Origin of the sequence: Nocardia otitidiscaviarum NBRC 14405 (assembly GCF_000308635.1) — a bacterium.
GTDB lineage: Bacteria > Actinomycetota > Actinomycetes > Mycobacteriales > Mycobacteriaceae > Nocardia > Nocardia otitidiscaviarum.
Map to the genome: position 1 here is coordinate 115,343 of NZ_BAGD01000019.1, position 115,343 is coordinate 230,685.

The following is a 115,343-nucleotide window of genomic DNA, read 5'->3' on the forward strand; positions in this document are numbered from 1 at the left end:
GAAACCGCTGTGGGGCGTGGACGACCGGCTCAAGATGTTCGCCGGCATGGGCGCGGCCATCATCCTGTACGTCCTGATCAGCCAGGCCGGATGGGTGATCGCCACCCGCATCTCCTCACATGTGGACGCCGCGGGTCCGGCCATCTACCAGAACGCCTGGCTGCTGCTGCAACTCCCGTACGGCGTGCTCGGCGTGACCGTGCTGACCGCGATCATGCCGCGGCTGTCCCGCAATGCCGCCGCCGACGACACCCCCGCCGTGGTGGACGATCTCGGCGCGGCGACCCGACTCACCATGATCGCGCTGCTGCCGGTGGTCGTCTTCATGACGCTGGCCGGACCGCAGATCGGTCAGGCGCTCTACGGCTACGGCAACTTCGGCGGCGACGCCCGACGGCTCGGCGAGGCCGTGGCCTGGTCGGCGTTCACGCTGATTCCCTACGCGCTGGTGCTGATTCATCTGCGCGTGTTCTACGCCCGCGAACAGGCGTGGACGCCAACCTGGATCATTCTCGGCATCACCACGGTCAAGGTCGTGTTCTCCGCCATCATGCCGATGGTGCTGGGGCCCGACCAGGTGGTGGTCGGCCTGAGCCTGGCCAATGGTCTGGGCTTCGTGGCGGGTGCCATGATCGGCGGGTTCCTGCTGCACCGCAGCCTCGGCGACCTGCGCATGACCAATGTGGGCCGCACCATCACCCGGGTGCTGCTGGCCTCACTGGCCGGCGGCGCGGTGATGTGGATCGTGGACCAGGTGCTGGGGCTGCACCGGCTGACGGACTCCTTCGGCGGGCTGGGCTCGCTGGTGCGGGTCGGGCTCACCGCCATCGTCATGTTCGCGGTGGCCTTCGGTCTGATGCGACTGGCCGGCATTCCGGAGATCGTGGCCATCACCGTCGCCATCTCGCGCCGCCTCGGCTTCGCGCCGCCCGCACCCGATCTGGATCTGGAAGGTCCGGCCGACGGCGTCGACGCCACCATGGTGCTGCCCATGGCCGATCTGCGGGCCGCGCCGTACTACTACCGGTACGACCCGTACCTGGACGCGCAGACCATGGTGCTGCCGGTCGTTCGACCCGAGGCGGTTGACAACACTGGAAAGGGTCAATTCCCGTACCCTGTTCCGGAGAGAAACGCAACCGCCGGATCCGGCGTTCGCGGCGAGACCGGTTCGGGTACTCGCGCAGTGTCGGGCGGCGACGCCCGCGCGGCGTCGGAGGCCGACGATCGCGCCGTCGGCGACCCGATCCAGGAGCGGACTTCGACATTTTACGGCGAAGGAGGAACGAGGGTGAGCGACGACGCGGCGGGCGGCGCCCCGGCCGCCGAATCTGCGACGGCCGCGGGAGGCGGGCTCTCGACCGACGTTCCTCCGGGTTCGCAGACCGGAGCAGCGCCGGAGAGAGCCGAGGCGGCGGACACCGCCGACGCCCCGGCCCAGCAAGAGCGGCAAGCGGATTCGGGCCACGAGGCACCGGCCGATCCCACGCAGACCGGTGTCATGCCCATGCCGCCGCTACGTGTGGAGGCACCGTCCAAACGAGTTCAGCGCGGCCCCAAGCTGATTGCGGGCGCATCCGTGGCGGGTGGCCGCTACCGGCTGCTCGCCGGGCACGGCGGCGCGCGCGGACTGCGGTTCTGGCAGGCCCTGGACGTGAAGCTGGACCGCGAGGTCGCGCTGACCTTCGTGGACGCCGACCAGAAGGCCGCCGACAACTCCGGACACGATGGGCCGCAAGCCATTCTGTCGCGCACCCTGCGCCTGGGCCGGATCAATTCACCGGGTCTGGCGCGCGTGCTCGACGTGGTGCGCGGCTCCTCCGGCGGCATCGTGGTGGCGGAATGGACACCGGGACGGTCGCTGCGCGAGATGGCCGAGACGCAGCCCTCGCCCATCGGCGCGGCCCGCGCCATCCGGGCACTGGCCGCGGCGGCCGAACTCGCCCACCGCGGCGGCGGCTCGCTGTCCATCGATCATCCGGACCGGATTCGCATCAGCGCCTCCGGTGACGCGGTGCTCGCCTTCCCCGGCACCCTCGCCGACTCCGACGCGCAGTCGGACGTGCGCGGACTCGGCGCCATGCTCTACGCCCTCACGGTCGCCCGCTGGCCCATCCGCACCGGCGGGATGACGGGCAGCGCGGCCACCGTGGGCGGGCTCCGGCTGGCCGATTTCGGACCCGACGGCACGCCCGTGGAACCCCGCCAGATCCGCCCGGAGGTGCCGTTCGAGATCTCGGCGGTGGCGGTGCGCTCGCTGGAGTCGAACAAGGGCGTACGCACCGCCGCGACCGTGCAGCACGTGCTGGAGCAGGCGTCGGTGGTCGATCAGAAGACCGACTTCATTCCGGTGCTGCGACTCGGACAGCGCGCCCCCAGCGCACCCGACGAGACGCTCGCCGATCCGGAGCTGCTCGCCGCCGAGAAGGAACGCTCGCAGCGGATGATGTGGATCCTGGTCGGACTCGGCGTGCTCGCGGCGCTGGTGGTCGGCGTGGTGATCTGGTGGCTGCTGAGCATCTTCGCGCCGGGGGCGTCCGATCAGCCGCTCAACGAGCAGCGCAATATCGGCCTCACCACGGCCACCTCGGCACCGGCCGTCCCCGGCGGCCCCGCGCCGGAGCCCACTCCGGCCGCGCCGACGGGCGGGGTGCCGATGCCCATCACGGGCGTCTCGGTGTACTCCCCGGAGGGCACACCCGACAATATCGGCGGTGTGTCGGCGGTGCTGGACAATGATCCGGCCACCTTCTGGCGCACCGACCAGTACTTCCAGCAGTTCCCGGCCCTGAAGAACGGGGTCGGGGTGCTGGCCACCCTGGGCAGCCCGGGCAAGCTCACCAAGGTGGTGATCGACTCGCAGACCCCGGGGACGATGGTGGAGATCCGCAGTTCGCCGACCGCGGCGCCGACCCTCGATCAGACGCAGCTGATCGGGTCGGCGACGCTCGGCGAGGGGGTCACCGAGATTCCGGTGAGCTCCGAGCAGTCGACCCGCTACGTGCTGATCTGGATCACCGCCCTGGGCAACAACGGGGGCCAGTACCAGTCCTCGCTCTCCGAAGTGCATTTCGAAGCCGCGCCCTAGCCGCGCCACCGCGCCCGGCGCCACCGGGCCGCCCGCACGTCACAGCGCCGTGACCACACCGGCCTTCCGCACCGCCCCACAACCGCCCGATTCGCCCGAAAACGCCCGCTAGCTGCGTCTTTCTTCGCCGGATCGTTGCTGTCGAATCGTGACGCTGGATATGATCAGCCGAACTCTTCGGCAGGGGTTTGTATTGTCGCAATCGAACGAACGCCACGAGGGCTTGTCCGACACGCCCGACCATGCGCTGCTCTCCGCACACGCCCGAGGGGACCGGTACGCGTTCGCGGAACTGCTGCGCCGCCACCGGGATCACCTGTGGCAGACCGCCGTCCGCGCCTCCGCCACCCCGGAGGACGCCGCGGATTCGCTACAGGACGCCCTGCTGTCCGCCCACCGCAAGGCCGCCTCCTTCCGCGGCGACGCCGAGGTGCGCAGTTGGCTGCATACCATCGTGTTGCACGCGTGTCTGGATCGGATTCGTCGCAACAAGCTCCGCCGCACGGTACCGTTACCCGACGAGACGCTGTACGAACCCCCTTATGCCCGAGATGATTTCGCGGCCCGGGAGGCGACGCTGATCGTGGACGCGGCCCTGTTCGGCCTGCCCGCCGATCAGCGCACCGCACTGGTGGCCGTTGAGCTGGAAGGGTATTCGGTCGCGGATGCCGCGAAACTGCTGGGCGTACCGGAGGGCACGATCAAGAGCCGGTGCGCCCGCGGTCGACGGCGGCTCGAACAACAGTTGAAATCCCTGCGCGAGGACGGGAACCGAACCTAGCGCAGCTGCGTCCTACATAGAAGCGAAGTGAATGTCGATGTTCTCGCGGACCCCGGTACCGGTCCGCGACTTCCCATGACAGGCCCGACCTGGAGGGGCAATGGACGAGCACGAGACAGCTGGAGGCGTGATGGCGACCGACACCGTGCCGCAACCTCCCTACTCGCCCGAACTGCTCGCCGACCTGCACGCCGGGAATATGCCCGAACAACTGTCGCGGCGGCTCTGGCCGCAGGTGCGCCGCGACCCGAACGCCATGCGCTACCTACGCTCGCTCGACCGGGTGAACGGCGACCTGCGCGCGCTGGGCCGTGACGACCGCATCGTCCACCCCATGCCCGCCGAGGTCACCGCCCGCCTGGAGCGCGTGATCGACGACCTCGTGAACACCCCCGATCCGAGCGAACGAATGGCCACCGTGCACCGCCTGCATCCCGACCGCGCCAACCCCGCGGCCACCGCCCCCATGCCCGCCGTCTCCCCGTTCGACACCGGCGAACTCACCGCCACCGATCTCGACCCCATCGAAACCGACAGCGACAGCGACGATTTCGACGGCACTCCGCGCGAGCCCGCACCGTGGACCGCCCGGCTGCGCTGGATCACCGCCGTCGCGGCAGCGGTCGCACTCGTCGCCGGGGCCTTCGTCGCCGCGGACGCCCTGCGCGGCAACGACGCCACCCCGATGGCCGATCCGGCCCCCCTGCGCTTGACCGGCGACCTCTCCTCCACCACCGTGCTCAGCGCGCTGGGCCGCTACGACGTCACCGGCCCACTCGCCGCCCGGGAAACCCTCACCGGATGCCTCGCGGCCGCGGGCCTGGACCGCGCCATCCTCGGCTCCCGCGATGTGATCTTCGGCGGGCAGAACGCGGCCCTCGTCCTGCTCACCGGTCCTGAGGCTCCCACCATCACCGCGGTGGTACTCGGGACCGACTGCACGCCGGACGATCCGCGACTCCTCGCCAACGCTGATATCGGCTGACCCAGCGAACCGGATGGGCGTGGGTCCGGATGCGCCGCTGAGACCTGTCCCACGCCGTCCTGCCCGCTCAGCAGCCGCGGGAACAACAGCGTTTAGGCTGTTGTTGACCGACACGCTGAGTTTCACACTGCCTCGGAGGGCCCCTTGAGCACGCCTGTACGCGACCTGATCATCGTCGGTTCCGGACCAGCTGGCTACACCGCAGCCGTGTACGCGGCGCGCGCGGAACTCGAACCGCTGCTGTTCGAGGGCACCCAGTTCGGCGGCGCGCTCATGACCACCACCGAGGTGGAGAACTTCCCCGGCTTCCGCGACGGCATCATGGGCCCGGATCTCATGGAGGAGATGCGCGAGCAGGCCAAGCGGTTCGGCGCCGACATCCGCACCGAGGACGTCGACGAACTCGACCTCACCGGTCCGATCAAGAAGGTCGTGGTCGGCGGCGAGACCCACGAGGCCTACGCGGTCATCCTGGCGATGGGTTCGGCCGCCCGCTACCTGGGCGTACCCGGTGAGCAGAAGCTGCTCGGCCGCGGCGTCAGCGCCTGCGCCACCTGCGACGGCTTCTTCTTCAAGGGCCAGGACATCGTGGTGGTCGGCGGCGGCGACTCCGCCATGGAGGAGGCCACCTTCCTCACCAAGTTCGCCTCCAGCGTCACCATCGTGCACCGCCGCGAGGAGTTCCGCGCCTCCCGCATCATGCTCGAGCGCGCCAAGGCCAACGAGAAGATCCGCTTCGTCCTCAACAGTGAGGTGGTGGAGGTCAACGGTGAGAACAGCGTCACCAGCCTGACGCTGCGCGACACCCGGACCGGGGAGACCTCGGAATTCCCCGCCACCGGCCTGTTCGTCGCCATCGGCCACGACCCGCGCAGCGAGCTGGTGCGCGGCCAGGTGGAGCTGGACGGCGAGGGCTACGTGCAGGTGAAGGGGCAGAGCACCTACACCTCGCTGCCGGGCGTCTTCGCCGCGGGCGATCTGGTCGATCACACCTACCGGCAGGCCATCACCGCGGCCGGGACGGGCTGCCGCGCGGCCATCGACGCCGAGCGCTGGCTGGCCGAACAGGGCGACATCACCAGCAACACTCTCGATCACGCCGGTCAGCCGGTCGAAGTAACCCAGTAGGAGAATCATGTCCGACGCCAAGACCTCCGCGACGATCACCGTCACCGACCAGACCTTCGCGGATCAGGTGCTGATCAGCGACAAGCCGGTGCTGGTCGACTTCTGGGCGACGTGGTGCGGTCCGTGCAAGATGGTCGCCCCGGTGCTGGAGGAGATCGCCGCCACCCACGGCGACAAGATCACCATCGCCAAGCTGGACGCCGACGCCAATCCGGAGACCTCGAAGCACTACGGCATTCTGTCGTTGCCTACCATGGTGCTGTTCCAAGGGGGCAAGGAAACCAAGCGAATTGTCGGAGCGAAGGGCAAAGCGGCCCTTCTGCGCGAACTCGAAGGCGTCATCTGACGACGCTGGATAGGATCTGGCGCGAGTAGGAGCCCGTGGTTCACTGCGGGCTCCTACCTCCGGCCCCTGCCGCTACCGCCGGGGTAGGATTCCTGCACTCGACAGATTGCCGAAATTCGGTCCGGGTCTGAGACAATCGACCGACGCTCCGGTCGTGCGGAAGGTGTGAACCAACGCATGAGTGGGTACCCGGGTTGGCGGAAGGAAAGGGCTCTCACGCATGCACCGACTTCGTCACGGCGATAGTGGACCAGCCGTAGCAGAGGTTCGGAGCACCCTCGCAAGTCTCGGATTCCTGCACACTCACCCGCATTCCGATCAGTCGGGACCGAATGGTGAGTACTGGAAGGATTCGGACGCTGTTTTCGATCATGATTTGGATTCCGCGGTCCGCGCCTTCCAGCAGTATCGCGGTCTGCTCGTGGACGGCGTCGTCGGCCCGGCAACCTATCGGGCGCTGAAAGAGGCGTCCTACCGACTGGGTGCGCGCACCCTCATCTACCAGCTGTCCGCTCCGCTGTACGGCGACGATGTCGCGACGCTCCAGCGCCGACTGCAGGACCTGGGCTTCTACGTGCACCGCGTGGACGGGTATTTCGGCCCGCACACCCACGACGCGCTCACCGCCTTCCAACGTGAGATCGGTCTCGCTTCCGACGGCATCTGCGGCCCGGACACCCTGCGGTCGCTGGATTTGCTGGGCGCTCGCGTGACCGGCGGCAATCCGCACCGCATCGCCGAGGAAGAGGTGGTGCACCGCGCCGGACCGCAGCTCACCGGCAAGCGCATCGTCATCGATCCCGGCCTCGGCGGCCCGGACAAGGGTTTCGCCGTACCCACCGAATTCGGTGATGTGTACGAGTCGGAGATCCTGTGGGACTTGGCCTCCCGGCTCGAGGGCCGGATGGCGGCCACCGGTATGGAGACCTTCCTGTCGCGGCCGTGGGGAGCCAACCCCTCCGACGCCGAGCGCGCCGAGACCTCCAACACCTTCGACGCCGATCTCATGATCTCGCTGCGCTGCGCCACCAATCCGAGCCCGTCGGCCAGCGGGGTGGCGAGCTTCCACTTCGGCAATTCGCACGGCTCCACCTCGATGATCGGTCAGGTGCTGGCCGGTTTCATCCAGCGTGAGATCGTGGCGCGCACCTCGCTGCAGGACTGTCGCACCCACGCCCGGACCTGGGATCTGCTGCGGCTCACCAAGATGCCCACCGTGCAGGTCGACATCGGCTATCTCACCAATGATTACGACGCCTCGGTGCTCACCAATCCGCGTATGCGGGACGTGATCGCCGAAGCGATCCTGATCTCCGTGAAACGCCTCTACCTGCTCGGCCAGGACGACCAGCCGACCGGCACCTACACCTTCGCGGAACTGCTGGCCGAGGAACTGGCCGCCGCCGACCGCATCTGAGTCGCGAACGGCGGTCACGAAAGACATGAGCCCCCAGGCCATCCTGGGGGCTCTCGTCATTCGGGGGTGCGCGTCGCGCTGGTGCTCAGAGTGTGAGCACCCGGCCCGGGACGGTCATGGACGCGGCCGCGAGCAGTTGGTCGAGCGCGCGCTCCACGTCTTCCTTCCACAGGTGATCGCTGTCGAGCTCCAACCGCAGCCGGGGAAAGCGGTGATGGGAGGCAATGACCTTGAAACCGACATCCTCCAGGAAGTCGGCCTCGATCATGCAGTTGTCCGGGGTGCAGGTGTGCGACGACGAGGCGGCCGGAATGCCGTGCGGGGGAGTGGAGATGCGCTCCATCAGCCGCATGGAGCCCAGCAGCCGATCCGGCATGGCGGTGCTGGGCGGATCCCGACGAATGCCGAACGCCTCGATGGCCCGTACGCCGCGGCGCACCAGATCGGCCACCACGGCCTGGATCAGCTGATGGGCTATATCGTTGTCCTGGTACGGCATTTCGGACCGCAGCGTGGTCAGCAGGACCGCGTCCGGACTCACCGGCGAGGTGGGGAAGAGTCCGGCGCGCGGCACCGCGCTCGGCGGCGAGTACAGCGCACAGCCGACCGACTGCCCTTCCACCAGGGCCACCTGTCCGCACGAACCCCACTCCAGCATGACGGTGGACAGCCAGGCTTCCTTCTCGAAGACCGGATCGCTGAATTCGTAGCAGTCCGCGGCCACCGCCGGATCGATCTCCCAGAACACGCAGCGGCGCGCGTGCCCCGGCAGCTTGTCGAGTCCGTCGAGAGTCAGTGCGGTAACACTGCTGGACACCGCGCTCATCCACCTCTCCGCGCGGTCGGCGCGCAGCCACGAGCCGCTGCGAGGCTTACCCGGTGAGTTACCACGACCCTGACGAGATCAGTTGTCACCTACCGAACCTTTCGTTTGGGTCATCCGGAGCGCGCACTATCAGTCCATTCTGATCCAGGCTCGAGGCAGCTCGGCGAGCACCCCGGCGAACAAGACCGTCACTGTGACGTTTCGGCTCCGGGCCCAGGGTTAGGGCTTTGTCTGCTCCATCAGGCTCACAATTCGCTCCAGATCGTCGATGGATCCGAACTCGACGACGATCTTGCCCTTGCGCTTGCCCAGTGCCACGGTGACCCGGGTGTCGAAGGACTCCGACAGCCGCTCCGCCACATCCTGGAGACCCGGCATCTGGATGGGCTTACGCTTCGGCGCCGGGGGAGTGACGGCGGTATCCGGATTCCGGTTGGCGAGGGTGACCGCTTCCTCGGTGGCCCGGACCGAGAGCCCTTCGGCGACGATCCGCGCCGCGAGCGCCTCCTGTGCTTCGGCTCCCGCCTCCAGGGACAGCAGGGCGCGGGCATGTCCGGCGGAAAGCACGCCGGCCGCGACCCGGCGCTGCACCGGGATGGGGAGCTTGAGTAGGCGGATCATATTGGTCACCACCGGACGGGAGCGGCCCAGTCGCGCGGCCAATTCCTCGTGGGTGACGCCGAACTCCTCCAGCAGCTGCTGATAGGCCGCCGCCTCCTCGAGCGGATTCAGCTGTACACGATGGATGTTCTCCAACAGCGCATCGCGCAGCAGCGAGCCGTCGGCGGTCTCGCGCACAATCGCCGGAATGGCGGTGAGCCCGGCCTCCTGGCTGGCCCGCCACCGCCGCTCGCCCATGATGAGCTGATAGCGGGGCGTCGGCGACTCCGCCAACTGGCGCACCACGATCGGCTGCATGAGGCCGAACTCCTTGATGGAGTGCACCAGTTCGGCCAGCGCCTCTTCCTCGAAGACGGTGCGCGGCTGCTTCGGATTGGGCTCGATCAGTTCCGGCGGGATCTCCCGGTACACCGCGCCCGCATCCGCGCCCGGCTCCGCGCCCGCATCCACCGCGGCCTCGCCGTCGGCCGGATCGGGTACGCGATGCAGGTATGCCGTAGCGGGTTGCGGCCCAATGGGGTCCAGGCCGATGACGACATTGGCGGCGGCACTGCCGAGGCCCTGGGTCGCCGCGGGCCCGGTCGGGATCAGCGCGGCGAGACCGCGTCCCAGTCCACCTTTCTTCGCCTGACTCATCGGCCTATCGACCCCTTTCATCCGTGTGTGATTCTCCCGCCGCGGCCGGGGTGGCCCGAGCCGCGATCTCGCGCCCGGCGTCGAGGTAGCTCATCGCTCCTCGTGAACCGGGATCGTAGTTGAGCACCGTCATGCCGTAGCCGGGCGCTTCGGACACCTTGACGCTGCGCGGGATGACCGACTTCAGCACCGCGTCGCCGAAGTGGCCGCGCACCTCCTCGGCCACCTGGTCGGCCAGTTTGGTGCGGCCGTCGTACATGGTGAGCACGACGGTGGAGACATGCAGGGCGGGGTTGAGATGCGATTGGATCAGGCTGATATTGCGGAGCAGCTGACCCACACCCTCCAGGGCGTAGTACTCGCACTGGATGGGGATCAGCACCTCCTTGGCGGCCACCATCGCATTGACCGTGAGCAGACCGAGCGAGGGCGGGCAGTCGATCATCACGTAGTCGATGTCGTACCCGGCGAGATTGGCGTCCTGGATGGCGGTCTTCAGGCGGCTCTCGCGCGCCACCATGGAGACGAGTTCGATCTCCGCACCGGCGAGGTCGATGGTCGCCGGAATGCACAGCAGCCGCTCATTGTGCGGGCTCTGTTGAATCGCATCCCGCACCGACACCTCGCCGATGAGTAGCTCGTAGCTCGACGGCACGCCGGAGTGGTGTTCGACGCCGAGTGCGGTGCTGGCATTGCCCTGCGGATCGAGGTCGATCACCAGCACCCGCATCCCCTGCAGGGCGAGGGCGGCGGCGAGGTTGACCGCCGTGGTGGTCTTGCCGACACCACCCTTCTGATTGGCGATGGTGATGACGCGCTGTTCCTTGGGGCGCGGAATGCTGGCCGTGCCCGGATGCAGGATCTGGCTGGCGCGGTGCGCTTCCGCCGCTATCGGGGTTTCGGCGGGGGAGATGTTCCCGAAGGCAGTGCGGCCGAACTCTTCAGCGCCGGTGCCCCCACTCTCCAGCAATCCGGGGACCCGCGACGTTGTTTCCCGTGAAACATTCGCCGGACCGTTCGACATACAGGCTCCTAACCCCGAGAACTTCAAGACACGTGGTCGAGCTGAATTGCGCACCCATGCCACCGCAGCCACGCTCGTGGGCGAGTGGGCGGTGTCGCCACTTGCCTACGATCACGCGACGCTGCGTACTCACCGAGAGGATGCGAGGTGCGAGATCGATACCCATTCCGAAGCCACTTCCGAGCCGGGTGCCGGGCATCGCGGGTCTGCGCTCGCTCGACGCTCCTAGCTTGCCAGCACCGAACACAATACGGAAGCTGAACGGCACTGATCACTCAATGACACGCACTCGCATCGCCGAAGTTCGGGTTTCGCGCACACTTTTCGCGATGTTTCACATGAAACATGCTCCGCGCACTCGGCTTCGGGAGGCCGATCCGGTCAGTCCGAGTCGGGAGCGATCAGCTCGGCATCGGTCGATGTTTCCCGTGAAACAAGGTCGTGGGTGTAGACGGAGATCGCGATGCGGGCATCGATGGCGGCGAGTCGAGCGAGTGTCGCGGGGGACAGCACGGGCTGCCCGACGTGTCCGTCCACGGCGGCATCGAATCCGAGATCGAAGACTCGATCCTCGGCCTCGTTCCAGCGCGCCCGTGCCGCCGGGGGCAGGTGCTCGATGGCCGCGCAGCACGCCGCCGCGACCGCGTCCGGATCGTCCATCGTGTCGAGGTACGCCTCGAACGAGAGCATCCAGCGCCCCGGCTCGATCTCCCCGCAGTAGAGGAGCGAGACATCGCGCCCGAGAGCTTCCAGCGCCGCACCCAGACTCGTCAGGTCCGCGCTGTCGCGAACCTCCACATCCACATTCAGAAATCGAACCGACATCTCGACACCTCCGCCCGACTCAACGCCCGCGCCGCTGCTGCCGACGCTCGGCGCGGGGGAGCCGCTCGGCACTGATGACGACCGTCGGCGTGGACAGCACGCCCACCCCGCATTCCAGCACCTGCGCCCGCCCGGCCCCGGCGCGGGTCAGCTCGTCGCGATCGCGCGCCAACTCCTCCGCCGCACTGGCTCCCTTGAGCGCGAGCATCCGGCCGTGCTCGTGCACCAGCGGCATGGACCAGCCCGCCAGCTTCGCCAGTGGGGCGACCGCACGGGAGGTGACCACATCCGCACCTCCGGCTTCCTTCTTCACACCGGACTGTTCGGCCCGCCCGCGCACCACGGTGACCTCCAGTCCGGCCGACTCGATGAACTCGGCGAGGAACACGGTCCGCCGCAGCAACGGCTCCACCAGAGTGATGCGGAGGTCCGGGCGCGCGATGGCGAGCGGGATGCCGGGCAGCCCCGCGCCGCTGCCGACATCGACGACGGTCGAGCCCGCAGCGATGAGCTCGCCCACCACCGCGCAGTTGAGGATGTGCCGATCCCACAGCCGCGGCACCTCGCGGGGTCCGATGAGCCCGCGCTCCACGCCCGCACTCGCGAGCGCCCGGCAGTACTTCTCGGCCAGCGCGAGTCGATCACCGAAGACCGCCGCCGCCTCAGCGGGTGGCGCGAGATCGGGAGCGGTCACATCGGCATCCGGTTCCACGTGAAACATCCTTCCGAAGAAGTGGAATCAAACTTCCCCGCAGTGAAGCGGCGGGGCGGGGGACTAGAGATAAGCGTAGGGCCCCCGGTTCTCGGAACCAGGGGCCCTACGGGTTTCGCGGCTTCCGTGTCAGCCCGGGAGGACGACCACGCGGCGGTTCGGTTCCACGCCTTCGCTCTCGCTGACGACACCGTCGACGGCCGCCACGGCATCGTGCACGATCTTGCGCTCGAACGGGGTCATGGGAGCGAGGGATTCACGTTCCCCGGTCTCCGCCACCCGACGGGCCGCCTCGGTGCCCAGCGCGCTGAGCTCCGAGCGGCGCTTCGCCCGCCAACCCGCCACATCGAGCATGAGGCGGCTGCGCACACCGGTCGTCTGCTGCACGGCCAGCCGGGTCAGCTCCTGAAGGGCATCGAGCACCTCACCGCGCCGACCGACGAGCTTGGTCAGATCCTTGCCGCCGTCGATGCTCACCACCGCGCGGTCACCCTCGACATCGAGATCGATATCGCCGTCGAAGTCGAGGACGTCCAGTAACTGCTCGAGGTAGTCGCCCGCGATCTCGCCCTCTTCGATGAGCGCTTCCTCGGCGTCGTTCACGACATCGGCCTCGGTGTCCGCGGCAGCAGCCGTCACAGTGGAATCCCCTCCGTCGGTCTCAACAGTCATTGTCGTTTCCTTAATCTGCAATTGTCCGGCGCAGCCTCACGCCGATGAAAGCTGGTGACTCAGCGCCGCTTCTTCTGATTGGCGCGACCGCGATTGCCGGAACGCTTCTTGCCGCCGCCGCTCGACTTGGCGGCAGGCTTGGCGGTCGGCTTGGCGCCGTTCTGTGCCGCGGGGGGAGTGGTGTCGGCGGACTCGTCGGAGTCGGCGTCCGCATCGGAAACGGCGGCAGACTTCTTGCGGGTGTCGACCGGCTTCGCACCCGGCTTCGGAGCATTCGCGGCCCGACGCTCGATGGCGGCGGCCTTCTTCGCCTCTTCTTCCTTCTCCATATGACCGAAGACGAGGTGCTGCTGCACGTAGGTCCAGATGTTGTTGGACACCCAGTAGACCAGGATGGCGACGGGCAGGAACGGACCGCCGACGAGCACACCGAGCGGGAACACGTACAGCGCCAGCTTGTTCATCAGCGCGGCCTGCGGGTTGGCGAGCGCCTCCGGGCTCTGCCGGGCCACCGAGGCGCGGGCGTTGAAGTGGGTGGCGACACCGGCGATGATCATCAGCGGAATCGAGACGGCCGCGATGGCGATGCGGGAGGGCTCCGGGCCGGAGGCGGTGAAGGCCGCCATCATGCTGTCCGGCATGGTGATCATGGCCGACAGCGGCGCTCCGAAAATGCGTGCGCCGAGGAAGGACTGGACGTCGGCCGCGCTGAAGATGTAGTTGGCGGTGTTGGCGTTCTCCTCCACCGACAGGCCCAGCTGACCGAACCCGTGGCCGGTTCGGTTGAACGACCGCAGCACATGGAACAGGCCGAGGAACACCGGCACCTGCAACAGCACCGGCAGGCAACCCATGAGCGGGTTGAAGCCGTGGTCCTTCTGCAGCTTCTGCATCTCGAGCGCCATCTTCTGGCGATCGTTCTTGTACTTGGCTTGCAGCGCTTTGATCTGCGGCTGCAACTCCTGCATCTGCTTGGTGGTGCGCACCTGCTTCACGAAGGGCTTGTACAGCACCAAGCGCAGCGTGAAGACGAGGAAGACCACGGCCAGGGTCCAGGACCATCCGCTGTCGTAGCCCAGCACGAAGCCGAAGGCGCGGTGCCAGAACCACAGAATGGCCGACACCGGGTAGTAGATGAAGTCGAGCACGGCTCTATGCACTCCCGTCGTTCGTATCGCCGGTCACCGCGGGGGGTGACCCTTTACAAGTCGATGCCTCGTCCGGAGCAGACGTGCGGGCGTCCTTCCGTTCCGGTACGGGGTCCCACCCACCAGGGTGCCAGGGCGCACATTTGGCCAGCCGCACGGCTGTCAGTCCGAGTCCCACGACGAGACCTCGGGTGCGCAGCGCCGTCACCGCGTACTCGCTACAGGTGGGGGTGAACCGGCACACCGGCATGCGAGTGGGGGAGATGTAGGTCCGATACAGCTCGATGAGAAAGATCAAAGCCCGGGCCGGGAATCGCGCGACCGCGCGCAGCACGGTCATGACTCGCTGCCGGTGAGAACGCCGAGTTTGCGGAGACCAGCGCGTAGCTGCCGTCGCAATTCGTCGGACGCGGTGTCCGCGGCGCCGGGCAGGGCGCGCAACACCACATCCGCGCCCTCGGGCAGATCGGCGGCCACGCTTGCGCAGATATGACGCAGGCGGCGGGCCACCCGGTGGCGTACCACCGCGTTTCCCACCGCCTTGCTGACGATCAATCCGAATCGCGGCCCGCCCACCCGAATACTCGGGTGGTCACGGTTCGCCTCCTGCCCGTCGGCTAGTAGTACATGCACGACAAGATCCCGCCTCCCGATCCGTCGGCCTTGGCGCACCGTCCGGGCGAAGTCGGTACGCCGGTGCAGCCGATAGGGCTCAGGCAGCACCTGAGCATCCGAGCGGGGAGGAGTGAGCGGGAGTCCGGAGGAACGATCCGTACGGCGAGCCGGTCATGCGACGCCGAGTCCGGGTAGGACCGGAATCAGGCCGTGAGCCGCGCGCGGCCCTTGGCACGACGCGCGGAAACGATGGCGCGGCCCGCACGGGTCCGCATCCGGAGGCGGAACCCGTGGACCCGCGCCCGACGACGGTTGTTCGGCTGGAACGTCCGCTTGCCCTTGGCCACGGTCAACACTCCTCTAGGTGGTGGGCGCCTGGTGACGCCCGAAGCTTGTCGGTGAAACGTGTCGCGAGAGACTCGCGCGCAATACCCTGGCGGCACGGGCAGCAGACAGCCGCCACCGCACCATAGGGTGACTGTACGAGGGTACTGACCCAGTGATCGGGGGTCAAACTCGGGGTTACGTGATGGCTGTCGCCGTGTTCCGCGTAGGGCCGCCGACCGACGACATGCCGATTATCGCCGCCTCTGCTGGGGGTTCGTGTCGAGCGGGGGTCGTCGTGTACGGTCCTTGGCACCGGCTTTCCTGCGAGTCGCCCGACAGTTGCTGATCGGTTGCTGAAGAACCGCAGGTCCACGCCTGATTTGGGGGCTCACCCGCGGCGACACGCGTATCCCCAGGTTGTCCACATCTGTGGATAATTGTGTGGAAAGACCCCTGGAGTGGCATATTCGTAGGGCCGACGCGTCCTCGCTGTGTCCGGAATGTGGGAGTTCCGAGCAGTGCCCGACCGTCTGCTCCATTCGACCTACTCCGGGGAGGACGACCGTAAGTGGACGCCGAGCAGAACGAGTTGACCGCCGTGTGGCCCGAGGTCGTGGCCGAACTCACCACCGGTTCCTCCGATGGTGATATCCAGCCCGTGTCCAAGGCGCTCAAGGCCTGGCTGGGGCTCATTACGCCGATCACCTTCGCGCAGGGGTTCGCCCTGCTCTCGGTATCCGGTCCGCTCGCTCAGCAGGTGGTGGAACGCGATCTGCGCGAACCCATCCTGCGCTCGCTCGCCCGTCGGCTCGGCCCCCAGGTCGAGGGTCTCGGCGTGCGGATAGCCGCACCGCAGCACCCGCCCGCCGACCGCGCCCCGAACCCCCGCCACGCCCGGATGACCTCTCGCCCGGAGCGTCCGCGCGAGCCCCGACCGGCTCCGCCGCAGTACGCTCCGGTGCCCGAACCGCCACCCACCGAGCATCCGATGCCGCGCTACCAGAGCGCTCCGGACTATCCCGAACCCTCGCGCTACGGGGAGCCCTCGGACTATCAATCCCGAGAAAACTATCCACCTGTGGATTACGGTCAGGGTCCGCTCGATCCGATGGCCGAAGAATTGCCGGAGCCCATGCCGGAGCGCATGCCGGAGGCCATGTCCCAGCCGATGACGCCGCCCGCGGCTCCGGCGCCGCGCCGTCGGGAGAGCACGCACCGCACCCCGCCCATGCCGCCCGGACAGGAATCGCTGTTCCCCACCGAACCGGAGCCGGAGCCCGAATCCATGCCCGCGGCGCGGCGTCCGGTGGACGACGAGGAGCCGGTGGTCAACGTCCGCAACTCGTGGCCCACCTACTTCAACAAGCCGCCCGAGCGCGACACCCCCGCCCCGTCCTCGGCCAGCCTGAACGCCAAGTACACCTTCGAGACCTTCGTCATCGGCGCCTCCAACCGTTTCGCGCACGCCGCCGCGGTGGCCATCGCGGAGGCTCCGGCCCGCGCCTACAATCCGCTGTTCGTTTGGGGCGCTTCAGGTTTGGGCAAGACCCACCTGCTGCACGCGGCCGGCCACTACGCCCAGCGGCTGTTCCCGGGCATGCGGGTGAAGTACGTGTCCACCGAGGAGTTCACCAACGACTTCATCAACTCGCTGCGTGACGACCGCAAGGTGGCCTTCAAACGGCGCTACCGGGAAACCGACATCCTGCTCGTCGACGACATCCAGTTCATCGAGGGCAAGGAAGGTATCCAGGAGGAGTTCTTCCACACCTTCAACACGCTGCACAACGCCAACAAGCAGATCGTGGTGTCCTCGGACCGGCCGCCCAAGCAGCTGGCCACGCTGGAGGAGCGGCTGCGTACCCGGTTCGAATGGGGCCTCATCACCGATGTGCAGCCGCCGGAGCTGGAGACCCGGATCGCCATCCTGCGCAAGAAGGCCCGGATGGACCGTCTCGATGTGCCGCACGACGTGCTCGAACTCATCGCCAGCCGGGTGGAGCGCAATATCCGCGAGTTGGAGGGCGCGCTCATCCGGGTCACCGCGTTCGCCTCGCTGAACGGGCAGCCGCTGGATCTGTCGCTGGCCGAGGTGGTGCTGCGCGACCTCATGCCCGACACCGCCACGCTGGAGATCACGGCGGCCACGATCATGGCCGTGACCGCGGAGTACTTCAACACCACGCTGGAGGAACTGACCGGCCCGGGCAAGGCGCGGCCGCTCGCGCAGGCGCGGCAGATCGCCATGTACCTGTGCCGCGAACTCACCGATCTATCCCTGCCCAAGATCGGTCAGGCGTTCGGCCGCGACCACACCACGGTCATGTACGCCGAGAAGAAGGTGCGCAAGGAGATGACCGAACGCCGCCGGGTGTACGACCAGGTGCAAGAACTCACAGCCCGAATCAAGCAGCGCTCCCGCTGATCCACAGCTAACAGGCCCCCACGTCATTTGACGTGGGGGTCTTCTGTTTTCGGGGTTGTGGATTCCTCGAGGAGTCCTCGAGGAAAGCATGTGGATTCCTCGAGGAATCCCACTGTTGTCCACGGGTTTGCCCCCAGGGCTCTACTCACAGCGGTGCACAGGCAGTAGTGCACAGTTCCCACAGGCCGATTCATCCACGGGGCCTGACCTGCCAGGACACGAGTTGTGCCCTGTGGATTCCTCGAGGACTCCCTGTCAGGTCCTCGAGGAATCCTCGAGTTGTCCCCGGATTCGCTCAGATGTGGGCAGAGTGGGGTGGAATCGTGGAACAACTCGAGGACGACTCGAGGATGGATGTTGGACAACTTCGGGCGGTCCACAGACGCTCCCCGTTCATCCTCGAGACACCCCACGGACATCCCCACGCCGCCACCCGCTCTCAGCTGCGGAAACGAGCGGAGTCCACAGAATCCACAGCCCCTATTACTACTTAGATTTCTCTTCTAGAGATCTCTTCTTTAAAACAGGCGGTGTGGAAACTCGGCTCGGGAGCGCACGGTGCGCCCCCGCCCCCTCCACACCCGAACGAGCGGCAGGGAGAAGAAGGACGGTCCGAAGATCGACACCCGAAGACGCCGGAGGGTCGACGTTGGCGACGACGCCTCGCGCGGGTACGGTTTGGTGTCGGTCGTCTATGCCAGACTTCGAGGCGGCCGATTCACCAGCTGCCCTAGGCGTCGAGCCGACGCTGGACGAGCCGAGACAGATCACGAACGATCGAGACTGGGAGAGGACAGACCGGGCGATGGACCTTGCAAGCATGAAGTTTCGGGTCGCTCGCGAGGATTTCGCCGAATCCGTTGCGTGGGTGGCTCGCAGCCTGCCCTCGCGGCCTCCGGTACCGGTTCTCGGCGGCGTACTCCTCGTGGCCGATGAGGGCGGGCTGACGGTCTCCGGCTTCGACTACGAGGTCTCCGCGCAGATGCGAGTGGCCGCCGAGGTCGCCGGACCCGGACAGGTCCTGGTCTCCGGTCGCCTGCTGGCCGATATCACCAAGGCGCTGTCCAACAAGCCGGTGGACGTCTCGGTGGACGGCACCCGGGTGCTGATCCAGTGCGGCAGCGCCAAGTTCTCCCTGCCCACCATGCCGGTCGAGGACTATCCCCAGCTTCCCGAACTTCCTCCCCAGACCGGTGAACTCGCGGTCGACGTGTTCTCCGAGGCGGTGGGCCAGGTGGCCGTCGCCGCCGGGCGCGATGACACGCTGCCCATGCTCACCGGCATCCGGGTCGAGATCGAGGGCCCCAAGGTCGTGCTCGCGGCCACCGACCGCTTCCGCCTCGCCGTGCGCGAGCTGGAGTGGAATCCGGGCCGCCCCGATGTGGAGACCGCCGTGCTGGTTCCGGCGCGCACCCTCTCCGAGGCCGGTAAGACCCTCGGTCCGTCCGACGCGCCCGTGCAGCTGGCGTTCGGTACCGGCACCGACGGCCTGCTCGGCATCGTGAACGGCGGCCGCCGCACCACCACCCGGCTGCTCGACGCGGAATTCCCCAAGTTCCGCCAGCTGCTCCCCAAGGAGCACACCTCCATCGCGACCCTGTCGGTGAGCGCGCTGACCGAGGCCATCAAGCGTGTGGCGCTGGTGGCCGAGCGCGGTGCGCAGGTGCGGCTGGAGTTCAACGAGGAGGGCCTGCTGCTCTCCGCGGGCGGTGACGATGCCGGTCGCGCCGAGGAGTGGCTGGTGGCCGACTTCCGCGGCGAGCCGCTGACCATCGCGTTCAATCCGGGCTACCTGGTGGACGGCCTGTCCGCGCTGCGCTCGGACCGGGTGGCCTTCGGCTTCACCACTCCCAGCCGTCCGGCGGTGCTGCTGCCCGCCTCCGACGACGCACCGGAACCCTCGGAGTCCGGCGCGTTCGCGGCGCTGACCGGTAATTACATCTACCTGTTGATGCCGGTCCGGCTCCCGGGCTGATCCGCGGATCGAACGTTTGTGCACAGTGTTGACAAACCTGTGAAAAACTCGGCGAGAGCGGGGATTTCGTCGTACGTCGGCGGATATCCCCAGCTCGCTGCACATTTCCACAGGGCGACGGGCACGGTGGAGTAGATGTACGTTCGGGCGCTGTCGCTGCTCGATTTTCGATCCTGGGAGCGGGCCGACCTCGAATTGCCGCCGGGGCGAACGGTTTTCCTCGGCTCCAACGGCAATGGCAAGACCAACCTGGTCGAGGCCGTCGGGTACCTGGCCACGCTCGGATCGCACCGCGTGGCGGCCGACGCGCCCCTGATCCGGATCGGGGCGTCGCGGGCGCGGATCGGGGCCACGGTGGTGAACTCCGGCCGTGAGCTACGGGTCGACGTGGAGCTCAATCAGGGGTCGGCCAATCGGGCGCAGATCAACCGCTCGCCGGTGCGCCGCACCCGGGAGATCCTGGGGATTCTGCAGACGGTGCTGTTCGCGCCCGAGGATCTGTCGCTGGTGCGCGGCGATCCGGGGGAGCGCCGCCGCTTCCTGGACGAGCTGGCCACCGCACGGCTGCCGCGGCTGGCCGGGGTGCGGGCGGATTACGACAAGGTGCTGCGGCAGCGTTCGGCGCTGTTGAAATCGGCTGGCCGCCATGCCCGTTCCCGTGGCGGTTCCGGGGCGGAGCTGAGCACCCTGGACGTGTGGGACGGACATCTGGCCGCGCACGGCGCCGTGCTGCTCGCGCAGCGGCTGCGACTGGTGCACGAACTTCATCCACATCTCGCACAGGCGTATTCGGGGATCGCGCCGGAATCCCGGCCCGCCACGATCGGTTACCGCAGCGCCACGCTGCCCCCGGAGTTCCTGGACCCGGCGCGAGCGCCACGTGACGATGACGTGGAGGTGCTGGAGTCCATCCTGTTGCGCGAGTTGTCCACAGCCCGTCCCAAGGAATTGGAGCGCGGGGTCTGCCTGGTCGGCCCGCACCGCGACGACCTGGACCTCATGCTGGGTTCCGCGCCGGCCAAGGGGTTCGCCAGTCACGGCGAATCCTGGTCCTTCGCGCTGGCGCTGCGGCTCGGCGCGTTCGAGCTGCTGCGCACCCAGGGCAGCGATCCGGTGCTCATCCTGGACGACGTCTTCGCCGAGCTCGACCGCCGCCGCCGCACCGCCTTGGCCGCCGTGGCCGCCACCGCCGAACAGGTGCTGATCACCGCCGCGGTACCGGAGGACGTACCGCCCGAACTGGACGCCAACCCGCTGCGGGTGGAGACCTCCGGGGATGCGGATCGCCGCATCTCTCACATCGCGGTTCCGGCACGGTGAGCGATACCTTCGGCCGCGCCGATTCCATGGGGCCGAATCGGCCGCCGAATGACGGTCGCCCGGTGCTGCCGCGCGGCGCGGTGGCCCGAGCGCCACGCTGCCCCCGGAGTTCCTGGACCCGGCGCGACCGCCACGTGACGATGACGGTGCGGTCGCCGTGCCCGCGCGCTGCCGAGCGTCCGGTGACGCACGTCCGCGATAGTCGTGCTGCCGGGAAAACCTTCCCCTGAGTTGCGCGGGAACCGGTCGCGGTCCGGAGCGCTCCGGCTGTCGAACCCGACCGGGGGTAGTGAATCGAGGTTTCCGGTGAACAGCGACACGGGAATAGCGACTCTGTCGGACCAGTACGGCAGAATCGGTGCGACGTGCGGCTCGGAGAGGAAGGCATCGGATGGGTGACCAACCGGAACGGTCCGACGATGCGCCGGCGGCAGCGGGAGGGTCGGACGGCGAGCTGCGGGGCATCGACCTCGCTCGGCGCGCGCTCGAGGAAGCCCGTGCCGCCGCCCGCGCGGCCGGGAAGTCCGTCGGCCAGGGGCGGGCCTCACCCCGCAAGGGCGGCGTGCGGGCGCTGCGCCGCCGCCGCTCGGGCTGGTCGGGCGCGCATCCCGACGACCGCGACCCACAGGCGCTCTCGGCTCTGACGGGATCGCTCGCGCGCAGCCGGGGCTGGTCCGGCAAGGTCGCCGAGGGCATGGTCTTCGGTCGCTGGGAGTCGGTGGTGGGGGAGGACATCGCCTCGCACGCGCACCCGGTTTCCTTGGAGAACGGCGTGCTCAACATCCAGGCCGAGTCCACCGCCTGGGCCACACAGCTGCGCATGCTGCAATCCCAGATCCTCGCCAAGATCAATCGCGCGGTCGGCCAGGGCGTGGTCACCTCGTTGCGCATCAACGGCCCGGTGGCCCCCAGCTGGCGCAAGGGCGACCGCCACATCAAGGGCCGCGGCCCGCGCGACACCTACGGGTAGTCGCCACCGTCCACCCGCGCCGCCGCGGCCTCGGCGGACGGGATAATTCCTGGTCAGCGGCGAGTTTCACGTGGAACGTGGGCTGAATTCGTCGGTGCTACCGGCTAGGCTCGGGGGTGTCCCGGGGGTTCGCGACACCGGAATCCCTCCGGCTGTCCAGCGAGTCGCTGGTGAACTTTGTCGCGTCTTCTGTGGCGACGTTCCAGTTGCCCGCTGAACGCTTTGGAACCCGGCCCGCCTATCTCCTGACCCTTCGCCGATCGATTTCATGCATCTGTGGCCCACTCAGGGGTGTCATAGGTGCATTCTGTGTCGGGTCTGCCAGTAGGATGGTGGGGTAACTAGCGGCGATATCTCCGGCGCGTTCCGCAGAGCCCGCGCGTGGACCCGTAATTCTCGAGCAGACAGGATTCGGGGCCCCACGTGTGTCGTCTCGCGCTGTGTCGAGAGGATCAGCAAGTAAGGAGAGCTACCGAGCAGTGGCTGCCAACGACTCCAACGCAAGCGGCTCCACCCCGGGCAAAGCGGGAAACCAGGACTACGGTGCCTCCAACATCACGGTCCTGGAGGGCCTCGAAGCCGTCCGCAAGCGTCCCGGCATGTACATCGGCTCCACCGGTGAGCGCGGTCTGCACCACCTGATCTGGGAGGTTGTGGACAACTCCGTCGACGAGGCGATGGCCGGATACGCCTCCCGCGTCGATGTGACCCTGTTGGCCGACGGCGGCGTCCGAGTCGTCGACGACGGCCGCGGTATCCCGGTGGAGATGCACGCCCAGGGCATTCCGACCGTCGAGGTCGTCATGACCCAGCTGCACGCGGGCGGCAAGTTCGACTCCGACGCCTACGCGGTGTCCGGCGGCCTGCACGGCGTCGGCATCTCGGTGGTGAACGCGCTGTCCACCCGCATGCACGTGGAGATCGACCGCGACGGCTACCACTGGAGCCAGGAGTACAAGGACTCCAAGCCGGGCAAGCTCATCAAGGGCGACCCCACCAAGCGCACCGGCACCACCCAGACCTTCTGGGCGGATCCGAACATCTTCGAGACCACCGTCTACAACTTCGAGACGGTCGCGCGCCGCCTGCAGGAGATGGCGTTCCTGAACAAGGGCCTCACCATCACCCTGACCGACGAGCGGGTCTCCGAGGGCGAGATCACCGACGAGGTGGTGAGCGAGACCGCCGAGGCGCCCAAGCATCTCGACGAGAACACGCCGCCCGCCGAGCCGAAGGTGAAGACCCGGACCTACCACTACCCGGGCGGTCTCGAGGACTACGTCAAGCACATCAACCGGACCAAGACGCCGATCCACAACTCGATCGTGTCGTTCACCGGCAAGGGCACCGGGCACGAGCTCGAGGTGGCCATGCAGTGGAACTCCGGCTACTCCGAGTCGGTGCACACCTTCGCCAACACCATCAACACCCATGAGGGCGGCACCCACGAGGAGGGTTTCCGCGCCGCGCTCACCACGGTGGTGAACAAGTACGCGAAGGACAAGAAGCTCCTCAAGGAGAAGGACGGCAACCTCACCGGCGACGACATCCGCGAGGGTCTGGCCGCCATCGTGAGCGTGAAGGTCGCCGACCCGCAGTTCGAGGGCCAGACCAAGACCAAGCTCGGCAATACCGAGGTCAAGTCGTTCGTACAGCGCACCTGCAACGAGCATCTGACGCACTGGTTCGAGGCCAATCCGGCCGATGCCAAGACCATCGTGCAGAAGGCGGTGTCCTCGGCGCAGGCGCGGGTGGCCGCGCGCAAGGCGCGTGAGCTGGTGCGGCGCAAGAGCGCGACCGATCTGGGCGGACTGCCCGGCAAGCTGGCGGACTGCCGCTCCAAGGATCCGAGCAAGTCCGAGATCTACATCGTGGAGGGCGACTCCGCCGGTGGCTCGGCCAAATCCGGTCGCGACTCCATGTACCAGGCGATCCTGCCGCTGCGCGGCAAGATCATCAATGTCGAGAAGTCGCGCATCGACAAGGTGCTCAAGAACAACGAGGTCCAGTCGATCATCACGGCCTTCGGCACCGGCATCCACGACGAGTTCGACATCAGCAAGCTGCGCTATCACAAGATCGTGCTGATGGCCGACGCCGACGTGGACGGTCAGCACATCTCCACTCTGCTGCTGACCCTGCTGTTCCGCTTCATGCGGCCGCTGGTCGAGCACGGGCACGTCTTCCTGGCGCAGCCGCCGCTGTACAAGCTCAAGTGGCAGCGGTCGGATCCGGAGTTCGCCTACTCCGACCGGGAGCGCGACGGTCTGCTGGAGCGCGGCCTGGCGGCGGGCAAGAAGATCAACAAGGACGACGGCGTGCAGCGCTACAAGGGTCTCGGCGAGATGAACCCGAAGGAGCTGTGGGAGACCACCATGGATCCGAGCGTGCGGGTGCTGCGCCTGGTCACCCTGGATGACGCGGCGGCCGCCGACGAGCTGTTCTCGGTGCTCATGGGTGAGGACGTCGAGGCGCGGCGCAGCTTCATCACCCGCAATGCCAAGGACGTTCGCTTCCTGGATGTCTAAAGGGGCTTCCCCCGTCGACCCGTCCACTGCCGAGGAATACCTCGAGAGACTTCCCACGGAGACCAATTCATGACTGAGACCTCCCTGCCCCCGTCGGGTGGCGACCGGATCGAACCGGTCGACATCCAGCAGGAGATGCAGAACTCCTACATCGACTACGCCATGAGCGTGATCGTGGGCCGCGCGCTGCCCGAGGTGCGCGACGGTCTGAAGCCGGTGCACCGCCGGATCATGTACGCGATGTACGACAACGGGTATCGGCCCGATCGCAGCTATGTGAAGTCGGCTCGCCCGGTCGCCGACACCATGGGCAACTACCACCCGCACGGTGACACGGCCATCTACGACACCCTGGTGCGCATGGCGCAGCCCTGGTCGCTGCGCTACCCGCTGGTGGACGGTCAGGGCAACTTCGGTTCGCGCGGCAACGACGGCGCGGCCGCCATGCGCTACACCGAATGCCGCCTGACCCCGTTGGCCATGGAGCTGCTGCGCGAAATCGACCACGAGACGGTCGATTTCCTGCCGAACTACGACGGCAAGACGCAGGAGCCGGTGGTGCTCCCGGCCCGCGTGCCGGTGCTGCTCATGAACGGCAGCAACGGCATCGCGGTCGGTATGGCGACGAATATCCCGCCGCACAACCTGACCGAACTCGCCGAGGCCATCTACTGGGCGCTGGACAATCACCTCGCCGACGAGGAGTCCACTCTCGCCGCGTGCATGGAGCGGGTGAAGGGTCCGGACTTCCCGACCGCGGGTCTGATCGTGGGCACCCAGGGCATTCACGACGCGTACACGACGGGCCGCGGCTCGATCAAGATGCGCGGTGTGGTGGAGATCGAGGAGGACAATCGCGGTCGCACCACGATCGTCATCACCGAACTGCCCTACCAGGTCAACACCGACAACTTCATCAACTCGATCGCCGAGCAGGTGAAGGACGCCAAGATCGCCGGTGTCGCCGACATCCACGACGAGTCCTCGGATCGCGTGGGCATGCGCATCGTCATCACGGTCAAGCGTGACGCGGTCGCCAAGGTGGTGCTGAACAACCTCTACAAGCACACCCAGCTGCAGACCAGCTTCGGCGCCAACATGCTGTCCATCGTGGACGGTGTGCCGCGCACGCTGCGCCTGGACCAGATGATTCGCCTGTACGTGAATCACCAGTTGGACGTGATCGTCCGGCGTACCAAGTACCTGCTGCGCAAGGCCGAGGAACGCGCCCACATCCTGCGCGGTCTGGTGAAGGCCCTGGATCAGCTGGATGCCGTCATCGCCCTGATCCGTCGTTCGGCCGATACCGAGACGGCCCGCACCGGCTTGATGCAGCTGCTCGATATCGACGAGATCCAGGCGACGGCCATTCTCGATATGCAGCTGCGCCGCCTGTCCGCCCTGGAACGGCAGAAGATACTCGACGAGTTGGCCAAGATCGAGGCCGAGATCGCCGATTTGAAGGACATTCTGGCGCGGCCGGAGCGGCAGCGTGCGATCGTGCGTGACGAGCTGGCCGAAATCGTCGACAAGCACGGCGACGACCGCCGTACCAAGATCATCGCAGCGGACGGTGACGTCGCCGACGAGGATCTGATCGCCCGCGAGGACGTGGTCGTCACCATCACCGAGACCGGTTACGCCAAGCGCACCAAGACCGACCTGTACCGCTCGCAGAAGCGCGGCGGCAAGGGTGTGCAGGGCGCGGGTCTCAAGCAGGACGACATCGTCAAGCACTTCTTCATCACCAGCACGCACGACTGGCTGCTGTTCTTCACCAACAAGGGCCGGGTGTACCGGGTCAAGGCGTACGAGCTGCCCGAGGCCAACCGCACCGCGCGCGGCCAGCACGTGGCGAATCTGCTGGCCTTCCAGCCAGACGAGAAGATCGCCCAGGTCATTCAGATCAAGTCCTACGAGGACGCGCCCTACCTGGTGCTCGCCACCCGCAAGGGTCTGGTGAAGAAGTCCAGGCTGACCGATTTCGACTCCAACCGCAGTGGCGGCATCGTCGCGGTGAACCTGCGTGACGAGGACGAACTGGTAGGTGCCGCGCTGTGTGCCGCCGACGACGATCTGCTGCTCGTCTCCGCGCACGGCCAGTCGATCCGCTTCGCAGCCAATGACGAGGTGCTGCGGCCCATGGGCCGCGCCACCTCCGGTGTGCAGGGCATGCGCTTCAACACCGACGACGAACTGCTGTCGCTCAATGTGGTGCACGAGGGTGAGCAGGGCTTCCTGCTCGTCGCGACCTCGGGCGGCTACTCCAAGCGCACGGCGCTGGACGAGTACACCGCGCAGGGCCGCGGTGGAAAGGGCGTATTGACCATCCAGTACGACCAGAAACGTGGCAGTCTGGTCGGAGCGCTCATCGTCGACGATGACGACGAGCTGTACGCCATCACCTCCGGCGGCGGTGTGATCCGGACGGCGGCCAACCAGGTGCGCAAGGCCGGACGCCAGACCAAGGGCGTGCGATTGATGAACCTGGGCGAGGGCGCTACGTTGCTCGCAATCGCGCGCAACGCCGATGAGCCCGACGCGGTTTCCGGTGAAGAAGATGCCAGTGGTTCGGCGAAGCAGTAGTTTTCTCGACAGCAGCGGCGGCACAACGGATCGAAGGATTCACCATTGACCACTCCGAATCAGCCGAATGACCAGCGGCAGCATGCCAACGGTGTGACCGAGCGAATCGCACCGTCCCCGATTCCGCCGCGCCCCATTCCGCGGCCGGGATCGCCGGAAGGGCAGCCGCAACCGCCTGAAATGTCGGGCCAGTCCGGTGATTTCGCCCAGGATGGCAACGCCGGACGTCGGAGCGATCCGGCCGACGCCGCCCCGGACCAGGCCGCCGAGCAACCGGCCCCCGGTGACGGGCAGACCACGTCCCGGTTCGAGGAGGGCGGCTGGTCCCAGCTACCGCAGCGGGAGCCGCAGTCCAACCTCTACCGTCCCGGCCAGGCGCCGGTGGCGGGACGCCCGGGCTCCGCGCCCGGGGTCGGCCTGAACGCGGGTGCGTCCAATGCCCGCACCACGGCCGACCTGGCCGCCAAGGCGGCCCGCAAGGAGGCCGCCATGGTGAAGTCCGTCGGCATCGACGGACCGACCCGCAGCATCGCGCGGCCGGAACTGGTCAAGGACATGCCGGACCTGTCCGATCTGCGGCATCCGCTGCCGCAGCATGTGGAGGCTCCGGCGGCGGTCGCCGGGGGTCCGGTGTCGCCGTCGGCCCCGGCGGCCGTGCAGCAGGCCGTCTCCAGCGGTGAACCGCTGCGGGCGACCGTGCAGCTGCGCCATATCGATCCGTGGTCCACGCTGAAGGTGTCGCTGGTGATCAGCGTGGCGCTGTTCTTCGTGTGGATGCTCGCGGTGGGCCTGCTGTACCTCGTGCTCGAGGGCATGGGCGTGTGGGAGCGGATGAACTCCACCTTCACCGACATCGTCTCCGACGGCGGCTCGTCCTCGGCGATCGTGGACGCGGGTACCGTCTTCGGCTACGCCGGTGTGATCGGCATGATCAATGTGGTGCTTTTCACCGCCCTGTCCACGGTCGGCGTGTTCGTCTACAACAACTGCACCGATCTGGTCGGCGGCATCCAGGTGACCCTGGCCGATCCGGATTAGTCCACCCGCATCGGAGTACCTCTCGAAGCGGCCGGCGGCGGGCTCGTGCAAGCCCGCTACCGGCCGTTTTGGTTACTCGGGGAGTCGTACGGTAATCTCATGCCTCGGTTCGGGTGAGACACCCGGAACCGAGATGAGGGCCTATAGCTCAGGCGGTTAGAGCGCTTCGCTGATAACGAAGAGGTCGGAGGTTCAAGTCCTCCTAGGCCCACTCCCGAATATCTCTGTAGGGTGGGATTCATGAAATTTCTCCTCACGATCGGCCTCGTCGCCGCGGTGATTTTCGGAATCAGCAAACTGCGTCAGCGCAACGACGCGGACCTCTGGCACGAGGTAACCACGCGCTGAACAACTTTCGGGGATTCTTCCCCGTCCGGGGCCTTAGCTCAATTGGCAGAGCACTGCCTTTGCAAGGCAGGGGTTAGGGGTTCGATTCCCCTAGGCTCCACAACTATCAGAGCAGGTCAGGCGGGGTTTCCGCCCTCCTGGTCTGCTTTGTCCACACCTGTGGGTGTAGGGGTAGCGGTCCACCGTGAATCTACCCCGATCGCATTCCCCGCCTGTTCACCGCAAAGACGGCACGATCTGCTGGCAGGTCCGCTACCGCATCACCTGAGGCTACCCGGCACGCGTGAATCCGCCCTGGCCGCAACGGTCGGGGCGGATTGTCGCCGTCCGAACCGGAATCGACCTAGTCGCTGACGATCTCCCACTGCGCCAGTTCGGCTGTTGTCGAGGGCTTCCCGTTCCACAGGTGCAGCTGGAAGTCGGGGTCTTTGATCTTCGCGTCCGTGTTGTACGCGCTGTCCATATCTGCGACATAGAACGCAAAGGTCCGTTCGCCGAGAGGTGTCGGCCGCAGCGCCTTCGCGATATCGGTCGCTATCGGCCGCAGCGCGTCCGCGGTAACGCTGTCCGGCACGCACAGGTCGATCGCTACGCCGACCAAGCCCGGTTTATCGCTTTGTGTGCTCACTCGGCCGGTCACCACCTGCACACCGGGCGGCAACTGGAGGCCAGCGGTGAACGTGGCGAGGTCCGGGTCATCGATCGGGTGCGACGGATAGCAGCCCCGAGCGTCGGCGGCTGCGGTGGTAGTCGGGGCGTTCGCGACGGTCGGCGCCACGCTGTCGGTTTCGGTATCGGATCCGCACGCGGAAAGACTGATCGCAGCAGCGGAAATGGTGAGAGCTACAACGGTTCTCATCGAGGGCTGGCCCTTTGCATAGGTGGTTGGTGAGGGGACGGTTCGACCCGAGATCGCAGCCCGTTCTCGTGCCGTTATCGGAAGACCGGAGGGCTGGCATGAAATGTCATGGCCTACAGGCGAGGCCGCCTCGCCGAGCGTTGACGCTCGGCAGGGCGGTCTCTATGAGATAACCGGGCGTGGGATATACCGGCTTCGTCAGTGTCGATCCAGGTGTCACAGGGCAGGTCGGTACACCCGGAAGCTCTGGCGGGGCTCGTGAGCGGCGGAGCGTGGTCACGGATGGCCTACCGGCCGGAGATTCGGCCGCAGCTGGGGCCTCCAGGACGCATGCCCTCGCGCTGCTCGAGGATTCGCCAGAACAGCTCACGCTGCGCTGGGAACAGATCGAAGCACTTCCCGAGGTCGACACCGCCCTCGTCGGGCGGCATCGGCAGGGCCTGCCGACCGTTGTGCACAGCGAAAACCGTTGCGACGCCGCCGACGATGGCCCAACGCGCCGTGCCGCTGGCGTGCGTGGTGGCGTACGTCTTCGGAGTGGTCGGTGCGTTCACGCGGGCCACCCCGCCGGTACGAGCTTGCCGTCGCCGACGAGCTTCTTGTACGCGATCGTCTTCGTAAGGCACTGGCCGACACGGCATTCACGGTGTGCCTGCATGGCCTCGTGTGGGTGCTCGGCCGCCCACCGAAAGCTTGCGTGGCTGATGATCTGAGCGATCGTGGCGGCGTCGAAACCGGCGGGCAGATGAATTGCCATGACCTACCCCCGCAGTGGAACGACCGTGCGGGCGGCCTCGGCGTCGAGTCGCGCTCGAATTTCGGCGACCGTAGGGCCGCGATGGCGGCGCGCATGTGCAGCACCGTCGAGAACGGCGGCCGCGACGACCACGAGGAGTAGCGCGATGACCACGATGGCGAGGATGATTTCCATGTCGGGTGCCTCCAGGTCCCTGGAATGGTTGGAGTGCACCCGACGCCAGGGATAAGGGGCCGACCTGGCGGCGGGTGCTGTTTTTACCTTCACCGACCAGGCACTTTCATCCCACCCACAAACCTGCTACGGAAGTCCTACGCTTATCCGACGAGTCGTTGCGAGGCGGACCGGGGGCACGAATGATCGTCAGCAAGTGGACGGCGACCGAGGTCAAGGCATTGCGCAAGGTCGCCCTTCGGATGACACAGAACGAGTTCGCCGACCATCTCGGCTGGGACGTGAAGACGATCCAGAAATGGGAACAGAAGGCGACTGCCGACCGGCCGGTCACCGGCCGGTCCGCCGAGTCACTCGACACGACCTTCGCACGCCTTGACCCGGTTCAACTCGAGCGATTCAGTCTTGCTCTTGCGGCTGCGTCACTTCAGTCCGACCGGCATTCTGGACGTGATGGCATCGAAACGGCCGGTGCGGTATCGGAATCGCCGAGTGCTGTTGCGCTCGGCATGTATGCATGGGAAGTCGACGACGACGTGAGACGGCGGGAATTCGGGAAGCTGGCAGCCCTCGGCACTGTGACCATGCTGGTGGGCGAGCACGACCGCCTCGGCGCGTCCGACGTGCGACGTCTGCTCCATGGCGTCGACGTCCTCGAACACGAGGACCAACAGTCCGGCGGGGCGGGCCTCGTCGACTTCGCCGTCGAACAGCTGGCCCGCGCGAAACACAAGCTCGACACCTGCGCCTACGACACCGCGACCGGCGACGCGTTCACCAGCGCGACAGGGCATCTTGCCGTGCTGGCGGGCTGGCTCGCCTACGACGCCGACCGGCACCCGCTCGCCCGACGCTGCTACGCCGACGCGCTCGCGCTCGGTACCGAAGCCGACGACGCCGATCTGATCGCACATACCTGCCTGTACGCAGCCAACCAGTCGATAGCGCTCAGCCGCGCCGGTGCTGGAAGCCCGTACCACGCACTCAAATTGGTTCACCGCGCCCGCGATCTCATGCGCGGGCGGCCACCCGGGCGAATCCACGCACTCATCGCGATCCGCGGGGCGCAGGCGTACGGCGTCGTCGGCGACCACACCGCATTCGGCCGGACGCTGGCAACAGCGTGGCGCGAGATGGATGCCGCCGCACAGTACGAACCGATCGACGAGTGCCCGCAGTGGCTCCGTTTCGTCAGCCATTCCGAGATCGCGGGGCATGAGGCACGCGGGTACGGCGACCTCGGCGAGACATCGCGATCTGTCGAGCTCTACAGCGCTGCCGCCGCCGAACAGACGAGCCCCCGCAATGCGATGAACCTGCGCGCCTGGTCGGCCGCCAGTCGGGCACGAGTCGGCGACGTCACCGGCGCGGTAGCCGAGGGCCTGCCCGTACTCGCTTCCCTCGGCGAAGTGTCGTCCACGCGAACCCTGCGCGTGCTGGAACCTGTGCGCCGCACCGTCGAGCCGCTCGCGTTCGGCAGCGAGTTCTGCGGTCGGTTCGACGCTCTCGCGCAGAAAGCCATCGCGCGATGACCGCCACCATCGAGGGCCTCGCGTTCCGGCACTGCTCGGCCACGCAAGCACGCGAACTGCGCGACGTCGTCGAGGACATCTATCGACGGTCGTATGTCGATGCCATTGCTTCCGGTGACCCATTCGACTCACCCACCGAGTTCATGCACCGATTCGACGCCTACACCGACCCAGGCCGTGGCAACGGTTTCGAACTGGTCATAGCCTCGATTCACGGCGTACCCGCCGGTCAGACCTGGGGCTGGCCGCTGCCCACGAACGCGCGATGGTGGGAAGGGCTCACCCTCGACGAAGGCGATATAGACGCGTTCACCACCGAGGACGGCACCCGAACATTCGCACTCAGCGAGATCATGGTGTGCCAGGAGCACACCGGTCATGGACTCGCGCGCAGGCTGCACGATGAACTGCTCGGCGGCCGCTCGGAACAGCGCGCCACCCTGCTTGTCGAGCCGGACAACACGCGGGCCTACGCCGCATACCGGAAATGGGGCTGGCGCAAGGTCGGATCATTGCGCCCACATTGGCCCGACGCCCCGCAGTTCGACGTGCTGCTCTACCCGCTCACACCCGGCGAATCAGTAGCGATCGTCGTCGACCCGTAGCGGCTCGTAGTCGCGACCGCGCCACTCGCCAGCGGACCGGCCGCGCGGCGACCCATGCGCACACCTCGGCGGCGTATGCCTCGGCGTTCAGTTCGGTGGGGGTGCGGGGCGCGTCGACAGTACGATCGGCTGGCGGGTCCGCCAGCGCTTCACCTCGCGCCGGATGTCAACCCTCACAACCGTTCGGCTAGCAGGGTCCCGGGAGCTGGTCGGCGGACCACCGTGCGATCACATAGGACAGTGCGCCGAAGGCGGCGCCCGCCAGGGCGATCGGGATGGATCCGATGATGAAGACGGGCAGCCCGAGGAAGAATCCGATTATCGCGCCGATCGCCGCGCGCGTGCCGATCGAATCGCCCGGCATCAGGCACATTGCGACGGGCTCACCTGTCCCATCGATCGTGACCCCGATCGCCGCCGGCGTCTCGACCGCCACGGCCGACACAGGAGCTGCGGCCGCTCGGCCGCTGAATCCCGCGACGAGAATGCCGATGACGAGCATGCCGAGCAGAGTCAGCGCAGTGCGCTTCATTAGTCCCCCTGGAGATGAACTGGTTTCAGTGGTCCCGACCGTCGGTAATCATCGCGTCAGGCCATGGACCCCGCCAGCCGAGGAACAGTGTTGGCACGGAATGTCAGCTCGAGGGGAGCCGCCGAGACATGGTTTGTGATCGGTCACCAGGCGGGTCGTGGCGGCGGCGTGGTGGGGGGTTTGCGCCGTAAGGTGGCTCCATGGCCTCCACTGAGATCTCCAAGTTGGTTCAGTCGGTGGTCGAGCCTTACCTGCTGAGCGGGGAGCGTAAGTACAACCGGCGGCAGGTGGCCGACCGGACCGGGGTGCCGTCGACGCTGTCGCGGCGACTGTGGGTGTCGTTGGGGTTTCCGGCGGATCCGGATGATGAGGCGATCGAGTACACCGATGCCGATGTGCAGGCTGTTCGTGCCTTCACCAAGCTGAATGTGCTTGCGCGGGCGGATGTTCCGCGGCAGACGGCGGCTGCGCGGCAGTTGGGGCAGTCCATGGCGCGGCTGGCGGAGTGGCAGGTCGATCTGGTCACCGAGGAGATCTTGGACCGGATCGCGGCCATTACCGAGGCCGATCCCGCGGCCGATCCGCAGGAGGCGGCGCGGGCGGCCACCGAGGAGGTCGTCTCCGAACTCGAGCAGCTGCTCTCCTATGCCTGGCGGCGGCAGTTGGCCTCCTCGCTGGCGCGGTCGCTGGACGGCGGTGCGGTGGCGGGGGACCAGGTGCGGCAGCTGGCGGTCGGGTTCGCCGATATGGTCAGTTACACGCGGCTGACCCGGCATCTGGACCCCGAGGAGCTCTCGGCGCTGCTGGAATCGTTCGAGACCGTCACCAGCAACGCGATCACCGCGGGCGGCGGCTGGGTGATCAAGAATGTCGGCGACGAGGTCATGTACGCGGCCGGATCCGCCGAGCAGGGCGCGCGCATCTCCCTGGCCATTCAGGAGGCGGCGGAGGCGTCGCCGGGCATCACCACGCAGTTGCGCATCGGGTTGGCCTACGGGCCGGTACTGCAGCGCTTCGGCGACCTCTACGGCGATGTGGTGAACGTGGCCGCGCGGCTCACCGGTGTGGCGCGGCCGGGCACCGTGCTCATCGACGACGGTGCGGCCGCGCGACTCGACGGTGATCCGGAATTCACGCTGCGGCATCTGCGCAGTGTGCGGGTGCGCGGTATCAGCCGACTGCGCGGGCATGTGCTGCGCCGCAACGAGATTCGCCCACTGATCTAGATCGTATTGGTCTAGTCCGGTGAGCCGACTCCAGAAAGGGGGGCGGGCCTCGGCGAAGGGGGGGAGTTAGCCGAGGCCCGCGATAGGTCGGCCCGGGGGGGAGGGGCCGACGGGAACGATCCTACGCGACGATTCGAGTTTGTGTGCGCACGGGGACCATCGCGTTGGAAGATTTTTTCGCCGAACCTGTCGTACCCCGCTGCGAACATGTGTTCGTGCACGAGCTGTCGAGGACCGCGCGCCGCCGCATTCCCCGGGGATGCGGCTCCTCGTGTGCGACAGGCGTTTCGAAACGGGGTAAATGGGATGAAATCACGATCAGCCTGGGCAATACTGGGGCCATAGCGTCCCGGTCACGGTCGACAGTATCTGCGCAGCTCAGACACCTATACGAGCTCAGAACCCCTATGACACCAGGAGAATCATGCCCGACGCAATAGTCGCAGAGGGGCTGGTCAAACGGTACGGCCACGTGGTCGCACTGGACGGACTCGACTTACGGGTGCCGGAAGGCACCGTCAAAGCCCTGCTGGGTCCCAACGGCGCGGGGAAGACCACCACCGTCCGCGTCCTGACCACCCTGCTCATCCCCGATTCCGGCCGCGCCACCGTCGCCGGGGTCGACGTGCTGAAGGACCCGCAGCTGCTGCGCTCCCGGATCGGCACCTCCGGCCAGTACGCGGCCGTGGACGAATACCTCACCGGCTTCGAGAATCTCGAAATGGTCGGTCGCCTGTACCACCTCGGGGTGCAGCGCAGTAAGCAGCGCGCCCGGGAGCTGCTGGAGCGTTTCCGGCTGGCCGACGCCGGTGACCGCCCGGTGAAGGGCTACTCCGGCGGTATGCGCCGACGGCTCGACCTCGCGGGCGCACTGGTCGCCAATCCGCCGGTGCTGTTCCTGGACGAGCCGACCACCGGCCTCGATCCCCGTGCGCGCCTGGACCTCTGGGATGTCATGGAGGAACTGGTCGCGGGCGGCACCACCCTGCTGCTGACCACCCAGTACCTGGAGGAGGCCGACCGGCTGGCCGATTCCATCGCCGTGATCGACCACGGCACGGTGATCGCCGAGGGCACCTCCGACGAGCTGAAGTCCATGGTCGGCGGCGACCGCATCGAGTTGACCGTCGACCATGTGGACAATCTGGCGGTCGCCGAACAGGCGCTGTCCGGGCTGGCGCACGGCGAGATCCGGCTGGAACCGGGGCTGCGGCGCATCATCGTTCCGGTCAGCAATGGTTCGCAGGCGCTGGTCGACGCCATCGGCCAGCTCGCCAAGCACGAGGTGGCGATTCACGACGTGGGTCTGCGGCGGCCGTCGCTCGACGACGTGTTCTTGACCTTGACGGGCCATGAGGCCGAGGAATTGGTGAACGGCTCGGGTTCGGTGGAGCTGGAGAAGGAGGGACAGGCCCGATGAGCGCCATGCTGACATCCGTCGAGAAACCGTCGCTGGCCCAGCGGGCCACCATGTTGGCGAGCGACAGCCTCACCATCACCAAGCGCAATGTCATCAAGATCAAGCGTGTCCCGGACGTGCTGATCTTCACGACGCTGTCGCCGATCATGTTCGTGCTGCTGTTCGCGTACGTGTTCGGCACGGCCATCCAGGTGCCGGGAATGGAGGGCGGCTACCGCGAATTCCTCATCGCGGGCATCTTCGCGCAAACGGTCGTATTCGGCGGAACCTTCACCGGTTTGAGCCTGGCCGAGGATATGCAGAAGGGCATCATCGACCGTTTCCGCTCACTACCCATGGAACCCGCGGCGGTCCTCATCGGACGCACCGGCGCCGACGTGGTGATCAATGTGGTGAGCCTGGTGGTGATGTCGCTGGCCGGTCTGGTGGTCGGCTGGCGAATTCGCGGATCGTTCGTGGACGCGGTGCTGGCGTATCTGCTGCTGTTGCTGTTCGCCTACGCGATCTCGTGGATCATGGCCGTGATCGGCCTGATCGTGCGAGCGCCCGAGGTGTTCAACAACGCGGTGTTCATCGTGATCTTCCCGCTCACCTTCCTCGCCAACACCTTCGTGCCGATGGAGAATCTGCCCGGACCGCTGAAGCTGTTCGCGGAATGGAATCCGGTGTCGGCGTTGACGCAGGCGACTCGTGATCTGTTCGGCAATACCAGCCCTGCCATGCCGCCGCCGGACACCTGGTCCATGCGGCATCCGGTGGCGACCACGCTCATGTGGGTCGCCGTGATCCTGGTGATCTTCGTACCGCTGGCCGTGCGGCAGTACAAGCGCTCGGTGAGCCGGTAGGAACGCTCAGCGCGTGGTTTCCGTGCCCGCCCCGGCGAGCGGGGTGGGTGCGGAACCATTGCGGGAGTAGCCCAGGCGCGGCGGCTCCGGGGCGGGGGCGGGTGGCTGCGGGCGGCGGTTCAGGACGACCGCGACAATGCTGCCCACCGCTCCGAGTAGTGCCGCCGCGATGATTCGGTTGCGAAAACTCCCCAGCTGCATTCGACCACTGTGACACAGCACGCGTTTTCGCGCAGCAAGGGGTGGTGACCGCAGGTCGCTGGGGGTTCTCCCGTCGGCCACGGCATAGCATGGGCGGCGTGACCTCACCGAATCAGACCGCCGTGGCGACGCTGCACACCAACCTCGGCGATATCAAGATCTCGCTCTTCGGTAACCACGCCCCCGCGACGGTGCGGAACTTCATCGGCCTGGCCGACGGCTCCGCCCCGTACACGACGAAGAACGCCGCGGGCACCGATTCCGGGCCGTTCTACGACGGTGCCGTCTTCCACCGCGTGATCGACGGCTTCATGATTCAGGGTGGCGACCCGACCGGTACCGGGCGCGGCGGACCAGGATACGAGTTCAAGGACGAGTTCCATCCCGAACTGCGCTTCGACCGCGGCTACCTGCTGGCCATGGCCAATGCCGGGCCGGGCACCAATGGTTCGCAGTTCTTCATCACCGTCGGCGCGCAGCCGCATCTCAATCGGAAGCACACCATCTTCGGAGAGGTGGTGGATCCCGACTCCCGCAAGGTGGTCGACACCATCGCCACCACCGCGACCGATCGCAACGACCGGCCGAAAGATCCGGTCGTGATCAACAGCGTCACTATCGACTGAATTCGAAAGCAGTAGAGATGAATCCGCACCCGCCCGCACCGTCGTGTTACCGCCATCCGGACCGGCCCACCGGTCTGGCCTGCACGCGGTGCGGGCGGTCCGCCTGCCCGGAATGCCTGCGCTCGGCCTCGGTCGGGCAGCACTGCGTGGACTGTGTGGCACAGGGGCAGAAGGATGTTCGGCAGGTGCGCACGGTGGGCGGGGCGACGCTGTCGCGCAATCCCGTGCCGTTCGTGACCTACGCGCTGATCGCCGTGAATGTCGTCATCTACGGCATTACCGCGCTGGAAGCCGGGAACCTGATGGACAATCGGGCCTCCTCGCTGTTCAGGGCATGGCGGTTGGTGCCCGCTTTCGTCGGGGACGGTGAGTGGTTCCGGGTGGTCGGCTCCGGCTTCCTGCACTACGGCCTGATCCACTTGCTGGTGAATATGCTCGCGCTGTACCTGCTCGGCCCGTACTGCGAAGTGGCGCTGGGGCGTACGCGATTCCTCGCGGTGTATCTGGCCTCGCTGCTGGGTGGCTCCGCGGCCGTCATGGCGCTGGTCGATCCGCTCACCGCCACCGTCGGCGCGTCCGGCGCGATCTACGGCCTGTTCGGCGCGGTCGCGGTGATCATGCTGCGCACCCGGCAGAACATGACGCAGATCGCCGTGCTGTTGGCGATCAACCTGTTCATCAGCGTGTCGGTGCCCGGCATCTCGCTGTGGGCGCATCTGGGCGGGCTCGCGGCGGGGACGCTGTCCACGGCCGGGATTCTGTATCTGCCGCGCCTGCTGCGCGCCCGCACCCAGTCGACCGCCTCCGCGATCGGTTGGGGATCGGTGGCGGCCGTGGTGGTGCTCGCGCTGGTGGTGAGCGTGCTGGCCGCGCCGACGGTGATAGTGATCAACTGACGTCGCGGCGGCTCGGCCGGATTGATTCGACCGGAGCGACTCGGGTGAACTACCGGATCAGCGGCCCAGATGGGCGCGCAGGGTTTCCAGTACCTCGTCGGGTGCGGCCCCGAGATCCCAGCGGCCGAAGATGAGCAGCCGCTCTTCGCCGCCGTCGTTCACATCCAGTTCGAGCATGGGCATCCGGCGGCCGAGTCGCCGGTAGGAGACCACGCGCGCCCGCAGCACCTGCTCGGGTGTGTAGCGCTTGGGTCCGGTCACGCCGCGCACCACGACCGGATCGGGGGTGCCCGGCTCGACGGCCAGGCGCGGCCGCTGCCGCAGGCCCACTCCGGCCATGACGAGTAGGGCGATGGCGGCCAGGCCGATGAGCAGCCGGCCGGGCGGATCGTCGGACAGGAAGGCCGCCACGGCGAGCACGATCCCGCCGAGGGCACAGACCGCGAGGGCGGCGGGTGGGGTCGACCACGCCAAGGCGCGGGAATCGGCTGGCGTCACTGTCCCCAAACCCTCCTCGAGTTGTCCACAGATTCATCCACAAGTGTGTATGAATAACACTGTTGTAAGGCGATCGAGCTCACTAGCAGCCGCTATATGTAGCGGTCGTATCCATCCACACCCCGCTCATCTTGTGGAGACTGGGGAGAACTAGCGCCAGCGCATGGTCATGATCAGCCCCACGACCATGAGGCCGAAGCCGATCAGGAAGTTCCACGCACCCAGATCGCTCATCCAGCTGATCTCCTCGGCCGCCAGGTAGTACACCAGCAGCCACACCAGTCCGGCCAGCATGAAGCCGAGCATGATGGAGACGTACCAAACCGGCGAGGGACCCGCCGCCTTCACCTTGACGGGCGTCCGGCTGGCCGGGTTGATCGTGTAGTCCGTCTTCTTCCGGACCTTGGACTTGGGCATGGGGTGGCTCCTCCGGCTCTCCGTGACTTCAGCGCATGGGCTGAGGTATGGGTCCATACTAGGTATTGCCTGCGGCGATCGCGGCTGCGCCCGGCTACTCTCGAACCATGCGTGTTCTGGTCGTCGACAATTACGACAGCTTCGTGTTCAACCTGGTCCAGTATCTCGGGCAGCTGGGTGTGGATGCGACGGTCTGGCGCAATGACGATGCACAGCTCGCGGACGTGAACGCGGTGGTGACCGAATTCGACGGGCTGCTCATCAGCCCCGGGCCGGGGACGCCGGAGCGCGCGGGGGCCAGTATCGACCTGGTGCGGGCCTGCGCGAAGCACGAGGTACCGCTGCTCGGGGTGTGCCTGGGGCATCAGGCCATCGGTACGGCCTTCGGCGCCACCGTCACGCGGGCCCCGGAGCTGCTGCACGGCAAGACCTCCGACGTCTACCACATCGGCGCGGGGGTGCTGGCCGGACTGCCCGACCCCTTCACCGCCACCCGCTACCACTCGCTGACCGTGCTCGAGGAGACCATGCCGCCGGAGCTGGAGGTGCTGGGCCGCACCGAGAGCGGGATCGTCATGGCCATGCGGCATCGCGAGCTGCCCATTCACGGGGTGCAGTTCCATCCCGAGTCCGTGCTCACCCAGGGCGGGCACCGGATGCTGGCCAACTGGCTGGGTGTCTGCGGCGCCCGGCCCGACGAGGGCCTGGTGCGGACCCTCGAGGCGGAAGTCGCGGCGCTGGTGTGAATCGCCCCGACGATGTGGTGCGCCGCCGACCGCATGTGCTGCTGTCGGTGGCGGTGAGCATCGACGGATACATCGACGACGCGCGCACCGATCGGCTGCTGCTGTCGAATTCGGCGGATTTCGACCGAGTGGATCGGCTGCGGGCCGAATCCGACGCCATTCTGGTCGGCGCGGAGACGCTGCGCCGCGACAATCCCCGGCTGCTGGTGAACAGCGCCGAGCGCCGCGCCGCCCGGGTCTCGGCGGGGCGATCCGAATATCCCCTGCGGGTGGTCGTCTCGGCCAAGGGCGAACTAGACCCGGAACTGCGCTTCTGGCACAGCGGCGGGGAGCGCGTCGTCTACACCACCGAGGCCGGTGCGGTGCGGCTGGGTGATCGCCTCGCACGGGCGGCGACGGTCGTATCCCTGGGCGGTGCGGTCGATTTCGCCGCGCTGCTGGACGATCTCGGCGCGCGCGGCGTCGAACGGCTCATGGTGGAGGGCGGCGGCGCGATCCACACCGCCTTCCTGTCGGCGGGACTGGCCGATGAGATGCTGATGGCGGTCGCACCGATCCTGGTCGGCGATTCGGCCGCCCCGCGATTCCTGCGTTCCGCCGCGTATCCGGGTGGACCGCATCGGCGGCTGCGGCTGGCGGAGGTCAGCCAGGTCGGTGATATCGCCCTGCTGCGCTACCTGCCGAAGGAGGAGGGTCCCCGTGTCGGATGAGCAGCGCCTGCACCGGCAGTGGATGCGCCACGCCATCGGACTGGCCCGACTGTGCCCGATCAGCGCGACCGCGTTCTCGGTGGGCGCGGTGATCGTCGGCGAGGACGGCGTGGAGATCACACACGGTTGGTCGCGGGAGACCGACGAGAAGGTGCACGCCGAGGAATCCGCGCTGAACAAACTGGAACCGGACGACCCGCGGCTACCGCACGCCACCCTCTACAGCACCCTGGAGCCCTGCTCGCAGCGCGCCAGCCGCGACCGCGCCCCCTGCACGGATCGCATTCTGCGCGCGGGCATTCGGCGGGTCGTCATCGCCTGGCGCGAACCGGCCACCTTCGTGGCCGACTGTGTCGGCGTCGAGAAGCTCCGCGAGCACGGCATCGAGGTGATCGAACTGCCAGACCTCGCCGACGAGGCCATGTCGATGAACCGCCACCTGCGGCTCTGACGAGAATGGCCGCGCTCCTCGCGGTGCGCGGCCATGTCGCTGGTGCCGATCGGCGGATCTCACGGGGGTCCGAGGGACAGCACGCCGGTCGTGATGGTCACCGTCGCGGTCTTGCCGAGCGAGGAGCCGACCGCGGGCTGCTGGGCGATGACCCGGCCCACACTCCCCGCGTCCAGGGTGGCCTGGGTGTTCTGGCTGATCTGGCCGACCCAGCCGCGGGAGCGGAGGGTGTCGGCGGCCTGGGCCGGGGTCATACCGCGCAGGTCGGGCATGGTGATGGCGTCGCCGGTGGAGACCTGGACGATGACCGTGGAGCCCCGGTCGGCCATGGATCCGCCCGCCGGGTTGGTGCCGATCACCGTGCCCTTGGGCTGGGAGTTCTGCACCTCCTGCACGGTGATCTCGAAACCGGCGCTCTCCACCAGGTTGGGTTCCGCAACGTCCAGCGGCTGGCCCACCACGTCGGGGACGCGTACCTGTTCGGGTCCCTTGCCGAGGGTGATGGTGACCGTGCTGTTGGCGTCGATGCGCGCGCCCTCGGTGGGGGTCTGGGCGATCACCTTGTCCTTGTCCTCGATGCTGGAGGCGTCGCGCTGCACGTCCGAATCCAGCCGCAGCCCTTTGGCATTGAGCTGCTGTTCGGCCTGCTGCTGGGTGAGTCCGGCCAGGCGCGGCACCGCGACCTGCGCGGGGCCGGTGGACACCTGGAGGGTGACGGTGCTGCCCTCGTCGACGCGCGAGCCGCCGAGCGGCTGGGTGGCGATCACATTGCCCTGCGCCACCTTGCTGTCCGGCTTCTCCTGGATGGCGACGGTGAAACCGAGCCGCTCCAATTCCTGCTGCGCGGTGGCGGCGGGCCGATTGGCCAGATCCGGCACCGCGACCTGGTCGGGGCCGGAACCGGGACCGATCAGCGTCCAGAACAGGACGAAGGCCACCACCACCGCGGCCGCGCCCGCCAGGCCCAGATACAGTCCGCGGCGCGAGCCGTTCGCGTCGACGATCTCCTGTTCGGAGGTGTCGTCGCCGCGTTCCACGGTGCGGTAGCGCGGTGCGGGGAACTCCTCGTCGAGGAAGGTGGTGCTCTCCTCCTCGGTCATGACCATCGGCGCGGTCGGTTTCTGCCCGCCCAGCACCCGGATCAGGTCGGCGCGCATCTCGGCGGCGGTCTGGTACCGGTTGGCCGGGTTCTTGCTCATGGCCTTGAGCACGACCGAGTCCAGTTCGCGCGGTACGCCCGGATGCACGTGCGAGGGCAGCCGCGGATCCTCCCGGACGTGCTGGTACGCCACCGCGACCGGGGAGTCGCCGGTGAAAGGCGGTTCGCCGGTGAGGATCTCGTACAGCACGCAGCCGACGGAGTACACGTCCGAGCGGGCGTCGACCTGCTCACCGCGGGCCTGCTCCGGGGACAGGTACTGCGCGGTGCCGATGACCGCGGCGGTCTGCGTCATGGGATTGGAGCTGTCGGCGATGGCGCGCGCGATGCCGAAGTCCATCACCTTCACCGCACCCGCGCGGTTGATCATGATGTTGGCGGGCTTCATATCCCGGTGGACGATGCCGTTGCGGTGCGAGAAGTCCAGCGCCGCACACACATCGGCGATGACCTCCATGGCCCGGCGCGGCGGCAGCGGCCCCTTGCCGCGCACCAGATCGCGCAGCGTGTCACCGTCCACGTACTCCATGACGATGTACGGCAGCGGCCCGCCGTCGACCTCGGCCTCACCCGTGTCGTAGACCGCCACGATGGCCGGATGGTTCAGTGCGGCGGCATTCTGCGCCTCCCGCTTGAACCGCAGATAGAACGTGGGGTCGCGGGCCAGGTCGGCACGCAACACCTTGATGGCCACATCGCGGCCGAGGCGCATATCCCGCGCCTTGTGGACTTCGGACATACCGCCGAACCCGATGATCTCGCCCAGCTCGTAGCGAGAGGAGAGATTCTTCGGGGTCGTCATGGCAGTCCTTGCTGGGCGGCGGGAGCTGGAGTGCTGCTGTGTGCTGGTCGCGTGGTTCCGAACGCACCACCGGCGCCACCGGGCACCGTCGGTGGCCACGATGGTATTTCGAACGGGGGCTCGATGGTGGTCTTGCTGGGCTTGACCGTGGTGGTCGGCGCCGGTTTGGTGGTGCTCGGTTGCTGCGGCGTGGTGGTCGGCGGCTGCGTCGTCGTGGTCGGCGGCGGCTCGGTGGTGGTCGGCAGCGGTTCCTCGGTGGTCGGCGGGACCGTCGGCGGCGGGGGCACGTACCGGGTGGTGGTCGGCGGCTCGGTGGTCGTGGTGGTGGTCGGCACCGGCGGCGGCACCACCACGGCGCTGGTCTTGGTGGGCGGCGTCGATTCCGGCGGATCCCCGCTGAGCAGGACGAAGGCCGCCGCCGCACCCACGACCAGCGCGCCGACGCCGAGACCCGCGAGGGCCTTCTGACTGTTGGTGAAGCGCCCGCCGCCCTGTTCGGCGGTGCGTCCACCGATCGGCGGCGTGCCGGGCGGCGGGGTGTTCGGACCCTGCATCATGGCGGTGGCGACCGGCGGCTGCTGCGCCCGCTGTGCGTGCGGCGGTGTCGGGTACCGCACGGTGGCGGCGTCACCGCGCGCGGCGGTGGGCAGGATCACGGTCGGTCCGGGCGGCAGCACCCGGGTGGCGCCGGAGGTCATCGGTCCGGCCAGGCCGCTGGGCGGCGGCGGCCGACGGCCCGCGCGCACGGCGGCCACCGCGTCGGCGAATTCACCGCCGCTGGTGTAGCGCTGACCCGGCTCCTTGGCCATGGTGATCTCGATGAGCTCCCGCACGTTCGGCGGCAGGTCGGGCGGCAGCGGCGGCGGGGTCTCCCGCACATGCTTCATGGCGACGGTGAGCGCGCCGTCTCCGGTGAAGGGCCGCTGCCCGGCCAACGCCTCGTAGCCGACCACGCCGAGTGAGTACACGTCGGAGGCGGCGGTGGCGTCCTCGCCGGTGGCCTGTTCGGGCGCGATGTACTGGGCGGTGCCCATGACCATGCCGGTCTTGGTGACCGGGGAGGCGTCGACGGCCTTGGCGATGCCGAAGTCGGTGATCTTCACCTGGCCGGTCGGCGTCACGAGAATATTGCCGGGCTTGACGTCGCGGTGCACGACGCCCGCGGCGTGCGCCACCTGGAGCGCCCGACCGGTCTGCTCGAGCATGTCCAGGCCCTGCGCCACCGACAGCCGGCCGAGCCGGTTGAGCACGGCGTTCAGCGGTTCACCGGACACCAATTCCATGACCAGGTAGGCGGTTTCGCCGCCCGCCGGGTCCATGGTCTCGCCGTAGTCGTAGATACCGGCGATACCGGGGTGGTTGAGCTGCGCGGTGGTCTTGGCCTCGGTGCGGAACCGGTGCCGGAAGGTGGGGTCGGCCGAGAATTCCGCCTTGAGCACCTTCACCGCGACCCGGCGGTCGAGGCGGGTGTCCAGGGCTTCCCAGACCTGTCCCATTCCGCCGGTGGCGATGAGGCGATGCAGCCGGTAGCGGTCGGCGATCAAGGCACCGTTGGTCAGCATTCCAGCCCCCGTCCAGCGAGCACGTTCATATCGTTCAGCCCCCCGCCAGTCCGGCGTCGAGCACCGCGCGGGCGACCGGCGCCGCGACGGAACCACCGGTCGCGGCCAGGGCGCGGTCACCGCCGTTCTCGACGATGACCGCGATCGCGATCTTCGGATTCTGCGCCGGCGCGAAGGCGATGTACCAGGCGTGGGGCGGGGTGTTGCGGGGATCGCTGCCGTGCTCGGCGGTGCCGGTCTTGGAAGCGATCGTGTAGGGGCTGCGGCCGCCGCCCTGGGTGTTCTTTTCCGATTCCATCATCAGAGTGGTCAGTTGGGACGCCACCTGGGCGTTCACCGCCTGACCCACCGACATCGGTTTGGTGGTGCTGAGCACGCTGAGATCCGGGCCTTGCAGTTGGTCGACCAGGTAGGGCCGCATCCGGACGCCGCCGTTGGCGATGGTGGCCGCGATGACCGCGTTGTCCAGTGGCGTGAGCGCCACGTCGCGCTGGCCGATGCTGCTCTGTCCGAGCGCGGCGCCGTCCGGGATGGTGCCGACGGTGCTGTCCGCCACGGGAATCGGGATCCCCTCGTGCTGTCCGATACCGAACGCGGCCGCTTCGTCCTTGAGCGTCGCGGACCCAACCTTGATACCGAGCTCCACGAAAGCGGTGTTACAGGACAGTTTGAACGCGGTGGTCAGTGATGCGGTCTGGCTGTCGCCGGGGCCGCAGTGGTTGCCGTTGTAGTTCTCCAGCGTGGTGGCGGTGTCGGGCAGGGTGATGCGCGACGCGGCCGTGAACTGGTCGTCCGGCTGGGCGATGCCCGCGGACAGCGCGGCGGCCGTGACCACCACCTTGAAGGTGGAACCGGGCGGATAGGTCTGCGACACAGCGCGGTTCAGCATGGGCGAGCGCGGATCCTGCTGTAGGTCGTTCCAGGTCTGGGTGACCGCGGCGCCGTCGTGGCTGGACAGCTGGTTCGGGTCGTAACTGGGGGTGGACACCATGGTGAGGATGCGCCCGGTGCTCGGTTCGATGGCCACCACCGAACCGGTGTACCCCTTCGAGGTGAGCTGCTCGTAGGCGACCTTCTGCATGACCGGGTCGATGGTGGTGACCACATTGCCGCCACGCGGATCGCGGCCGGAGACCAGATCGACGAGATGGCGGCCGAACAGCTGGTTGTCGGAGCCGTTGAGCACCGAGTCCTCGGCGTGCTCGAGCCCGGTGCTGCCGTACTGCATGGAGTAGAACCCGGTGACCGGGGCGTAGGCCGCCGGATCGGTCGGGTAGGTGCGCAGGTACTTGTACCGGTCGTCGGTGGCGACGGAACTGGCCAGCACCGTGCCCTGCGCCGAGATCTGGCCGCGCTGGCGCGAGTACTCGTCCATCAGCACCCGCACGTTGCGCGGATCGCTGCGCAGACTGTCCGCCTTGATGACCTGTACGTAGGTGGCATTGGCCAGCAGGGCGACGACCATGATCATCACGGCCATGGCGACGCGACGCAGGGGAGTGTTCACGCGGTGCCTCCCTTCGGAGGTCGCCGCACCATCTCGGTGGGGGCGTCGGCAATGGGTTCGGGGGCGCGCCTGCGCACCGGGGCGGGTGCGCGGGCCGCGTCGGAGATCTTGATCAGCAGCGCCACCAGCGCGTAGTTGGCCAGCAGCGAGGAACCACCGTACGAGACGAACGGCGTGGTGAGACCGGTCAGCGGAATCAGTTTGGTGACACCGCCGACCACCACGAACACCTGCACGGCGATGGTGAACGACAGTCCGGCGGCGAGCAGTTTGCCGAAGCTGTCACGCACCGCCAGCGCCGTGCGCAGCCCGCGCACCACGAGCACGGTGAACAGCATGAGCACTGCGGCCAGGCCGACGAGCCCGAGTTCCTCACCGATGGTGGTGATGATGAAGTCGGTCTTGGCGAAGGGCACCTGTGACGGCCGTCCGCTGCCCAGCCCGGTCCCCGCCAGTCCGCCGGTGGCCAGGCCGAACAGCGACTGCGAGATCTGGTAGCCGGTGTTGTTGTAGTCGTCGAACGGGTGCAGCCAGGTCTCCACGCGCACCCGTACATGCCCGAATCGGTTGTAGGCGAAGAGGAATCCGATGGCCAGCAGACCGCCGCCGATGACCAGCCAGCCCACCCGCTCGGTGGCGATGTAGAGCATGGTCAGCACGGTGACGAAGATGAGCAGCGAGGTGCCGAGGTCCTTCTCCAGCACCAGCACGCCGATGCACACCACCCAGACCACCAGGATCGGGCCCAGATCGCGGGGGCGCGGCAGCTCCAGCCCCAGCACATGCTTGCCCGCCACGGTGAACAGGTCACGCTTGGCGACCAGCACCCCGGCGAAGAAGATGATCAGCAGCAGCTTCGCGAATTCGCCCGGCTGCACGCTGAATCCGGGCAGCCGGATCCAGATCTTGGCGCCGTTGACCATGGAGAACCGATCCGGCAGCAGCGCCGGAATGGCCAGGGCTATCAGGCCGATCAGACCCAGGGTGTAGGCGTAGCGCGCCAACGTGCGGTAGTCGCGCAGCGTGATGAGCAAACCCATGAACACCACCATCCCCAGCCCGGTCCACAGCACCTGCTGATTGGCGTCGGGGGAGGGGATGGCCGTGGAGTTGAAGATGGCGTCCTGTTTGTCGGCCAGATCCAGGCGATGGATGAGCACCAGCCCCAAGCCGTTGAGCAGGGCCACGATCGGTAGGAGCACCGGGTCGGCGAAGGCCGCGAAGCGCCGTACCGCCAAATGCGCGACTCCGAACAGCGCCAGGTACGCCAAACCCAGCTTGGCGATATCCCAACTGATGGACTGTTCCTGGCTGGCCTCCACCAGCACCAGCGCCACCGTGGTGACGAGGGCGGCGAGGCCGAGTAGCAGCAACTCGATATTCCGCCGGGTGGACGGCGGCGGCGCGGGAGCGAATCCGCCCGGCGGGCTGGGAAAGGCCCCAGCGGACGGCGGTGCCGGTGCGGACATCAGTCCGTCACTCTGCAGTTCTGGCCCGCGATCTGCGGGGCCTGGGTGGTGGTGACGGGGGCGCTGGCCGGCGGCTGCTCGCGGTTCTCCGGCGGACGCAGCTCACCGGTGCGTTCGGTGCCGGGCTCGGTGTCCGGCTGACCGGTGGTGGTCGGCGGCACCGCCGTGGTCGGCGTGCCCGTGGCGGGCGGCTGATTCGGGTCGCTCGGCGGCGTCGGCTCCGGTTCGGCGGGCTTCTCGCACGGCGGCAGCAGTTCCCGCTGCGCCAGCGACCGCATCTGCGTCACGGCGTCCTCACGGGAGCCGGGCGGCAGGCCCTTCTCGACGGAATCGCGACCGGTGGGCTTGAGATCGTCGAAGGTCAGTTCGCGGCAGCCGGCCGGGAAGTCGGTGCCGGGGGCGACGAGGGACAGTTCGCCGTCGCGGGTGACGCATCCGATCTGATCGACATCGTGGATGGAGTAGCCCAGTACCGAACCGGGCAGCCCGCGTAGTACCACCACCCGATCGCCGTCCGCGCCCACGTAGTAGTTGCTGCGAATCATGTTGTAGCCGACCGTGAGCCCGGCGCCGATGGCCACGATGAGCGCCACCGCCAGCAGCAGCCAGCGCAGTGTGTGGCCCTTGCGCGGCGGTTCGGGCTCGGACTGCTGGACGGCGCGGCGCGGGGCGGCGCGCGGAGGTCTCATGGCGGCGGCCCGCCCGGCGGCGGTGTTCGGCGGGGGAGTGTCCTCGTCCTCACCGGAGGCCGCGCCCGCCACGATGGGGTGGCTCTGGCCGTAGTCGAGGTCGATCACGTCGGCGACGACGACGGTCACATTGTCGGGACCGCCGCTGCGCAGCGCCAGTTCGATGAGCCGGTCGGCCGCCTCGTCGGTGGTGCCCTCGCGCAGGGTGTTGCCGATGGTCTCGTCGCTGACCACGTCGGACAGGCCGTCCGAGCACAGCAGGTAGCGGTCACCGGCGCGGGCCTCGCGCACGATGAGTGTCGGCTCGATCTCGTTGCCGGTGAGCGCGCGCATGATCAGCGACCGCTGCGGATGGGTGTGCGCCTGCTCCGGGGTGATGCGCCCCTCGTCCACCAGCGACTGCACGAAGGTGTCGTCCCTGGTGATCTGGGTCAGCTCGTCGTTGCGGAACAGGTAGGCGCGGGAGTCGCCGACATGGGCGAGGCCGAGCTTCTTGCCCGCGAACAGGATGGCGGTGAGCGTGGTGCCCATGCCGTCGAGTTCGGGTTCCTCCTCGACCTGATCGGCGATGGCGGCATTGCCCTCGCGCACCGCGCGGTCGAGCTTGCCGAGCAGATCGTCGCCGGGTTCGTCGTCGTCGAGATGGGCCAGGGCGGCGATCATCAACTGCGAGGCGATCTCACCGGCGGCGTGGCCGCCCATCCCGTCCGCGAGCGCGAGCAGCCGCGCACCCGCGTAGACGGAATCCTCGTTGTTGCTTCGGACGAGACCGCGGTCGCTGCGCGCTGCGTAGCGGAGAACAAGTGTCACGATCGGAGCTCGATCACTGTCTTGCCGACACGGACGGGTGTGCCGAGCGGAACCCGCACCGGCGTGGTGACTTTCGCGCGGTCGAGGTAGGTCCCGTTGGTGGAACCGAGATCCTCGACATACCAGTCCTCACCACGCGGCGACAGGCGCGCGTGGCGGGTGGAGGCGTAGTCGTCGGTGAGTACCAGCGTGGAATCATCGGCCCGCCCGATCAGCACCGGCTGGGTGCCGAGAGTGATGCGGGTGCCGGCGAGTGAGCCTTGAGTCACCACGAGATATTTGGCGCCCTTCTGGCCCCGGCGAAACGATGGCAGCACCGCGGAACCACTCTGGGACCGTGGCGCGACTCTGATGCCGGATGCCGCGTAGATATCGCTGCGCAAGGTCCGGAGCACCGCCCACACGAACAGCCACAGCAGCAGCAGGAACCCCGCACGGGTCAATTGCAGGATCAATCCCTGCACGGTGCTCCACCTCCTGTTCGACCGTGTTGTAGGTACGGTTCGTCGACCCCCAACCGGTGTTGCCTGTCAGCACGGGCCGGGTTTCGCCACCGCGTGAGTGTTGGCAGCATCATAGGGCCGTAGACCGGTTGCGATCACGATACGACCGAGGATTCTCGGGCCATATCGTGACCTGCACCGCGAGCTTACGGGATCAGACGATCCGGATCAGGATCTCGGAATGCCCGGCGCGGATGACATCCCCGTCGGCGAGCTGCCAATCCTGCACCGGCGAGCCGTTGACCAGCGTTCCATTGGTCGAACCGAGGTCGGAGAGCATGGCCGTCTGACCGTCCCAACGCACCTCGATATGGCGACGGGACACCCCGGTGTCGGGAAGCCGGAAGTGCGCGTCCTGGCCGCGGCCGATGATGTTGGATCCCTCACGCAACTGGTAGGTGCGACCGCTGCCGTCGTCGAGCTGGAGGGTGGCCGAGTAGCTGGAGCCGCCGTGCGGCGGGGCCGCCGGAGCCTGCCCGTAGCCCTGCTGGCCGTAGCCGGGCTGCTGCCCGTAGCCCTGCTGGCCGTACTGGTCGTCGGGCGCGTAGCCGCCCTGGTCGTAGCCGGGGTCCGCGTAGCCCTGCTGGCCGTAGCCCGGATCGGCGTAGCCGGGCTGCTGGCCGTACGCCTGGTCGTAGCCCTGCTGCTGGCCGTAGCCGCCCTGGTCGTAACCCTGCTGGCCGTACCCCTGGTCGTAGCCCTGCTGCTGGCCGTAGCCGCCCTGGTCGTAACCCTGCTGGTAGCCCTGCTGGTCGTAGCCGGGATCGGCGTAACCCTGCTGCTGGCCGTAGGCGGGGTCGGCGTAGCCCTGCTGGCCGTACGCCTGCTGGTCCGCGTAACCCTGCTGGCCGTAACCCTGCTGGCCGTAGCCGCCCTGGTCGTAACCGTTCTGGTAGTCGCCGTAACCCTGATCGGCGTAACCCTGCTGGCCGTAGCCCTGGTCGGCGTAGCCCTGCTGGCCGCCCGCCGGAGGGGGTGCGTACCCACCGCGGCGTGGATCGGACTCCGCGGCGTCACGGCTGGGGTCGTAGCCTGAGTTCTGCGTCATGGGGCCAGCTCCTGGTTGCGGGTGTTCGGGTCGTTGTGGTCGTTCAGATGCCGGTGGTGGGCCGGTCCGACGGCCCACGTCCGGGTCCACCCGGCCGCGGGTTCTGAACTGTCCGGTGTGCAGCGTAGGTGATGCCTCGAACGCCACGTGCACTTCGCCGTAGGTCTGCCACCCCTGCTCGCGGATGTAGTCCTGCAGATGTTTGGCGAACGCGCGGGTGGTCAGATCGTGGTCGGCCTCGAGTTGCCGCAGGTCCGACTCGTTGATGGTGATGGTGTAGCTGTTGGGTGCCAACAGGTGTCCACCGTCGAGTTCCTGGATGTGATCGGTGGCCTCGCGCTGGAGGGCCGACTCGACTTCCTGGGGCACGACGCTACCGCCGAACACGCGGGCGAAGACATCCCCGACAGCTCCCTGGAGGCGACGTTCGAACCGCGAAACGATACCCATCGCCCCTCCTCCCGGGTCATGACGCTCCCTCGAGAGCGAGCGTTTCTCGTGTCGTGGTCTGCAGACGCCGTGTCATGCACGGCGCGTCCGATACGGCGACACGCGAGAAGGGCGTGTCGCCGTAGGGACACGGTGATTGCATGATATCCACGATCGTCCACACCTGTAACTCTTGGCGAAAGCCCCTGGTTCCCGCCCGGTCCGCAATTGGGTGTACGGCCGGTCACCAGGCGATTTCGTTTTAGGGCATACCCCGTGATAACTTTTTCACGTCGCTCGGGCGAGTGGCGGAATGGCAGACGCGCTGGCTTCAGGTGCCAGTGTCCGCAAGGACGTGGGGGTTCAAGTCCCCCCTCGCCCACCAGTCGAAGGGCTCGATCCGGATTCCGGGTCGGGCCCTTCGCCGTTTCAGGCGACGTTCGTCTCGTCGGGGTTCGTCCCGAGGGGCTGGCAGGGGAAGGCGCGGCGGTAGCCGCCGGGGGAGACGCCGAGCCGCTCCACGAAGTGGTGCCGCAGATTGTTGGCGGTGCCGAAGCCGCTGCGTTCGGCGATCTTCTCCACCGGGAGATGGGTGGTTTCCAGCAGGGCGCGGGCGCGGGCCAGGCGCTGGTTCAGCAGCCACTGCAACGGCGTGGTGCCGGTCGTCTCCTGGAAGCGCCGGTAGAGGGTGCGGGGGCTGACGGCGGCGCGGCGGGCGAGGTCCTCGACGGTGAGCGGCCGGTCGAGCCGGGTGCGCGCCCAGTCCATGACCGGTGCGAGGGCGCGGTCGTCGGTCTCGGGCACCGATTCCTCGATGAACTGGGCCTGACCGCCCGGCCGGTGTGCGGGCACCACCATGCGCCGCGCCAGCTGATTCGCCACCCGGGAGCCGAGGTCGCGGCGCACCAGGTGCAGGCACAGGTCGAGGCCCGCGGTCATCCCGGCGCTGGTGAGTACATCGCCGTTGTCCACGTACAGCACCGAATCATCCACGCGCACTTCGGGATAGCGCTCGGCCAGCTGCGCGGTGTGCATCCAGTGCGCGGTGGCGCGGCGGCCGTCCAGCAGTCCGGCCTCGGCCAGAGCGAAGGCTCCGGTGCACAGCGAGACCATGCGGGTGCCAGCGGCGTGCGCGGTGCGCAGGGCGTCGATCAGATCGGGTGGCAGCGGCTTTCCTTCATCGACACAGTCGTCCGGCACCGATGGGACGATCACGGTGTCGGCACCCACCAGACCCTCGAGCCCGTAGGGGGTACGCAGTGTGAAGCCTGGTGAGCCGGGTTCGCTCCGATCACCAGTACCGCACAGCCGCAATTCATACCAGGTGGGGGACAGGTCCGGCTGGGGCTTTCCGAAAACTGTTGCCGGAATGCTCAATTCGTAGAGATCCCAGGTGGGCACCCCGATGTCGGCGGGAACGACCAGGGCTACGGAACCGACGCTCATACCCGTCAGCCTATGGCAGGAATTTGGTGATACCCGGCATCCGTGTCACTGGTCGGCTCCCGCATGGGCTGCGAATCTTGATCCCGGTCGGCCAAGAATCGTTGAAACCTCAAGGGAGACAAGAGATGAACACCACACCGTAGTCCGTCACGGTACTCGGCCTCGGCCAGATGGGCTCGGCGCTGGCCGCCGCGCTGCTCGATCGCGGCCACCGGGTCACCGTGTGGAACCGGTCGGCGCACAAGGCCCAGCCGCTGGTGGACCGGGGCGCGGTGCTCGCGGCCGATCCGCGTCGGGCGGTCGAGGCGAGCCCGCTGGTCCTCGTCTGCGTCTTCGACCAGGAGGCGATGCGGGAGCTGACCGATCCGATCGTGTCCGAACTCGCGGGCAAGGCGCTGGTCAACCTCACCTCGTGCGGTGCCGAGCAGGCCCGTGCGGCCGCCGAGTGGTTCGGTGAGCGCGGTGTCGACTATCTCGACGGCGGCATCATGACCACCCCGCCCGGCGTCGGCAGCTCCGAGGTCATGTTCCTCTACAGCGGTGCCGCCGCCGCGTTCGAACCGCACCGCGAGACCCTCGCCGCTCTCGGCGATCCGCTCTACCTCGGTACGGACGCGGGTATCGCCGCCCTCTACGACTCAGCGCTGCTGAATCTCATGTGGTCCACCATGACCGGCTGGCTGCACGGCGTCGCCCTGGTCGGCGCGGAACAGGTTGCGGCACAGGAGTTCACCCCCATCGCGATCCGCTGGCTCGCCACCGTGAACTCCTTCCTCACCCGCTACGCCGCCCAGGTGGACGCGGGCAGCTACCCAGGCGACGACGCCACCGTGGACGTGCAGATCGCGACCATCGACCATGTGCTGCACGAGGAGTCGGCGCGCGGCATCGACACCGCCCTGCCCGAACTGCTCAAGGCCACCATGCTGCGTGCCCGGGAATCCGGACACGGCTCGGACAGTTTCGCCAGCGTGATCGAAGTTCTCCGGAAGGGAGTCGCCTCATGAGCGCCAAGGTCGGCCGATTCGAGGACCTGGAGGGCGAATTCAACGCTTACGTCGGCTCCATCAACTACGCCACCATGGTGACGGTCGACGCCCGCAACCGCCCCCGCACCCGCGTCCTGATCCCGGTATGGGAGAAGGTCGACGGCGAACCCCTCGGCTGGCTCGCCACCTACCGCACCCCGGTCAAGGAGAAGCACCTGGCGGCCAACCCACACACCAGCTTCTCCTACTGGAAACCCGGCAACAACTCCGTGGCGGTCGAGGCGACAGCCGAAGGCGTCGACGACATCACCCTCAAAACCCACGTCTGGAACCTGTACCGCCGCACCAGCCCCCGCGGCGCCGGCTACCACCTCGGCCAGTTCTGGCACGGCCCTGACGATCCCAAGCTGCGCGTACTGCGCCTCACCCCGTGGCGCATCCAGGTGATCCGCGGCACCGACCTGCGCAGCCGCATCTGGCAGCCGCCCGCCCGGGCGGAGTTGGCGTCGTAAGTCCAGACCCGGTCCCACTGGCCGGGGCCGGAGTGGCGTATTGCCCGAGGACCCGGTAGCGGTCGGGCAGTATCGGCGGCTGTGTCAGCACGGAAAATCGGACGGTCGGCATTGGGGCTGCTGACGGTCGGCATGTTGGGGACTATCGCGGCGGGGCCGGGGGCGGCTGCGCCCGGGTGGGGGCCGTTGGCGGAGCCGAATCCATATCTGGGGCCGGTGGGCACGGCGACCATGCACGGGGATGCGGGGTCCTCGGATGTGGTGCCGTATCCCGGGCCGGGGACCGGTGCGCGGGGGATCGGGGTGTATCCGCTGGGGGCGGCCTGTCCGACGCTGTTGCAGGGGTCCGACGGGTTGGTGGTGGCCCTGTGTACCGGCGTGGTCGACCGTGCGCCGGTGGTGCATCTGATCGATCCGGCGGATTCGGGGCTGCTCGGTACCGGGTCCGGGGGTCCGGCCACCGGATCGGCGGGGCTCGCCAGTGGGTCCGGCAGCGGTTCGGCGAGCGGGTCCGCCAGTGGGTCGGCGGGGGTGCTCACCGGGTCGCTGGCGCAGCTGAAGTTGAACAAGGGTGGGCTGCTCGGGGGCGTGTATGCCTATCTCGACAATGACGACCGGCTCGTGGTGGTGGACGGCACCCGGAAGCTGCTGCGCATCGCCCATGAGCGCACGGGGGCGGGATGGGAACTGCGCGTGGTCGATTCGGTGGATCTCACGGCGGCCATTCCGGATGGTGACAGCGTCACCGGGCTGGTGCCGGACTGGTCGGGCACGGTCTGGTTCGCCACCGCGCGCGGCATTGTCGGCACGGTGACGCTCGGTGGGGCCGTCGCCACGCTCGGGCTGCCCGCGGGGGAGCAGGTGGCCAACAGCATCTCGGCCGCGCCGAGCGGGCGGGTGGCGGTGGCGACCACGCACGCGCTCTACGAATTCGACGCCGACGCCGCCGGGCGGCCGGTGCAGCTGTGGCGCGCGGCCTACGACCGGGGTCCGGCGCGCAAGCCGGGGCAGTTGTCCTGGGGGACCGGGTCCACGCCCACCTACTTCGGGCCGAGTACGGGGGCCGACTATCTGACGATTGTCGACAATGCGGCCGACCGGGTGAACCTGCTGGTGTTCCGTTCCGGCAGCGGTGAACTCGTGTGCACCCGGCCGGTGTTGACGCGCGGTGGCGCGGGTAGTGAGAACTCGCCCGTTGGGATCGGGGCGTCGGTGTTCGTTGCCTCTACCTACGGCTATCCGTATCCAGCGGTGCCGGAGGGCGCGGGTCCGGCCGAACCGGCGTCGGCCCCCTTCGTCGGCGGTATGACGCGGGTCGATGTGGACGGCGGCGGGTGCCGCACGGTGTGGGAGAACACGGTGCGCAGTTCGGCCGTACCGCATCTGTCGGCCGGTGACGGACTGCTCTACACGGTGGGTCGGGTGGGCTTGCCGGTCACGACGCCGCTGGACGGCTACGCGTTCACGGTGGTGGATCCGCACACCGGGGAGGTGGTGAGTGAGCGCGGGCTGCCGTCCACACTGCTCGCCGATCCCTTGCAGACCTCGCCGCTGCTGATGCCTTCCGGCGATGTGCTGCAAGGCACCACGACGGGCATCGTCCGAATCGCGGGCTGAGGAAAACCGCAGGTCGCGGTGAGATGTGACGAAGATCGCAGTGCCGCTCGGCGGCCCCCGGTCGGGGCGTTGCCGGGCGGCGGCGGATGGGTGCCCGGCGGGTCGGCGGGAACGAAATTCGATTGCCGCCGGACGGCGCTCGGGGTACCCGACACCTTTTCGGTGACTTTTGCTAGACGCATGTACGGGCTTAGCTCAGTTAAACAAACTTGGAGTTTGTTTCGAATCTGGCGAACGGTAGGCAATAGCCTTCTGCTCTCGGAAAACGCCAGATGAACACGGGTTGACCGACCTGGATGCGAGTTTTGACCGAAACGGAGGCAAACGTTCAGGCGAGGTTCACACCAAGCGGTCCTTAGGGTCGCTCGGCGGTGGCGCGGAAGTAGCCACGAAATGATCACGGTCATCGTTACCTAGCCTCGAAAATGGGGAAGCTGGAAATTTGCGATCTTCCCGGATTACCCTCCCGCAGTGTCCGATTCGCCTGGTCGGCTTATACGCCCGCGGTCCGTGTCGAGGGTTGCGTCGGCATAACGATTGTGTAGAGTTGTCGGCAACGCTGGCCGCAGCTGAGCTGGACTCGCTGCGGCCAGTGGAAATCAATTTCCGACCGCCGCCACCGAGGTCGAAGCACCTTTCACCGCAGCCGGTTCCGGTCCGATCCCCGTCGAGTAGCTCGACATGTGCTCGCCTTCCTCCGCCAACGCCGCCCGGCGACCCACGCCGAACACATAGCCGAGGAAGATCAACTCCGCCAGCAGGCCGACCCCGATGCGCAGCGGATCGGGCAGCTGACTCGGTGTCACGAAACCCTCGATGAGGCCCGAGACGAACAGCACCACCGCCAGTCCGACGGCGATCACGGCGGTGGCCCGGCCCTGGTGCGCGAGCGCCTGCACCCGGCTGCGCCGCCCCGGATCGACCAGCGTCCACCCCAGCTTCAGCCCCGCCCCGCCCGCCACGAAAATGGCGGTGAGCTCCAACATTCCGTGCGGGAGGATGAACGTGAAGAACGACTCCAGCCGCCCCGCGTGCCCCATCAGCCCGGCGGTGATGCCCAGATTCACCGCGTTCATGACGAGTACGTAGACCGCGGGCAGCATGAGGAAGCCGGTGAACAGCGCCAGCGCCGCCACCCACGCGTTATTGGTCCACACCTGGGCGGCGAACGCGTCGTTCGGATGCTCGGAGTAGTAGGACTCGAACGCCCCGCCCGGCCCGGTCAGCTCCGGCGAATTCTCGGGCAGCCCGAGAGTCCGCCGCGCATGCGACGATTCGGCCACCCACCAGGCCAGCGCCGTAGACCCGAGCAGGAAGGCCGCCGCGACTCCCACCCACCAGCCCCACGCCCGATACACCGCCAGGGGAAACCGGTGCGTGAAGAAGTAACCGATCTCCTTCCCGATCTCGGTGCGCGCACTCAACACCCGCCCCCGCGCCCGGGTCAGCATCGCCGACAACCCGGCGATCAACTCCGCATCGGCCCCCTGCGTCTGCAACGCCGCCAACTGCTGCGAAGTGACCCGATACAGCCGCACCAACTCATCGGTCTCCGCCCCCGACAGCCGCTTGCGCCGGGTCGCGAGCTGATCGAGCCGCTCCCAGGACTGCCTGTGCACATAGGTGTACGCGTCCAGATCCATCCACTGCCCTCCTGCCGCACGGCTGAGGAAAGACTATCGGCCGTCACCGACGCACCCCGCCCGACGCGGCGGCCAGCACCGGCTGGCTACGCTGATGAGTCTCGACGGTGAGTATCGGCGAACTCCAGAGTTGATACCCGGGCTAGAACCCCGTAGGCATCGGCGACTCTGACGTCGTCGGCGAGCAGGTTCGGCGGCATGGGGGATGTCTGAACGCACGCTCATGCCGAATATCGCGCCCCCCGGCGGTCGCTACCGATCGACGCTGCCTCGGAATCGGGCGGCTCGAGACGGCCCGGCGGCGGGCGAACCCAATCCGTTGAGATCTGCGGCATGTCCGGCGGGAGAGCGCAACGGCATCAGTCGTCGTCGGGTTTGGCAATGTAGAACGGTGCGTACGAGCCGCTATGCCACGTGGCATCGGGCCAGCCTCGGTGCACTCGAGTGATGATGACCGAGTTTTGCTCGGGGCCGCCGGACAGAGACGCGTGCAGATCGCTGACGATGTCGTCGAGGTCCTCTGCTAGCGCCGGTGTTTCCCGCGTGGCCGCCACGTGGATCACTATCGCACCGGGGCGCGGTTCGACGGCCATGCCGACGATTTCACTGCTGATGAGGCCCAGCGCTGCCCGGCTGGCCTGGACGAGCAAGTAGTTAGTGCGGAGCAGCGTGTCTATCTCGTCCGGCCTCAGATCTGGGTTGTAGTACTGCGAACCAGGATGCCCCATTTGGCCACGATATCTGGGCTGATCGACTCGCCCAACTCTTAGGAACAGTCGTAATTGAGCATCCGCTATTGCCGCATACCGTGCGTGACGACCGACCCCGCCACAGCATGATGTCAAGCCGAACCGTGACGTCAGCTCTCACCCGATGCGGCATCCGGGCAGTCCCGGATTCACCGATCAACGGCATCATGATTCGCCGAAGGAGCCACGTGGCGCGTTCCCGGATTGGCGATCAATTCGGACCTGCGACCACTGCATGCCGATGCTCTGAGATGAGCGGCGGTGCGAAATCGGCTGTCGTACCGCGACGTACCCCGATCAATAGGTGCGTCCCGAGTCCGGTGTGATCCGGCCCGCCTCCACCAGCGTCCGCCACGCCGCGGTCTTGCGCGGACACTCACCGACCCGACACGACCGGTGCCGCTGCATGGTTCGCTGGGCCTCGAGTTCCCCCATGGGTCGGTCCGGCGCATCATGCGGGTACCCGACCGGCCACACGGCCGCGTCCATCTCGATCCGCTCCTCCCGCAGCCGTTGCCGTATCTCGGCCACGCTGCGCCCGTCCGGCGTATGGCGCGGGCACAACCACGCCACCGCGTACGGGGCCGCGGCCAGCAGGATTGCGGCAGCGACACCGATCGCGAACACCCACCACGACATGGTGATCACCGAATCTCGGTGTCCACGACCCACAGTGGATCGATGTCGATCGGCGCGAACGTCACGGCGGCAAGTGCGGCCCTCACATCGGGGTGAAGGTCGGCGGGGTCTATTTCCCAACCGTCATCACCGACCAGCGACCATGAGCCGTCGATGCGCTGGAGGTAGCGGAAGCCGTCGCCCGACGGCACCGCCCTGTCGTCCTCGTCGAATCGCCCGTGCAGTTCCACCGGCCCGCCCCAATCCGTGTCGAAGTGGTGCGCACCCACCGCCAGGGAGCGGTTACGGGATCGACCTGGCGGCGGGGCTGCCACTGAGCTTCGCTGCCCGCAAGGAGGCGGAGGGACAGTGAAGGGACAGGGAGACATGGGGCTATCGCGGGTTTACGCTCGGAACATGGGCGAACATGTGGGGCATCGGATCGCCGCGGAACGCAAGATCGCCGGGCTGAGCCAGCGGGCGCTCGCCACCCGCGCCGCGTACAGCCTGAGCATGGTCAAGGCGGTCGAGCAGGGACGTGAACCGGCATCGCCGGGGTTCATCTCAGCGGTCGCGCGTGCCCTGCGGATCACACCGGAACACCTGACCGGCGCTCCGTACGACGACGGAAAACCGTTGTCGGACGCGGTGAATGCGCTGTCGGTGCTGCTCACCGAGGGGCGCTACGCTCGCGCTGCCGAGCCTGGCCCGCTGTCTCGGATCGAGGCCGATCTCGAAGCGGCCCAACAGCTCTACCGCAGTGACCGGACGCGCCAGACGATCGAGGTGCTGCCGGATATCATCCGGCGGTTGCACGGGGCGGTACGTGACCTTTCCGGCGATGAGCAGTCGCACGCGTACACCCTGCTCACCTCCGCCTACGTACTCGCCGAATGGTCCGCCCGCCGCACCGGTCATCTGATGCTGGCGCTTCCCGCGCTGGACCTGGCCGACGGCTACGCCCCCTTCGCCGACGATCCGAACTACGGTGCGTTCTCCGCGTTGGCCCGCGCCCGGGTGCTGACCCATTACGGCGAGTCCGAAGTGGCCGGGCAACTCATCGACTCCGCCATCGAGTCCGCTGACAGCAGCCGCGCCGGGCTGGTATTGGCCGGGTACTCCCATCTGGCCGGGGCGATCAACGAGGCGCGCAAGCTCAATCATCCCGGCGCGGTCGATCACGTTCGGGCCGCACGGGAGATGGCGGCCCGGACCGGCGAAACCGATCTGTACATGACGGCGTTCGGTCCGCTGAACGTGGAGATCCACGCACACGCCATCGAACTCGAGTCGGGCGATCCGAACCGCGCGGCGGTGGAAGGGGCGCAGCTGACCTATACGGCCGACGCACCGCCGACCCGAATCGGTCATCACTGGCACGACAACGCCCGCGCCTGGCTGCTCAGCGGCAAGCCCGACCGAGCATTGGCCGCCTTGAACAAGGCCCGGGCGGCAGCGCCACAGCAGACCCGTCTGCACCCGTCGGTGCGCGAAACCGTGCACGGAATCGCAGCCGCCCAGCGGCGGCAGACCGACAGCTTGCTCGGGTTCGCTTCCTGGCTCGGCGCGGTGCTGTAGCGGCTCGGCCGCGCGGGAGCCGATTTCGGTTCTGCGCACAAGGCCGGGTACCTCGCCAGGCACATCCGAGACCGACTCGGCAGGGCTGAGTGCCCCCGCCCACTCTCGACACCTGGGGCCTCAACGACTGATCTCACGATGTCGGCGACATGGCCGATGAATACTGACGTCGACGTGTTGGGGCAGGCGCTGCGGCAGCGTCCATCAGGGCTGAACGCGCACCGGGGGAACGGTGCACTCGCCCAGCGGACCGGGCGCGGTGGCGTGACACGGCGCGCGCGTGTTGCCTCACCGCGTGTACGTGGGAAGAATGCGAGTCACCATGGCCCTATTCACCACCGGCGAGGCTGTCGCCGTCGAACTGCCGGTCGCGCGGCTGCCCGCGCGGGCGGTGGCGTTTCTGATCGACCTGGTGGTGCAGTTGGTGGGTGGGCTGCTGCTGATCTTCGTGGCGGAGATGGTGTTGGCCGGGCTGAACGCGGATTCGGCGTGGGAGGACGCGGCGCTCATCGTGATCGTCGTGGGGGTGCTCATCGGGTATCCGGTGGCGTGCGAGACGTTGACGCGCGGGCGGACCGTGGGCAAGTTGGCGCTCGGGCTGCGGGTGGTGCGGGCCGACGGTGGACCCGTCGATTTTCGGCATGCGCTGACCCGGGGGTTGGGCGGCATCGTGGACTTCTGGATTCTCGGTACCGGACTGATCGCGATTCTGGTGTCGCTGTGTTCGCCGCAGGCCCGGCGGGTCGGCGACATTTTGGCGGGCACGGTGGTCGTGCACGGGCAGACCCGGATTCCCTATGTGGGACTCGCGGTGCCGCCGCCCTGGCTGCTGGCCTGGTCGCGGCAGCTCGACGTGTCCGGGCTGTCCGACGAATCGGCTCGTGCGGTGCGCCAGTACCTGCTGCGCTTTCCCGGCCTGACACCTCCGGCGCAACAGCAGCTCGGCGCGGCGCTGCTGCACGCGGTCTGCGCGGAGCTGGCCATGCCCGTGCCCGTGGGCCATCCGCCCATGCACATCCTGGGTGCCATCCTGGCCGAACGCCAGCGTCGGGCACTGCCCGCGCCGCCCGCCGCACCGGCTGTGCCGTTCCAGCCGGAAACGCAGTGGTCGCGGCCGGTCGCGACGCACGTCTGAGATACGACGACAGCTGACAGCGGGCGGCAACCTCGCCGACCGACCATCAGATCCGGAGTCGCCACCCCGACGTATCGCATTGACCGCTGTCATTATCGCCCACTGCGAGAATGGTTCCGTCGCCGCGCAGCCCGAGGGTGTGCGTCGACCCGGCGGCGACCGCTACGACATCGCGCCAAGACCCCACATCGCACTGTCCGCGGCTGTTGTCTCCGGCGGCGAATACCCGGCCGTGGGTATCGACCGCGACGGTGTGACAGCTGCCCGCGGATACTCCGACCACGTCGTGCCAGCCGGATACCTCCGTGACGCCATGCGACGCGGCCCCGGTGGCGAGCACCCGCCCGGCCGCGGTGACGGCCACGGTGTGCAGATAGCCTGCCGCGACGGCACGCACGTCGCGCCAGTCGGCGACCTCGCACTGTCGCCTTCGGTTGTTACCCACCGCCGTGACCGTGCCGTCCGCGCGCAGGCCGACCGAATGCCAATCCCCGGCGGCCACGGCGACGATCTCGCGCCAGGCGTCGACGTCGCACGCCCCCTCGGTTCCTCTTCCCGCCGCCCGGACCGTGCCGTCCGCGAGAACTGCCAGGGTGCGTCGCCAACCAGCGGCGATGCCGACCACACCGGTCCAGGCGTCGACGTCGCACTGGCCGTCCCCGTTCCAGCCGACCGCGACGACGGTGCCGTCAGCGTGCAGGCCCACGGTGTGCGACCGGCCCGTGTTCGAGAAGGTGTGTACGTTTCCAGCGGCCACGGCCACGATGTCGCGCCAGGTATCGGTGCGGCACTCCGGTGCCCGGGGCCGTCCCGCCGTCGATACCGATCCATCCGTGCGGACGCCGACCGAATGACGACGTCCTGCGGCGATCACCGCTCGACCGCGTGACGCAGCCGCTGCGCTCCTCGACATACCTTGTCATCGTAATGTTGAAGAGACGGTGGAAGGTTGACCTCGAATCGAGCGGGATCTTGCGACCAAACCCTCAAAGGAGGTAACAACGGCCGGGTTCAGAGCGCGCCGGTCTGTTTCAGCTCCAGATACTCGTTCGCCAATGCCTCCGGCAGCTGCTCCGGCGGTGCGGCGATCACGCGGACGCCCATGCGCTGCAAGCTTTCCCGGGTCAGGGTGTGCTCGATGACCAGGCTCTCCGCGGCGGCGGCCGTATACAGGTCGTCGACGGTGGCGCGGCGGGTGGCGGCGGCCGCGACCTCGGGGTCGGTGACCGCGACGATCAGCACCCGGTGGCGGCGGGTGAGCACCGGCAGCACGGGCAGCAGCCGCTCCTGCACCACGGCGGCGTCCAGGTGGGTGAACCACACCACCAGGCTGCGGCGGCGGGCGCGTTGCAGGGTCGCGTTCAGCAGGGCCTGGTAGTCGGTGTCCACCAGGCGCGGCGCGACCGCGGCCAGGGCGTGCATGAGCTTGAACTGCAACCGTTTTCCGCCGATCCCGCGCACCTCGGTGCGCAACTCCCGGTCGAAGGCCAGCAGATCCACCGAATCGCCGCCCGCCGCGGCCAGTCCGGCCAGCAGCAGCGCCGCCTCCACCATGGCGTCCAGGCGGGTGCCGTCGCCGACACGGCCCGCGCTGATCCGCCCGGTGTCGAGCAGCATCACCACGTGCCGGTTGCGTTCCGGCCGCCAGGTGCGCACCAGCACGTCGTCGGCACGGGCGGTGGCGCGCCAGTCGATGGTGCGTACGTCGTCGCCGACCACATACTCGCGGAAAGAATCGAATTCGGTGCCCTGCCCGCGAATGGTGGCGGTATTGCGCCCCTCCATCTGCTGCAGGCGGCGAATCTTCGCTCCCAGCAGTCGTTCCGACCGGAACGGCGGCAGCGCGCGCAGCCGAGCGGGCACCGCCCGGCGGGTCTGGCGTCCCGCCATGCCGAGCGGGCCGAGCAGCCGGATCGTCACCGGTCCCGCGATGCGGTCACCGCGATAGTCCGGCGTGAGTTCGGTGTGGAACCGAACCCGGGTATTGGCGGGCAGACGCAGTTCGTGCGTGCGGTGTTCGGCGTGCGCGCTGTCGGGCCAGTCGTCCCACACAATGCCGCGCAGCGTGCGCGAACCCTTGTTCAGCACAACCAGTTCCACCTCGGCCGCGCGTCCGGTGCGCACCGTGGTGACCGGTTCCCGGGTCAGCTCGAGGTCGTCGGCGGAGCCGAGCAGCGCCAGGTCCGCGATCACCAGCACCGCCAGTGCCGCCGTCGCCACCAGCACCCCGAGCCAGGATGGCAGCACCAGGGTGACGAACAGCGCCGCGGCCGCCGCGGCGAGGGCCAACCGGCCGGTCACGACCATCGGCTACACCGGAACGGGAACGGACATGAGCAGCGAGGTCAGCACACCCTCGGCCGTCACACCCGCCACCTCGTGCTCGGGCCGCAGCTGCAAACGGTGCCGGAGCACCGGCAGCGCAATGGCTTTCACATCGTCGGGGGTCACGTAGCCGCGCCCGTTGAGCCAGGCGAAGGCGCGCGCCGCCGCCATCAGCGCGGTCGCGCCGCGCGTGGACGCACCGTGCGCGACGGCGGGGGAGGTGCGGGTGGCCCGGCACAGGTCCACGATGTAGGCCAGCACCTCCGGGCTCAGGGTGACCTGCGCGATCGCCCGGCGGGCGGCCTCGATATGGGCCGGACCGGCCACCGGCCGCAGCCCCGCGCCCGCCAGATCGCGCGGGTCGAACCCGGCGGCATGCCGTTGCAGAATCCGGAACTCGTCGTCGCGGCCCGGCAACTGCACGTCGACCTTGAACAGGAACCGGTCCAGCTGTGCCTCCGGCAGCGGGTAGGTGCCCTCCTGCTCGATGGGGTTCTGGGTGGCGATCACCACGAACGGCTCCGGCAGCGGCTGCGGTACGCCGTCCACCGAAACCTGGCGCTCCTCCATGGATTCCAGCAGCGCCGACTGGGTTTTCGGTGGGGTGCGGTTGATTTCGTCGGCGAGCAGCAGATTGGTGAACACCGGGCCGCGCCGGAAGGTGAACTCGGCCGAATGCGGATCGTAGATCTGCGAACCGGTGACATCGCCGGGCATCAGGTCCGGCGTGAACTGCACACGCGTGTGCTCCAACTCCAGCGCGGTGGCCAGCGAGCGCACCAGCAGTGTCTTCGCCACGCCCGGAACGCCTTCGAGCAGTACATGGCCGCGGCACAGCAGCGCCAGCACCAGGTACATGACCGCATTGTCATTGCCGACGACGGCCTTGCCGATCTCCGCGCGCAGGGCCAGCAGGGCCTGCTGGGCGTCCTCGGCGGTAGGGGTGTGGGTGGTGTCCACTGTGGTCACAGGACCTCCGCTTCGATCCATTCGAGTTGGGCGGCGACGAGTTCGAGGGTGCCCCGGTCCGGGACCGGGTCGTACAGGGCGGCGGTGACGAGTGCCGGTGCGGCCCCGCTGCGCGCGGTCACCGCGGCCAGCACCCGGTCGGGCGTGCTGTCGGCGGTGAGGCCGAGCACCGGGCGCAGCCGCCGCAGTGACGCCGAGCGCAGCCGGGCGGCCACATGCTCGAAGTCGCGGGAGCGGCGGTACAGCCCGGCCTGTCCGGCGAGCAGTTCGTGGGCGGGCACCTGCACCGGCAGCGGATCGGGCACCACGCTGCCACGGCGGCGCGCCCGCCACCACAGCACGATCGCCCAGGCGACGGCCCATTGCAGGCCACCGAAGGCGACCCAGCCGGGGAGCCGCTCGAACAGCGAGTCCTGACCCTCCCCGAACTCCGGTCCGTCGATATCGGGTGGTTGCGGCGGTGGCCCGTCCGGCGCGGTCGGCCGTGGTACCGAGGGCGCGCTGAGAGCGTTCACCAGCCCGAAGATCAGCAGCGCCACCGCGAGCACACCGAGGATCACGGCCCAGAACCGCCAGTCGCGCAACAGTTCCGGGGTGTCCACCGATCGCCGGGAGCGCGCGGTCTTCTTGCGCGGCTTGCGGCGGCGTTCGCTGATCTCGTCCGGCTCCGCGCCCGGCGGCGGTGCGGTGGAGTAGCGGTCGGCCTGCTCCAGGCGGCGATACTCGAATTCGGTGGCGGGGCGACCGCCGTACACGATCTCGTCGAAACTGCGCGCCGCCGAGGGCAGTTCGGTGGGATCGGCGACCTCGCCGCGTTCGCCCAGCGCCGTGGTGGCGGCGTGCGCGGTCTCGTCGGCGGTGCGGGCGCGGCTGACCTCGAGCACCCCGTGCTGCTCCAGTCCGCGGGTCACCGCCCGGAACCGCTCCCGCTGTGCGGTGGCGAAATCCTGTCTGCGCGCCGCCTCCTCGGCAGCAGCCAGATGTACGTCCGCCGCGCCCAACGTGGGAATGGGTGGGGCGCTGGGCATCTCGACCGGATGCCACGTGCCCGTGCCACCGCCCGAGGAGGGGGCATCGGTGCTGTCGACCGGACGCCACGTGCTCGGCGCACCCGGCGGATTACGCGGCGGTTCCGGCCTACCCGCGTCGTCGCGTTCTCCCCCCGTGCCGGTCATGACGGTGCTCCATTTCCCGTGGCGGTCGCGGGTCGCGGAATGCGGATGTCCCAGCCCTCGCGGCGGCAGCGGCGGTCCACGTAGACGACCGCCTGCGTGGCGGATTCGATGGTGTCGGCGAAGGCGGTCCAGAGCATGACCACGCTGATGATCAGGGCGATGACCGCCGGACGGTGGGTGCCGGTGAACTCGGCGACCAGTTCCAGGGCGAGCAGCATCGGCAGCAGCAGCACCGGCAGCAGCGTGCGCAGCGCCATCCACACGCCGACCAACTGCCATTCCGTGCCCTGCGCCAGGGTTTTCGCGCGCTGCGCGGCGACCGCGGCGGTGGCGGATTCCCCGACGATCACCGGTGCGGTGGTGTACTGCCGCGCCCGCAGCCAGCCCAGCCAGATCACCGCGAACGGCAGCGTGATGACCAGCGGCACGCCCAGCGCCAGCACGCCGACTCCGATCAGCGTGTACTTGAGCTGGAACAGCGCCAGCGCGGGCAGGTGCGGCAGCAGCCGCCGCAGCGCGCTCCGCCAGCCCGGCGGCTGCCGGTACACCTCGGCGACCGCGACGACGGTGGTCACCCCGCGCACGTAGAGCCGCAGGAACCAGAGGCACACCAGGGTGATGAGCACCGCGCCGACCGCGACGGCGGCATCGGAGTCACCGGCCAGCGCGATCACCACGAGGGTGCAGCCGATCGCGACCGCCGCGCTCACCGCCGCACCGGCCCCACACAGGGCCGCCAACAGCTTGATTCGGCGCTGCACCAGCTCGAACGGCAGGTCCATCAGTTCCCGGAACCGCAGCGGCCGGATCGGCACCGGCGCGGGTTCGGGCTGGGGTTCCGTCGCCGATCCGGTCGTCGGACCGGCGTGGTCGGCGGCTGGCAACACGGGCCGAGTCTATCGGTCCGGCGGCTTTCGGTCGCGACTCGACGCTTTCGGCGGGTGGCGGGCGATTCCCAGTAGGAACTCGTTCGTTGCCGACTGGCGCAGGCGACCGCCGTCGCGCCTCCGGATACTGCCGGCCCGGTGCCGTCGACACGGACGCCTGCGCGATGACGTTCCCCGCATGCACGCCGCCTCGCGGTGAAGGGTGCGGTGCGGCGCGCAGACCGCGGTATGTGGGCTGCCGTTCCGGCGTAGTTCGGGCGACTCCGCTCCTACGCGTCGAGTAGGCGGGCGACGACCCGGCGGTACAGCTCCGGTTCGACGGGCGGCAGGCCGAGCAGGGCGCGCAGGTAGACACCGTCGCCCACCAGGCTGACGATCTCCGCGCGCACCGGATCGCGGATCTCGTTGTCCAGACCGGTCTTCCAGCTGTGCATCACCTCGGTGAGGGCGCGGTCGACCTCGTCCACGTCGGTGTCGTGCGGGCCGTCGACGGTGCGCATGGTGGCCAGCATGGAGCGGTACAGGGCCAATTCGAGGGCGTCGGACTCGTTGTCGGGATGCGGGGTCTGCAAATACCACTCGGCTACCGATCTGCCCTGCGACACGGCGGATTCGAGCTGCTGGTCGGCGCGTTCGCCGAGGCGGCGGACCAGCCCGGCCAGCAGGGCGTCCTTGGATTTGAAGTGGTAGAGCAGCCCGCCCTTGGAGACGCCGGCCGCGGCGGCCACGTTCTCCAGGGTCACCTGAGACATGCCCTTGTCGAGCAGCAGGGTTTCGAGGGCGTCGAGGATGCGGTCACGCGTCGCTGTCACGGGCATCACTGTACCGTCTGGACGGTTGGTCTGTTACTGTACCGTCTGGACGGTTCAAACTCTGAAAGCAGCGAAGGATATGACCACCCACAGCAATGCCCGGCCCACACCCGGAACCGCGGCGCTTCCCGACACCGCGGCCGACCGCCGCGCCGTCGACACCCCCCTCCCGGACGGTCGACCCCCGCGCGCCACCGCCCGCACCTGGGCCGGGCTGAGCGTGCTCGCCCTGGCCCTGCTGCTGATCTCGGTCGACGCCACCGTGCTCGACCTCGCGGTCCCCGCCATCAGCGGCGATCTCGCCCCGACCACCCCGCAGCTGCTGTGGATCATCGACGTCTACTCCTTCGTGCTGGCCGGACTGCTGATCACCATGGGCACCCTCGGCGACCGCATCGGCCGCCGGAAACTGCTGCTCATCGGCGCGGCCGGATTCGCACTGGCCTCGGCGCTGGCCGCCTGGTCGATCAGCCCCGAGATGCTCATCGCCGCCCGCGTGCTGCAGGGCGTCGCGGGCGCGACCCTCATGCCCGCCACGCTCGGACTGATCCGGAGCATGTTCGCCGATCCGCGGCAGCGCACGGTCGCCATCGCGGTCTGGGGTGCGATGGCGGGCAGCGGCGCGGCCATCGGTCCGCTGCTGGGCGGCTGGCTGCTCGAGCACTACTGGTGGGGTTCGGTCTTCCTGGTGAACCTGCCGGTCATGGCGCTGCTCGTGGTGCTGGCCCCGGTGCTGGTGCCGGAATCGCGGGACCCGAATCCGGGCCGCTTCGACCTGCTCAGCGCCGGGCTGTCCATGCTGGCGCTGATCCCGATCGTGTACGCGGTCAAGGAGATCGCGGCGCACGGCGTGAGTTCGGTGGCGCTGGTCGCGGCGGTGGTCGGCGTGCTGGCGGGTGCGGTCTTCCTGCGTCGTCAGCGCCGCCTCACCGCGCCGCTCATCGACCTGGATCTGTTCGCGCTGCCGCCCTTCCGCGCGGCGGTGCTGACCAATCTGCTGTCGGTGTTCGCGCTGGCCGGTGTGCTGTTCTTCGGGTCGCAGTACTTGCAGTTGGTGCTGGGCTTGGCACCGCTGCAAGCGGGTCTGCTGCTCATTCCCGGCACCATCGGCAGTATGGCCGGTTCGCTGGGCGCGGCCTGGCTGGTGCGCCGCTGGCGTCCGGTGTCGGTGCTGGTCGCTTCGTTGCTGGTGGCGGCCGCGGGCGCGCTGCTGTTCTGGCTGCTGCGCGCCGATCCATCGGCCTCGGTGCTGCCGTTCGTGCTCGGCTTCCTGCTGATCGGTCTGGGAGCCGGTGTGGCGCTGACGGTTTCGGCCGACATGATCATCAGCTCCGCACCCGCCGAGCGGGCGGGCAATGCCGCCGCGATTTCCGAGACCGCCCTGGAAGGTGGTGTGGCCCTGGGCGTCGCGATCCTCGGCAGCGTGGTGATGGCGGCCTTCCGCCACGGCTTGGACCTGACCACGGTGCCGTCCGCCCACGTGGACGCGGCTCGCGAATCCCTCGGCGGCGCCGTCGAAACCGCCCGTCACCTACCCGGTGCGGCGGCCGCCACCCTGATCGACTCGGCCCACGCGGCTTTCGTCACGGGCATCCACCTGGCGGCCACCGGTACCACGGCGATCCTGCTGCTGGCAGCGGTCATCGTCTACCGAGCCGCAGGTGCGCGGCACGACCGCTAGCGGTTGACCGGCTGATCTTTGGCACGGAATGTCGGCGGTTGTGTCAGAACCGTCGGCTTCCGGCGGGCTAGCGTTTTCTCGCGGTTCGCTTTGGTCGGGGGCGCGCTGCCCGAGGGCGTGGGCACTCCACGCTCCACGGCACGGTTTGGACGCAGGGGACACGGTCTCACCTGCGCGTATCAGTCAGGAATATCAGCGTGAACATCTCGATTACCCGGTGGCGCGGACGCACGGGCGCGGTTGCGGCCGGACTGCTCACCACCGCAGCACTCACCCTCGGCGCACCGATCGCGTCGGCCGATCCGATCACCGATCTGCTCTGCAATGCCGGATCGTCCCAGTTCTGTCCCGCTCCGCAGGCCCCCGCCCCTGCTCCGCAGGCCCCCGCGCCCGCCCCGCAGGCCCAGCCGGAGCAGCCCGCTCCGGAGCCGCAGGCACCGTCGACCTACTACCGGAACTGTGACGAGGTCCGCCGCGCGGGCCAGGCCCCACTGCACCGGGGCGACCCGGGCTACGCCCCGCATCTCGACCGTGACAATGACGGAATCGCCTGCGAGCGAGCCTGATCCACATCGCATGCTCGGGGACCGGTAGACCCCGGCCCCGGCTGCCGATGGTGTCCCCGCCAAACCGTTCCCACACGCACGCGACTGTCGGAGCAACCTGGGTCGTGCCGCGCAGACGTGGGATTACCGCCCGCTCCGGGTGGGTCCGGTCGCCGCTCGGCCGCAGCGGACTGCCGCTGCGATCTACTCGTTCTTGCCGGGCGGCAGTTCGCGCGGCCCGCGGTATTCGAGGGCCGGGTGCTGCCGAGCGCTCAGCTCGGTCTGCTGGGGTGCGGGTGGGAGGCCGTAGCCGTGGGCGGCCTGCCCGCCCGGCAGGGCGGTGTAGCCGGGGGCGTAGCCCGGGTACTGGGCGTACGGCTGGTCGACCACGGTCGAGGCGACGTGGTGGGCGTACTGCTGCTGGGCTCCCGGGGGGAGCTGGTAGCCAGGCTGTTGGAGCTGGTAGCCGGGCTGCTGCGGCTGGGCGGAGTCCTCGGAGTCGACGGTCACCTTGCGGGTGCGGCGCAGGGTGAAGGTGATCTCCTCGGCCTCCTCGAACGCCTGGCGGACGGTGCGCAGCGGATGGGTCGCGGTATCGATGGCATTGGCGACGAAGGAGGGCACCAGCGGGCGGATCCAGCGCGCGGCCGTATCGGTGAAGGGCACCGTGCCGATGATCGGAAGCTCCAGGCCGCCACCGGGTTTCGCCTGCTCCGGGCGCGGCGCGGCACCGGCCGGGGCGAGCGCGCCGCCCGCGGCGGCCGGAGCCAGGGCTTCCGGCGCGATCTGGGCGGGCAGGTTCGACGGTGTCACGATCCCCTCCTGAGACACGGAGCTGTCCTTTCGGTCTCCGGCCGCGGCGGCCGGTAGTTCGTGCGCCGGCGCGTCGTCCAGCGCGGCGCGGTCGAATTCGTTCACCGCGCGGCGGCCGGATTCGGTGATGCCGATCTCCAGCCCGCCGATGGCGGCGATGATGCGTTTGCGCTGCTGTTCCCGGTTGATGGCGGTATCGGCGTGCGCGGTCAGCCGGGCGGCGGTGATCGCCTGTTCGGTGTGCAGCTTCTCGATCTCGACCCGGGTCTGCGCGCGTCCCACCGCGATGGCGGTTTCGGCCTCCTGCGCGGCGCGGTCGGTGTCGGCGCGGAAGGCGACCCGCCGGTCGAACGAGGTCTCCCCGCGCCACCAGCGCAGCAGCAGCGGCAGCAGGGCCAGCAGCACCATCAGCACAATGGTGGCGAGGCGCAGTGTCAGCGCGCCGCCGTGCGCCGTGGTGTGGTCGTTCATGGCGACCCAGCGTGCACCCAGTCCGCGGTCGCCGTCGGTGTATGCGGCGTCCCGCGCGTCGGCGAGGGCCTGCTCCCTGTCGGAGACCCGGGCGTCGAGTCCGGCGATTCGCTCCTCGGCGGCGGTGAGCCGGGCGCGCGCGTCGTCGAGCATCTCGTTGGCGGTGCGCTCCTCGGGACCGCGCCCCGGCACTCCGGTGATGCGGTTGCTCGGGCAGTCCGGGCCGGGGTTGTATTCGCAGCGCGCGATCACCAGCGCGGTGTCGATATCGGTTTTGGCCTGGGCGATCTGCTGGTCGAGCGCGGTGCGGTCGGTACGGGCGCGATCGAGTTCGTCACGGGCGGTGACCACGGTCGCGACGGATTCGGTTTCGGCCCGCGCCCGGTCGTCGAGCAGCCGGTCCACGGTGCCGCCGAACAGTACGGTGCTCGCCAGTTCGGCCACCATCACACCCGCCAGCACCGCCACGGCGACACGCCCGGCGAATTCGGCTCGGCTACGGCGTGTTTCACCCCGTGCGGGTGCCGGAACCGTCGCCAGCGCCCGCCCGACGGCTCCGGCCAACAGGGTGGCGAACAGCGCGATGAGGACGATGCCGACGATCGGCCAGCCGGCTGCCCCGGTCGCGAGGGCGGTGACCGCACCGGCGACACCCGCGAACAGCGCCACCACCGCGCCGGTGAGCGCGTAACCGGACAGTTCGTGCCGGTCGGTCAGGCGGCTGTCGCCGCCGCCCAGCCAGGTAAGCAGCGCGCGGACCCCAGCGGTGGGATCGGACGGCCCGGGTGAGCGCCGCGCGGGCGGTGTGGAAGATGGTGCGCTGCCGCCCTCATCGGCGGGAACGTGCGGCTCAGGGACGTGTGGGGCGGTCATGGGATCTCACATCCTCTAAGTCCCAGGGTGTTTCGGCCGTGCGAAACTATCGCTTATTCGTTATCTCAGCGTGACAGGCCGAGCCGGGTTCCACCGAGTGTGCCGACGGGGATGTGTTCAGGCTCACACCGGCGAGTTTCCGGCGCGTTTCGTGCGCTTGGTCACCCCGAATCACCCCGGCAAATGTGAGCTACCGCATATTCAACGTTAGCCAGTCGTGTGCTGAGCTGGGTGAACGGCAAACGATTCCGTACGGTCGGAACATTGCCGTTACCTGTCTCCCAGGCGCTCTCGGCAGGGTGGTGAGGTGTCCGGAAAGTTAGCCACCTTACGTCCGGTTTATCCGAAGTGATTGCGGGGAAATCTGTTTCGATGCAGGTGAGAGGGCATACCGGCGTGTGAGCGGGGCGATCCTCCGCTCGGGCCGGTCACCTGGACAACAGTGGCGAACTCGACTGAAACGATGCCGCTCGGCTGCTTTACACTAGAGAACGCGCAGGTAGTGGAGGATCGATGGAGAAGCCCAGCTAGACACTGTTATTAGTGCAACCTAAGTTGGTTGGGCTCAAGTCCTGACTTATCGTTTGCTCTTACGTCGAACGCGACAAGTTCGGCATATCGCCCCAACAGCCGGGACCAGATCGGTGCCCAGACTAAAAGGCGAAAACGGCGCGGCAGGTAGCCAACACGTAAGCGTTGGGTTACCGCCGAGCACCCGACTAGGAATTCGAAGCGGGTGGACAACTAGAGAGTTGACTGCACGGTATGACCATCAGCGCCGCTGGTCAGGAAGCCGACTGTGACTGCAACGTCCGGGCGCAGTCTGACGGAGGCGTTCGACGAAGGCCGCATTCTTCGAAGGCCTGTTTTTTGTGAAGGCAGAGGCATGACGCAACTTCCTGGCCACAGGTCCCCTGGACCCCGCGGGCTCTATGATCCGGCGAACGAACACGACGCCTGTGGTGTCGCATTCGTCGTCGACATGCACGGCCGTCGCAGCCGCGACATTGTCGACAAGGCAATCACGGCACTGCTGAACCTGGAGCACCGAGGCGCAGCCGGCGCGGAGCCGAACTCCGGCGACGGCGCGGGCATCCTGATCCAGCTCCCGGATCGCTTCTTCCGGGCGATCGTCGACTTCGAGCTGCCCGCCGAGGGCTCGTACGCCACCGGCATCGCCTTCCTCCCACAGGCCCGCCGCGAAGCCGCGCGCGCCGCCTACCGGGTCGAGAAGATCGTCCGCGAGGAGGGCCTCGAGGTCCTCGGCTGGCGTGAGGTGCCGATCGACGAATCGTCGCTGGGCGCGCTGGCCCGCGACGCCATGCCGACCTTCCGGCAGATCTTCATCGCCTCGCCCAAGGGCGGCGCCGAGCAGCTCTCCGGCATGGACCTGGAGCGCCGCGCCTACGTCGTACGCAAGCGCATCGAGCACGAACTCGGCAAGGCGGGCGCCGGCGCGGGACCGGTCGGCAAGGAGTCGGTCTACTTCCCGAGCCTGTCCGGCCAGACCTTCGTCTACAAGGGCATGTTCACCACGCCGCAGCTGCGCGCGTTCTACCTGGACCTCCAGGACGACCGCGTCGAATCCGCGCTCGGCATCGTGCACTCCCGCTTCTCCACCAACACCTTCCCCTCGTGGCCGCTCGCGCACCCCTTCCGCCGGGTCGCGCACAACGGTGAGATCAACACCGTCACCGGCAACGAGAACTGGATGCGCGCCCGCGAGGCGCTGCTGAACTCCGACGTCTTCGGCACCGACTCCGAGGGCAACAACCGCCTGGAGAAGATCTTCCCGGTCTGCACCCCGGGCGCGTCGGACACCGCGCGCTTCGACGAGGTGCTGGAACTGCTGCACCTGGGCGGCCGCAAGCTGCCACACGCCGTGCTCATGATGATCCCGGAGGCGTGGGAGCGCCACGAGAACATGAGCCCCGCGCAGCGTGCGTTCTACCGCTACCACTCGTTCCTCATGGAGCCGTGGGACGGCCCGGCGTCGGTGTGCTTCTCCGACGGCACCGTCATCGGCGCGGTGCTGGACCGCAACGGTCTGCGCCCCTCCCGCATCTGGGTCACCGACGACGGTCTGGTCGTGATGGCCTCCGAGGTCGGCGTGCTCGACATCGACCCCGCCAAGGTGGTCAAGAAGGCGCGGCTGCAGCCGGGCCGCATGTTCCTGGTCGACACCTCGCAGGGCCGCATCATCGGCGACGAGGAGATCAAGGAGGAGCTGGCCGGCGAGCACCCGTACCAGCAGTGGCTGGACGAGGGCCCGACCAAGCTGAGCGATCTGCCCGACCGCCCGCACGTGCACATGTCGCACGACCGCGTGCTCATTCGCCAGCAGATCTTCGGATACACCAACGAAGAGCTGAACCTGCTGCTCGCTCCCATGGCGGAGAAGGGCATGGAGGCGCTCGGCTCCATGGGCACCGACACCCCGATCGCGGTGCTGTCCAACCGGTCGCGACTGCTGTTCGACTACTTCGCGCAGCTGTTCGCGCAGGTCACCAACCCGCCGCTGGACGCCATCCGCGAAGAGGTCGTGACCTCGCTGCGCACGCTGATCGGACCCGAGTCCGATCTGCTGCACCCGGGCCCGGAGTCCTGCCGTCAGATCACCCTGACTCAGCCGATTCTGGACAACGACGAGCTGGCCAAGCTGGTCCACATCAACGACGACGGCTCCCGTCCGGGGCTGCGCTCGGTGGTCGTGCACGGCCTGTACCCGGTCAAGAAGGGCGGCAAGGGGCTGCGCAAGGCCATCGAGGCCGTGCAGCGCCAGGTCTCGACGGCCATCGACGGCGGCGCGCGCATCATCGTGCTGTCCGACCGCGAGTCCAATGAGAAGCTCGCCCCGATCCCGTCGCTGCTGCTGACCGCCGCCGTGCACCACCACCTGGTGCGCGAGCGCACCCGCACCAAGGTCGGCCTGGTCGTGGAGGCCGGTGACGCCCGCGAGGTGCACCACATGGCCATGCTGATCGGCTTCGGCGCGGCGGCCATCAACCCGTACATGGCCTTCGAGTCCATCGAGGACATGCTGGAGCGCGGCGCGCTGTCGCTGGGCACCGGTTCGGTGGAGTCCGATTTCAAGAAGGCCGTCGCCAACTACAACAAGGCGGCCGGCAAGGGCGTGCTGAAGGTGATGTCCAAGATGGGCATCTCCACCGTCGCGTCCTACCGCGGCGCGCAGCTGTTCCAGGTGGTCGGCCTGTCGCAGGCGCTGTGCGACGAGTACTTCGTCGGCCTGAACTCGCCGCTGGACGGCATCGGCCTCGACGACATCGCCGACGAGGTCGCGGCCCGACACCGGCTGGCGTTCCTGGAGAACCGCAACGAGCGCGCGCACCGCGAGCTCGAGGTCGGCGGTGAGTACCAGTGGCGTCGCGAGGGCGAATACCACCTGTTCAACCCGGACACGGTGTTCAAGCTGCAGCACGCCACCCGCTCGGGGCAGTACTCCATCTTCAAGGAGTACACCAAGATGGTGGACGACCAGACCGAGCGGCTGGCCTCGCTGCGCGGCCTGTTCAAGTTCAAGTCCAAGGGCCGCAACCCGATTCCGATCGACGAGGTCGAGCCCGCCAGCGAGATCGTGAAGCGGTTCTCGACCGGCGCGATGAGCTACGGCTCCATCTCCGCCGAGGCACACGAGACCCTCGCCGTCGCGATGAACCGGCTCGGCGGCCGCTCGAACTCCGGTGAGGGCGGCGAGCATCCGGCGCGCTTCGAGCCGGAGGAGAACGGCGACTGGCGTCGTTCCGCCATCAAGCAGGTGGCCTCGGGCCGCTTCGGCGTGACCGCGCACTACCTGACCAACTGCACCGACATCCAGATCAAGATGGCGCAGGGCGCGAAGCCCGGCGAGGGCGGCCAGCTGCCCGCGCACAAGGTGTACCCGTGGGTCGCCGAGGTCCGGCACTCCACCCCGGGCGTCGGCCTGATCTCGCCGCCGCCGCACCACGACATCTACTCGATCGAGGATCTGGCCCAGCTGATCCACGACCTGAAGAACGCGAACCCGCAGGCGCGGATTCACGTGAAACTTGTCGCGGAGCCGGGTGTCGGTACCGTCGCCGCGGGTGTGTCCAAGGCGCACGCCGACGTGGTGCTGATCTCCGGCCACGACGGTGGCACCGGCGCGTCGCCGCTGACCTCGCTCAAGCACGCGGGCGGCCCCTGGGAGCTCGGCCTGGCCGAGACCCAGCAGACGCTGCTGCTCAACGGTCTGCGCGACCGCATCGTGGTGCAGGTCGACGGTCAGATGAAGACCGGTCGCGATGTCATGATCGCCGCGCTGCTGGGCGCCGAGGAGTACGGTTTCGCGACCGCTCCGCTGGTGGTCTCGGGCTGCATCATGATGCGCGTGTGTCATCTCGACACCTGCCCGGTCGGTGTCGCCACCCAGAACCCGATCCTGCGCGAGCGCTTCACCGGCAAGCCGGAATTCGTCGAGAACTTCTTCATGTTCATCGCCGAAGAGGTGCGCGAGCTGCTGGCGTCGCTGGGTCTGCGCACCCTGGACGAGGCCGTCGGCCGGGTCGACCTGCTCGACACCACCGCGGCCAAGTCGCACTGGAAGGCCAGCAAGCTGGACCTGTCGCCGATCCTGGACGACGTCGAGACGGCGTTCATGTACCAGGACCGCCGCCGGACCAAGGAGCAGGACCACGGCCTGGACAAGGCGCTGGACAACCAGCTCATCACCCAGGCGCGTGACGCGCTGGAGCGGGGCAAGCCGGTCAAGTTCGAAACCAAGATCACGAACGTGAACCGGACCGTCGGCACCATGCTCGGCCACGAGGTGACCAAGCTGTACGGCGGCGCGGGCCTGCCCGACGACACCATCGACATCACGTTCACCGGTTCCGCCGGTAACTCCTTCGGTGCGTTCGTCCCGGCCGGTATCACCCTGCGGGTGCTCGGCGATGCCAACGACTATGTGGGCAAGGGCCTTTCGGGTGGACGCATCGTCGTCCGGCCGTCGGCCGACGCGCCCGCCGAGTTCGTGGCGGAGCAGAACATCATCGCGGGCAACGTGATCCTGTTCGGCGCCACCAACGGCCACGCGTTCATCCGCGGTGTGGTCGGCGAGCGCTTCGCGGTTCGCAACTCGGGCGCCACCGCGGTGGTCGAGGGCGTGGGCGACCACGCCTGCGAGTACATGACCGGTGGCCGGGTGGTCATCCTCGGCGAGACCGGCCGCAACTTCGGTGCGGGCATGTCGGGCGGCGTGGCCTACGTCTACAACCCGAACGGCACCTTCGAGGGCAATGTCAACCCCGAGCAGTCCGATGCCATCGAGCCGCTCTCGGGTGAGGACTTCACCTGGCTGCACGACATTGTGGCGCGCCACCGCGACGAGACGGGTTCGGCCGTGGCCGAACGCATCCTGAGCGACTGGTCGCAGCAGGTGAACAACTTCGTGAAGGTCATGCCGCGCGAGTACAAGAAGGTCCTGCTCGCCATCTCCGAGGCGGAGGCTTCGGGGCGCGATGTCGACGAGGCCATCATGGAGGCCGCTCGTGGCTGATCACATCGGGGCCGCGGGTGCGGCGAGGCGCTGCGATCATTCAAGGCCGCTCGTGGCTGATCACATCGGGGCCGCGGGTGCGGCGAGGCGCTGCGATCATTCAAGACCGCTCGTGGCTGATCACATCGGGGCCGCGGGTGCGGCGAGGCGCTGCGATCATTCAAGGCCGCTCGTGGCTGACGTTACTGCGGTGCGACGCACCAGCCTTGTTCGGTGCGCCGGATGGCGCGTTAGCTTTTGTCAGGAGTCGTAAATGGGTGACGCACAGGGCTTCCTGAAGCACACCAAACGGGAACTGCCGACTCGCCGTCCGGTGCCGCTGCGCCTCATGGACTGGAAAGAGGTCTACGAGGAGAACTTCTCCCACGAGACCCTCCAGCGCCAGGCCAGCCGCTGCATGGACTGCGGTATTCCCTTCTGCCACAACGGCTGCCCGCTGGGGAACCTGATTCCCGAGTGGAACGACCTGGTCTACAAGGGTGCGTGGAAGGAGTCGTTCGAGCGGCTGCACGCCACCAACAACTTCCCGGAGTTCACCGGCCGCCTGTGCCCGGCTCCGTGCGAGTCGTCCTGCGTGCTCGGCATCAACCAGGACCCGGTCACCATCAAGCAGGTCGAGGTCGAGATCATCGAGAACGGTTTCGACGAGGGCTGGGTCACCCCGGTGTACCCGACCCGTCTGACCGGCAAGAAGATCGCCGTGGTCGGGTCCGGCCCGGCCGGTCTGGCCGCCGCGCAGCAGCTCACCCGCGCGGGCCACACCGTGACCGTGTTCGAGCGTGACGACCGCATCGGCGGCCTGCTGCGCTACGGCATTCCGGAATTCAAGATGGAGAAGCGCTTCATCGACCGCCGTATGGCGCAGATGGAGGCCGAGGGCACCGTCTTCAAGACCGGCGTGAACGTGGGCGTGGACATCACCGCCGAGCAGCTGCGCGAGCAGTTCGACGCGGTGGTGCTGGCCGGTGGCGCGACCATCGCGCGCGATCTGCCGATCCCGGGTCGCGATCTGGACGGCATCCACCAGGCCATGGAGTTCCTGCCGCTGGCCAACCGGGTGCAGCTGGGCGACGCCATCACCGACGCCGAGGGCTTGCCGCCCATCCACGCCAAGGGCAAGAAGGTCGTCATCATCGGTGGCGGTGACACCGGCGCGGACTGCCTGGGCACCTCGCACCGGCAGGGTGCGGCCTCGGTGCACCAGTTCGAGATCATGCCGCGTCCGCCGGAGGAGCGCGCCGCGTCCACCCCGTGGCCGACCTACCCCCTCATGTACCGGGTCTCCTCGGCCCACGAGGAGGGCGGCGAGCGGGTGTTCTCGGTGAACACCGAGCGTTTCGTCGGCGCGGACGGCAAGGTCACCGGCCTGCAGGCGCACGAGGTCACGATGGTGAACGGCCGCTTCGAGAAGGTCGAGGGCACCGACTTCACCCTCGAGGCCGATCTGGTGCTGCTGGCCATGGGCTTCGTCGGCCCGCAGAAGAACGGCCTGCTCGAGGATCTGGGCGTCGGCTACGACCAGCGCGGCAACGTCAAGCGCGACAACGCCTGGCAGACCACCGTCCCCAGCGTCTTCGTCGCGGGCGATATGGGCCGCGGCCAGTCCCTGATCGTCTGGGCCATCGCCGAGGGTCGCGCCGCCGCCGCCGCGGTGGACAAGTACCTCGAGGGCGATTCCGCCCTGCCGTCCCCCATCACCCCCACGATGGTGGCGCAGCGCTGACCCGCTGAGCGGAGCGACACAAACGGACGCCCATGGGTTTCGACCCATGGGCGTCCGGCGTAACCAGCGGAGCAGACCGCCGCCGAACGCCGTCACATCGGTGATGCATGAGGCTGTGATGCATGACGATGTGATGCGGCGCGCCCTGTGGTGCTGCTCTCGAACGGCGTATTCCGGCGTGCTGGAGGCATAGGCTCGAAGCAGAGATATCCGCTTCCTCGGGTTCAACGGAGACGCCCATGGAACCTCAGTGGCCCACGTCGAATTCGCTTGCGGGCGATGCCGACCGGGAACGCGCGATCGAGGCGTTGAAGCAGCACTTCCAGGCCGGGCGGATTACCGGGGACGAACTCTCCGATCGAATCGGGTTGGCACTCAACGCGCGCACCTTCGGGGATCTCGATCACGCGATGGAGCAGTTGCCGCCACTGCGGCCGTATGGTTCGGCTGGGCGGACGATCATGCCGCCGGTGCCGTTCGGTGCGTCGTTGTATGCGCCGTTTCCGGTGCGGCCGGGGGACAATGCGGTCGTACCGGGTGCCTACAGCGCCTACGCCCAGCCGGCACCGCGGCGGCGCACCGGGTTGGCGATCGCGTCGTTCGCGCTCGGGATGAGCGGATTCCTCTGTGGCATACCGGCGATTCCGGGACTCGGCCTCGGCATCATGTCATTGTTCACGGACAGCGACCGTGACGACCGGGGCTGGGCGGTCGCGGGCATCGTCACGAGTGTGGTGTGGCTGGGGTTGTTCGGGCTGCTGTTCTTCGGGTGACCGCGCGTTCGAAGGCGCGCAGGTCCTCCTGGAGTTGGTGGTTGAGCCAGTAGTCGCCGATGAAGCCGAGAATGCCTGCCAGGCACAGCCATTGGATGGGGTCGATCACCAGGGACACCTCGGCCGGTTCCAGGAACATGAGGCCGGTGATCACGGCGATCAGCGGAATCGACGCCGCCACCGCGAGATAGCGATTGCAGCGGCGGCCCAGTGCGCGCAGCGCGGCGCTGTCGTCGGTGGTCTCCCCGTGCACCAGCAAGCGCGGATAGAAGCAGCGCACCACGCAGAAGGTGACCAGGAAGAACGGATACACCACGGCGATGGTCCCGCTCACCACCAGCGTGGTGGAGAAGTGGATGATCTGGCGCACCGACAGATCCGAGTAGACCAGCAGGACCACCGGTGTCACCAGGGCGTGGAACATCCAGCCGCCGAAGGCCACCAGCGCCACCCGGTCGCCGTCGACGAGGGTGTCGCGCCGCGCCTGCGCGAGGATCGCGGTGTCCACGGTCCGGCCCCGCCGCACCACCCGCCACACCAGGAAGGCGCGGCGGCACAGATAGTTGGTCACCACGATGGCGATCGGGGTGGTGAGGACGCCGAGCAGACCGCTGATGTCCTGGAGTCGCTCCCGCTGGTCGGGCCGCACCCAGGCGTAGAACAGCGGGGCGTTGTGCAGATTGTTGTACAGCACGCCGAGGATGAGCCCGGCGGTGCTGGCCAGGCTGATGATGGCCAGCAGCGACCAGGGGCCGAGCCGGGCGCGCGGGCTGGTGTGCGGCGGGTCCACCAGATCGCGGGCGCGGCGGTCCAGGCACAGGCCCAGCTGCTGCGCCAGTTCGGCCCCGCTGGCCCACCGGTCCTGCGGGCGCGGGGCCAGACAGCCGAGCAGCACGCGGCGCAGGGTCGGTGGCGTATCCGGGGGCAGGTCCATCAGATGCTGTTGCGCGACTTCGCGTTCGCGCAGTTCCAGCATGCGCTCGAGGGAGGTGGCGGAGTCGCCCGCGCGCGTTTCGTCGTCGAAGGGCCGGTGGCCGGTCAGCAATTCCCACAGCATCACCCCGAGGGCGTAGATGTCGCTGCGGTCGTCGAGGTGTTCGGCGGTGGTGGGCAGGTGCGGATGACAGGCGGCGAGCTGCTCGGGCGACATGTACGCCAGTGAGCCGCCGAAGTAGGCGAGTGGGCTGGTCCCGGCGACATGGCGGCCGAAGCTCACATTGAAGTCGGCGAGCTTCGGCGCGCCCTCGGCGGTGAGCAGCACATTGGCGGGTTTGATGTCGCGGTGCAGCACGCCGTGGCGGGCCGCGTAGTCGAGTGATTCGGCGAGCTGTTTGCCCAGCCACGCCACGGCCTCCGGCCAGGTGGCGGCGGCCAGTTCGGTGCGGATGAGGGAATCGCCGTCCACGATGTCGCCGCGGGCACGCATGGCCGCGTCGACCGCCTCCAACAGCAGTGCGCCGCTGCGCTCTTCGGGTGGGCGGGTGCGTACCAGCGTCAGTACGTCGTGCAGGGTGCCGCCCGGCAGGTACTGCATGTACAGCAGTTTCAGGTCGCGGTCGGCGAGCAGCCGCTGATCGTAGACGCGCACGATGTGGTCGTGGTCCAGTTGTGCCAGCGTCTCGGATTCGGTGCCGCGGTTCTGGGAGATCTTCACCGCCACCAGGCGTTGCATGGAGCGCTGCCAGGCCAGGAACACGCGCGCGAAGGCTCCGCTGCCCAGTTCGCTGAGCAGGTCGAAGTCGCCCATGCGGTCGCCCACCTCGATGCCGTCCAGGGCTTCCTGCGCCCAGGGCACCGCGATCAGGGTGCTGCGGTAGTCGTCGGCGGCGAGGGCGGGCACGGTGTCGTCGGTGTCGACGCGCCCGCTCGGTTCGGGTTCGAGCCCGGCGCGGCGCAGCGCGTGGAATTCCTCGTAGACCAGGTCCGGCGGCAGCGGTTCGGCGCCGAGTTCGACGTATTCCGCGAGGTAGTCGGCGAGGCGCTTGGGGTGGTGGAAGCGCACCCAGCGGTATTCGAGGTCGACCTTGATCAGTTCGATGAGGCACAGCCGCCGGAACTCGGGTGCGTCCGGCAGGAACCGGGCCAGCTCGGGCGGCGTCTGTGCGGTTTCCCAGGCGGCGGCGAACCGCGCGACTACCGATGTCAGCAGTGAACGGGTCGCGCGGACAGCATCCGATCGGATTGCCGACTCCACCTCATGCCCTCCACCCCGACGAGGTACTACAGGTCAGTATGCGCCCGCGAGCCGAGCGAACACCTGCGAATTTCGGTGTGCGATACATCGGTAAGTTCGCACCGGCCGTCGCGAGTGCGGACCGGTCGCCACGATCTCACTGCGGCTCACACCCCTCCGCAGTGGCGTGCATCACAGAGCCGGTGCGTGAAAGATGTTGGCACCAACGCAAATCGGACGTTTTCCGGCAGTTGGTCGGCGACGACGCCAAGCCCCCTTTATCCTTGTCACCGGTGTGTCGCCGATCTCTTCGCCGCGGTGAGTTCGCGAATCTCATACGGGTGGGGTTACCTGCGTTAACTCGGTGTGCACGGAAACGTCATCGGACGACCGCACCATGATCGGGAATCGGGACGAGATCGTTACGTCCCGGGCAGGTGAACTGGAGCACTATGCGGTTGAAGAAGATTGTCGCCGCTGCGGGGGCAGCGGCGAGTGTGTTGTCCGGCCTCGTGCTCGGCGGTAGCGGAGCCGCGGTGGCGGATCCGGGATGCCCGAGCCTGTACACGGTCGCCATCCCGGGGACCTGGGAGACCGGCAAGGACAAGGATCCCGAGCACGGCATGCTGTCGGGTGTGACCGACGGGCTACCCGGCCGCGTGGATTATGTGAACTACGCCGCGACCGCCTTCCCCTGGGAGGGCGATGTCTACGGCGCGTCCAAGGCGGAGGCCACCGCGAACGCCCGCAATCTGGTGCGGGCCATGGCGGCGCGCTGCGGTTCGACCAAGATCGCGATCGTGGGCTACAGCCAGGGCGCGGACGCGGCCGGTGACCTGGCCGCCGAGATCGGCACCGGAATCGGGCCGGTATCCCCGGACCGGGTCGTGGCCGTCGGCCTGCTCTCCGATCCGCGCCGCTCGCCCGCGGACATCCAGGTCGGCCCGGCCGCACCGGGCGCCGGGGCCGGTGGCCCGCGCGTCGGCGGCTTCGGCTGGATCGCCGACCGGGTGCGCACCATCTGCGCCATCGGCGACCTGTACTGCTCGACGGAGGAGAGCGACTTCGTCATGCGGTTCGCCGGATTCCTCGCGCAGGCATCCAATCCCAGCCCGGCCAGCATGTGGCGCTACCAGCAGGAACTGGGCGCCATCATGACCGATCTGATGGCACAGGGCGGGTTCCCCACCTTGCAGGCGCAGCTCAGCGAGGACGCCAACCAGCAGCGCATCGAGCAGTTGCGGCAGTTCTACGGCACCGGCACCCACCAGATGTACGGCAGCTACCCGGTCGGCGGCGGGCAGACCGCCGTCAGCTGGATGCACAACTGGATCGCCCGGTCGGCCTAGTCCGCAGGTGTCGAACCGGCGAGGGCCGTCCCGGTGGGACGGCCCTCGCTCGTATCAGGACCGCAGCCCGCGGGGGAGCAGATCCCACACGTGGCTGTTCTCGTTGACGGTGGCTGCCGTGCGACGCCCGCTGCGCGAGTACAGGATTCGGGTGACCGAGCAGTAGTCGATCGGAAAGGTGAGCGGCCGTTCGAGGCCCAGCACATCCTGCAGCAGCACATTGATCACCCCGCCGTGCGCGAAGGCGACCACCGTATCGGTGTGGTCGGCGGCGGCGGTGATCGCCGCGACCGTGTCCAGCACCCGGGCGCGGAAGGCGTCGGCGTCGATCTGCTCGGGGATGTATCCGGCCTTGATCCGCTCGTACACCTGCTGGAATTCGCGTTGCGCGTCCTCGATGGGGATGTACACCGGCAGGTCGCGATCGTATTCGGCGAGACCGTCGCAGATGTCGATATCCAGGCCCAGCTTCTCCGCGGTGGGCCGCGCGGTTTCGCGGGCGCGCAACTGCGGGCTGCTCACCACCCGGGCCACCCGGTGCGGGGCGAGCACTCCCGGAACCCGCCCGGCCTGCTGGACGCCGATCTCGGTGAGGTCGGGATCGGCCGCCACGGCGGTGCCGTGCATGTCTGGCGCGGCGGTGCCGTGGATGCGCTGCGGCTGGGCGTGGCGGACGAGGATCAACTGCACGTCTCCTACTGTGCCGTACGCCCGACCCGGACCTCCGGCCCGGGTCGGCCCCGCCCCTACTTCTTCTTGCGCTGGGTGACCAGGTAGACGATGCCGAGAATCAGCACCACCAGGCCGATACAGCAGATCGCGCCGAAGATGAGGCCGCCCTTGCCGCCGCCGCTCTTCTTGCGCTTGGCCTGGTGCTCGAGTGCGGCGGTCCAGGTGTCGGGACTGGCCCACACCGAGTGGTCGAGCAGATTCGCCTGGGTCATCAGGTCCAGGTAGTACATGTGGGAACCCCCGTTCGGTTCGCGACCCGTGGCACGGGCCGATCGTCGAACGGTAGTCGCGCCCGGGTCACGTCGCGTTAATACGAGCAGGTCAGGCCGCGACATACCGCGCGACACGGCATTCTGTCATCATCGTGAATCACTCTGCGCGGTACGCGGTTTCACCAGTGGGAAGGGCAGCGTCTCACGGATGCTGCGCCCGGTGAGCAGCATGACCACGCGGTCGACGCCGACGCCGAGTCCGCCGGTGGGCGGCATGGCGTGTTCGAGCGCCTGCAGGAAGTCCTCGTCCAGCTCCATGGCCTCCGGATCGCCGCCCGCCGCCAGCATGGACTGCTCGGTGAGCCGTCGACGCTGTTCGAGCGGATCGGTCAATTCGCTGTAGGCGGTGGCGAGTTCGACGCCCCAGGCCACCAGGTCCCAGCGCTCGGTGACCCCGGCGATATGCCGGTGGGCGCGGGTCAGCGGGGAGACCGAGGTGGGGAAATCGATGTAGAAGGTGGGCTCCTCGGTGTGGGATTCCACCAGGCGCTCGTACAGTTCGAGCACGAGCTGGCCCTCGTCCCAACCGAGTTGGTAGGCCACCCCGGCCTTTTCGCACAGCAGCCGCAGCCGCTCCACATCCGTGTCGGGCGTGATGGTTTCGCCGAGCGCCTGGGAGACCGCGCCGTGCACGGTCTTGACCGTCCACTCGCCGGAGATGTCCACCTCGGTGTAGCCGCCGTCGCCGTCGGGACGCAGCGCCACCATCTTTCCGTTGGCCGCCACCGCCGCCTGCTGGACGAGTTGGCGGCAGGCGTGCATCATGCGCTCGTAATCACTGTGCGCCTCATAGGCTTCCAGAATGGTGAACTCGGGATTGTGGCTGTAGTCCACGCCCTCGTTGCGGAAGACGCGGCCGAGTTCGAAGACCTTCTCCATGCCGCCCACGCACAGCCGCTTGAGGTACAGCTCCGGCGCGATGCGCAGATACAGGTCCAGGTCGTAGGCATTGATGTGGGTGGTGAACGGGGTGGCGTTGGCCCCACCGTGCACCTGTTGCAGCACCGGGGTTTCCACCTCCAGGAACCCCCAGCCGCCGAGGGTGTCGCGCAGGGAGCGCACCACCGCGCTGCGCTTGGTGAGCAGCTCGCGGGTCTCGGAGTTGACCGCCATGTCCACGTAGCGCTGCCGCACCCGCGCCTCGGGATCGGCCAGGCCCTTCCACTTGTCCGGCAGCGGATGCAGGCATTTTCCGATCATCCGCCAGTCCTGCGCCAGCAGCGACAGCTCGCCGCGGCGGCTGCGGCCGATCTGCCCGCTCACCTCGATCAGGTCGCCGAGATCGAAGAACTCGTCGAATTCGGCGGCGCGACCGGTGCCGACCCGGCCGCGGTCGATCATCAGCTGGATCTCGCCCGACCAGTCGCGCAACAGCGCGAACACGACACCGCCGTAATCGCGAATTCGCAACAGCCGCGCGCACACTCGCACCGTGGTGCCCTGCGGTGACCGCCGGGCGGCGGCGATGGTGTGCGTCGGCGGGTAGGCGACCGGGTAGGCGTCGATGCCGCGTTCGGTGAGCCGCCGCAACTTGTCCATGCGCACCCGGACCTGCTCCGGACGCCGCGGTCCCGGATCGGCCGCGGCGTCCTCGGCTGGATCGGGCGCGCTGCCGTCGGCGTGCAGGCCGGTGATGGTGCCGGGCACCGCGGAGGTCACGCCGGTGTGCCGGGTCGCGTCCGGCTGGGTGCCGAAGCGCGGCAGGAAGCCCTCGGCCAGCGCACTGGCGATGGCCACCCGGGGCAGCTGCCGCCGATCCTCGTACAGCGAGAACCGCGGCACCCAGACGGGCTGGTACTTCACATTCGACCGGTACAGCGCCTCCAGCTGCCACCAGCGCGAGAAGAACATGAGGATCGAACGCCACAGGCGCAGTACGGGTCCCGCGCCGATCCGCCCGCCCTCCTCGAACACCGCGCGGAAGACGGCGAAGTTGAGCGAGATCCGGGTGATGCCGTACTGGTCGGAGTTCAGCGCCAGCTGCGAGATCATCAGCTCCATGATCCCGTTGGGGCCCTCGGGGTCCCGGCGCATGAGATCCAGGGAGACGCCGGTGCGGCCCCACGGCACCAGCGACAGCATGCCCAGCACCCGGGGTTCGTCGTTCGGGCCGGTGCAGCTGGCGGGGTCGATCGCCTCCACCAGCAGGCAGTTCCCGTCGAGCGGGTCGCCGAGGCGGCCCAGCGCCATGGAGAAGCCGCGCTCGGTCTCGGTATCGCGCCAGGCGTCGGCGCGGGCGATCACCCGCCGCATCTCCTCCGGCGGCACTTCGGCGTGCCGGCGCACCCGCACCACCACGCCCTGTTTGCGTAGTCGATTGGCGGCCTGGCGCACCTGCTTCAGTTCCGGTCCGGCCAGCGAAAAGCTCCGGGTCTCCAGAATCGCCTCGTCGCCCAGCCGCAGCGCCGACAGTCCGGCGCGCCCGTAGGCGGTGGCACCGGCCTCGCTGGCACCCATGACCGCGGGGGCCCAACCGTATTCGTCGCACAGGCGCAGCCAGGCGTCGATGGCGTGCGGCCACGCCTCCCGCAAGCCGATGGGATCGCCGGAGGCCAGACACACCCCGAGCTCCACCCGAAAGGTGAGCGCCGCCTTACCGCTGGGCGCGAACACCACCGACTTGTCGCGGCGGGTGGCGAAGTAGCCGAGCGAATCCGCCACGTCGGAGCGCTCCAGCAGGCCGCGCAACGCCGACTCGTCGATACCGGTGAGCGCGTTGGCCGCGCGCTGCGACCGGAACAGCACCACCGCGGCCGCCACCACCGCCGCCGCGCCGAACAGGCCGAGCAGCAGGTTCACGAAGTGCGGCGGATGCCCGTCGAAGTTCTCGTTGCTCACCAGGATGGCCGCGGTCACCCGGGAGACCGCCCACGCCGGTCGCTGGATGCCGCCGGGCAGGCTGCCCGGGAACAGTTCCACCAGTCCCCAGCCGATGAGGCAGCCCGCGGCCAGTCCGCCGCCGAGCACGGCGAGCGCCTTCCACACCGCGCCGGGACGCACCCGGGTGTAGAACTCCGGCCAGGCGGCGACGAGTATCCCGATCGCGCCCAGATGCACGATGAGGGCGACCAGGGCGTGATAGTCGCGCACGGCGGCGAATTCGATGCCGTTGGCCAGCGCGTACAGGGCGAGGTAGCCGACCAGCACCCACCAGGCGATGCGTTTGCGGCTGGCGGTCGCGCCCGCCAGCAGGCCGACCATGAGCGCCCACATGAGGCTGGTGTCGGGGGCGTCGAAGTAGTAGTCGTCGAGGTAGTGCCGCAGTCCGGAGGTCAGGTAGCGCAGGGCGGGGGAGATGCTCCACAGCGCACAGCACACGGCGAAGACGCCCAGTGCGAGACCGGCGAGGTGCGGCACCTCGCCGAAGCGCCCGTGTCCCCGGTGCGGAACCTCCGGTGACCGCGCCTCCGGTCTGTGCTCGGAGTCGTGGTGGTGCCGGTCCTGCGTCGAAGTCACCGCACCAGTGTGTCTGGTGCGACGGCACATTGTGGAGAAGCCACCGGGTACGTGTCTCGCGACCGGGGAACCACGGCCTACCGGCCGGTCGCGAGGTCGCGTTTTGGCGCGGGAGCGTCGGCGGGTGAGGATGTACCCATGTCGGATCCTGTCGATGTGCCGATCGCGGACGAAGTCATTCGACTCGGCCAATTCCTCAAATTGGCGAACCTCATCGATTCCGGTTCGGAGGCCAAGACCGTGATCGCCCAGGGCCTGGTGCGCGTCAACGACGAGGTGGAGACGCGCCGCGGCCGACAGCTACAAGCGGGCGACGTGGTCACGCTCGCGGGCCACAAGGCCCGTGTCGCGGCGGACTGAGCCCTCGCATCCCGCACCCGTGACAACCGGTCTCGGGAGGCGAGGGTAGCTCAGGCGGGCTAGCTCTCGGCTCGCACCACGACGCCGTCGTGGTCGCTGTAGAGCATGTCGCCCGGCACGAAGGTGACGCCGCCGAACTCGACCGGCACGTCCTTCTCGCCGGAGCCGGTCTGGGTGCTCTTGCGCGGATTGGTGCCCAGCGCCTTGATGCCGATGTCGAGGGTGCGCAGGATGGCCGAGTCGCGGACCGCGCCGTTGACGATCACACCGGCCCAGCCGTTGTCCACGCCGCGTCCGGCGATGATGTCGCCGACCAGGGCGGTGTGCACGCTCGCGCCGCCGTCGACGACCAGCACCCGACCCGCGCCGGGTTCGCCGAGGGTCTGCTTGACCAGCAGATTGTCCTGGAAGCAGCGGATGGTCACGATGCGACCGGAGAAGGCTTCCCGGCCGCCGAACTGAATGAACTGGGTGTCGCAGCTGCGGATCTCCGGGCCGATCTCATCGGCCAGGTCGGCGGTGGCGACGGGGTTCGCTGAAGTATTGGCTGAATCGGTCACGGGGTTCATCTTCCCCTGTGGTTACCGATGAGTATTCGCGGCCCCTCGGGGCGGCGGGCATACCGGGGTCGGCGTCGTCGGCGACCGTCCGGATGCGTGATCAGGCGTTGGCGTCGCTGCGGTGATAGGCGGCGATCTGAGTGGTCAGGTGGTGCGTGGAGCTCTTCACGGCCATCTTCACGAACGGCTCGATGGTCTTGCCCAGCAGTTTGCCCGCGATACCGCCCGGCACCCGGTAGTCGACGATGGCGTCGACGGTGCAGGCGTGCTCGCCCTTGGCGTGGAACAGGAAGGTGGATTCGATCTCGAAGCCCTTGATGGACTTCACGCCGATGGCGAAGTTCTCTTCGTGGCGCACGATCTCGATGGTCGAGTGCAGGGTGACGGGGCCGAGTTGAATGGTGCCGTCGAAGGTCGCGCCGACGCCCTCGGTCTGCTCGGTGAGCGGGGTGAACGCGCTGATCTCGGTGATGAACTTCGGAAGATTGCGGTAGTCGTTCACGTAGGCGAACGCGGATTCGGCCGAGGCCGCGCAGTCTGCGATGATCTTGACTTCGGTCATGCGCTCGACTGTAACGTGTTCTAGTTTTGCCCGCAGGTCGGGTGTGTCACACCAGGTCTCACGCGGTGACGGCCAGTGTAGCAGCGAGTCCGAAAACGACCGCGATGGCGACCGTCTCCAGCACCGCGCGCCGCAGCGACGACTCGGCCGTCATGCGGTGATCGGCGGCCACCGGCACCCAGCGCCTGCGCCACCACCAGCCCAGCGCGATCAGCGCCGCCAGCAGTACGGTCTTGGCCAGCAGAATGCGACCGTAGCCGGTGGTCACCAGCGCCGCCGGACCGCCCACCCGCACCAGACCGTTCACCAGGCCGGTCAGTCCCACCACGCCCACCAGCGGCAGCGCCCACGCCGAATAGCGGGGCAGCAACACCGCCCACTCGCCGCGGGTCCGCACCACCAGCGCCAGCGCCAGCAGCAGCCCGAACCAGGCCGCCGCCGCCAGCGCGTGCACGGCGGCCAGCACCGAACCGAACGCCTGCTGTGACATATGTCCCGTGATCGGTCGCAGCGCGAGGGTCACCGCCGTGAACACCAGCACCAGATCGGGGGTGGCCCGCTCCGGCAGCCGGAAACCGAAGGCGCTGTAGGTCGCCACCGCACCGCTGCCGAGCAGGATGGCGATGCCGATCTGGCCGCCGCTCACATCGGTGAGGAAATCGCCGAACTGCCGCGCGCCCAGCTCACCCACCGAGACACCCAGCACCTCGGCGGCTTCGAAGGCGAGCATGGCGAATTCCAGGGCCGCCCACACCCCCGCCGCGATAGCGAGCACACGCCACGGGATGTCGAGCCGGTCGTGCAGGCGGGGGAGTGCGGCCAGGCCGAGCACCGCCGCGCCCGCGCAGTCCGCCAGTGCCCGGGTCGGGGCCTCCGGCTGCACCGGGTCGGCCCCGGCCAGCGTCCACGCCAGCAGTGCGCCCAGCAGGCCCGCGGGGACGACCAGCAGCAGCCGACGTCGGATGCCGCCGGTCCCCCCACGGCGATCGGTGCGGTCTGGCCGGCTCACGAACGTCGCTTACCCCGACCACCGAGCAGCGCGAAGGCGAGGCCGCCGCCGAACAGCACCACCGCGCCCACGATGAAGATCCACAGCGGGAAGCCGCCGCCGTCGCCGTCCTCGCCCGCCTTGGCATTCGCCTTCGGGCCGGGGGTGCCGGTGCCCTCCTGGGTGAGCGTGAAGGTGATCTTGCCGCTCACCGGGTGGCCGTCCGCCGAGGTGACCCGGTAGGCGATCTTGTACTCGCCGACCGGACCCAGCTCGCCGACCGCCACACTGATGGTGCGGCCGTCCACCGTCGGGTCGCCCTTCGACCACAGGTTGCCGTCCGGACCGGTCACGGTCATGGACGGGAAACTGGTCTGCAGATCCTCGTTGAAGGTGACCGTGGCCCGCTCCGGCCCGGTCGCGATCTCCGCCCCGGCGGCCGGGTCGCTGCCCACCACCGACGAATGCGCACTCGCGGTGCCCGCGCCCAGCAGGGCCATACCGCTCACCAGCAGGCCGGTGACCACACCGGCGATCACACGTCGCATCATGACCGGCGGCTCCGCAGGACCGCGCCCAGGCCCAGGGCCGAACCCAGCGCGCCCAGCGCCAGGCCGATGCCGCCGAGCCAGCGGGCGGTGGTGTCGGTGTCGGTCTCCGCGGCGGCGGAGTCGCCGACGGTGTGGCCGTGCCCATCGCCGTCGCCCGCCGCGAGAGTCAGTGTCGGAGCGGGATGTTCGGGCTCCGCACCCCCGGTCTCCGGCTGATCCCAGTGCACGACCGTGCCGTCGCTGTAGGTCTGGACGGCGGCGAAGCTCACGGTCTCGGTCTCGGGGAGTCGCCCGAGGGAGATGACGAACCGCTGGAACTGGCCGGGACCCACACCCGGATTGCCCGGCTCGGCGGTCCAGGTGACCGAGGTCGCCTCACCCTGCGCATTGCGGTCGACCTTCGCGGTCCACCCCGGCAGCGGCTCGGTGCGCGCACTCTTCAGATTCGGCAGGGTGACAACGAGTTCGGTGGTGGACGCGGTATCGGATTCGGTCGGCACCCGGAAGGTGGCGACCGTGTAGCCGCCCTGCTGTGCGCCGGGCGCGTCGACGGTGACATGGGCGAAGGCGGTACCCGCGCCCAAGAGCGTGAGGCTCGCGGCCGCGACGGCCGTGCCGAGCGCACGCGAAACGTAGGTGTGCATAAGTGGATGGGCTTTCTCTGGCAGAGGGTTTGGTGAGGGATCAGCGACAGCCCGGAACGGGCGGTGCACGCGGACCGATCGCACCGACGGCCAGCGCGTGCCGTGCCACCCCCGCCGCATACGGCCACCGGCACGCCCCACAAGTCGCGGGCACCGCGGGGCGGGTGGTCGCCGCCCGGACCGCCTGGGAGACAAGCCCGTACAGCCGCTCGACCACCGCCAGCAGCACCGCGCAGCATCCGGCCGCCAGCACATGAGCCGTGATCATCCACCGGTCGGCCACCGCACCCGAACCGTGGGTGTGCCCGGACAGCGCCGACAGCGCGCCGTGGCAGGCCAGTTGCCCGGCGAGCAGCCAGCCGAGCAGCGCCATCCGGGATCGCGTCGATACCGCCGCCGACACCCCGGCCGCACCGGAGATCAGCAACAGCAGCGTCACCCCGGCCGACTCGGGAATGTCGGCCCCGGCCGCGCCGTGCGCGGCAATGGCCAGCGCCGCGACCGTGACCCCTACCAGAAATCCGCGTACCCGCGGCGTTTTATCCTGCCGCGCAGGCGATTCCGTACCGCGCACGGCGACCGGCCACCGCCTCCGTCGTAGTCCCGGCGTGGAGCTGGTTGCCGCCGCTGCGCGGCCACGGTGCTCGTCCTCGGGACCGCGCGACCGCACGGTTCCGCCGGGCATGTCGCCTCGGCGGTCGGTGCGGCCACGGTAGGGCATCGAACAGCCGGGTCAGCGCACGCCGAGGCGGGCGAGCACGTCCGACTCGACGCCGGACAGTTCATTGGAGATGGATGCGTGCACGGCGCGGCGGCGTTGGATCGGCATCTGGTCGGCGGTGCGCACGGCGGCGCTCAGGCTGTCCAGGCGGTCGCGGGTGGCGGTGGCGAACTTCTTGGTGTCCACATCGGCGTCCTTGGACTCCAATTCGCCGATCGTGGTCTCCACATTGGCGATGCGTGCGCGCAGTTTCGCACCCGGTCCGGAGAATTCGCTGAGCTGATCCAGGCCGATGCCCAGCTGCTGCGCCCGACGGTTGTCGATCTGGCCGCGCACGAAGGTCGCGCCGCGGTACGCCAGCGGGGCCAGCACCGGCACCAGGATCCGCGCCACGCCGAGGTACTTGCGCACCTGCGCCGCGCTGAACAGCTCCCGCTCGGCCCGCGCCGCCACCTTGAGCGCGGCCTTCTCCTCCGCCTCGAGCGCCTTGATCTGCGCCTTGGCCACCTTCTCCTGGGTGCGTATCTCGGCCCGGTTGCGCTTGCGCTCGTTCTTGGCCCCGAGCTTGGCCTCGATCGCCGCCTTGTGCTTGAGGGCCTTCGCCTCCGCTCGGCGGCTGACCCGCTTCTTGCGCTTGGTGAACAACCCCATAGAACGGCCTCCGTCACGCTGGTTCGCCATGGCGGCACAGGCCGGGGAATTCGCCCGTCCGCCCATGTCACACGGTTTGCCGCCCACAGTAGCGGGTCCACACCCGCGACCGTGACCGTGATGCCCGTTTACCGGCGAGTGGGCAGTCCCGGTCGGCGTCGTACGAGGGGAGCGACGGGTGCGGACGAAGCCGCCGGGCGGCAGCGTGGCACGTAGGGAGCCGGTGCACACCAGGACGGCGGAGGGGCGGGCGGCTGGCGGTGTCGGGGGCGCACGCCATACTGCTATGCGTGGATTCGGGCATTGGCGACCGGGTGGGTCGCGACAGACACGGCGCTGCCGACGATCGGCGACCGGCCGACACGGCGGCCGTCGGGTCCGAGTCGACGGCCGAGTTCCGTACCGAGCGGGTGTCTTTCATCGACGCGCGGGCGCTGATCGGTTGCCGTCACCGGCTGCATCTGGACGCCCTGCATCCGGGGGCGATGTCGGGCGTGGCCGAGGACGCCGGGGTGAAGCAGCGGCGGGAGGCGGCGCAGGCGCACCGGGAGAATGTGCGCGACACGCTCATCGCGGCCGATCCGAACCGCTGGGTGGTGATCGACCCGACCCGCTCGGCCGCGCAGCGCGCCGAGGCCACCATGGCGGCCTGCGCGGCGGGTGTCGACCGCATCTGGGGCGCGCTGCTGCCGCAGGAACCCGACACCGGGCGGCGCGGCGGCTGCGAAATCCTGTGGCGGGACGCCGATCGCGGCGGCTACATCCCGATCATCGTGGTGAACCACAAGGTCACCGATCCGCGCCAACCCGACCCGGCCGACTACCACCCCACCACCAGCGACCTGCACCGCTGGAATCCGCAGCCGGACAAGCACGTCCGCACCCGCCCGCAGCAGCGCGACCAGCAGCGGCTGGCCCACCTCTACCGCATGTTGCAGCGCCACGGCTACGCCAGCCCCGCCCTGGTCGGCGGTGCCATCGGCTACCACTTCGACCGCATCCTGGTGCACGACCTGGGCCCGATTCTCGACGACTACGACCAGCGCTACGCCGATCGGGTCGCCGTGGTGCGGGGAGAGCTGCCGACCATCCCGTCGAAGGTGCCCGAGTGCCGCCAGTGTCCGTGGTGGACCCGCACCGCCCCGGCAGCCGCCGCCGTCGATACGGCCGTCGCTGTCCCGGTAACCTCCGCCGAGACCGCCGACCCGGTCGCCGTGGACGCCCTCGCCGGCGCGTGCGAGAAGTGGCTGATCGCCCACCGCGACATCAGCCTGGTCGCCCCCGGCTCGCGCGCCGAGGTGCTGCGCCGCCACGGCGTCGACACCATCGACGATCTGGCCGGATGGACCGGTGACGATCCGGACGACTGGCAGTACGAGCCGTTCACCGAGGCCGTGGTCACCGCCCGCGCCTGGGCCACCGGCGCACCCCTGGTCCGCCGCGTCGACCGGGTCACGGTGCGGCGCGCGGACGTCGAGGTGGATGTGGACCTGGAGAGCTTCCAGGAGCACGGGGCCTACCTGTGGGGCACCCTGCTCGACGGCGTCTACCGTCCGTTCGTCACCTGGGATCCGCTGCCCACCCCGGACGAGGGCCGGTCCTTCGCCGAGTTCTGGAACTGGCTGATGGGCATCCGCGCCGAGGCGAAGGCCAGCGGGAAAACCTTTGCCGCCTACTGCTATTCCCGCACCGCCGAGGACAAGTGGCTCTACGAGTCGGCCCGCCGCTTCGCCGGGCAGCCGGGGGTGCCCACCGAGAAGCAGATCCAGCAGTTCGTCGACGGGCCCGACTGGGTGGACATGTTCCAGGCCGTCTCCGAGCAGTTCATCTGCCCGAACGGCAAGGGCCTCAAGAAGATCGCCCCCGTCGCCGGATTCGCCTGGCGTGATCCGGAGGCCGGTGGCGAGGCGTCCATGAGCTGGTATCGCCTGGCCGTCGGCTACGAGGGCGATCCGGACCTGTCCCAGCGCACCCGCATCCTCGAGTACAACGAGGACGATGTGCTGGCCACGAAGATCCTGCGGGACTGGATGACCGATCGCGCGGATGCCGAGGTTCCCTCCATCGCAGATTTCGCGCGTCGTACCATCACGACGTGACCGATCACGTCGAACAACTGGAGTTTCAGGCCGAGACGCATCAGCTGCTGGAGCTGATGATCCACTCGGTCTATTCGAACAAGGACACCTTCCTGCGGGAACTGATCTCGAATTCCTCCGACGCTCTCGACAAGCTGAGGCTCGAGTCGTTCCGGGACAAGGATCTGACCGCCGACACCTCCGATCTGCACATCGAACTCGAGGTGGACCGGGACAGCCGGGTGCTGACCGTGCGCGACAACGGCATCGGCATGTCCCGCGCCGAGGTCGTGGATCTGATCGGCACCCTCGCCAAGTCCGGCACGGCGGAGCTGCGCAAGCAGCTGCTGGAGGCCAAGAAGTCGCAGACCGAGGCGGAGGAGCTGATCGGCCAGTTCGGCATCGGCTTCTACTCGACCTTCATGGTGGCCGACAAGGTCACCCTCACCACCCGCAAGGCGGGCGAGACCGGCGGCACCCGCTGGGAGTCGAACGCGGGCAGCTCCACCTACACCATCGAGGATCTGGACGAGGCCCCGCAGGGCACCACGGTGCAGCTGCACCTCAAGCCCGCCGACGAGGACGATCATCTCTTCGATTACACGCAGGAGTGGAAGCTCCGCGAGATCGTCCGCAAGTACTCGGATTTCATCGCCTGGCCCATCCGGATGGATGTGAAGCGCACCGTCACCGAGGGTGAGGGCGAGGAGAAGACCGAGAAGGAGATCACCGAAACCCAGACGCTGAACTCCCAGAAGGCCCTGTGGACCCGCCCGAAGAGCGAGGTGTCCGAGGAGGAGTACAAGGAGTTCTACAAGCACGTCTCGCACGCCTGGGACGATCCGCTCGAGATCATCCCGATGAAGGCCGAGGGCACCTTCGAATACCAGGCGCTGCTGTTCATTCCGTCGCACGCGCCGTTCGACCTGTTCGCGCGCGAGCACAAGCGCGGTGTGCAGCTGTACGTGCGCCGGGTGTTCATCATGGACAACTGCGAAGAGCTGATGCCGGAGTATCTGCGCTTCGTGAAGGGCGTGGTGGACGCGCAGGATCTGTCGCTGAACGTCTCGCGCGAGATCCTGCAGCAGGACCGGCAGATCCGGGCCATCCGCAAGCGGCTGGTCAAGAAGGTGCTGTCCACGGTCAAGGATATGAAGGCCGCCGGGCAGGCCGAGGACGGGGACACCTCGAAGTACGAGACCTTCTGGAAGGAATTCGGCCGGGTCGTCAAGGAGGGTCTGCTCTCCGACACCGACAACCGCGAGACCATCCTGAGCATCGCCTCGTTCGCCTCCACCCACTCCGAGACCGAGCCCACCTCGCTGGCGGAGTACGTGGAGCGCATGAAGGACGGCCAGTCCGCGATCTACTACCTGACCGGCGAGTCCCGCCAGCAGATCGAGAACTCCCCGCATATGGAGGCGTTCCGGGCCAAGGGCATCGAGGTGCTGGTGCTCACCGATCCGGTGGACGAGATGTGGGTCGGCGCGGTGCCGGAGTTCGACGGCAAGCCGTTCCAGTCCATCGCCAAGGGTGAGGTGGATCTGGAGACCGAGGAGGAGAAGAAGGAATCCGAGGCCCTGCGCGAACAGCAGGAGAAGGATTTCGCCGATGTGCTGAAGTGGCTGGGGGAGACCCTGGCCGAGGAGGTCAAGGAGGTGCGCCTGACCAACCGGCTCACCACCTCGCCCGCCTGCGTCGTGGGTGATGTGTTCGACTTCACCCCGATGCTGGAGCGCATGTACCGCGCCTCCGGGCAGGACCTGCCGCACACCAAGCGCATTCTGGAGCTGAACCCGACGCATCCGTTGGTGACCGGTCTGCGCGATGCCTTCGCGCAGCGTTCGGCGGAGGAGAGTTCGGATCTGGCCGAGACCGCCGAACTGCTGTACGGCACCGCGGTGCTCGCCGAGGGCGGCGAGTTGAAGGATCCGGCGCAGTTCGCCCGCATCCTGGCCGAACGGCTCACCCGCACCGTCTGACCTGGAGGGGAGTGCTCGCTCCGGCGGGCACTCCCACCAGAAACAAGATCAGTGGTCGGTTATGCGCGCGGGACCACTTTTGTGACCATCGACATGTTTAGACGATTTCGGGAACTCGCCTTCGTAGCGTACGTTGTACTTCTTGGTCGTTGGTTTTTCGTGTTCATGCTTGACACATGCTCGCGCGGAACATTGTGCGGGCGTCGCTTCTCTTGGCATCCAAGTAGCAAGTCGCCGTCTGGATCGACCCGGTCGCCGTGACCGCGGCGACCGTTATATAGGAAACACCCTGTCAGGAGAAGGTAATGGTTCAGGGCACCGTCAAGTGGTTCAACGCGGAGAAGGGCTACGGCTTCATCTCGCGCGAGGGTGGCCCCGACGTTTTCGTCCACTACTCGGAGATCGAAGGCACCGGCTACCGCGGCCTCGAAGAGGGCGAGCAGGTCTCGTTCGAGATCACCGAGGGCAAGAAGGGCCCGCAGGCCTCCGCTGTGCGCAAGCACTGAGACATATAGCGCTTAGATAGGCTTAGAATATTCGAGCTCAGCTCTCGAAGACCAAGGCCCGCACCGAATCTCGGTGCGGGCCTTGTGGTTTCCAGCGTCAGCGCGGCGCCATGCGCAGCGCGCCGTCCATGCGGAAGGTCTCGCCGTTCAGGTAGTCGTGCTCGGCGATGTACTGCGCCAGCTGCGCGTACTCGTCGGGACGGCCCAGCCGAGACGGGAAGGGGACGCCCGCCTCCAGACCCTTGCGGTACTCCTCGGTGACACCGGCGAGCATCGGGGTGTCGATGATGCCGGGCGCGATGGTGTTGACACGAATGCCGAACTGCGCCAGGTCGCGGGCGGCCGGAATGGTCATACCGGCCACGCCGCCCTTGGAGGCGGAGTAGGCGATCTGCCCGATCTGGCCCTCGAACGCCGCCACCGAGGCGGTGTTGATGACGACGCCGCGCTGGCCGTACTCGTCGACCGGCTCGGTCTTGGCCATGGCCTCGGCGGCCAGGCGCATGACATTGAAGGAGCCGAGCAGGTTCACGGTGATGACCGTGCGGAACAGCTCCAGATCGTGCGGTCCGTTCTTGGACAGGATGCGGCCCGCCCAGCCCACACCGGCGCAGTTGACGACGATGCGCAGCGGCACACCGGACTCGACGACCTTGGCGACCGCGGCGGCCACCTCGTCACCGCTGGTGACGTCGGTCGGGATCAGGGTGACACCGGCGGGCACGCTGTCCCCGGCGCGCTCGATCGACTGCGGCAGGTCGAGCCCGAAAACGGTGGCGCCCAGGTCGGCGAAGCGCTTGGCGGTCGCGGCGCCCAGACCGGACGCGCCTCCGGTGACAATTGCGGCGGAGCCCGAAATCTCCACGGTGATTGGTCCTCTCCAACGGTGGACGGCCTCTCGCTGGCCTTCCGTCAATAGCACGATAACGGTGGGCCGCAGCGCCGCTGCGACGGGTCCGGAAGTGGACCCGGACGTCTAGTTTGCGAACACTGCTGTTCGTTGAGTGCTACCGTCATCCCATGAAAGCCCGCTCGGCCCGTTGGCTACGCCGCTTCGGTTCGCCTCCCGATATCGAAGGACGACGGATTCTGGTTACCGGCGCGGCGCGTGGGATCGGAGCCGCCCTCGCCCGGCAGCTGCACGCGCACGGCGCCCGGGTGGCCCTGCTCGGCATCGAGCAGGATCTGCTGGCGCAGGTGGCCGCCGACTGCGGCGACGCGCCGTGGCGCTACTGCGATGTCGGCGATCCGAGCCAGGTCGAGCGAGTGATCACCGCACTGGTGAGCGAACTCGGCGGACTGGACGCCGTGGTCGCCAATGCCGGTATCGCCCGGCAGTTGCCGCTCATCGGCGGCGATCCGGCGATATTGGAGGAGACGCTCACCGTCAATGTGCTCGGCGTCTACTACACGCTGCGCGCGGCCGGCCCGCATATCGCCCACGCGGGCGGCTACGCGCTGCTGGTGTCCTCGCTGGCGGCGGCCATCCACCTACCCCTGGCGGGGGCGTACAGCGCCTCCAAGGCCGCCGTCGACGCGCTCGGCAACACGCTGCGAATCGAATTGCGGCACACCGGAGCTCGGGTCGGCATCGCCTACTTCGCCGAACTCGACACCGAGATGACCGGGCGCGGCTTCGGCACCGAGGCCGCGCACGCCATCCTGGGCCGCGACACCGTCTCGAACGTGGCCCCGCTCGGCCCGGCCATCGACGGTCTGGAACGCGCGCTGGCACGCCGATCGCGGCGGGTCGTGTCACCCTATTGGGTGGGTCCGCTGCTGTGGTTCCGCGGCATCGGGCAGTGGGCCGTGGATACGACGCTGCGGTCGGGTGTCGCCTCCGGGGTGGAGATCGCCCGCACCGAGGTGGCGCCCTACACGACCGACCAGCCCGCCCGCCCGCGCCGACTGCGGCGGCCCGCCTGAACTCGCACGACGGAGAGCGTATGACCGACTCGGCAGTCACCGCCCGCCTGCCCCGCGGCCGCCACGGCCTGCCCCGGGAGACCGTGGTGCGCGCCCAGCGCGACCGCATCCTGCTCGCCATGGCCGAGGCGATGGCGGAGAACGGCTATGTCGGCACACCGGTCGCGGCCATCATCAAACGCGCCGGGGTGTCCCGGGAAACCTTCTACGAGCAGTTCCGCTCCAAGGAGGACTGCTTCGAGGCCGCCTTCGAACGCGCGGTGGAACTGCTGCTCGCCGGCATCCTCGACGCCACCGGCCGCAGCCCCGAGGGGGAGACCCAGCGGCAGCGGCTGGAGCGGCTGCTCACCTCCTACCTGGACGGACTGTCCGCGCACCCCGCCTACGCCCGACTGTTCCTGGTCGAGGTCTACGCGGTCGGCAGCGAGGCCATCCACCGCCGCACCAGCCTGCAGGAGACCTTCGTCGCCATCGTCGGCGATGTGCTGGGCGCGGAAACCGAACAGCAGCTATTCGCCTGCCAGACCCTGGTGGCGGCCCTGAGTTCCATGGTCACCGCGTGTATCGCCACCGACGACATCGAGGGACTGCACGATCTGCGGGAGCCCATGCTCGACCTGGTCGCCCGCAGCGGGGACCTGTTCGGCACGCCGCTGGCGCAGGATCAGCAGCACGAGCCCGGCCAGGGCGGGTAGTCCGGCGGCGGCGAGCGCGGTGGCCGCGGGACCCAGCCGCGTCACGGTTCCCAGTAGCGTCAGCCCGCCGAAGTAGAGGAACAGCAGGCCGGAGCAGGTGGCGATGGCACGTTCGGGAATATGCCTGCCCACGGTGACGCCGATGGCGATGGCCAGCGCGCCCGCCGCCACCATGCCGACCACCGAGCCGATCCACACCGCCAGCCAGCCCCGGTCGGTGGCCAGCGCCATGGTCGCGAACATGGTGCGGTCGCCGAGTTCGGCGAGCATGAACGCGGACAGCACCACGAAGAACGCCGAGCGCGAGGTGGGCCGGGTGGTCGCCGTGTCGGAGTCGTCCGCGGCCGGTTCGGGCAGCACGTCGCGCAGGGTCCACAGGCCCACGGCCAGGAAGATGGCGGCGGCGAGCAGCGAGATCAGCTCGGTCGGCAGCGCCGTGCCGAGGAAGTGGCCCACCCCGACGGCCATGAGGTTCACGGCCACGCTCGCGGTGGCGATCGCGCTCAGCACCACCCACCAGCGGTAGCGCAGCGCGAAGGTCAGCGCCATGAGTTGCGATTTGTCGCCCAGTTCGGCGAGGAACAGTGCGCCGAAACTCAGCAACACGGTGGTGATCATCGTTCAGGCTCCCAGGGCTCCGGCCTGTCGGCTGAACGACACAGAGCCCTTCAGCCGACACCGCACCGGTAATTCGGATCGGTTGTCATCGGCCGAAGGTCTCGCCCACCGGAGTTCCGGTTCCCGCAGCCGGATCCGCGACGGGACCAGTATGTCGACTGCGCGATTGGGGGCTACTCCCCTTCGCTGTCGGCCACTCTACCCCGGCAAACCGCCCGCCGCCAACCGGACGTAATCGAAATCGCAATGCGCGCAATAAGTTTGGGAGTCCTGCCCGGTGGTTTCGGGAACCCTCACGCGGCCAGCAGCATGGCCAGAACCGCGGTGTCGGGGTCGCTGATCGGATCGACGCCCACACGCGAAACCATGGAGGTCACCACGCCGTCGCAATCGGTCTCCACCCAGGCCGCGCGATGTTCCAGCCCCAGATGCGGCACCCCCGGCAGTAGTACGCAGCCCGATGCCGCGCCCGCCAGTTCGGGCAGCGACGGCCGCGTCTCGCGCGGCGGATGCAGCATGAGCAAGGCCGATGGCACATGCTCGGCAAACCGTCCCGGCTGCAATGCCTCGTCGCCGAGCACCGGCCCCTCGGCCAGCACCAGTCCCACCGTGCCGGGTTCCGGATCGTCGGGCAGATCGTCCCGGGTCCCGAACACCGTCGTGGTCGGCAGCAGCCCCGGCAGGCTGGCCACCCGCACGGCCAACACCAGCAGTTGCGCCCACTCCTTGGTGGAATCCGGCCACCGCCCGGAAATCAGGAAACCCCGCAGCGCTCCGCGTGCCTGGAACGGCGTCACGCCGATGTGGTCGTTCGTATTCATCTCTGCCTCCCGAGACCCGAAATCGGGGCGGCCCTGCCCGTCCTACCTGTAGGGATACCCAGGTTGCCCGGGAACTCAACTGGCACACAAGTACCAGAGATTGCTAGCAGACGGGCACGCCGGCGGGTAACCGGCGGCACGGACCGTCGCGGGGCGGCCGAGCTAGACCGTCAGCAGGCCCTTGGTGCGGCCCGGATGGTTGGTCGCGACCCAGCTGACGCCCAGGTCGGCGCAGAGCTGGACGTCGTCGGCGTCGTCGACGGTCCAGCAGTAGGTGGCGCGGCCCGCCGCGGCGGCCTTGTCCACCAGGTCGGGGTGTTCGCGCAGGGTGCGCACCGAAGGACCGACGGCCGTCGCGCCCACCGTGGTGGCCGCGCCGCCGGAGAGGTAGAGCGACGACTCACCGAGCAGCACCGTCGGGAGCAGCGGCGCGGCGCGGCGGATGCGCCAGACGGCGGTCGCGGCGAAGGACATGACCACGGCGCGGGAATGGTCGGCGGAGGCGGGGGTGGCGATGCCGTAGCGCTGCAATTCGTTCAACAGCGTGGTCTCCACCAGCGCGCCGTACCGGACCGGGTGCTTGGTCTCGATGAAGAGCTTGGTGGGGCGGCTCTTCCAGTCCAGCACCAGCTCGATGAGCTGGGCGAGGGTGAGCACGGCGGCGGGCTCGCCGTCCGACCCGAAGTCGAGGGCCTCGAGTTCGGCGAGGGTCATCTCGCTGACCGCGCCGGTGCCGGAGGAGGTGCGGTCGACGGTGCGGTCGTGCACGCACACCAGCTGGCCGTCCTTGGTCAGACGCACATCGCATTCGACGCCGTCGGCGCCCTCCTGGAGTGCGAGTTCGTATGCGGCGAGGGTGTGTTCGGGTTTCGCCGCCGATGCGCCCCGATGCGCGACCACGAACGGCGCACGACTGTCCCGGCTCACTTCGCCAATACCTCCTCATGCTCGAATTCCGGCGAACCGTCCGGGTTTTGGGGCTCACCGGCCGGTGCACTCACGGTGGCCTCATCATTCCCGACGGCGGCGCGCGGCGCGCGTTCGGCGGAACCGCCCGGCCGCACCGGCTCGATGACGGGTTCGGCCGGAGCCGTCGCCACGGTCCAGCGGTGCCCGGCGCGCGGGCGTCCGAGCACATCCAGCCCCTCGCAGCCGCGCAGCACCCAGAGCGTCAGCACGGCCACGCCCGCGGCGACCAGGTCGGTGACGGCGGTCCACAGCACGCCGTCGGCCTCGGCCTGCAGCGAATCCGGCAGCCGCCACAGCAGCGCGCCGAACACCATGAGGGCGTTGCCGATCCAGACGCCCCACCAGATCCGGACGGCCCGCAGCAGCCGCGGATCCGCGCGCCGCCGCGCCACCTCGGTGAGGAAGACGCCGGGCCACAGCAGATTCGCGACCGGGACCAGACAGCCCAGGGCCAGCATGAGCGACGACCGCGGATCCCGTTGTCCGGCCTCGGCGTACGCGGCGCGCCGGAGATCGGCGAGCCGTCCGACCACCGCGACCGCGCTCACCAGCGCCAGCAACAGGGCGGCCAGGGCGGTGGTGTAGACGAGCGCGTCGGAGAGCGCCAGCAGCCACGGTTCGATGAGCCGGGTGCGATTGCGCAGCAGGATGCCGTAGCGGCCCAGTTCGGCGAGTCCGGCGGCGAGGAACACACCGGCGGTCACGGTCAACAGCAGCGGTACCCGGGCGGCGAGCCGGTCCCAGCGCCCGGCCGGGGCGACGGCGGGCTGCGGCGGCACGTCGCGCAGCCCCCAGCGCGGGATTCGGGTGTAGTGCGGGGTCTCCCACGAGCCGGAGCGGCGCGGGCCGGGCGCGGGGACTTGCGGCGGCCGGGCGGCCGGGCCACCCACCGGTAGTTGCGGCGGGCGGGCGGGGCGTCGACGGGCGCGGGCGAGAGCAACACGCCGTGACAGCGCGGACACCAGTGCAGCGGCGTGCCCTGCACGGCCCAGCGCGCGCCGCAGCGGGCGCAGGGTTGCACCACCGGCGATCGCGTCGGCGATCGCGGAACGGAACTCACCGGACGTGTCCCCCCTTCATCTAGTAGATCTTCTCATCTAGTAGATCTTCGCCTGTTGCTCGTCGTCGCCGGTGAGCGGACGGCCCGCCTGCTGCCAGGCGACCATGCCGCCGGAGACGTGCAGGACCTCGTAGCCGATGTGCTCGAGGTACTGGGCCACCTGGATCGAGCGACCGCCCTGGCGGCAGATCACGTACACCTGGGCGTCGATATCTATTTCGTCGGTGCGCGCCGGGACGTCGACCATGGGGATGTGGATGGCGCCCGGCGCGTGGCCGAGCCGCCACTCGTCGGGCTCACGGACGTCGAGCAGCAGGGCGGGCACGCTGTCGGTCGTGCCCCACGGCTCGGCGGCGTCGAACTCCGCGGGCACGGCGTCGATCGGTACCGAGGGGATGTCGGGGCTCGTCACCCTGTCGATCCTGCCACGGGGGCGCGGTGGCGGGGGAGTTCCATTCCGGTCGAGCGGCAGGTTATCCACATAATCCACAACCTGATCCACAGGTCGAGACCTGTCCGGAATGTCCGGCCGAGCGCCCCGGTAGGTCCCCTCCACGTGCCGGAGCGTTCGGCCGGATATCTCTTTCGACGCAGCACCGGAACGATCGGTTCCCGGTGGAACCGTAAAAAACGACAACACTGCACAAAAACGAAAATCCCCGGTTCACGCAGGCACTTTCGGTAGCCTCGGACCATGGATACGAGCAGGGGGCTACTCGACACTCTGGACACCAACGGACTCAACACCGCCCTGTCCGAGGCGACCTGCCTCGGTATACAGGTCGAACCGGCAAATGCTCGGCTACGGCTCGAACTCGATGTACTGACCTTGCCGCTGGACGGGCCACCGCCCGCCGACTGCGCGGTATTCCTCACCCTCTCCGGCGTCAGCCGGGTCGCCGCCTCCTTCCGCCGCCAGCAGTGGGACGACCTGGAGCCGGAAATCCTGCCCGCCACCCTCGAGACGCTCGGTGACGCGGTGCGCAGCTTCGGCGGCGGCGCACTGCACGGCTGGGAGTTCTTCGACCTCGACGACAGCAGCTGGGCGCTGTGGCGGGAACTGCTCAGCTTCGACACCGTGCTCGGTGCGGGCGAGGGCGCGCACATCTTCGAGTTCTCCCAGGAGGAGGGCATCGACCCGCGCGAACTCGATATCCGCGTGTGGTTCGACCGGGTGAGCATCCAGGACTGCCACGGCCACGAGATCCCGGTCGCGGATTTCATCGCGGGCGGCATGCGGTGGTGGGAAGCGCACGACAGGTGCGATCCCCGCACCATGCGGCCGGATATCGTGCCGGCGCTGTAGCCGGGCGCAGTTCCGCGCGACGACCTATGTGCCCGGGCCGATCGGGCACCGCACGCCGGTGCCGTGGTCGGGGCAGTAGCCGCCGGGGTTCTTCGCCAGATACTGCTGGTGATAGCCCTCGGCGTAGTAGAACGCGGACAGATCCGGTAGCGCGGCGATCTCGGTGGTGATGCTGCCGTACCCGGCCGCGGTCAGACTTTCCTGATACGCCGCCGCGGTCTCGTGCGCGATGTCGGCCTGCCGGTCGTCGAGAGTCAGGACGGCCGAGCGGTACTGGGTGCCGCGGTCGTTGCCCTGCCGCATGCCCTGGGTCGGATCGTGGTTCTCCCAGAACCACCGCAGAATTCCCGCGTAGTCGACCACCTCGGGGTCGAACGCGACCAACACCGCCTCGGTATGCCCCGTGCGCCCCGAACACACCTCCTCGTAGGTGGCGTTGGGCGTATAGCCCCCGGCGTATCCGACGGCGGTGCTGTGCACGCCGTCGTGCAGCCAGTAGCCCTGCTCCGCACCCCAGAAACAGCCCATGGCCACCACCGCGACCTCCGTGCCCGCGGGGAACGGTGGTTTCAGCGGATGTCCGTTGACGAAATGTCGCTCCGGGACGACCAGCGGTTCGGCACGGCCGGGCAACGCCTGCTCCGGCGTCACCGGCACGGCCTGCGGCAGTCGTATGCGGGCTACGAGTTCGTCGTACCACGACATGGGTCCGATGCTACGGCAGCAGTCTCGGCCCGAAGCGGGGCCTGTTTGCGCCGGTGCTGCGCGGGCACCGTCCACTTGCTGGGATTATCGACCGGCGCCGGAATCAGGGGGGAGCGCCCCCGGTTGCAACCGAGCGGGTGTACGAATGATGGTTGGGTGCGCTCTACACACCGAGGGCACACGGCCCCGACACTGAGGAAGGGACATCGTGGCTGAGTACACGCTGCCAGATCTGGATTACGACTACAGCGCCCTGGAGCCCCACATCTCCGGGCAGATCAACGAACTGCATCACTCGAAGCACCACGCCGCCTACGTCGCGGGCGCGAACACCGCGCTCGAGAAGCTGGAGGAGGCCCGCGAGAAGGGCGACCACGGCGCGATCTTCCTGTACGAGAAGAACCTGGCCTTCCACCTGGGTGGCCACGTGAACCACTCCATCTGGTGGAAGAACCTCTCCCCCAACGGTGGCGACAAGCCGGTCGGCGAGCTGGCCGCCGCCATTGACGACCAGTTCGGTTCGTTCGACAAGTTCCGCGCGCAGTTCACCGCCGCGGCCAACGGTCTGCAGGGCTCCGGCTGGGCCGTCCTGGGTTACGACACCCTGGGCCAGAAGCTGCTGACCTTCCAGCTGTACGACCAGCAGGCCAACGTCCCGCTGGGCATCATCCCGCTGCTGCAGGTCGACATGTGGGAGCACGCCTTCTACCTGCAGTACAAGAACGTCAAGGCCGACTACGTGACCGCGTTCTGGAACGTCGTCAACTGGGAGGACGTGCAGGAGCGCTTCGCTCGCGCCGTCTCCCAGGGCAAGGGCCTCATCTTCGGCTGAGCCGACCCGATGTGACCTGCGAGGGCCCGCGAACCGCCCAGGTTCGCGGGCCCTCGTCGTCCCCGCACGACCACGCGACCCGGCGGCCGCGGCCCCGCGACCGTATCGACGCCGACCGCGAGTCCAGGCATATATGCAGGTCAAAACGGGGAAACCCGCCCCTGCCTGCTACGCTGCCGCCTCATGGGTAAGAGCAAGCGCAACAGTCCCAAGCCGGGGAGCAATCGGCAGGCGAAGCTGGCCGAGCGCCGGGCGGCGCAGGAGCGGGCGGCGTCGGTGGTGACGCGGCCGTTCGAAGGCTTGGCCGCGGAATGCGATCTGGTGGCGCTACGGGAGTTCGTGCCGTCGGCGACCGCCACGCTGAAGCTGTCGGCGAATGTCGCCGCCGAACGCCCCGTCACCCTCGCGACCGTGCTGCCGGGCGCGGTGTCGGCGCTGGTGCGCGCCGGGGACGAGCCGACCGGGTTCGTGGGTGTGCAGGTGCAGTTCCAGTCCGGTGATCCGGCCGCGGATCTGGCCGCCGCGATTCTGTGGACCCAGTCGGCGGAGCCGGGGGAGTCGTTGGCCGCCACCAGTGCCGAGGGCGCGCCGAGCCTGGCCGAGGTGCTGGATCCGGGTGCGGCGCTGGATCTGACGGTGCATCAGGACTTCAACTGGTGGGTGCCGGCGGGGGTGACCCCGGACCCGCAGGTGGCCGCCACCATCGAGCAGGCGAATCAGGCCATCATGCCGTCGGCGCGGCTGGAGCTGGGCGGGGACGCCATCGGCGCGGCCTGGTGGGTGGACGCCGGCGAGAAGGCGCATCTGCGCTGGGTGCGTCCGGAGGACGAGGACGCCCTGATGCTGGCCCTGGCCCGGCTGCACGCGGCCGGGAATCTGCACCTGGGTGAGGGGTCGCGGTTCGCGGGGTCGTTCCGGACCCACGGCCTGCTGGTGCCGGTCTTCGATCTGGACCGCGAGCGGCACGCCAGCGAATGGGTGCCGGGGGCAACGGAATTCGGTGCGCGACTGGTCGAGGCGCTGGCGGTGGACGAACCGCTGACGAGTGCGGAACGCCGCTCGCGCGATGGTCTGCGTTCGCGCCAGGTCACCTTGCGCTGACGCGCGAAATTTCCTGGGGAATTTTTTGAAAAACCCTCATTTCTAACCTGGCTCTCGGTTAGGTTCTCATCACCCCGGAAGGTCGGGGGAGGTGAGGATCTTCTCGCCGAAGCAAGAGATGAGGAAAACCATGGACGCGATTCTCGAAATCATCACCGGTCTGCTCGGCTCCCTGAGCGCCGAGTGACCGATCTCCCTCGGGAGACGAACGGCAGGCCCGGTCCAGCGCAAGGGACCGGGCCTGCCGTACTCGGGGCACCGCTTTACAGATGACCGCCCGCGGTGGACGGGGCGCCGGAGGCATCCGACGGCGAACTCATCTCGCGTGCGACGAAATTCTCCAGATCGAACAGATTCGCGGCGGCCCGCTCGGCGACATTGACGAGCGTCTTCATATGGGCGACCTCCTCGACCTGCTCCTTCAGGAACCACTGCATGAACTGTTCGCCCAGGTAGTCGCCCTCTTCCCGGGCGGTGCTGGCGAGCTGGACGATCTGCTCGGTCACCGCCTGCTCCTGGGAGAGCGCGAGCTGCAACGCTTCCTTCGCATTGGCGAACTGCGCCTTCGGGGCGTCGACGTCGGACAATTCGACGTTGATATCCCGATCGAGGAAGTACTGCACGATCATCATCGCGTGATTGCGCTCTTCGACGGCCTGCTTGTAGAAATGCTTGGCCAGCACGGGCAGATCGGCATTGTCGAACCACACCGCCATTGCGATGTACTGGTGTTCGGCGTTGAATTCATTCCGGATCTGATCGTGCAGCAGAGCGTGGAACTTGCTGCGCTGGGACTTGGCGTGGCTGGACATAGACATGACATTAACGCTGGTCACAGCGCGTGTCATCCAAGTGCAGCCTTATTGAGGACGGCCTTATTGAGGCAAGTATTGCCTCACCAAGGTTGCCCTAAATGCCCGGTGTCAGCAGCTCGTCGGGAATCGGCTCGTCGGCCGCCAAAGCCTCGAAGAACTGCGACGCTTTCGTTTTGTCCCAGAGCAGCACGTTGCCGCTCGCGGTATCGGTGAAGCCGCCGATCGGCACCGTGGTGGCTACCGGATCGTCGCGCAGCGCCCAGCCCAGACGTGCTACATCCCACACATGCGCACCCTGATCGACCCGCAGGGACTTCGTCGTATCCCGCAGTAGCGGCCACGCTCGGAACGGATTGACGAGAGTGCTTGTCGCGGTGGCCTTCTTCAACAGTGCCGCCATGAACATCCGCTGATTGTTCATGCGGTCGAGATCGGCCAGCGCGGTGGCGCGGCTGCGCACGAAACCCAGTGCCTGCGCACCGTTCAACCGCTGGCATCCGGCGGGCAGGTCGATTCCGGCCAGCGGATCGTCGATGGGATTCGGCAGGCACATGTCGATACCGCCGACCGCGTCCACCACGTCCGCGAAGCCGCCGAATCCGATCTGCGCGTAATGGTCGATGTGCAGGCCGGTCGCGATTTCCACGGTCTGGGTGAGCAATTGCGCGCCGCCGAAGGAGAACGCGGCATTGAGCTTGTCCCGGCCGTAGCCCGGAATGCTCACGTACGAATCGCGCGGCAGGCTCACCAGGGTCGGCCGACCGGACCGTGGCATGTGCACCAGGATGATGGTGTCGGTTCGCTCCGAACCGACCTCGCCGCCGGTCGCCAACTCCTGTTCGCGCTCGGGGGTCAGCCCGGCGCGGCTGTCGGAACCGACCAGCAGCCAATTCGTCCCGGGCGTGTCGCCCACCCGATCGTCGTAATCGGTGATGGCGTCGATGCGGACCAGATTGTTCTCCACATAGAACGCCGCCGCGATGGGGAGGCTCACCAGGAGCACGAGCAGCGCCAGCAGCCAGCGACCCCAATGCCGCTTGCGTTTCGGTCGCGGCCCGCGCGGTGGTCGGGCACCGCGCCCGCGGGTGGCGCGCGGTGGCGACGCGGGCGGTGGCGGGGACGCCGCACGATGGGGGACCGGGCGCTGGGTCGGCGCATGGGTGGCCGCACCCGCGTCGGGGGCGCGCCGCGACTGCCGCGGCGGGGGCTGTTTCGGCGGCGGTACCTGGGACTTCGGCGGCGGTACCTGGGACCACGCCAGCGCGGGTTCGGGCTCGTTGCGCGGCATGCGGCGGGTGCGGTTCACGGCGGGGCCGCCGGGTGGTTCGCGCCGGTCCTCGGGCCGCGGTCCACGCGGTGCCTGCCGTCGTGCCGGTTGTTGCGGCGGTGGCTGCCGCCGTGCGGGTTGTTGTGGCGCTGGCTGTTGCCGTGCCGGTTGTGGCCGCGGTACCGGTGCCGGACTGCCCCAGCGGGCTTCGCCGGGGTGGGGTTGCCGCGGATATGCCGGAGATTCGCCTGCCCTGCGCGGCGGCGACTCCCGGCGCATCCGTGCATCGTGCCGAGGGTCGTCGCCGTTCATCACTTGAGACTGTACTTATTCACGCTCGAAAGCGGTTCATCTCGATGTGGTCACGTCGAGGTGGTCACGGCAGCCAAGAGACGTGTCCGCGCAGGAAGGTGTAGCCGATGTAGGCCACCGTGTCGATCAGCGCGTGCGCCAGCAGCAGCGGCCACAGCCGTCCGGTCCGCTGCCAGTAGCGGCCGAAGATCACACCCATCACCAGATTCCCGACGCCGCCGCCGAGACCCTGGTACAGGTGATAGCTGCCCCGAAGCAAGGCCGAGGCCAGCAGCGACCTGTTCTCCGACCAGCCCAGCGCACGCAATCGCGTGATCAGATAGGCGACCACGAGAATCTCCTCGGCCGCCGAATTCGCCCACGCCGACAGCACCAGCACCGGCAGCCGCCACCAATGCTCCAGCGAACTCGGCACGATGGTCACGCTCACCCCGAGCGCGTGCGCCACCAGATACAGCGCCAGCCCGGGGATTCCGATCACCGCCGCCAGTACCAGTCCCGGCACGATGTCGGCGCGCCAGCGCACGCGCAGCAGGCCGAGGGCGCGCGGCCCGATTCCGCTGCGCCACAGCAGGTACAGGCCCAGTGCCGCCCAGCCCAGCAGCCGGGCCACGCTCAACAGCTGGAACAGCAGGTCGATCAGCGACTGCGCGGCGCGCGGCGCGTTCAAGGCCACCGTCTGGCCCCCGACCCCACCCGGGGACAGCGCGCTCTCCAGCAGTGACAGCGCCGCGCTCGCTCCGCTCAGCCCGAAGGTGACGACCAGGACGACGGCGATCTCGAGCCGTATCGCCCGCTGCTCCCGATCGGAGGCGGGCGCCGGCCACAGGGGTGCGGATGCGGCGGGAACCATGGGGCAAATCTATGCGCGCGACGGAGCGCGGCGTCGGCCGACAGCCGCCGCGTATGCGATGACCAGGTGCGGAGCGCTAGTCGATGGTCCGCCGCAGCCGTGCGGCCGAGGAGCGCATGGCGCAGCCCGCGAGCGCGCGCACGGCTCGGCTGAGCGCGTCGACGTCGTCGGCGGGATGGTCGAAGGGCAGGCGGACATCGTGGTCGCGGTCGACGGCCTCGACGCGCAGCGTGATGCCGTAGCGGTCGATGGCGAGCGGGTGGATGTGCCCGCGGCGCAGGTGGGCGGGGATGCGGCGGGCCAGCTGCGCGATGACGTCGGCGTGGTCGGCCTGCATGTGCTGCAGCCAGGCCGCCTCCATACCGCAGAAGGGATCGGGCCGGGCGGCGCGCAGTCCGTCGCGGCACACCGATTCGGCCCCGGTGGTGTCGGCGACCACGGCGGAGTCGACCACCAGGCGCAGCAGGGTGGTGGTGTGGCCGACGTCGAGCAGGTTGGGGTGCGGATGATCCTCGGCGACATGGGTGGCCAGGGCGCGCTGGGCGTGGGCGGGCACGGCGCGCACCCAGCCGCGCAGCCAGACCAGCGCGCGCACCGGTTCGCGCAGCACCAGGGGTGCGTGGTCGGTGAGTTCGAGGACGGCGGGGGAGCCGGTGGTGCCGGAGTTGGCGGTGAGCATGGCGGCCGTGGAGGTCATGGGTACGGCGATGACGGCATCCCCGCACTGCCGGAGCAGATGCACCGCGGTGGGGATGGGGTCCAGGCCGGGCAGGGCCAGCATGGCCTGTTCGGCATGGGCGCAGGCGCTGTGCACACGTTCGGCGGTATTGGGGGCGACAGCGGCCGGTGCCGGGTGGGGCATACACACCTCCAGGATGAATTAGGTAAACCTAAGCTAAGTGACGTAGGTCGCCAACGCAAGCGGGAACTTGCTTCCGACGGCGTGGCGGCCGCTACCGTGAGTCGGTGTCGCACGATTCGCCCGCACCCGAGCCGATCCCGCTCACCCTGTCGGTGCCGCCCCGCCCCGAACGCGGTCTGACCGACGATCTGGTGCGGCCCGTCGGCCCCGTACATCCCGAGATCGAAGTGGTGGATCTGACGGCCTCCGATGCGGCCGTCGCCGAATTCCTGGTGCGCGTCGCCCACTCCGACTCCGGATTCGTGGCCCGCACCGACTCCGGCGAGCGCGCCGTCGGCATCATCGCGGCAACCGTCGCCGCGCTCATGGGCGAGGACATCCACAGCGCGCTGGCGAACCCCGACGTCGACTTCCTGACCGGCCTGAAACCGCCCGCCGTGGCGGCGCTGCGCGAGGTGCTGCTCGCCATCGAAACCGGAAACCAGGACGCCGTGACCGCGGCGCTCACCGTACTGACCGGCGACGCTCCGACCGCTTGACCACGGACGGCCGCCGCCGGTGCCGCGAATCCAGTCCGCGGTACCCGTGCGGAACGGGCCGCGCCGGGACGCCGCCTTCCCATTCCCGGGACGGTGGCCCGCCGGTCCGCTGATGCGGGCGGGTGATCCGTCGGCCTCGACCGGCAATCGGTGAAGTGCGGACGCGCACGCAAGTAATCTCGTTATCGTGCCGCGTATCGCCTACTTCGGGCCGTCGGGAACCTTCACCGAGATGGCCCTCGCGAAACTCGAGTCCGCCGGAGCCTTCGACGGACCGGTCGAGCGTGTCGCCGCGTCCAGTCAGGGGGCGGCCATCGAACTCGTCCGGGCCGGGGACGTGGTGGCCGCGGTGGTGCCCATCGAGAGTTCCGTGGAGGGTTCGATCGCGCCCACACTGGACGCCCTCGCGGTCGGACCGCGCCTGCAGATCATCGCCGAGACCGAACTCGACGTGGCCTTCACCATTCTGGGGCGCCCGGGCATCGAGTTGGCGCAGGTGCGCACCATCGCGGCCTATCCGGTGGCGGCGGCACAGGTGCGGATGTGGCTGGCGCACCGGATGCCGGACGCACGGCCCTACACCTCCGCCTCCAATGCGGCGGCCGCCGAGGATGTGGCGAACGGGCACGCCGACGCGGCCGTGTCCACCGCCTTGGCGGGGGAGCGGCTCGGCCTGGCGGTGCTCGCCGACGGCGTGGCCGACCACGATCAGGCCGTCACCCGCTTCGTGCTGGTGAGCCGCCCACAGGCCGCGCCGCGCCGGACCGGCGCGGACCGCACCTCCATCGTGCTGGAACTGGCCAACAAGCCGGGTTCGCTCATGCGCGCGTTCGCCGAATTCGCCACGCGAGGCATCGACCTCACGCGCATCGAATCCCGGCCCACCCGTACCGGTATGGGCACCTACCGGTTCTACCTCGACTGCGTCGGACATATCGACGACACCGCGGTCGCCGAAGCGCTCAAGGCGCTGCACCGCACCGCCGCTCGGATCCGCTACCTCGGTTCCTGGCCCGCGACCTCGGCGACCGGCGCACCGCCGCCGCCGGACGAACCCGCGGCGGCCTGGCTTGCCGATCTGAAGAAGGGGGTGGCGGACCTGTGACGGGCAAACTCATCCTGGTGCGGCACGGGGAGACCGAGGGCAATGTCGCCAAGATCCTCGACACCAAGGTGCCGGGCCTACCGCTCACCGAACGCGGTGTGGCGCAGGCGAAAACATTCGGTTCCACACTGACGGTGCCGCCGCGGCGACTGTTCTCCTCGGAGGCGTTGCGCGCCCGCCAGACCGGCGGTTACATCGAGGAGGCCACCGGCGTCGGCCTCGAGGTGCTGGCAGATCTGCAGGAGGTGCAGCTCGGTGAGCTGGAGGGCTCGAATTCGACTGCCGCGCACCTGATCTTCCAGGGCATCTACCACAAATGGCATGCCGGGGACCTGTCCGCCCGCGTCCCCGGCGGCGAATCCGGCCACGACGTGCTCTCCCGCTACGTCCCCACCCTGGAACAACTGCGCGCGGAATACCTCACGAGTACCGATTCCACCGATATCGTGGTGGTCAGCCACGGCGCCGCCATGCGCCTGGTCTCCCGCGAACTCACGGGAATCCCAAGGCTTTTCGCGGCCAACAATCACCTCGACAACACCGAGACCATCGAACTGCTGCCCACCCCCGACGGCGGCTGGACCTGCACCCGCTGGGGCCGCTACACGCCACCGTTCGGCGAGAATACTTCCCCCACCGGCGACGACCCGATGGGCTGACCGGCGCACCGAATCGGAGCAGTAGCCGCGCCGATCGACGCACCGACTTCCAGACGGCCCGGGGCACCGCCCCACGCCCAACCGGCGGTCGGCTGCGGCGTCGCAACGGCGCGGAACACGATCGCGGGCACGCGACACGCCAGGATCTGGAAAGCGTGGTAGCTCGTCCACGATCCATCCACTGCGGTGCCGACGGCGGGAGTGGTATGTCGTGTTCTCGGCACGGCCTCCGGCGCGGATGCGGGTCGGTACCGTCGCACCACGCCGGTCCCGTTGACTGATGCGCGGGTGTACTTCGGCAGGGTCGTCGCCCTGCCGTTCACGGGGCAGCGGTGGGCCGGAACTCCTGGCGCAGTGGCAGATCCGCCATGAGGTGCTGTAGCGCGGCGCGGAAGCGGGCCGGGGTGCCGGTGCTGAGGGCAGTCCACCGGACGCCGTCGTCGGCCGGGCTGGTGGTGGCGAGGAAGCGGCCGTGCCGGGTGTTGAAGACGGCCATGTGGTCGGGGGCGATATCGCGGGTCCCGTCGCTGTGGACGACCGCGACGATCTCGGCGTAGGAGTGCACCTGCACCAGCGCCGCGGCGAGGGTGGCGGCGTCGCGAGGTGGATCACCCACGCGGGCAAGGCGTTCGGCCGTGGCGGCGGCGTAGCCGGTGTCGTCGAAGATGGGGACCAGATCCGCGGTGGGCGCGTTCATCCCCGCCAGTTCCAGCGGTTCGGCGGGGCCGAGGGCGGCCATGACGGTGCCGGACAGATCGTGTCCCGCCTGGTCGATGGCGTAGGAGTCGGGGCCGCGCAGGGCGATCACCTCGATATCGTCGCCCTTGGCGAGGCACAGGCGATGGATCGACGCACCCACGTACCAGCGGGCCGCCACCTCCCAGTGCGGCCGGTTCAGCACTCGAAGCCGTTCGGCCAGTTCGGGATGCACCTCGTCATCGACGAGCAGGTCGCGGTCGGCCAGACCGGCGGCGGCCGCCGCCATGGCGCGGTCGTGCTCGGCGGCGGTGTCGTAGCGGCCCACGGCGTCCAGCACCACCGGCATGTCGTCGACCGCCAGGGTCTCCAGCAGGCACTGCATGTCGTCCAGCGACAGGGTGACCGCCCCCAGCAGGGACGGTCCGCGGCCCGCGCCGAGCACGGTCACTCGGCGGGCTCCGGCGTGGCTCCGATGACGGCGGGCGCGATGACCCGGCCGTCGGCGAAGTGGTCGGCCGAGCGGCCGTAACCGTTGCCCTCCCGGGCCTGCTCCTCGTCGTCGCGGGCCTGACCGCCCAGCAGCGGACTGCCGGCGGTATTCGAACGCACCGGCGCGGCGGCCTCCGCGCGGGCGGCGGCGGCCGTCTCGCCGCCGGGCGCGGCAGCCGTCGGCGCTCCCGCGCCGAATCCACCACCCGCGCCCCAACCCTCCGGCACGCGCAAGCTGCCCGCGCCATTGCCGATGCTCACAGTGCCGCCGCCCCCGCCGAAGGACACCGCGTGCGTCGCCGCGGCCATACCGCCGATGCCGACCATCGCGGCGGCGCCGCTCCCGGCCGTCACCGGCATCGAACTCACGCCGTTCCCGGACTGCATCGCGGTGCCCACGGCGGAGATCGCCGTGCCCGCCACATTGCCCGCCGTGCTCACGCC

107 protein-coding genes, 3 tRNA genes and 2 pseudogenes (2 of these 112 running past the window's edge) are annotated in these 115,343 nt (G+C 68.5%); 51 read left to right on the forward strand and 61 right to left on the reverse strand.

The window, feature by feature from the left end; all coding sequences use genetic code 11:
• From murJ to ON31_RS00620, 6 genes are all read left to right on the forward strand, one after another.
• On the forward strand, nt 1-3,088 hold the 3' portion of the coding sequence (gene murJ, locus ON31_RS00595; RefSeq protein WP_255221926.1) for a murein biosynthesis integral membrane protein MurJ. The gene continues 953 nt to the left of window position 1, outside the view; the window shows 3,088 of its 4,041 coding nt (coding positions 954-4,041); the start codon falls outside the window, past its left edge; the stop codon is at nt 3,086-3,088.
• A gap of 193 nt (nt 3,089-3,281) precedes the next feature.
• Nucleotides 3,282-3,869, forward strand: coding sequence for an RNA polymerase sigma factor SigM (gene sigM / locus ON31_RS00600; RefSeq protein WP_228807442.1), 588 nt, complete (start codon nt 3,282-3,284; stop codon nt 3,867-3,869).
• Between the two features lie 130 nt (nt 3,870-3,999).
• Nucleotides 4,000-4,854 (forward strand): RsmA family anti-sigma factor, encoded by an 855-nt coding sequence (locus ON31_RS00605; protein WP_039808112.1) that lies wholly within the window; start codon nt 4,000-4,002, stop codon nt 4,852-4,854.
• Nucleotides 4,855-4,998: 144 nt separating this feature from the next.
• Nucleotides 4,999-5,982, forward strand: coding sequence for a thioredoxin-disulfide reductase (gene trxB, locus ON31_RS00610; protein ID WP_039808114.1), 984 nt, complete (start codon nt 4,999-5,001; stop codon nt 5,980-5,982).
• Nucleotides 5,983-5,989: 7 nt separating this feature from the next.
• A complete protein-coding gene (gene trxA, locus ON31_RS00615) occupies nt 5,990-6,328 on the forward strand; it encodes a thioredoxin (RefSeq protein WP_029932470.1) in 339 nt (112 codons plus the stop codon).
• A 220-nt stretch (nt 6,329-6,548) separates the two neighbouring features.
• Nucleotides 6,549-7,745 carry an N-acetylmuramoyl-L-alanine amidase gene (locus ON31_RS00620; protein WP_029932471.1) on the forward strand — a complete coding sequence of 399 codons (1,197 nt, stop codon included), beginning with the start codon at nt 6,549-6,551 and terminating at the stop codon, nt 7,743-7,745.
• An 85-nt stretch (nt 7,746-7,830) separates the two neighbouring features.
• Here the strand turns inward: ON31_RS00620 and ON31_RS00625 are convergent, their stop codons facing one another.
• The 10 genes from ON31_RS00625 to rpmH all read right to left on the reverse strand — a co-directional run bounded on the left by ON31_RS00625 (nt 7,831) and on the right by rpmH (nt 15,171).
• Nucleotides 7,831-8,562, reverse strand: coding sequence for a hypothetical protein (locus ON31_RS00625; protein ID WP_081592135.1), 732 nt, complete (start codon nt 8,560-8,562; stop codon nt 7,831-7,833).
• A 228-nt stretch (nt 8,563-8,790) separates the two neighbouring features.
• Entirely contained in the window at nt 8,791-9,828 is a 1,038-nt protein-coding gene (locus ON31_RS00630) for a ParB/RepB/Spo0J family partition protein (RefSeq protein WP_039808121.1), read from the reverse strand.
• Nucleotides 9,829-9,832: 4 nt separating this feature from the next.
• Nucleotides 9,833-10,852, reverse strand: a complete 1,020-nt coding sequence (locus ON31_RS00635) for a ParA family protein (protein ID WP_051036572.1) — start codon at nt 10,850-10,852, stop codon at nt 9,833-9,835.
• A 381-nt stretch (nt 10,853-11,233) separates the two neighbouring features.
• Nucleotides 11,234-11,677, reverse strand: a complete 444-nt coding sequence (locus ON31_RS00640) for a hypothetical protein (protein WP_039808124.1) — start codon at nt 11,675-11,677, stop codon at nt 11,234-11,236.
• Nucleotides 11,678-11,696: 19 nt separating this feature from the next.
• Nucleotides 11,697-12,398 carry a 16S rRNA (guanine(527)-N(7))-methyltransferase RsmG gene (gene rsmG / locus ON31_RS00645; RefSeq protein ID WP_029932476.1) on the reverse strand — a complete coding sequence of 234 codons (702 nt, stop codon included), beginning with the start codon at nt 12,396-12,398 and terminating at the stop codon, nt 11,697-11,699.
• A gap of 120 nt (nt 12,399-12,518) precedes the next feature.
• Entirely contained in the window at nt 12,519-13,061 is a 543-nt protein-coding gene (locus ON31_RS00650) for a Jag family protein (RefSeq protein WP_029932477.1), read from the reverse strand.
• 59 nt (nt 13,062-13,120) lie between these two features.
• Nucleotides 13,121-14,209, reverse strand: a complete 1,089-nt coding sequence (gene yidC / locus ON31_RS00655) for a membrane protein insertase YidC (RefSeq protein ID WP_039808127.1) — start codon at nt 14,207-14,209, stop codon at nt 13,121-13,123.
• A 4-nt stretch (nt 14,210-14,213) separates the two neighbouring features.
• Nucleotides 14,214-14,549, reverse strand: a complete 336-nt coding sequence (gene yidD, locus ON31_RS35355) for a membrane protein insertion efficiency factor YidD (protein ID WP_081592122.1) — start codon at nt 14,547-14,549, stop codon at nt 14,214-14,216.
• Nucleotides 14,546-14,932, reverse strand: coding sequence for a ribonuclease P protein component (rnpA, locus tag ON31_RS35360; protein ID WP_081592123.1), 387 nt, complete (start codon nt 14,930-14,932; stop codon nt 14,546-14,548). Before rnpA ends, yidD begins: the two co-directional genes overlap by 4 nt.
• Before the next feature lie 95 nt (nt 14,933-15,027).
• Complete coding sequence (gene rpmH, locus ON31_RS35365) at nt 15,028-15,171, reverse strand: 50S ribosomal protein L34 (RefSeq protein WP_081592136.1); 144 nt, start codon at nt 15,169-15,171, stop codon at nt 15,028-15,030.
• Nucleotides 15,172-15,719: 548 nt separating this feature from the next.
• On the opposite strand from rpmH, the gene dnaA reads away from it, so the two are divergent.
• The 10 genes from dnaA (at nt 15,720) to ON31_RS00705 (ending at nt 28,441) form a co-directional block, all read left to right on the forward strand.
• The gene (gene dnaA / locus ON31_RS00665) at nt 15,720-17,576 is read left to right on the forward strand and encodes a chromosomal replication initiator protein DnaA (protein WP_039808130.1); all 1,857 of its coding nucleotides are present in this window, start codon (nt 15,720-15,722) and stop codon (nt 17,574-17,576) included.
• An 805-nt stretch (nt 17,577-18,381) separates the two neighbouring features.
• Nucleotides 18,382-19,551 (forward strand): DNA polymerase III subunit beta, encoded by a 1,170-nt coding sequence (gene dnaN / locus ON31_RS00670; RefSeq protein ID WP_029932481.1) that lies wholly within the window; start codon nt 18,382-18,384, stop codon nt 19,549-19,551.
• 135 nt (nt 19,552-19,686) lie between these two features.
• Nucleotides 19,687-20,871 (forward strand): DNA replication/repair protein RecF, encoded by a 1,185-nt coding sequence (recF, locus tag ON31_RS00675; protein ID WP_039808133.1) that lies wholly within the window; start codon nt 19,687-19,689, stop codon nt 20,869-20,871.
• Between the two features lie 391 nt (nt 20,872-21,262).
• Nucleotides 21,263-21,841, forward strand: coding sequence for a DUF721 family protein (locus tag ON31_RS00680; protein ID WP_039808136.1), 579 nt, complete (start codon nt 21,263-21,265; stop codon nt 21,839-21,841).
• Nucleotides 21,842-22,320: 479 nt separating this feature from the next.
• Nucleotides 22,321-24,369 (forward strand): DNA topoisomerase (ATP-hydrolyzing) subunit B, encoded by a 2,049-nt coding sequence (gene gyrB, locus ON31_RS00685; protein WP_029932484.1) that lies wholly within the window; start codon nt 22,321-22,323, stop codon nt 24,367-24,369.
• A gap of 69 nt (nt 24,370-24,438) precedes the next feature.
• Nucleotides 24,439-26,955: a DNA gyrase subunit A gene (gene gyrA / locus ON31_RS00690; protein WP_039808139.1), complete on the forward strand. Its 2,517-nt coding sequence runs from the start codon at nt 24,439-24,441 to the stop codon at nt 26,953-26,955.
• Between the two features lie 45 nt (nt 26,956-27,000).
• Nucleotides 27,001-27,993 carry a DUF3566 domain-containing protein gene (locus ON31_RS00695; RefSeq protein WP_039808142.1) on the forward strand — a complete coding sequence of 331 codons (993 nt, stop codon included), beginning with the start codon at nt 27,001-27,003 and terminating at the stop codon, nt 27,991-27,993.
• Nucleotides 27,994-28,130: 137 nt separating this feature from the next.
• Nucleotides 28,131-28,204 (forward strand) — tRNA-Ile (locus ON31_RS00700).
• 29 nt (nt 28,205-28,233) lie between these two features.
• Nucleotides 28,234-28,341, forward strand: a complete 108-nt coding sequence (locus ON31_RS37495; RefSeq protein WP_218007277.1) for a DLW-39 family protein — start codon at nt 28,234-28,236, stop codon at nt 28,339-28,341.
• Nucleotides 28,342-28,368: 27 nt separating this feature from the next.
• A tRNA-Ala gene (locus ON31_RS00705) sits at nt 28,369-28,441 on the forward strand.
• Nucleotides 28,442-28,684: 243 nt separating this feature from the next.
• Here ON31_RS00705 and ON31_RS00710 read toward each other — a convergent pair.
• From ON31_RS00710 to ON31_RS00725, 4 genes are all read right to left on the reverse strand, one after another.
• Entirely contained in the window at nt 28,685-29,200 is a 516-nt protein-coding gene (locus ON31_RS00710; RefSeq protein ID WP_157533557.1) for a hypothetical protein, read from the reverse strand.
• Nucleotides 29,201-29,487: 287 nt separating this feature from the next.
• Entirely contained in the window at nt 29,488-29,754 is a 267-nt protein-coding gene (locus ON31_RS00715) for a hypothetical protein (RefSeq protein WP_147287017.1), read from the reverse strand.
• Complete coding sequence (locus ON31_RS00720) at nt 29,751-29,957, reverse strand: hypothetical protein (protein WP_039808148.1); 207 nt, start codon at nt 29,955-29,957, stop codon at nt 29,751-29,753. Before ON31_RS00720 ends, ON31_RS00715 begins: the two co-directional genes overlap by 4 nt.
• Nucleotides 29,958-29,960: 3 nt before the next feature.
• A complete protein-coding gene (locus ON31_RS00725; protein WP_157533559.1) occupies nt 29,961-30,131 on the reverse strand; it encodes a hypothetical protein in 171 nt (56 codons plus the stop codon).
• A 182-nt stretch (nt 30,132-30,313) separates the two neighbouring features.
• Here ON31_RS00725 and ON31_RS00730 point away from each other — a divergent pair, with 182 nt between their 5' ends.
• On the forward strand, nt 30,314-31,663 hold the full coding sequence (locus ON31_RS00730) for a helix-turn-helix domain-containing protein (protein WP_039808153.1): 1,350 nt from the start codon (nt 30,314-30,316) through the stop codon (nt 31,661-31,663).
• Nucleotides 31,660-32,268, forward strand: coding sequence for a GNAT family N-acetyltransferase (locus ON31_RS00735; RefSeq protein ID WP_039808156.1), 609 nt, complete (start codon nt 31,660-31,662; stop codon nt 32,266-32,268). Before ON31_RS00730 ends, ON31_RS00735 begins: the two co-directional genes overlap by 4 nt.
• Before the next feature lie 187 nt (nt 32,269-32,455).
• Here ON31_RS00735 and ON31_RS00740 read toward each other — a convergent pair whose 3' ends face one another.
• Entirely contained in the window at nt 32,456-32,770 is a 315-nt protein-coding gene (locus ON31_RS00740; protein WP_147287018.1) for a hypothetical protein, read from the reverse strand.
• 230 nt (nt 32,771-33,000) lie between these two features.
• Here ON31_RS00740 and ON31_RS00745 point away from each other — a divergent pair, with 230 nt between their 5' ends.
• The 3 genes from ON31_RS00745 (at nt 33,001) to ON31_RS00755 (ending at nt 36,291) form a co-directional block, all read left to right on the forward strand.
• Nucleotides 33,001-34,026 (forward strand): adenylate/guanylate cyclase domain-containing protein, encoded by a 1,026-nt coding sequence (locus ON31_RS00745; RefSeq protein WP_039808161.1) that lies wholly within the window; start codon nt 33,001-33,003, stop codon nt 34,024-34,026.
• 424 nt (nt 34,027-34,450) lie between these two features.
• Nucleotides 34,451-35,446, forward strand: coding sequence for a daunorubicin resistance protein DrrA family ABC transporter ATP-binding protein (locus ON31_RS00750; protein ID WP_039808164.1), 996 nt, complete (start codon nt 34,451-34,453; stop codon nt 35,444-35,446).
• A complete protein-coding gene (locus tag ON31_RS00755) occupies nt 35,443-36,291 on the forward strand; it encodes an ABC transporter permease (RefSeq protein ID WP_081592124.1) in 849 nt (282 codons plus the stop codon). The genes ON31_RS00750 and ON31_RS00755 overlap by 4 nt, the downstream gene beginning before the upstream one ends.
• A gap of 6 nt (nt 36,292-36,297) precedes the next feature.
• On the opposite strand, the gene ON31_RS00760 is transcribed toward ON31_RS00755, so the two are convergent.
• Entirely contained in the window at nt 36,298-36,492 is a 195-nt protein-coding gene (locus ON31_RS00760; protein ID WP_029930540.1) for a hypothetical protein, read from the reverse strand.
• Nucleotides 36,493-36,590: 98 nt separating this feature from the next.
• Here ON31_RS00760 and ON31_RS00765 point away from each other — a divergent pair, with 98 nt between their 5' ends.
• Both ON31_RS00765 and ON31_RS00770 read left to right on the forward strand, forming a co-directional pair.
• Complete coding sequence (locus tag ON31_RS00765; RefSeq protein WP_029930539.1) at nt 36,591-37,118, forward strand: peptidylprolyl isomerase; 528 nt, start codon at nt 36,591-36,593, stop codon at nt 37,116-37,118.
• Between the two features lie 17 nt (nt 37,119-37,135).
• Complete coding sequence (locus ON31_RS00770) at nt 37,136-38,014, forward strand: rhomboid family intramembrane serine protease (protein ID WP_029930538.1); 879 nt, start codon at nt 37,136-37,138, stop codon at nt 38,012-38,014.
• Nucleotides 38,015-38,071: 57 nt separating this feature from the next.
• On the opposite strand, the gene ON31_RS00775 is transcribed toward ON31_RS00770, so the two are convergent.
• Together ON31_RS00775 and crgA are read right to left on the reverse strand one after the other, a co-directional pair.
• Nucleotides 38,072-38,512: a PH domain-containing protein gene (locus ON31_RS00775; RefSeq protein ID WP_029930537.1), complete on the reverse strand. Its 441-nt coding sequence runs from the start codon at nt 38,510-38,512 to the stop codon at nt 38,072-38,074.
• 150 nt (nt 38,513-38,662) lie between these two features.
• Nucleotides 38,663-38,929, reverse strand: coding sequence for a cell division protein CrgA (gene crgA / locus ON31_RS00780; RefSeq protein WP_029930536.1), 267 nt, complete (start codon nt 38,927-38,929; stop codon nt 38,663-38,665).
• 107 nt (nt 38,930-39,036) lie between these two features.
• On the opposite strand from crgA, the gene ON31_RS00785 reads away from it, so the two are divergent.
• From ON31_RS00785 to ON31_RS00795, 3 genes are read left to right on the forward strand one after another with little or no spacing between them, the layout of a single operon-like run.
• Entirely contained in the window at nt 39,037-39,675 is a 639-nt protein-coding gene (locus ON31_RS00785) for an aminodeoxychorismate/anthranilate synthase component II (RefSeq protein WP_039808172.1), read from the forward strand.
• Complete coding sequence (locus ON31_RS00790; RefSeq protein WP_255221927.1) at nt 39,672-40,385, forward strand: RibD family protein; 714 nt, start codon at nt 39,672-39,674, stop codon at nt 40,383-40,385. The genes ON31_RS00785 and ON31_RS00790 overlap by 4 nt, the downstream gene beginning before the upstream one ends.
• Nucleotides 40,375-40,836 carry a deaminase gene (locus ON31_RS00795; RefSeq protein WP_039808174.1) on the forward strand — a complete coding sequence of 154 codons (462 nt, stop codon included), beginning with the start codon at nt 40,375-40,377 and terminating at the stop codon, nt 40,834-40,836. Before ON31_RS00790 ends, ON31_RS00795 begins: the two co-directional genes overlap by 11 nt.
• Nucleotides 40,837-40,895: 59 nt before the next feature.
• On the opposite strand, the gene pknB is transcribed toward ON31_RS00795, so the two are convergent.
• From pknB to ON31_RS00830, 7 genes are all read right to left on the reverse strand, one after another.
• Nucleotides 40,896-42,797: a Stk1 family PASTA domain-containing Ser/Thr kinase gene (gene pknB / locus ON31_RS00800; protein WP_039808176.1), complete on the reverse strand. Its 1,902-nt coding sequence runs from the start codon at nt 42,795-42,797 to the stop codon at nt 40,896-40,898.
• On the reverse strand, nt 42,794-44,359 hold the full coding sequence (locus tag ON31_RS00805) for a protein kinase domain-containing protein (protein ID WP_039808178.1): 1,566 nt from the start codon (nt 44,357-44,359) through the stop codon (nt 42,794-42,796). Before ON31_RS00805 ends, pknB begins: the two co-directional genes overlap by 4 nt.
• Before the next feature lie 34 nt (nt 44,360-44,393).
• Nucleotides 44,394-45,866: a peptidoglycan D,D-transpeptidase FtsI family protein gene (locus ON31_RS00810; RefSeq protein WP_039808179.1), complete on the reverse strand. Its 1,473-nt coding sequence runs from the start codon at nt 45,864-45,866 to the stop codon at nt 44,394-44,396.
• On the reverse strand, nt 45,863-47,335 hold the full coding sequence (locus ON31_RS00815) for an FtsW/RodA/SpoVE family cell cycle protein (protein ID WP_029930529.1): 1,473 nt from the start codon (nt 47,333-47,335) through the stop codon (nt 45,863-45,865). The genes ON31_RS00810 and ON31_RS00815 overlap by 4 nt, the downstream gene beginning before the upstream one ends.
• A complete protein-coding gene (locus ON31_RS00820; protein ID WP_039808182.1) occupies nt 47,335-48,834 on the reverse strand; it encodes a PP2C family protein-serine/threonine phosphatase in 1,500 nt (499 codons plus the stop codon). The genes ON31_RS00815 and ON31_RS00820 overlap by 1 nt, the downstream gene beginning before the upstream one ends.
• On the reverse strand, nt 48,831-49,298 hold the full coding sequence (locus ON31_RS00825; RefSeq protein ID WP_029930527.1) for an FHA domain-containing protein FhaB/FipA: 468 nt from the start codon (nt 49,296-49,298) through the stop codon (nt 48,831-48,833). Before ON31_RS00825 ends, ON31_RS00820 begins: the two co-directional genes overlap by 4 nt.
• 193 nt (nt 49,299-49,491) lie before the next feature.
• On the reverse strand, nt 49,492-50,835 hold the full coding sequence (locus ON31_RS00830; RefSeq protein WP_039808185.1) for an FHA domain-containing protein: 1,344 nt from the start codon (nt 50,833-50,835) through the stop codon (nt 49,492-49,494).
• Nucleotides 50,836-51,113: 278 nt separating this feature from the next.
• On the opposite strand from ON31_RS00830, the gene ON31_RS00835 reads away from it, so the two are divergent.
• Nucleotides 51,114-51,199: transfer RNA gene (locus tag ON31_RS00835), tRNA-Leu, on the forward strand.
• A 44-nt stretch (nt 51,200-51,243) separates the two neighbouring features.
• On the opposite strand, the gene ON31_RS00840 is transcribed toward ON31_RS00835, so the two are convergent.
• On the reverse strand, nt 51,244-52,260 hold the full coding sequence (locus ON31_RS00840; RefSeq protein WP_051036574.1) for a GlxA family transcriptional regulator: 1,017 nt from the start codon (nt 52,258-52,260) through the stop codon (nt 51,244-51,246).
• Nucleotides 52,261-52,418: 158 nt separating this feature from the next.
• Between ON31_RS00840 and ON31_RS38465 the strand changes: the two are divergent.
• The 4 genes and pseudogenes from ON31_RS38465 to ON31_RS00855 form a co-directional block, all read left to right on the forward strand.
• Nucleotides 52,419-52,841: pseudogene (locus ON31_RS38465) on the forward strand (NAD(P)-dependent oxidoreductase); the annotation flags it as partial.
• Between the two features lie 39 nt (nt 52,842-52,880).
• Nucleotides 52,881-53,267, forward strand: a complete 387-nt coding sequence (locus ON31_RS38470; protein WP_370450452.1) for an imine reductase family protein — start codon at nt 52,881-52,883, stop codon at nt 53,265-53,267.
• Nucleotides 53,264-53,761, forward strand: a complete 498-nt coding sequence (locus tag ON31_RS00850) for a pyridoxamine 5'-phosphate oxidase family protein (RefSeq protein WP_039808187.1) — start codon at nt 53,264-53,266, stop codon at nt 53,759-53,761. Before ON31_RS38470 ends, ON31_RS00850 begins: the two co-directional genes overlap by 4 nt.
• 132 nt (nt 53,762-53,893) lie before the next feature.
• Nucleotides 53,894-55,378, forward strand: a complete 1,485-nt coding sequence (locus ON31_RS00855) for a hypothetical protein (RefSeq protein ID WP_255221935.1) — start codon at nt 53,894-53,896, stop codon at nt 55,376-55,378.
• Nucleotides 55,379-55,977: 599 nt separating this feature from the next.
• Here the strand turns inward: ON31_RS00855 and ON31_RS00860 are convergent.
• The 4 genes from ON31_RS00860 to ON31_RS00875 all read right to left on the reverse strand — a co-directional run bounded on the left by ON31_RS00860 (nt 55,978) and on the right by ON31_RS00875 (nt 58,678).
• On the reverse strand, nt 55,978-57,021 hold the full coding sequence (locus tag ON31_RS00860) for a stage II sporulation protein M (RefSeq protein WP_051036576.1): 1,044 nt from the start codon (nt 57,019-57,021) through the stop codon (nt 55,978-55,980).
• Between the two features lie 359 nt (nt 57,022-57,380).
• Nucleotides 57,381-57,749, reverse strand: coding sequence for a hypothetical protein (locus ON31_RS37210; RefSeq protein WP_029930520.1), 369 nt, complete (start codon nt 57,747-57,749; stop codon nt 57,381-57,383).
• A 318-nt stretch (nt 57,750-58,067) separates the two neighbouring features.
• Nucleotides 58,068-58,409, reverse strand: coding sequence for a hypothetical protein (locus ON31_RS00870; RefSeq protein ID WP_147287019.1), 342 nt, complete (start codon nt 58,407-58,409; stop codon nt 58,068-58,070).
• A 5-nt stretch (nt 58,410-58,414) separates the two neighbouring features.
• Nucleotides 58,415-58,678: a hypothetical protein gene (locus ON31_RS00875; protein ID WP_039808197.1), complete on the reverse strand. Its 264-nt coding sequence runs from the start codon at nt 58,676-58,678 to the stop codon at nt 58,415-58,417.
• 127 nt (nt 58,679-58,805) lie between these two features.
• Between ON31_RS00875 and ON31_RS00880 the strand changes: the two genes are divergently transcribed.
• Both ON31_RS00880 and ON31_RS00885 read left to right on the forward strand, forming a co-directional pair.
• Nucleotides 58,806-59,966, forward strand: coding sequence for a helix-turn-helix domain-containing protein (locus ON31_RS00880; protein ID WP_039808200.1), 1,161 nt, complete (start codon nt 58,806-58,808; stop codon nt 59,964-59,966).
• Between the two features lie 322 nt (nt 59,967-60,288).
• Entirely contained in the window at nt 60,289-61,101 is an 813-nt protein-coding gene (locus tag ON31_RS00885) for an RDD family protein (protein WP_039808392.1), read from the forward strand.
• 46 nt (nt 61,102-61,147) lie between these two features.
• Here the strand turns inward: ON31_RS00885 and ON31_RS00890 are convergent, their stop codons facing one another.
• The 6 genes from ON31_RS00890 to ON31_RS00915 form a co-directional block, all read right to left on the reverse strand.
• Nucleotides 61,148-62,014: an RCC1 domain-containing protein gene (locus ON31_RS00890; RefSeq protein ID WP_051036577.1), complete on the reverse strand. Its 867-nt coding sequence runs from the start codon at nt 62,012-62,014 to the stop codon at nt 61,148-61,150.
• Nucleotides 62,015-62,112: 98 nt separating this feature from the next.
• Entirely contained in the window at nt 62,113-63,408 is a 1,296-nt protein-coding gene (locus ON31_RS00895; RefSeq protein ID WP_039808203.1) for a DUF58 domain-containing protein, read from the reverse strand.
• Nucleotides 63,409-63,411: 3 nt separating this feature from the next.
• On the reverse strand, nt 63,412-64,416 hold the full coding sequence (locus ON31_RS00900; protein WP_051036578.1) for an AAA family ATPase: 1,005 nt from the start codon (nt 64,414-64,416) through the stop codon (nt 63,412-63,414).
• Nucleotides 64,392-65,570, reverse strand: coding sequence for a DUF4129 domain-containing protein (locus ON31_RS00905; RefSeq protein WP_255221929.1), 1,179 nt, complete (start codon nt 65,568-65,570; stop codon nt 64,392-64,394). Before ON31_RS00905 ends, ON31_RS00900 begins: the two co-directional genes overlap by 25 nt.
• Nucleotides 65,567-66,457: a hypothetical protein gene (locus tag ON31_RS00910; protein ID WP_051036581.1), complete on the reverse strand. Its 891-nt coding sequence runs from the start codon at nt 66,455-66,457 to the stop codon at nt 65,567-65,569. Before ON31_RS00910 ends, ON31_RS00905 begins: the two co-directional genes overlap by 4 nt.
• A 269-nt stretch (nt 66,458-66,726) precedes the next feature.
• Entirely contained in the window at nt 66,727-67,275 is a 549-nt protein-coding gene (locus ON31_RS00915) for a TetR/AcrR family transcriptional regulator (RefSeq protein ID WP_039808209.1), read from the reverse strand.
• Between the two features lie 73 nt (nt 67,276-67,348).
• Between ON31_RS00915 and ON31_RS00920 the strand changes: the two genes are divergently transcribed.
• Together ON31_RS00920 and ON31_RS00925 are read left to right on the forward strand one after the other, a co-directional pair.
• The gene (locus tag ON31_RS00920; protein ID WP_081592125.1) at nt 67,349-68,950 is read left to right on the forward strand and encodes an MFS transporter; all 1,602 of its coding nucleotides are present in this window, start codon (nt 67,349-67,351) and stop codon (nt 68,948-68,950) included.
• 197 nt (nt 68,951-69,147) lie between these two features.
• Entirely contained in the window at nt 69,148-69,516 is a 369-nt protein-coding gene (locus tag ON31_RS00925) for an excalibur calcium-binding domain-containing protein (RefSeq protein ID WP_370450370.1), read from the forward strand.
• Nucleotides 69,517-69,699: 183 nt separating this feature from the next.
• Here ON31_RS00925 and ON31_RS00930 read toward each other — a convergent pair whose 3' ends face one another.
• Entirely contained in the window at nt 69,700-71,652 is a 1,953-nt protein-coding gene (locus ON31_RS00930) for a DUF4407 domain-containing protein (RefSeq protein ID WP_081592126.1), read from the reverse strand.
• 886 nt (nt 71,653-72,538) lie between these two features.
• Between ON31_RS00930 and gltB the strand changes: the two genes are divergently transcribed.
• The 3 genes from gltB to ON31_RS34380 all read left to right on the forward strand — a co-directional run bounded on the left by gltB (nt 72,539) and on the right by ON31_RS34380 (nt 79,681).
• Complete coding sequence (gltB, locus tag ON31_RS00935; protein ID WP_039808210.1) at nt 72,539-77,185, forward strand: glutamate synthase large subunit; 4,647 nt, start codon at nt 72,539-72,541, stop codon at nt 77,183-77,185.
• Nucleotides 77,186-77,438: 253 nt separating this feature from the next.
• Nucleotides 77,439-78,908, forward strand: a complete 1,470-nt coding sequence (locus tag ON31_RS00940; RefSeq protein WP_039808213.1) for a glutamate synthase subunit beta — start codon at nt 77,439-77,441, stop codon at nt 78,906-78,908.
• 239 nt (nt 78,909-79,147) lie between these two features.
• A complete protein-coding gene (locus ON31_RS34380; protein ID WP_029930503.1) occupies nt 79,148-79,681 on the forward strand; it encodes a DUF1707 and DUF4190 domain-containing protein in 534 nt (177 codons plus the stop codon).
• Here ON31_RS34380 and ON31_RS00950 read toward each other — a convergent pair.
• Nucleotides 79,632-81,875 (reverse strand): serine/threonine-protein kinase, encoded by a 2,244-nt coding sequence (locus ON31_RS00950; protein WP_051036583.1) that lies wholly within the window; start codon nt 81,873-81,875, stop codon nt 79,632-79,634. The two genes, ON31_RS34380 and ON31_RS00950, sit on opposite strands and share 50 nt — an antisense overlap.
• Before the next feature lie 431 nt (nt 81,876-82,306).
• Between ON31_RS00950 and ON31_RS00955 the strand changes: the two genes are divergently transcribed.
• Nucleotides 82,307-83,203 (forward strand): cutinase family protein, encoded by an 897-nt coding sequence (locus tag ON31_RS00955; RefSeq protein ID WP_081592127.1) that lies wholly within the window; start codon nt 82,307-82,309, stop codon nt 83,201-83,203.
• Between the two features lie 54 nt (nt 83,204-83,257).
• Here ON31_RS00955 and ON31_RS00960 read toward each other — a convergent pair whose 3' ends face one another.
• The 3 genes from ON31_RS00960 to lysX form a co-directional block, all read right to left on the reverse strand.
• On the reverse strand, nt 83,258-83,893 hold the full coding sequence (locus tag ON31_RS00960; RefSeq protein WP_039808215.1) for a histidine phosphatase family protein: 636 nt from the start codon (nt 83,891-83,893) through the stop codon (nt 83,258-83,260).
• 56 nt (nt 83,894-83,949) lie between these two features.
• Nucleotides 83,950-84,165, reverse strand: coding sequence for a hypothetical protein (locus tag ON31_RS00965; protein WP_039808218.1), 216 nt, complete (start codon nt 84,163-84,165; stop codon nt 83,950-83,952).
• 129 nt (nt 84,166-84,294) lie between these two features.
• Nucleotides 84,295-87,663, reverse strand: a complete 3,369-nt coding sequence (lysX, locus tag ON31_RS00970; protein WP_039808220.1) for a bifunctional lysylphosphatidylglycerol synthetase/lysine--tRNA ligase LysX — start codon at nt 87,661-87,663, stop codon at nt 84,295-84,297.
• A 138-nt stretch (nt 87,664-87,801) separates the two neighbouring features.
• On the opposite strand from lysX, the gene ON31_RS00975 reads away from it, so the two are divergent.
• Nucleotides 87,802-88,023 (forward strand): RNA-binding S4 domain-containing protein, encoded by a 222-nt coding sequence (locus ON31_RS00975; protein WP_039808223.1) that lies wholly within the window; start codon nt 87,802-87,804, stop codon nt 88,021-88,023.
• 59 nt (nt 88,024-88,082) lie between these two features.
• Here the strand turns inward: ON31_RS00975 and rraA are convergent, their stop codons facing one another.
• The 7 genes from rraA to ON31_RS01010 form a co-directional block, all read right to left on the reverse strand.
• Nucleotides 88,083-88,583 carry a ribonuclease E activity regulator RraA gene (rraA, locus tag ON31_RS00980; protein ID WP_255221930.1) on the reverse strand — a complete coding sequence of 167 codons (501 nt, stop codon included), beginning with the start codon at nt 88,581-88,583 and terminating at the stop codon, nt 88,083-88,085.
• 100 nt (nt 88,584-88,683) lie between these two features.
• Nucleotides 88,684-89,145, reverse strand: coding sequence for an SRPBCC family protein (locus ON31_RS00985; protein ID WP_039808229.1), 462 nt, complete (start codon nt 89,143-89,145; stop codon nt 88,684-88,686).
• A gap of 58 nt (nt 89,146-89,203) precedes the next feature.
• Complete coding sequence (locus ON31_RS00990; RefSeq protein WP_051036584.1) at nt 89,204-90,154, reverse strand: CopD family protein; 951 nt, start codon at nt 90,152-90,154, stop codon at nt 89,204-89,206.
• Nucleotides 90,151-90,684: a copper resistance CopC family protein gene (locus tag ON31_RS00995; protein WP_029930493.1), complete on the reverse strand. Its 534-nt coding sequence runs from the start codon at nt 90,682-90,684 to the stop codon at nt 90,151-90,153. The genes ON31_RS00990 and ON31_RS00995 overlap by 4 nt, the downstream gene beginning before the upstream one ends.
• Complete coding sequence (locus ON31_RS01000; RefSeq protein ID WP_039808232.1) at nt 90,681-91,328, reverse strand: YcnI family copper-binding membrane protein; 648 nt, start codon at nt 91,326-91,328, stop codon at nt 90,681-90,683. The genes ON31_RS00995 and ON31_RS01000 overlap by 4 nt, the downstream gene beginning before the upstream one ends.
• A gap of 40 nt (nt 91,329-91,368) precedes the next feature.
• Nucleotides 91,369-91,902: a hypothetical protein gene (locus ON31_RS01005; RefSeq protein ID WP_051036586.1), complete on the reverse strand. Its 534-nt coding sequence runs from the start codon at nt 91,900-91,902 to the stop codon at nt 91,369-91,371.
• Nucleotides 91,903-92,061: 159 nt separating this feature from the next.
• Nucleotides 92,062-92,700 (reverse strand): DUF6474 family protein, encoded by a 639-nt coding sequence (locus tag ON31_RS01010; RefSeq protein ID WP_029930490.1) that lies wholly within the window; start codon nt 92,698-92,700, stop codon nt 92,062-92,064.
• Nucleotides 92,701-93,185: 485 nt separating this feature from the next.
• On the opposite strand from ON31_RS01010, the gene ON31_RS01015 reads away from it, so the two are divergent.
• The 3 genes from ON31_RS01015 to ON31_RS01025 all read left to right on the forward strand — a co-directional run bounded on the left by ON31_RS01015 (nt 93,186) and on the right by ON31_RS01025 (nt 97,266).
• A complete protein-coding gene (locus tag ON31_RS01015) occupies nt 93,186-94,799 on the forward strand; it encodes a TM0106 family RecB-like putative nuclease (RefSeq protein ID WP_081592139.1) in 1,614 nt (537 codons plus the stop codon).
• Nucleotides 94,796-96,760: a molecular chaperone HtpG gene (gene htpG, locus ON31_RS01020; RefSeq protein ID WP_039808236.1), complete on the forward strand. Its 1,965-nt coding sequence runs from the start codon at nt 94,796-94,798 to the stop codon at nt 96,758-96,760. Before ON31_RS01015 ends, htpG begins: the two co-directional genes overlap by 4 nt.
• A 305-nt stretch (nt 96,761-97,065) precedes the next feature.
• Entirely contained in the window at nt 97,066-97,266 is a 201-nt protein-coding gene (locus tag ON31_RS01025; RefSeq protein ID WP_029930487.1) for a cold-shock protein, read from the forward strand.
• 97 nt (nt 97,267-97,363) lie between these two features.
• On the opposite strand, the gene ON31_RS01030 is transcribed toward ON31_RS01025, so the two are convergent.
• The gene (locus tag ON31_RS01030; protein WP_029930486.1) at nt 97,364-98,131 is read right to left on the reverse strand and encodes an SDR family NAD(P)-dependent oxidoreductase; all 768 of its coding nucleotides are present in this window, start codon (nt 98,129-98,131) and stop codon (nt 97,364-97,366) included.
• 155 nt (nt 98,132-98,286) lie between these two features.
• On the opposite strand from ON31_RS01030, the gene ON31_RS01035 reads away from it, so the two are divergent.
• Together ON31_RS01035 and ON31_RS38475 are read left to right on the forward strand one after the other, a co-directional pair.
• Complete coding sequence (locus ON31_RS01035) at nt 98,287-99,192, forward strand: SDR family NAD(P)-dependent oxidoreductase (RefSeq protein WP_039808239.1); 906 nt, start codon at nt 98,287-98,289, stop codon at nt 99,190-99,192.
• A gap of 131 nt (nt 99,193-99,323) precedes the next feature.
• Nucleotides 99,324-99,380, forward strand: a pseudogene (locus ON31_RS38475) (hypothetical protein); the annotation flags it as partial.
• Nucleotides 99,381-99,701: 321 nt separating this feature from the next.
• On the opposite strand, the gene ON31_RS35370 reads toward ON31_RS38475, so the two are convergent.
• The 5 genes from ON31_RS35370 to ON31_RS01065 all read right to left on the reverse strand — a co-directional run bounded on the left by ON31_RS35370 (nt 99,702) and on the right by ON31_RS01065 (nt 103,767).
• Entirely contained in the window at nt 99,702-100,505 is an 804-nt protein-coding gene (locus tag ON31_RS35370) for a TMEM165/GDT1 family protein (RefSeq protein WP_081592128.1), read from the reverse strand.
• 293 nt (nt 100,506-100,798) lie between these two features.
• Nucleotides 100,799-101,326: a hypothetical protein gene (locus ON31_RS01050; RefSeq protein WP_029930482.1), complete on the reverse strand. Its 528-nt coding sequence runs from the start codon at nt 101,324-101,326 to the stop codon at nt 100,799-100,801.
• Nucleotides 101,327-101,488: 162 nt separating this feature from the next.
• Nucleotides 101,489-102,253, reverse strand: a complete 765-nt coding sequence (locus ON31_RS01055; protein WP_029930481.1) for a glycerophosphodiester phosphodiesterase — start codon at nt 102,251-102,253, stop codon at nt 101,489-101,491.
• Nucleotides 102,250-103,257 carry a DUF4328 domain-containing protein gene (locus ON31_RS01060; protein WP_255221931.1) on the reverse strand — a complete coding sequence of 336 codons (1,008 nt, stop codon included), beginning with the start codon at nt 103,255-103,257 and terminating at the stop codon, nt 102,250-102,252. The genes ON31_RS01055 and ON31_RS01060 overlap by 4 nt, the downstream gene beginning before the upstream one ends.
• A 135-nt stretch (nt 103,258-103,392) precedes the next feature.
• Entirely contained in the window at nt 103,393-103,767 is a 375-nt protein-coding gene (locus ON31_RS01065) for a rhodanese-like domain-containing protein (RefSeq protein ID WP_029930479.1), read from the reverse strand.
• Between the two features lie 282 nt (nt 103,768-104,049).
• Here ON31_RS01065 and ON31_RS01070 point away from each other — a divergent pair, with 282 nt between their 5' ends.
• Complete coding sequence (locus tag ON31_RS01070) at nt 104,050-104,661, forward strand: hypothetical protein (RefSeq protein ID WP_029930478.1); 612 nt, start codon at nt 104,050-104,052, stop codon at nt 104,659-104,661.
• A 24-nt stretch (nt 104,662-104,685) separates the two neighbouring features.
• Here the strand turns inward: ON31_RS01070 and msrA are convergent, their stop codons facing one another.
• Nucleotides 104,686-105,366, reverse strand: a complete 681-nt coding sequence (msrA, locus tag ON31_RS01075) for a peptide-methionine (S)-S-oxide reductase MsrA (protein ID WP_039808251.1) — start codon at nt 105,364-105,366, stop codon at nt 104,686-104,688.
• 208 nt (nt 105,367-105,574) lie between these two features.
• Here msrA and ON31_RS01080 point away from each other — a divergent pair, with 208 nt between their 5' ends.
• Nucleotides 105,575-106,198 carry a superoxide dismutase gene (locus tag ON31_RS01080; RefSeq protein WP_029930476.1) on the forward strand — a complete coding sequence of 208 codons (624 nt, stop codon included), beginning with the start codon at nt 105,575-105,577 and terminating at the stop codon, nt 106,196-106,198.
• A gap of 183 nt (nt 106,199-106,381) precedes the next feature.
• Nucleotides 106,382-107,299 (forward strand): DUF5926 family protein, encoded by a 918-nt coding sequence (locus ON31_RS01085; RefSeq protein ID WP_039808254.1) that lies wholly within the window; start codon nt 106,382-106,384, stop codon nt 107,297-107,299.
• A 263-nt stretch (nt 107,300-107,562) separates the two neighbouring features.
• On the opposite strand, the gene ON31_RS01090 is transcribed toward ON31_RS01085, so the two are convergent.
• The 4 genes from ON31_RS01090 to ON31_RS01105 all read right to left on the reverse strand — a co-directional run bounded on the left by ON31_RS01090 (nt 107,563) and on the right by ON31_RS01105 (nt 111,408).
• Nucleotides 107,563-108,111 carry a ferritin gene (locus ON31_RS01090; RefSeq protein WP_029930474.1) on the reverse strand — a complete coding sequence of 183 codons (549 nt, stop codon included), beginning with the start codon at nt 108,109-108,111 and terminating at the stop codon, nt 107,563-107,565.
• Between the two features lie 97 nt (nt 108,112-108,208).
• Complete coding sequence (locus ON31_RS01095) at nt 108,209-109,420, reverse strand: LCP family protein (RefSeq protein WP_255221932.1); 1,212 nt, start codon at nt 109,418-109,420, stop codon at nt 108,209-108,211.
• Between the two features lie 337 nt (nt 109,421-109,757).
• A complete protein-coding gene (locus tag ON31_RS01100; protein WP_051036589.1) occupies nt 109,758-110,546 on the reverse strand; it encodes a CPBP family intramembrane glutamic endopeptidase in 789 nt (262 codons plus the stop codon).
• Nucleotides 110,547-110,622: 76 nt separating this feature from the next.
• Nucleotides 110,623-111,408 carry a DUF2470 domain-containing protein gene (locus ON31_RS01105; protein ID WP_039808257.1) on the reverse strand — a complete coding sequence of 262 codons (786 nt, stop codon included), beginning with the start codon at nt 111,406-111,408 and terminating at the stop codon, nt 110,623-110,625.
• Nucleotides 111,409-111,512: 104 nt separating this feature from the next.
• Here ON31_RS01105 and ON31_RS01110 point away from each other — a divergent pair, with 104 nt between their 5' ends.
• From ON31_RS01110 to ON31_RS01120, 3 genes are all read left to right on the forward strand, one after another.
• On the forward strand, nt 111,513-111,947 hold the full coding sequence (locus ON31_RS01110) for a hypothetical protein (RefSeq protein WP_039808260.1): 435 nt from the start codon (nt 111,513-111,515) through the stop codon (nt 111,945-111,947).
• A 187-nt stretch (nt 111,948-112,134) separates the two neighbouring features.
• Nucleotides 112,135-113,052, forward strand: a complete 918-nt coding sequence (pheA, locus tag ON31_RS01115) for a prephenate dehydratase (protein ID WP_029930469.1) — start codon at nt 112,135-112,137, stop codon at nt 113,050-113,052.
• The gene (locus ON31_RS01120; protein WP_039808263.1) at nt 113,049-113,711 is read left to right on the forward strand and encodes a histidine phosphatase family protein; all 663 of its coding nucleotides are present in this window, start codon (nt 113,049-113,051) and stop codon (nt 113,709-113,711) included. The genes pheA and ON31_RS01120 overlap by 4 nt, the downstream gene beginning before the upstream one ends.
• A 319-nt stretch (nt 113,712-114,030) precedes the next feature.
• On the opposite strand, the gene ON31_RS01125 is transcribed toward ON31_RS01120, so the two are convergent.
• Together ON31_RS01125 and ON31_RS01130 are read right to left on the reverse strand one after the other, a co-directional pair.
• Nucleotides 114,031-114,858, reverse strand: a complete 828-nt coding sequence (locus ON31_RS01125) for an ESX secretion-associated protein EspG (protein WP_051036591.1) — start codon at nt 114,856-114,858, stop codon at nt 114,031-114,033.
• Nucleotides 114,855-115,343 carry the end of a PPE domain-containing protein gene (locus ON31_RS01130; RefSeq protein WP_039808266.1) on the reverse strand. The gene runs 702 nt beyond the window's last position, so only the last 489 of its 1,191 coding nucleotides appear in the window; its start codon lies off the right edge, out of view; the stop codon is at nt 114,855-114,857. Before ON31_RS01130 ends, ON31_RS01125 begins: the two co-directional genes overlap by 4 nt.

Bases quoted from the DNA above. Each gene is read 5' to 3' on its own strand.
- ON31_RS00605 (WP_039808112.1), top strand. From the start codon at position 4,000: ATGGCGACCGACACCGTGCCGCAACCTCCCTACTCGCCCGAACTGCTC.
- trxA (WP_029932470.1), top strand. From the start codon at position 5,990: ATGTCCGACGCCAAGACCTCCGCGACGATCACCGTCACCGACCAGACC.
- ON31_RS00620 (WP_029932471.1), top strand. From the start codon at position 6,549: ATGCACCGACTTCGTCACGGCGATAGTGGACCAGCCGTAGCAGAGGTT.
- ON31_RS00630 (WP_039808121.1), bottom strand. From the start codon at position 9,828: ATGAGTCAGGCGAAGAAAGGTGGACTGGGACGCGGTCTCGCCGCGCTG.
- ON31_RS00635 (WP_051036572.1), bottom strand. From the start codon at position 10,852: ATGTCGAACGGTCCGGCGAATGTTTCACGGGAAACAACGTCGCGGGTC.
- ON31_RS00640 (WP_039808124.1), bottom strand. From the start codon at position 11,677: ATGTCGGTTCGATTTCTGAATGTGGATGTGGAGGTTCGCGACAGCGCG.
- rsmG (WP_029932476.1), bottom strand. From the start codon at position 12,398: ATGTTTCACGTGGAACCGGATGCCGATGTGACCGCTCCCGATCTCGCG.
- ON31_RS00650 (WP_029932477.1), bottom strand. From the start codon at position 13,061: ATGACTGTTGAGACCGACGGAGGGGATTCCACTGTGACGGCTGCTGCC.
- yidD (WP_081592122.1), bottom strand. From the start codon at position 14,549: ATGACCGTGCTGCGCGCGGTCGCGCGATTCCCGGCCCGGGCTTTGATC.
- dnaN (WP_029932481.1), top strand. From the start codon at position 18,382: ATGGACCTTGCAAGCATGAAGTTTCGGGTCGCTCGCGAGGATTTCGCC.
- recF (WP_039808133.1), top strand. From the start codon at position 19,687: ATGTACGTTCGGGCGCTGTCGCTGCTCGATTTTCGATCCTGGGAGCGG.
- ON31_RS00680 (WP_039808136.1), top strand. From the start codon at position 21,263: ATGGGTGACCAACCGGAACGGTCCGACGATGCGCCGGCGGCAGCGGGA.
- gyrA (WP_039808139.1), top strand. From the start codon at position 24,439: ATGACTGAGACCTCCCTGCCCCCGTCGGGTGGCGACCGGATCGAACCG.
- ON31_RS37495 (WP_218007277.1), top strand. From the start codon at position 28,234: ATGAAATTTCTCCTCACGATCGGCCTCGTCGCCGCGGTGATTTTCGGA.
- ON31_RS00710 (WP_157533557.1), bottom strand. From the start codon at position 29,200: ATGAGAACCGTTGTAGCTCTCACCATTTCCGCTGCTGCGATCAGTCTT.
- ON31_RS00720 (WP_039808148.1), bottom strand. From the start codon at position 29,957: ATGGCAATTCATCTGCCCGCCGGTTTCGACGCCGCCACGATCGCTCAG.
- ON31_RS00725 (WP_157533559.1), bottom strand. From the start codon at position 30,131: ATGGAAATCATCCTCGCCATCGTGGTCATCGCGCTACTCCTCGTGGTC.
- ON31_RS00730 (WP_039808153.1), top strand. From the start codon at position 30,314: ATGATCGTCAGCAAGTGGACGGCGACCGAGGTCAAGGCATTGCGCAAG.
- ON31_RS00735 (WP_039808156.1), top strand. From the start codon at position 31,660: ATGACCGCCACCATCGAGGGCCTCGCGTTCCGGCACTGCTCGGCCACG.
- ON31_RS00740 (WP_147287018.1), bottom strand. From the start codon at position 32,770: ATGCTCGTCATCGGCATTCTCGTCGCGGGATTCAGCGGCCGAGCGGCC.
- ON31_RS00745 (WP_039808161.1), top strand. From the start codon at position 33,001: ATGGCCTCCACTGAGATCTCCAAGTTGGTTCAGTCGGTGGTCGAGCCT.
- ON31_RS00750 (WP_039808164.1), top strand. From the start codon at position 34,451: ATGCCCGACGCAATAGTCGCAGAGGGGCTGGTCAAACGGTACGGCCAC.
- ON31_RS00755 (WP_081592124.1), top strand. From the start codon at position 35,443: ATGAGCGCCATGCTGACATCCGTCGAGAAACCGTCGCTGGCCCAGCGG.
- ON31_RS00760 (WP_029930540.1), bottom strand. From the start codon at position 36,492: ATGCAGCTGGGGAGTTTTCGCAACCGAATCATCGCGGCGGCACTACTC.
- ON31_RS00770 (WP_029930538.1), top strand. From the start codon at position 37,136: ATGAATCCGCACCCGCCCGCACCGTCGTGTTACCGCCATCCGGACCGG.
- crgA (WP_029930536.1), bottom strand. From the start codon at position 38,929: ATGCCCAAGTCCAAGGTCCGGAAGAAGACGGACTACACGATCAACCCG.
- ON31_RS00785 (WP_039808172.1), top strand. From the start codon at position 39,037: ATGCGTGTTCTGGTCGTCGACAATTACGACAGCTTCGTGTTCAACCTG.
- pknB (WP_039808176.1), bottom strand. From the start codon at position 42,797: ATGACGACCCCGAAGAATCTCTCCTCTCGCTACGAGCTGGGCGAGATC.
- ON31_RS00805 (WP_039808178.1), bottom strand. From the start codon at position 44,359: ATGCTGACCAACGGTGCCTTGATCGCCGACCGCTACCGGCTGCATCGC.
- ON31_RS00815 (WP_029930529.1), bottom strand. From the start codon at position 47,335: ATGTCCGCACCGGCACCGCCGTCCGCTGGGGCCTTTCCCAGCCCGCCG.
- ON31_RS00830 (WP_039808185.1), bottom strand. From the start codon at position 50,835: ATGGGTATCGTTTCGCGGTTCGAACGTCGCCTCCAGGGAGCTGTCGGG.
- ON31_RS00840 (WP_051036574.1), bottom strand. From the start codon at position 52,260: ATGAGCGTCGGTTCCGTAGCCCTGGTCGTTCCCGCCGACATCGGGGTG.
- ON31_RS00850 (WP_039808187.1), top strand. From the start codon at position 53,264: ATGAGCGCCAAGGTCGGCCGATTCGAGGACCTGGAGGGCGAATTCAAC.
- ON31_RS00855 (WP_255221935.1), top strand. From the start codon at position 53,894: ATGTTGGGGACTATCGCGGCGGGGCCGGGGGCGGCTGCGCCCGGGTGG.
- ON31_RS00860 (WP_051036576.1), bottom strand. From the start codon at position 57,021: ATGGATCTGGACGCGTACACCTATGTGCACAGGCAGTCCTGGGAGCGG.
- ON31_RS37210 (WP_029930520.1), bottom strand. From the start codon at position 57,749: ATGGGGCATCCTGGTTCGCAGTACTACAACCCAGATCTGAGGCCGGAC.
- ON31_RS00870 (WP_147287019.1), bottom strand. From the start codon at position 58,409: ATGTCGTGGTGGGTGTTCGCGATCGGTGTCGCTGCCGCAATCCTGCTG.
- ON31_RS00880 (WP_039808200.1), top strand. From the start codon at position 58,806: ATGGGCGAACATGTGGGGCATCGGATCGCCGCGGAACGCAAGATCGCC.
- ON31_RS00885 (WP_039808392.1), top strand. From the start codon at position 60,289: ATGGCCCTATTCACCACCGGCGAGGCTGTCGCCGTCGAACTGCCGGTC.
- ON31_RS00890 (WP_051036577.1), bottom strand. From the start codon at position 62,014: ATGTCGAGGAGCGCAGCGGCTGCGTCACGCGGTCGAGCGGTGATCGCC.
- ON31_RS00895 (WP_039808203.1), bottom strand. From the start codon at position 63,408: ATGGTCGTGACCGGCCGGTTGGCCCTCGCCGCGGCGGCCGCGGCGCTG.
- ON31_RS00900 (WP_051036578.1), bottom strand. From the start codon at position 64,416: ATGGATCGAAGCGGAGGTCCTGTGACCACAGTGGACACCACCCACACC.
- ON31_RS00905 (WP_255221929.1), bottom strand. From the start codon at position 65,570: ATGACCGGCACGGGGGGAGAACGCGACGACGCGGGTAGGCCGGAACCG.
- ON31_RS00915 (WP_039808209.1), bottom strand. From the start codon at position 67,275: ATGCCCGTGACAGCGACGCGTGACCGCATCCTCGACGCCCTCGAAACC.
- ON31_RS00920 (WP_081592125.1), top strand. From the start codon at position 67,349: ATGACCACCCACAGCAATGCCCGGCCCACACCCGGAACCGCGGCGCTT.
- ON31_RS00930 (WP_081592126.1), bottom strand. From the start codon at position 71,652: ATGACCGCCCCACACGTCCCTGAGCCGCACGTTCCCGCCGATGAGGGC.
- gltB (WP_039808210.1), top strand. From the start codon at position 72,539: ATGACGCAACTTCCTGGCCACAGGTCCCCTGGACCCCGCGGGCTCTAT.
- ON31_RS00940 (WP_039808213.1), top strand. From the start codon at position 77,439: ATGGGTGACGCACAGGGCTTCCTGAAGCACACCAAACGGGAACTGCCG.
- ON31_RS34380 (WP_029930503.1), top strand. From the start codon at position 79,148: ATGGAACCTCAGTGGCCCACGTCGAATTCGCTTGCGGGCGATGCCGAC.
- ON31_RS00955 (WP_081592127.1), top strand. From the start codon at position 82,307: ATGCGGTTGAAGAAGATTGTCGCCGCTGCGGGGGCAGCGGCGAGTGTG.
- ON31_RS00965 (WP_039808218.1), bottom strand. From the start codon at position 84,165: ATGTACTACCTGGACCTGATGACCCAGGCGAATCTGCTCGACCACTCG.
- ON31_RS00975 (WP_039808223.1), top strand. From the start codon at position 87,802: ATGTCGGATCCTGTCGATGTGCCGATCGCGGACGAAGTCATTCGACTC.
- ON31_RS00985 (WP_039808229.1), bottom strand. From the start codon at position 89,145: ATGACCGAAGTCAAGATCATCGCAGACTGCGCGGCCTCGGCCGAATCC.
- ON31_RS00995 (WP_029930493.1), bottom strand. From the start codon at position 90,684: ATGATGCGACGTGTGATCGCCGGTGTGGTCACCGGCCTGCTGGTGAGC.
- ON31_RS01000 (WP_039808232.1), bottom strand. From the start codon at position 91,328: ATGCACACCTACGTTTCGCGTGCGCTCGGCACGGCCGTCGCGGCCGCG.
- ON31_RS01010 (WP_029930490.1), bottom strand. From the start codon at position 92,700: ATGGGGTTGTTCACCAAGCGCAAGAAGCGGGTCAGCCGCCGAGCGGAG.
- ON31_RS01015 (WP_081592139.1), top strand. From the start codon at position 93,186: ATGTCGGGCGTGGCCGAGGACGCCGGGGTGAAGCAGCGGCGGGAGGCG.
- ON31_RS01025 (WP_029930487.1), top strand. From the start codon at position 97,066: ATGGTTCAGGGCACCGTCAAGTGGTTCAACGCGGAGAAGGGCTACGGC.
- ON31_RS01035 (WP_039808239.1), top strand. From the start codon at position 98,287: ATGAAAGCCCGCTCGGCCCGTTGGCTACGCCGCTTCGGTTCGCCTCCC.
- ON31_RS35370 (WP_081592128.1), bottom strand. From the start codon at position 100,505: ATGATCACCACCGTGTTGCTGAGTTTCGGCGCACTGTTCCTCGCCGAA.
- ON31_RS01050 (WP_029930482.1), bottom strand. From the start codon at position 101,326: ATGAATACGAACGACCACATCGGCGTGACGCCGTTCCAGGCACGCGGA.
- ON31_RS01070 (WP_029930478.1), top strand. From the start codon at position 104,050: ATGGATACGAGCAGGGGGCTACTCGACACTCTGGACACCAACGGACTC.
- msrA (WP_039808251.1), bottom strand. From the start codon at position 105,366: ATGTCGTGGTACGACGAACTCGTAGCCCGCATACGACTGCCGCAGGCC.
- ON31_RS01085 (WP_039808254.1), top strand. From the start codon at position 106,382: ATGGGTAAGAGCAAGCGCAACAGTCCCAAGCCGGGGAGCAATCGGCAG.
- ON31_RS01090 (WP_029930474.1), bottom strand. From the start codon at position 108,111: ATGTCCAGCCACGCCAAGTCCCAGCGCAGCAAGTTCCACGCTCTGCTG.
- ON31_RS01100 (WP_051036589.1), bottom strand. From the start codon at position 110,546: ATGGTTCCCGCCGCATCCGCACCCCTGTGGCCGGCGCCCGCCTCCGAT.
- ON31_RS01105 (WP_039808257.1), bottom strand. From the start codon at position 111,408: ATGCCCCACCCGGCACCGGCCGCTGTCGCCCCCAATACCGCCGAACGT.